The organism is Nonomuraea ferruginea, assembly GCF_039540635.1.
GTDB classification, from domain to species: Bacteria; Actinomycetota; Actinomycetes; order Streptosporangiales; family Streptosporangiaceae; genus Nonomuraea; species Nonomuraea ferruginea.
Window position 1 is genome coordinate 53,502 of sequence record NZ_BAABFD010000022.1, and the last position, 109,292, is coordinate 162,793.

119 protein-coding genes, 1 tRNA gene and 2 pseudogenes (2 of these 122 cut by a window edge) are annotated in these 109,292 nt (G+C 70.4%); 67 read left to right on the top strand and 55 right to left on the bottom strand.

The genetic code is table 11. The features are described 5' to 3' along the window. Positions 1–396 carry the 3' portion of a helix-turn-helix domain-containing protein gene (locus tag ABD999_RS34825; RefSeq protein WP_271275215.1) on the top strand. The gene continues 408 nt to the left of window position 1, outside the view, so the window shows 396 of its 804 coding nt (coding positions 409–804); the start codon falls outside the window, past its left edge; it ends in the stop codon at positions 394–396. On the opposite strand, the gene ABD999_RS34830 is transcribed toward ABD999_RS34825, so the two are convergent. Next, positions 371–919, bottom strand: a complete 549-nt coding sequence (locus tag ABD999_RS34830; RefSeq protein WP_271275216.1) for a helix-turn-helix domain-containing protein — start codon at positions 917–919, stop codon at positions 371–373. The two genes, ABD999_RS34825 and ABD999_RS34830, sit on opposite strands and share 26 nt — an antisense overlap. A 105-nt stretch (positions 920–1,024) precedes the next feature. Between ABD999_RS34830 and ABD999_RS34835 the strand changes: the two genes are divergently transcribed. Then, positions 1,025–2,326: a hypothetical protein gene (locus ABD999_RS34835; RefSeq protein WP_271275217.1), complete on the top strand. Its 1,302-nt coding sequence runs from the start codon at positions 1,025–1,027 to the stop codon at positions 2,324–2,326. Here the strand turns inward: ABD999_RS34835 and ABD999_RS34840 are convergent. The 3 genes from ABD999_RS34840 to ABD999_RS34850 all read right to left on the bottom strand — a co-directional run bounded on the left by ABD999_RS34840 (position 2,313) and on the right by ABD999_RS34850 (position 5,171). Then, the gene (locus ABD999_RS34840) at positions 2,313–2,870 is read right to left on the bottom strand and encodes a hypothetical protein (protein WP_148036661.1); all 558 of its coding nucleotides are present in this window, start codon (positions 2,868–2,870) and stop codon (positions 2,313–2,315) included. The two genes, ABD999_RS34835 and ABD999_RS34840, sit on opposite strands and share 14 nt — an antisense overlap. 1,009 nt (positions 2,871–3,879) lie before the next feature. After that, complete coding sequence (locus ABD999_RS34845; protein WP_219546149.1) at positions 3,880–4,515, bottom strand: hypothetical protein; 636 nt, start codon at positions 4,513–4,515, stop codon at positions 3,880–3,882. Further along, positions 4,512–5,171 carry a hypothetical protein gene (locus ABD999_RS34850; RefSeq protein WP_271278945.1) on the bottom strand — a complete coding sequence of 220 codons (660 nt, stop codon included), beginning with the start codon at positions 5,169–5,171 and terminating at the stop codon, positions 4,512–4,514. The genes ABD999_RS34845 and ABD999_RS34850 overlap by 4 nt, the downstream gene beginning before the upstream one ends. Before the next feature lie 160 nt (positions 5,172–5,331). On the opposite strand from ABD999_RS34850, the gene ABD999_RS34855 reads away from it, so the two are divergent. The 4 genes from ABD999_RS34855 (at position 5,332) to ABD999_RS34870 (ending at position 12,302) form a co-directional block, all read left to right on the top strand. Next, positions 5,332–7,272, top strand: coding sequence for a hypothetical protein (locus ABD999_RS34855; RefSeq protein ID WP_148036664.1), 1,941 nt, complete (start codon positions 5,332–5,334; stop codon positions 7,270–7,272). Positions 7,273–7,365: 93 nt separating this feature from the next. After that, complete coding sequence (locus ABD999_RS34860; RefSeq protein WP_271278946.1) at positions 7,366–10,320, top strand: ATP-binding protein; 2,955 nt, start codon at positions 7,366–7,368, stop codon at positions 10,318–10,320. A gap of 49 nt (positions 10,321–10,369) precedes the next feature. Then, positions 10,370–11,599: a MurT ligase domain-containing protein gene (locus ABD999_RS34865; protein WP_148036666.1), complete on the top strand. Its 1,230-nt coding sequence runs from the start codon at positions 10,370–10,372 to the stop codon at positions 11,597–11,599. After that, the gene (locus ABD999_RS34870) at positions 11,589–12,302 is read left to right on the top strand and encodes a type 1 glutamine amidotransferase (protein ID WP_148036667.1); all 714 of its coding nucleotides are present in this window, start codon (positions 11,589–11,591) and stop codon (positions 12,300–12,302) included. The genes ABD999_RS34865 and ABD999_RS34870 overlap by 11 nt, the downstream gene beginning before the upstream one ends. A gap of 1 nt (position 12,303) precedes the next feature. Here the strand turns inward: ABD999_RS34870 and ABD999_RS34875 are convergent, their stop codons facing one another. Beyond that, entirely contained in the window at positions 12,304–12,666 is a 363-nt protein-coding gene (locus ABD999_RS34875; protein WP_219546152.1) for a DsrE family protein, read from the bottom strand. Positions 12,667–12,719: 53 nt separating this feature from the next. On the opposite strand from ABD999_RS34875, the gene ABD999_RS34880 reads away from it, so the two are divergent. From ABD999_RS34880 to ygfZ, 3 genes are all read left to right on the top strand, one after another. Next, positions 12,720–13,208, top strand: coding sequence for a heme-binding beta-barrel domain-containing protein (locus tag ABD999_RS34880; RefSeq protein ID WP_148036669.1), 489 nt, complete (start codon positions 12,720–12,722; stop codon positions 13,206–13,208). A 286-nt stretch (positions 13,209–13,494) separates the two neighbouring features. Then, the gene (locus tag ABD999_RS34885; protein WP_148036670.1) at positions 13,495–13,908 is read left to right on the top strand and encodes a Fur family transcriptional regulator; all 414 of its coding nucleotides are present in this window, start codon (positions 13,495–13,497) and stop codon (positions 13,906–13,908) included. A 10-nt stretch (positions 13,909–13,918) separates the two neighbouring features. Then, a complete protein-coding gene (gene ygfZ, locus ABD999_RS34890) occupies positions 13,919–14,857 on the top strand; it encodes a CAF17-like 4Fe-4S cluster assembly/insertion protein YgfZ (RefSeq protein WP_271278947.1) in 939 nt (312 codons plus the stop codon). Between the two features lie 9 nt (positions 14,858–14,866). On the opposite strand, the gene dtd is transcribed toward ygfZ, so the two are convergent. Next, complete coding sequence (gene dtd, locus ABD999_RS34895; protein WP_219546154.1) at positions 14,867–15,292, bottom strand: D-aminoacyl-tRNA deacylase; 426 nt, start codon at positions 15,290–15,292, stop codon at positions 14,867–14,869. 60 nt (positions 15,293–15,352) lie between these two features. On the opposite strand from dtd, the gene ABD999_RS34900 reads away from it, so the two are divergent. Beyond that, a complete protein-coding gene (locus ABD999_RS34900; protein ID WP_219546155.1) occupies positions 15,353–16,273 on the top strand; it encodes an asparaginase in 921 nt (306 codons plus the stop codon). 2 nt (positions 16,274–16,275) lie between these two features. Here ABD999_RS34900 and ABD999_RS34905 read toward each other — a convergent pair whose 3' ends face one another. The 7 genes from ABD999_RS34905 to ABD999_RS34935 all read right to left on the bottom strand — a co-directional run bounded on the left by ABD999_RS34905 (position 16,276) and on the right by ABD999_RS34935 (position 21,461). Next, positions 16,276–17,886: a DUF2207 domain-containing protein gene (locus ABD999_RS34905; protein ID WP_271278948.1), complete on the bottom strand. Its 1,611-nt coding sequence runs from the start codon at positions 17,884–17,886 to the stop codon at positions 16,276–16,278. A gap of 48 nt (positions 17,887–17,934) precedes the next feature. After that, positions 17,935–18,669, bottom strand: a complete 735-nt coding sequence (locus ABD999_RS34910) for an alanyl-tRNA editing protein (RefSeq protein WP_271278949.1) — start codon at positions 18,667–18,669, stop codon at positions 17,935–17,937. An 8-nt stretch (positions 18,670–18,677) separates the two neighbouring features. Then, positions 18,678–19,046, bottom strand: a complete 369-nt coding sequence (locus ABD999_RS34915) for a DUF2516 family protein (protein WP_148036676.1) — start codon at positions 19,044–19,046, stop codon at positions 18,678–18,680. A 133-nt stretch (positions 19,047–19,179) separates the two neighbouring features. Next, positions 19,180–19,641, bottom strand: a complete 462-nt coding sequence (locus ABD999_RS34920; protein WP_271278950.1) for a hypothetical protein — start codon at positions 19,639–19,641, stop codon at positions 19,180–19,182. Between the two features lie 6 nt (positions 19,642–19,647). Continuing rightward, entirely contained in the window at positions 19,648–20,142 is a 495-nt protein-coding gene (locus ABD999_RS34925; protein WP_148036678.1) for a helix-turn-helix domain-containing protein, read from the bottom strand. 60 nt (positions 20,143–20,202) lie between these two features. After that, positions 20,203–21,108: a M56 family metallopeptidase gene (locus ABD999_RS34930; RefSeq protein ID WP_148036679.1), complete on the bottom strand. Its 906-nt coding sequence runs from the start codon at positions 21,106–21,108 to the stop codon at positions 20,203–20,205. Further along, positions 21,105–21,461, bottom strand: coding sequence for a BlaI/MecI/CopY family transcriptional regulator (locus ABD999_RS34935; RefSeq protein WP_148036680.1), 357 nt, complete (start codon positions 21,459–21,461; stop codon positions 21,105–21,107). The genes ABD999_RS34930 and ABD999_RS34935 overlap by 4 nt, the downstream gene beginning before the upstream one ends. Before the next feature lie 54 nt (positions 21,462–21,515). Here ABD999_RS34935 and ABD999_RS34940 point away from each other — a divergent pair, with 54 nt between their 5' ends. Continuing rightward, positions 21,516–22,028: an O-acetyl-ADP-ribose deacetylase gene (locus tag ABD999_RS34940; protein ID WP_271278951.1), complete on the top strand. Its 513-nt coding sequence runs from the start codon at positions 21,516–21,518 to the stop codon at positions 22,026–22,028. 3 nt (positions 22,029–22,031) lie between these two features. Here ABD999_RS34940 and ABD999_RS34945 read toward each other — a convergent pair whose 3' ends face one another. Then, positions 22,032–22,835, bottom strand: a complete 804-nt coding sequence (locus ABD999_RS34945; RefSeq protein WP_271278952.1) for a class I SAM-dependent methyltransferase — start codon at positions 22,833–22,835, stop codon at positions 22,032–22,034. Continuing rightward, positions 22,828–23,571 (bottom strand): SDR family NAD(P)-dependent oxidoreductase, encoded by a 744-nt coding sequence (locus ABD999_RS34950; protein ID WP_219546161.1) that lies wholly within the window; start codon positions 23,569–23,571, stop codon positions 22,828–22,830. Before ABD999_RS34950 ends, ABD999_RS34945 begins: the two co-directional genes overlap by 8 nt. A gap of 105 nt (positions 23,572–23,676) precedes the next feature. Here ABD999_RS34950 and mshA point away from each other — a divergent pair, with 105 nt between their 5' ends. The 4 genes from mshA to ABD999_RS34970 all read left to right on the top strand — a co-directional run bounded on the left by mshA (position 23,677) and on the right by ABD999_RS34970 (position 27,420). Continuing rightward, entirely contained in the window at positions 23,677–24,954 is a 1,278-nt protein-coding gene (gene mshA, locus ABD999_RS34955) for a D-inositol-3-phosphate glycosyltransferase (RefSeq protein ID WP_416276725.1), read from the top strand. Positions 24,955–24,964: 10 nt separating this feature from the next. Then, entirely contained in the window at positions 24,965–25,447 is a 483-nt protein-coding gene (locus tag ABD999_RS34960) for a type III secretion system chaperone family protein (RefSeq protein WP_148036684.1), read from the top strand. 25 nt (positions 25,448–25,472) lie between these two features. After that, on the top strand, positions 25,473–26,216 hold the full coding sequence (locus ABD999_RS34965) for a phosphoglyceromutase (RefSeq protein WP_148036685.1): 744 nt from the start codon (positions 25,473–25,475) through the stop codon (positions 26,214–26,216). 661 nt (positions 26,217–26,877) lie between these two features. Beyond that, a complete protein-coding gene (locus tag ABD999_RS34970) occupies positions 26,878–27,420 on the top strand; it encodes a GNAT family N-acetyltransferase (RefSeq protein WP_271277487.1) in 543 nt (180 codons plus the stop codon). A gap of 1,074 nt (positions 27,421–28,494) precedes the next feature. Here ABD999_RS34970 and phoU read toward each other — a convergent pair. Beyond that, a complete protein-coding gene (gene phoU, locus ABD999_RS34975) occupies positions 28,495–29,139 on the bottom strand; it encodes a phosphate signaling complex protein PhoU (protein WP_148036686.1) in 645 nt (214 codons plus the stop codon). Between the two features lie 124 nt (positions 29,140–29,263). On the opposite strand from phoU, the gene ABD999_RS34980 reads away from it, so the two are divergent. Then, positions 29,264–30,442, top strand: a complete 1,179-nt coding sequence (locus ABD999_RS34980; RefSeq protein WP_246640229.1) for a sensor histidine kinase — start codon at positions 29,264–29,266, stop codon at positions 30,440–30,442. Beyond that, complete coding sequence (locus ABD999_RS34985) at positions 30,439–31,131, top strand: response regulator transcription factor (RefSeq protein WP_148036687.1); 693 nt, start codon at positions 30,439–30,441, stop codon at positions 31,129–31,131. Before ABD999_RS34980 ends, ABD999_RS34985 begins: the two co-directional genes overlap by 4 nt. Before the next feature lie 63 nt (positions 31,132–31,194). Here the strand turns inward: ABD999_RS34985 and ABD999_RS34990 are convergent, their stop codons facing one another. Next, entirely contained in the window at positions 31,195–31,776 is a 582-nt protein-coding gene (locus ABD999_RS34990; RefSeq protein ID WP_261809065.1) for a copper chaperone PCu(A)C domain-containing protein, read from the bottom strand. Between the two features lie 238 nt (positions 31,777–32,014). Here ABD999_RS34990 and ABD999_RS34995 point away from each other — a divergent pair, with 238 nt between their 5' ends. The 4 genes from ABD999_RS34995 (at position 32,015) to ABD999_RS35010 (ending at position 33,797) form a co-directional block, all read left to right on the top strand. Next, positions 32,015–32,497 (top strand): CarD family transcriptional regulator, encoded by a 483-nt coding sequence (locus ABD999_RS34995; RefSeq protein WP_043624891.1) that lies wholly within the window; start codon positions 32,015–32,017, stop codon positions 32,495–32,497. Positions 32,498–32,514: 17 nt separating this feature from the next. Further along, the gene (ispF, locus tag ABD999_RS35000) at positions 32,515–32,994 is read left to right on the top strand and encodes a 2-C-methyl-D-erythritol 2,4-cyclodiphosphate synthase (protein WP_271279253.1); all 480 of its coding nucleotides are present in this window, start codon (positions 32,515–32,517) and stop codon (positions 32,992–32,994) included. 139 nt (positions 32,995–33,133) lie between these two features. Continuing rightward, complete coding sequence (locus ABD999_RS35005; RefSeq protein WP_271279252.1) at positions 33,134–33,421, top strand: GlsB/YeaQ/YmgE family stress response membrane protein; 288 nt, start codon at positions 33,134–33,136, stop codon at positions 33,419–33,421. Positions 33,422–33,518: 97 nt separating this feature from the next. Further along, the gene (locus ABD999_RS35010; protein WP_271279251.1) at positions 33,519–33,797 is read left to right on the top strand and encodes a GlsB/YeaQ/YmgE family stress response membrane protein; all 279 of its coding nucleotides are present in this window, start codon (positions 33,519–33,521) and stop codon (positions 33,795–33,797) included. Positions 33,798–33,908: 111 nt separating this feature from the next. Here the strand turns inward: ABD999_RS35010 and ABD999_RS35015 are convergent, their stop codons facing one another. Then, complete coding sequence (locus tag ABD999_RS35015; protein WP_271279250.1) at positions 33,909–35,036, bottom strand: DUF2637 domain-containing protein; 1,128 nt, start codon at positions 35,034–35,036, stop codon at positions 33,909–33,911. A gap of 115 nt (positions 35,037–35,151) precedes the next feature. Here ABD999_RS35015 and cysS point away from each other — a divergent pair, with 115 nt between their 5' ends. After that, complete coding sequence (gene cysS, locus ABD999_RS35020; protein ID WP_148036692.1) at positions 35,152–36,543, top strand: cysteine--tRNA ligase; 1,392 nt, start codon at positions 35,152–35,154, stop codon at positions 36,541–36,543. Here cysS and ABD999_RS35025 read toward each other — a convergent pair. Then, positions 36,540–36,965, bottom strand: a complete 426-nt coding sequence (locus ABD999_RS35025; RefSeq protein WP_271279249.1) for a DUF6157 family protein — start codon at positions 36,963–36,965, stop codon at positions 36,540–36,542. The genes cysS and ABD999_RS35025 overlap by 4 nt on opposite strands. A 54-nt stretch (positions 36,966–37,019) precedes the next feature. Here ABD999_RS35025 and rlmB point away from each other — a divergent pair, with 54 nt between their 5' ends. Both rlmB and ABD999_RS35035 read left to right on the top strand, forming a co-directional pair. After that, the gene (rlmB, locus tag ABD999_RS35030) at positions 37,020–37,979 is read left to right on the top strand and encodes a 23S rRNA (guanosine(2251)-2'-O)-methyltransferase RlmB (RefSeq protein ID WP_271279248.1); all 960 of its coding nucleotides are present in this window, start codon (positions 37,020–37,022) and stop codon (positions 37,977–37,979) included. A gap of 21 nt (positions 37,980–38,000) precedes the next feature. After that, positions 38,001–38,073, top strand: a tRNA-Thr gene (locus ABD999_RS35035). A gap of 61 nt (positions 38,074–38,134) precedes the next feature. Here the strand turns inward: ABD999_RS35035 and ABD999_RS35040 are convergent. The 8 genes and pseudogenes from ABD999_RS35040 to ABD999_RS35075 form a co-directional block, all read right to left on the bottom strand. Beyond that, positions 38,135–39,349: a tyrosine-type recombinase/integrase gene (locus ABD999_RS35040; RefSeq protein WP_271279247.1), complete on the bottom strand. Its 1,215-nt coding sequence runs from the start codon at positions 39,347–39,349 to the stop codon at positions 38,135–38,137. Beyond that, complete coding sequence (locus ABD999_RS35045; protein ID WP_271279246.1) at positions 39,346–39,537, bottom strand: excisionase family DNA-binding protein; 192 nt, start codon at positions 39,535–39,537, stop codon at positions 39,346–39,348. The genes ABD999_RS35040 and ABD999_RS35045 overlap by 4 nt, the downstream gene beginning before the upstream one ends. After that, a pseudogene (locus tag ABD999_RS35050) lies at positions 39,534–41,140 on the bottom strand (replication initiator). Before ABD999_RS35050 ends, ABD999_RS35045 begins: the two are co-directional and overlap by 4 nt. Then, positions 41,137–41,286: a hypothetical protein gene (locus tag ABD999_RS35055; RefSeq protein ID WP_271279245.1), complete on the bottom strand. Its 150-nt coding sequence runs from the start codon at positions 41,284–41,286 to the stop codon at positions 41,137–41,139. The pseudogene ABD999_RS35050 and the gene ABD999_RS35055 overlap by 4 nt, the downstream one beginning before the upstream one ends. 30 nt (positions 41,287–41,316) lie before the next feature. Further along, entirely contained in the window at positions 41,317–42,744 is a 1,428-nt protein-coding gene (locus ABD999_RS35060; protein WP_271279244.1) for an FtsK/SpoIIIE domain-containing protein, read from the bottom strand. Positions 42,745–42,830: 86 nt separating this feature from the next. Further along, a complete protein-coding gene (locus ABD999_RS35065; RefSeq protein WP_271279243.1) occupies positions 42,831–43,145 on the bottom strand; it encodes a hypothetical protein in 315 nt (104 codons plus the stop codon). Beyond that, on the bottom strand, positions 43,142–43,408 hold the full coding sequence (locus ABD999_RS35070) for a hypothetical protein (RefSeq protein WP_271279242.1): 267 nt from the start codon (positions 43,406–43,408) through the stop codon (positions 43,142–43,144). The genes ABD999_RS35065 and ABD999_RS35070 overlap by 4 nt, the downstream gene beginning before the upstream one ends. Next, complete coding sequence (locus tag ABD999_RS35075) at positions 43,408–43,821, bottom strand: plasmid replication, integration and excision activator (protein ID WP_271279241.1); 414 nt, start codon at positions 43,819–43,821, stop codon at positions 43,408–43,410. Before ABD999_RS35075 ends, ABD999_RS35070 begins: the two co-directional genes overlap by 1 nt. A gap of 211 nt (positions 43,822–44,032) precedes the next feature. Between ABD999_RS35075 and ABD999_RS35080 the strand changes: the two genes are divergently transcribed. After that, on the top strand, positions 44,033–44,359 hold the full coding sequence (locus tag ABD999_RS35080; protein WP_271279240.1) for a hypothetical protein: 327 nt from the start codon (positions 44,033–44,035) through the stop codon (positions 44,357–44,359). Here the strand turns inward: ABD999_RS35080 and ABD999_RS35085 are convergent. Both ABD999_RS35085 and ABD999_RS35090 read right to left on the bottom strand, forming a co-directional pair. Then, positions 44,344–45,075, bottom strand: coding sequence for a GntR family transcriptional regulator (locus ABD999_RS35085; protein WP_271279239.1), 732 nt, complete (start codon positions 45,073–45,075; stop codon positions 44,344–44,346). The genes ABD999_RS35080 and ABD999_RS35085 overlap by 16 nt on opposite strands. A gap of 245 nt (positions 45,076–45,320) precedes the next feature. Next, positions 45,321–45,602 (bottom strand): hypothetical protein, encoded by a 282-nt coding sequence (locus ABD999_RS35090; RefSeq protein WP_271279238.1) that lies wholly within the window; start codon positions 45,600–45,602, stop codon positions 45,321–45,323. A 428-nt stretch (positions 45,603–46,030) separates the two neighbouring features. On the opposite strand from ABD999_RS35090, the gene ABD999_RS35095 reads away from it, so the two are divergent. From ABD999_RS35095 to ABD999_RS35125, 7 genes and pseudogenes are all read left to right on the top strand, one after another. After that, on the top strand, positions 46,031–47,386 hold the full coding sequence (locus tag ABD999_RS35095) for an NsdA family TPR-like regulatory protein (RefSeq protein ID WP_271279237.1): 1,356 nt from the start codon (positions 46,031–46,033) through the stop codon (positions 47,384–47,386). Between the two features lie 22 nt (positions 47,387–47,408). Further along, positions 47,409–48,101 (top strand): RibD family protein, encoded by a 693-nt coding sequence (locus tag ABD999_RS35100; protein ID WP_271279236.1) that lies wholly within the window; start codon positions 47,409–47,411, stop codon positions 48,099–48,101. After that, complete coding sequence (locus ABD999_RS35105) at positions 48,098–48,565, top strand: cytidine/deoxycytidylate deaminase family protein (protein ID WP_271279235.1); 468 nt, start codon at positions 48,098–48,100, stop codon at positions 48,563–48,565. Before ABD999_RS35100 ends, ABD999_RS35105 begins: the two co-directional genes overlap by 4 nt. Positions 48,566–49,013: 448 nt before the next feature. After that, positions 49,014–49,625 carry a hypothetical protein gene (locus ABD999_RS35110; protein WP_271280414.1) on the top strand — a complete coding sequence of 204 codons (612 nt, stop codon included), beginning with the start codon at positions 49,014–49,016 and terminating at the stop codon, positions 49,623–49,625. A gap of 428 nt (positions 49,626–50,053) precedes the next feature. Beyond that, entirely contained in the window at positions 50,054–50,251 is a 198-nt protein-coding gene (locus ABD999_RS35115) for a DUF2283 domain-containing protein (RefSeq protein WP_271280415.1), read from the top strand. A 149-nt stretch (positions 50,252–50,400) separates the two neighbouring features. Further along, positions 50,401–51,480 carry a hypothetical protein gene (locus ABD999_RS35120; RefSeq protein WP_271280416.1) on the top strand — a complete coding sequence of 360 codons (1,080 nt, stop codon included), beginning with the start codon at positions 50,401–50,403 and terminating at the stop codon, positions 51,478–51,480. A 175-nt stretch (positions 51,481–51,655) separates the two neighbouring features. Continuing rightward, positions 51,656–51,844 (top strand): annotated as a pseudogene (locus ABD999_RS35125) (Imm8 family immunity protein); the annotation flags it as partial. Positions 51,845–51,929: 85 nt separating this feature from the next. Here the strand turns inward: ABD999_RS35125 and ABD999_RS35130 are convergent. Beyond that, complete coding sequence (locus ABD999_RS35130; RefSeq protein ID WP_271280417.1) at positions 51,930–52,751, bottom strand: class I SAM-dependent methyltransferase; 822 nt, start codon at positions 52,749–52,751, stop codon at positions 51,930–51,932. Positions 52,752–52,848: 97 nt separating this feature from the next. Between ABD999_RS35130 and ABD999_RS35135 the strand changes: the two genes are divergently transcribed. Then, the gene (locus ABD999_RS35135; protein ID WP_271280419.1) at positions 52,849–53,451 is read left to right on the top strand and encodes a TetR/AcrR family transcriptional regulator; all 603 of its coding nucleotides are present in this window, start codon (positions 52,849–52,851) and stop codon (positions 53,449–53,451) included. A gap of 41 nt (positions 53,452–53,492) precedes the next feature. Here the strand turns inward: ABD999_RS35135 and ABD999_RS35140 are convergent, their stop codons facing one another. Beyond that, on the bottom strand, positions 53,493–54,464 hold the full coding sequence (locus ABD999_RS35140) for a hypothetical protein (RefSeq protein ID WP_345483092.1): 972 nt from the start codon (positions 54,462–54,464) through the stop codon (positions 53,493–53,495). Positions 54,465–54,559: 95 nt separating this feature from the next. Beyond that, positions 54,560–54,970 (bottom strand): DUF6463 family protein, encoded by a 411-nt coding sequence (locus tag ABD999_RS35145; RefSeq protein WP_345483093.1) that lies wholly within the window; start codon positions 54,968–54,970, stop codon positions 54,560–54,562. Positions 54,971–55,093: 123 nt separating this feature from the next. Here ABD999_RS35145 and cpt point away from each other — a divergent pair, with 123 nt between their 5' ends. Continuing rightward, a complete protein-coding gene (gene cpt, locus ABD999_RS35150; RefSeq protein WP_271280035.1) occupies positions 55,094–55,630 on the top strand; it encodes a chloramphenicol phosphotransferase CPT in 537 nt (178 codons plus the stop codon). Between the two features lie 38 nt (positions 55,631–55,668). Beyond that, positions 55,669–55,950, top strand: coding sequence for a hypothetical protein (locus tag ABD999_RS35155; protein ID WP_219546179.1), 282 nt, complete (start codon positions 55,669–55,671; stop codon positions 55,948–55,950). On the opposite strand, the gene ABD999_RS35160 is transcribed toward ABD999_RS35155, so the two are convergent. Both ABD999_RS35160 and ABD999_RS35165 read right to left on the bottom strand, forming a co-directional pair. Beyond that, complete coding sequence (locus tag ABD999_RS35160; protein ID WP_271280036.1) at positions 55,951–57,405, bottom strand: sigma-70 family RNA polymerase sigma factor; 1,455 nt, start codon at positions 57,403–57,405, stop codon at positions 55,951–55,953. Next, positions 57,406–59,133: an RICIN domain-containing protein gene (locus ABD999_RS35165; protein ID WP_271280037.1), complete on the bottom strand. Its 1,728-nt coding sequence runs from the start codon at positions 59,131–59,133 to the stop codon at positions 57,406–57,408. It abuts the gene before it with no gap. Between the two features lie 132 nt (positions 59,134–59,265). On the opposite strand from ABD999_RS35165, the gene ABD999_RS35170 reads away from it, so the two are divergent. Together ABD999_RS35170 and ABD999_RS35175 are read left to right on the top strand one after the other, a co-directional pair. Continuing rightward, positions 59,266–59,835, top strand: coding sequence for an RNA polymerase sigma factor (locus tag ABD999_RS35170; RefSeq protein WP_271280038.1), 570 nt, complete (start codon positions 59,266–59,268; stop codon positions 59,833–59,835). Further along, complete coding sequence (locus ABD999_RS35175) at positions 59,832–60,689, top strand: hypothetical protein (protein WP_271280039.1); 858 nt, start codon at positions 59,832–59,834, stop codon at positions 60,687–60,689. Before ABD999_RS35170 ends, ABD999_RS35175 begins: the two co-directional genes overlap by 4 nt. Here the strand turns inward: ABD999_RS35175 and ABD999_RS35180 are convergent. Together ABD999_RS35180 and ABD999_RS35185 are read right to left on the bottom strand one after the other, a co-directional pair. Further along, a complete protein-coding gene (locus ABD999_RS35180; RefSeq protein ID WP_271280040.1) occupies positions 60,662–61,705 on the bottom strand; it encodes an alpha/beta hydrolase in 1,044 nt (347 codons plus the stop codon). The genes ABD999_RS35175 and ABD999_RS35180 overlap by 28 nt on opposite strands. An 83-nt stretch (positions 61,706–61,788) precedes the next feature. Next, complete coding sequence (locus ABD999_RS35185) at positions 61,789–62,541, bottom strand: class I SAM-dependent methyltransferase (RefSeq protein ID WP_271280041.1); 753 nt, start codon at positions 62,539–62,541, stop codon at positions 61,789–61,791. Between the two features lie 73 nt (positions 62,542–62,614). Between ABD999_RS35185 and ABD999_RS35190 the strand changes: the two genes are divergently transcribed. After that, entirely contained in the window at positions 62,615–63,184 is a 570-nt protein-coding gene (locus tag ABD999_RS35190; protein ID WP_148036716.1) for a CGNR zinc finger domain-containing protein, read from the top strand. Positions 63,185–63,279: 95 nt separating this feature from the next. After that, positions 63,280–63,447 (top strand): hypothetical protein, encoded by a 168-nt coding sequence (locus ABD999_RS35195; RefSeq protein ID WP_271280042.1) that lies wholly within the window; start codon positions 63,280–63,282, stop codon positions 63,445–63,447. 118 nt (positions 63,448–63,565) lie between these two features. Here the strand turns inward: ABD999_RS35195 and ABD999_RS35200 are convergent, their stop codons facing one another. After that, positions 63,566–63,883 (bottom strand): hypothetical protein, encoded by a 318-nt coding sequence (locus tag ABD999_RS35200; RefSeq protein WP_148036718.1) that lies wholly within the window; start codon positions 63,881–63,883, stop codon positions 63,566–63,568. A 371-nt stretch (positions 63,884–64,254) separates the two neighbouring features. Here ABD999_RS35200 and ABD999_RS35205 point away from each other — a divergent pair, with 371 nt between their 5' ends. The 4 genes from ABD999_RS35205 (at position 64,255) to ABD999_RS35220 (ending at position 68,671) form a co-directional block, all read left to right on the top strand. After that, positions 64,255–66,063, top strand: a complete 1,809-nt coding sequence (locus ABD999_RS35205) for a glycosyltransferase (RefSeq protein ID WP_345483095.1) — start codon at positions 64,255–64,257, stop codon at positions 66,061–66,063. 73 nt (positions 66,064–66,136) lie between these two features. Next, positions 66,137–67,156, top strand: coding sequence for an energy-coupling factor ABC transporter permease (locus ABD999_RS35210; protein WP_271278943.1), 1,020 nt, complete (start codon positions 66,137–66,139; stop codon positions 67,154–67,156). 10 nt (positions 67,157–67,166) lie between these two features. Beyond that, positions 67,167–67,922 carry a cobalt ECF transporter T component CbiQ gene (gene cbiQ / locus ABD999_RS35215; protein WP_271278942.1) on the top strand — a complete coding sequence of 252 codons (756 nt, stop codon included), beginning with the start codon at positions 67,167–67,169 and terminating at the stop codon, positions 67,920–67,922. Next, positions 67,919–68,671 (top strand): energy-coupling factor ABC transporter ATP-binding protein, encoded by a 753-nt coding sequence (locus ABD999_RS35220; RefSeq protein ID WP_271278941.1) that lies wholly within the window; start codon positions 67,919–67,921, stop codon positions 68,669–68,671. The genes cbiQ and ABD999_RS35220 overlap by 4 nt, the downstream gene beginning before the upstream one ends. On the opposite strand, the gene ABD999_RS35225 is transcribed toward ABD999_RS35220, so the two are convergent. Continuing rightward, a complete protein-coding gene (locus ABD999_RS35225) occupies positions 68,643–69,665 on the bottom strand; it encodes a potassium channel family protein (RefSeq protein ID WP_271278940.1) in 1,023 nt (340 codons plus the stop codon). The genes ABD999_RS35220 and ABD999_RS35225 overlap by 29 nt on opposite strands. A gap of 73 nt (positions 69,666–69,738) precedes the next feature. Here ABD999_RS35225 and ABD999_RS35230 point away from each other — a divergent pair, with 73 nt between their 5' ends. The 4 genes from ABD999_RS35230 (at position 69,739) to ABD999_RS35245 (ending at position 72,397) form a co-directional block, all read left to right on the top strand. Next, entirely contained in the window at positions 69,739–70,077 is a 339-nt protein-coding gene (locus tag ABD999_RS35230) for an STAS domain-containing protein (RefSeq protein WP_148036724.1), read from the top strand. A 48-nt stretch (positions 70,078–70,125) separates the two neighbouring features. Continuing rightward, positions 70,126–70,899: an SDR family NAD(P)-dependent oxidoreductase gene (locus tag ABD999_RS35235; protein WP_148036725.1), complete on the top strand. Its 774-nt coding sequence runs from the start codon at positions 70,126–70,128 to the stop codon at positions 70,897–70,899. Positions 70,900–70,909: 10 nt separating this feature from the next. After that, on the top strand, positions 70,910–71,674 hold the full coding sequence (locus tag ABD999_RS35240; RefSeq protein WP_271278939.1) for a crotonase/enoyl-CoA hydratase family protein: 765 nt from the start codon (positions 70,910–70,912) through the stop codon (positions 71,672–71,674). A gap of 102 nt (positions 71,675–71,776) precedes the next feature. Then, a complete protein-coding gene (locus tag ABD999_RS35245) occupies positions 71,777–72,397 on the top strand; it encodes a rhomboid family intramembrane serine protease (protein WP_148036727.1) in 621 nt (206 codons plus the stop codon). Positions 72,398–72,416: 19 nt separating this feature from the next. On the opposite strand, the gene serC is transcribed toward ABD999_RS35245, so the two are convergent. Together serC and ABD999_RS35255 are read right to left on the bottom strand one after the other, a co-directional pair. Further along, positions 72,417–73,526 (bottom strand): phosphoserine transaminase, encoded by a 1,110-nt coding sequence (serC, locus tag ABD999_RS35250; RefSeq protein WP_148036728.1) that lies wholly within the window; start codon positions 73,524–73,526, stop codon positions 72,417–72,419. A gap of 153 nt (positions 73,527–73,679) precedes the next feature. Next, the gene (locus ABD999_RS35255; protein ID WP_148036729.1) at positions 73,680–74,786 is read right to left on the bottom strand and encodes a citrate synthase 2; all 1,107 of its coding nucleotides are present in this window, start codon (positions 74,784–74,786) and stop codon (positions 73,680–73,682) included. 175 nt (positions 74,787–74,961) lie between these two features. Here ABD999_RS35255 and pdxH point away from each other — a divergent pair, with 175 nt between their 5' ends. Both pdxH and ABD999_RS35265 read left to right on the top strand, forming a co-directional pair. Beyond that, positions 74,962–75,615: a pyridoxamine 5'-phosphate oxidase gene (pdxH, locus tag ABD999_RS35260; RefSeq protein WP_148036730.1), complete on the top strand. Its 654-nt coding sequence runs from the start codon at positions 74,962–74,964 to the stop codon at positions 75,613–75,615. Between the two features lie 11 nt (positions 75,616–75,626). Next, on the top strand, positions 75,627–76,862 hold the full coding sequence (locus ABD999_RS35265; RefSeq protein WP_219546192.1) for an MFS transporter: 1,236 nt from the start codon (positions 75,627–75,629) through the stop codon (positions 76,860–76,862). Positions 76,863–76,876: 14 nt separating this feature from the next. On the opposite strand, the gene ABD999_RS35270 is transcribed toward ABD999_RS35265, so the two are convergent. After that, entirely contained in the window at positions 76,877–77,506 is a 630-nt protein-coding gene (locus ABD999_RS35270; protein WP_148036732.1) for a UdgX family uracil-DNA binding protein, read from the bottom strand. Between the two features lie 100 nt (positions 77,507–77,606). On the opposite strand from ABD999_RS35270, the gene ABD999_RS35275 reads away from it, so the two are divergent. From ABD999_RS35275 to ABD999_RS35285, 3 genes are all read left to right on the top strand, one after another. Next, a complete protein-coding gene (locus ABD999_RS35275; RefSeq protein WP_148036733.1) occupies positions 77,607–78,311 on the top strand; it encodes an iron-dependent transcriptional repressor DtxR in 705 nt (234 codons plus the stop codon). Between the two features lie 96 nt (positions 78,312–78,407). Beyond that, the gene (locus ABD999_RS35280; RefSeq protein WP_271278937.1) at positions 78,408–80,636 is read left to right on the top strand and encodes an ATP-binding SpoIIE family protein phosphatase; all 2,229 of its coding nucleotides are present in this window, start codon (positions 78,408–78,410) and stop codon (positions 80,634–80,636) included. Positions 80,637–80,652: 16 nt separating this feature from the next. Beyond that, positions 80,653–81,429 carry an alpha/beta fold hydrolase gene (locus ABD999_RS35285; RefSeq protein ID WP_148036735.1) on the top strand — a complete coding sequence of 259 codons (777 nt, stop codon included), beginning with the start codon at positions 80,653–80,655 and terminating at the stop codon, positions 81,427–81,429. Here ABD999_RS35285 and ABD999_RS35290 read toward each other — a convergent pair. Then, the gene (locus ABD999_RS35290; protein WP_187281611.1) at positions 81,426–81,587 is read right to left on the bottom strand and encodes a hypothetical protein; all 162 of its coding nucleotides are present in this window, start codon (positions 81,585–81,587) and stop codon (positions 81,426–81,428) included. The genes ABD999_RS35285 and ABD999_RS35290 overlap by 4 nt on opposite strands. Positions 81,588–81,626: 39 nt before the next feature. Then, positions 81,627–82,772 carry an acyl-CoA dehydrogenase family protein gene (locus ABD999_RS35295; protein ID WP_271278936.1) on the bottom strand — a complete coding sequence of 382 codons (1,146 nt, stop codon included), beginning with the start codon at positions 82,770–82,772 and terminating at the stop codon, positions 81,627–81,629. A gap of 223 nt (positions 82,773–82,995) precedes the next feature. On the opposite strand from ABD999_RS35295, the gene ABD999_RS35300 reads away from it, so the two are divergent. The 6 genes from ABD999_RS35300 (at position 82,996) to ABD999_RS35325 (ending at position 89,137) form a co-directional block, all read left to right on the top strand. Continuing rightward, the gene (locus ABD999_RS35300) at positions 82,996–84,291 is read left to right on the top strand and encodes a hypothetical protein (RefSeq protein ID WP_271278935.1); all 1,296 of its coding nucleotides are present in this window, start codon (positions 82,996–82,998) and stop codon (positions 84,289–84,291) included. Next, on the top strand, positions 84,288–85,073 hold the full coding sequence (locus ABD999_RS35305; RefSeq protein WP_148036738.1) for a class F sortase: 786 nt from the start codon (positions 84,288–84,290) through the stop codon (positions 85,071–85,073). The genes ABD999_RS35300 and ABD999_RS35305 overlap by 4 nt, the downstream gene beginning before the upstream one ends. Positions 85,074–85,171: 98 nt before the next feature. Then, on the top strand, positions 85,172–86,464 hold the full coding sequence (locus ABD999_RS35310; protein WP_271278934.1) for a hypothetical protein: 1,293 nt from the start codon (positions 85,172–85,174) through the stop codon (positions 86,462–86,464). A gap of 6 nt (positions 86,465–86,470) precedes the next feature. After that, positions 86,471–87,232 (top strand): class F sortase, encoded by a 762-nt coding sequence (locus ABD999_RS35315; RefSeq protein WP_271278933.1) that lies wholly within the window; start codon positions 86,471–86,473, stop codon positions 87,230–87,232. A gap of 24 nt (positions 87,233–87,256) precedes the next feature. Next, complete coding sequence (locus ABD999_RS35320; protein WP_148036741.1) at positions 87,257–87,922, top strand: hypothetical protein; 666 nt, start codon at positions 87,257–87,259, stop codon at positions 87,920–87,922. Positions 87,923–87,991: 69 nt separating this feature from the next. Next, the gene (locus ABD999_RS35325; protein ID WP_148036742.1) at positions 87,992–89,137 is read left to right on the top strand and encodes an acetyl-CoA C-acetyltransferase; all 1,146 of its coding nucleotides are present in this window, start codon (positions 87,992–87,994) and stop codon (positions 89,135–89,137) included. Between the two features lie 104 nt (positions 89,138–89,241). Here the strand turns inward: ABD999_RS35325 and ABD999_RS35330 are convergent, their stop codons facing one another. From ABD999_RS35330 to ABD999_RS35355, 6 genes are all read right to left on the bottom strand, one after another. Then, positions 89,242–89,478, bottom strand: coding sequence for a hypothetical protein (locus ABD999_RS35330; protein ID WP_345483097.1), 237 nt, complete (start codon positions 89,476–89,478; stop codon positions 89,242–89,244). A 2-nt stretch (positions 89,479–89,480) separates the two neighbouring features. After that, positions 89,481–90,338 carry a hypothetical protein gene (locus tag ABD999_RS35335; RefSeq protein ID WP_271279652.1) on the bottom strand — a complete coding sequence of 286 codons (858 nt, stop codon included), beginning with the start codon at positions 90,336–90,338 and terminating at the stop codon, positions 89,481–89,483. After that, the gene (locus ABD999_RS35340) at positions 90,329–90,634 is read right to left on the bottom strand and encodes a hypothetical protein (protein WP_271279653.1); all 306 of its coding nucleotides are present in this window, start codon (positions 90,632–90,634) and stop codon (positions 90,329–90,331) included. Before ABD999_RS35340 ends, ABD999_RS35335 begins: the two co-directional genes overlap by 10 nt. Positions 90,635–90,692: 58 nt before the next feature. After that, the gene (locus ABD999_RS35345; protein WP_219552272.1) at positions 90,693–91,070 is read right to left on the bottom strand and encodes a YbaB/EbfC family nucleoid-associated protein; all 378 of its coding nucleotides are present in this window, start codon (positions 91,068–91,070) and stop codon (positions 90,693–90,695) included. Then, complete coding sequence (locus ABD999_RS35350) at positions 91,070–91,474, bottom strand: YbaB/EbfC family nucleoid-associated protein (protein WP_271279654.1); 405 nt, start codon at positions 91,472–91,474, stop codon at positions 91,070–91,072. The genes ABD999_RS35345 and ABD999_RS35350 overlap by 1 nt, the downstream gene beginning before the upstream one ends. Positions 91,475–91,585: 111 nt before the next feature. Next, the gene (locus ABD999_RS35355; RefSeq protein WP_271279655.1) at positions 91,586–91,711 is read right to left on the bottom strand and encodes a hypothetical protein; all 126 of its coding nucleotides are present in this window, start codon (positions 91,709–91,711) and stop codon (positions 91,586–91,588) included. A gap of 145 nt (positions 91,712–91,856) precedes the next feature. On the opposite strand from ABD999_RS35355, the gene ABD999_RS35360 reads away from it, so the two are divergent. Continuing rightward, the gene (locus ABD999_RS35360; protein ID WP_148036748.1) at positions 91,857–92,417 is read left to right on the top strand and encodes an RNA 2'-phosphotransferase; all 561 of its coding nucleotides are present in this window, start codon (positions 91,857–91,859) and stop codon (positions 92,415–92,417) included. Here the strand turns inward: ABD999_RS35360 and ABD999_RS35365 are convergent. Continuing rightward, the gene (locus ABD999_RS35365) at positions 92,394–93,068 is read right to left on the bottom strand and encodes a response regulator transcription factor (RefSeq protein WP_271279656.1); all 675 of its coding nucleotides are present in this window, start codon (positions 93,066–93,068) and stop codon (positions 92,394–92,396) included. The genes ABD999_RS35360 and ABD999_RS35365 overlap by 24 nt on opposite strands. After that, complete coding sequence (locus ABD999_RS35370) at positions 93,032–94,561, bottom strand: histidine kinase (protein ID WP_271279657.1); 1,530 nt, start codon at positions 94,559–94,561, stop codon at positions 93,032–93,034. Before ABD999_RS35370 ends, ABD999_RS35365 begins: the two co-directional genes overlap by 37 nt. A 159-nt stretch (positions 94,562–94,720) precedes the next feature. Between ABD999_RS35370 and ABD999_RS35375 the strand changes: the two genes are divergently transcribed. Continuing rightward, on the top strand, positions 94,721–95,626 hold the full coding sequence (locus ABD999_RS35375; RefSeq protein WP_271279658.1) for an ATP-binding cassette domain-containing protein: 906 nt from the start codon (positions 94,721–94,723) through the stop codon (positions 95,624–95,626). Positions 95,627–95,629: 3 nt separating this feature from the next. Beyond that, a complete protein-coding gene (locus tag ABD999_RS35380; protein WP_271279659.1) occupies positions 95,630–97,861 on the top strand; it encodes an alpha/beta fold hydrolase in 2,232 nt (743 codons plus the stop codon). On the opposite strand, the gene ABD999_RS35385 is transcribed toward ABD999_RS35380, so the two are convergent. After that, complete coding sequence (locus ABD999_RS35385; RefSeq protein WP_271279660.1) at positions 97,858–98,322, bottom strand: Lrp/AsnC family transcriptional regulator; 465 nt, start codon at positions 98,320–98,322, stop codon at positions 97,858–97,860. The genes ABD999_RS35380 and ABD999_RS35385 overlap by 4 nt on opposite strands. A 92-nt stretch (positions 98,323–98,414) precedes the next feature. Here ABD999_RS35385 and ABD999_RS35390 point away from each other — a divergent pair, with 92 nt between their 5' ends. The 5 genes from ABD999_RS35390 to ABD999_RS35410 all read left to right on the top strand — a co-directional run bounded on the left by ABD999_RS35390 (position 98,415) and on the right by ABD999_RS35410 (position 104,828). Then, on the top strand, positions 98,415–99,626 hold the full coding sequence (locus tag ABD999_RS35390; protein WP_271279661.1) for an APC family permease: 1,212 nt from the start codon (positions 98,415–98,417) through the stop codon (positions 99,624–99,626). A gap of 33 nt (positions 99,627–99,659) precedes the next feature. Beyond that, entirely contained in the window at positions 99,660–101,522 is a 1,863-nt protein-coding gene (locus ABD999_RS35395) for an acyl-CoA dehydrogenase family protein (protein ID WP_271279662.1), read from the top strand. A 209-nt stretch (positions 101,523–101,731) separates the two neighbouring features. Further along, positions 101,732–102,991 (top strand): extracellular solute-binding protein, encoded by a 1,260-nt coding sequence (locus ABD999_RS35400; RefSeq protein ID WP_148036754.1) that lies wholly within the window; start codon positions 101,732–101,734, stop codon positions 102,989–102,991. 65 nt (positions 102,992–103,056) lie between these two features. Continuing rightward, complete coding sequence (locus ABD999_RS35405) at positions 103,057–103,941, top strand: carbohydrate ABC transporter permease (protein ID WP_148036755.1); 885 nt, start codon at positions 103,057–103,059, stop codon at positions 103,939–103,941. Beyond that, positions 103,941–104,828 (top strand): carbohydrate ABC transporter permease, encoded by an 888-nt coding sequence (locus tag ABD999_RS35410; protein ID WP_148036756.1) that lies wholly within the window; start codon positions 103,941–103,943, stop codon positions 104,826–104,828. Before ABD999_RS35405 ends, ABD999_RS35410 begins: the two co-directional genes overlap by 1 nt. Before the next feature lie 466 nt (positions 104,829–105,294). On the opposite strand, the gene ABD999_RS35415 is transcribed toward ABD999_RS35410, so the two are convergent. After that, positions 105,295–105,933, bottom strand: coding sequence for a DsbA family oxidoreductase (locus ABD999_RS35415; protein WP_271279679.1), 639 nt, complete (start codon positions 105,931–105,933; stop codon positions 105,295–105,297). Positions 105,934–106,014: 81 nt separating this feature from the next. Further along, entirely contained in the window at positions 106,015–106,377 is a 363-nt protein-coding gene (locus tag ABD999_RS35420; protein ID WP_271279680.1) for an antibiotic biosynthesis monooxygenase family protein, read from the bottom strand. A gap of 833 nt (positions 106,378–107,210) precedes the next feature. Here ABD999_RS35420 and ABD999_RS35425 point away from each other — a divergent pair. After that, on the top strand, positions 107,211–108,434 hold the full coding sequence (locus tag ABD999_RS35425; RefSeq protein ID WP_271279681.1) for a methyltransferase domain-containing protein: 1,224 nt from the start codon (positions 107,211–107,213) through the stop codon (positions 108,432–108,434). 248 nt (positions 108,435–108,682) lie between these two features. Here the strand turns inward: ABD999_RS35425 and ABD999_RS35430 are convergent, their stop codons facing one another. Then, positions 108,683–109,292, bottom strand: the 3' portion of a protein-coding gene (locus tag ABD999_RS35430) for a class I SAM-dependent methyltransferase (protein WP_271279682.1). Its footprint extends 125 nt past the window's final position; only the last 610 of its 735 coding nucleotides appear in the window; its start codon lies beyond the right edge, outside the window — the gene reads right to left on this strand; the stop codon is at positions 108,683–108,685.

A 109,292-nucleotide genomic window follows, 5' to 3' on the forward strand; every position in this document is an offset into this window, starting at 1 on the left:
CTGGAGCCGTGCCCGAACGTCTTCCGGCTGGCGTTGCACCCCGAAGGGCTCGCTTCGCGGCTGTCCAACCTGGGCGAGGTGCGCGAGCTGTTCCTGGACCGGCTGCTGCGCCAGGTCAACGCCACCGGCGACGCCGACCTGCGGGCCCTGTACGAGGAGGTGTCCCGCTATCCCGTGCCCGGCGGCGACGAGCCCGGCGGCTCGCCCCACCGGCCGAGCCCGATCCAGGTGCCGCTGCGCTTCCGCACGCCGTTCGGCGAGCTGGCGATGTTCAGCACCATGGCCACGTTCGGCGCCCCCGCCGACGTGACGCTGTCGGAGCTGGCGATCGAGCTGTTCTACCCGCTGGACGACTTCACCGCCGCGGCTCTCAGAGCTTGGCCGGATAGCGCATGAGCAGGGTGGCGTGGACGACGTCGGCGCCCGTCGCGTGGTAGACGTGCGGGACGTCCGAGCGCCACGAGATGTGCTCGCCCGGCCCCGCGGTCAGCGGGGCGTCCAGGGGCCCGGCCGCCAGGGTGCCGCTGAAGACCGTGACATGTTCCGTCGTCCCCTCCAGGTGGGCAGGTGAGTTCTGGGTGATCCCCGGAGGGACGCGCAGCCGGTAGAGCTCGTACGTGACGTGATCGTCCTCGAAGAGCTCCATCAGCGCCGCCTCCACGGCGGTGCCGCGGACGTTCCGGGGCTCGGGCGGGGAGTCGAGTATCGCCCCGATGGGCACGCCGAGCTGGGCGGTGATGGCCCAGAGCGTCTCCAGAGTGGGGTTGCGGGTGCCGGTCTCGACGCCGGAGAGCGTGGCCTTGCCGATGCTCGCCCGCCTGGCGAGCTCCGACAGCGAGACCCCGCGCGCCTGGCGCAGCTGCCGCACCCGCTGCCCGATCACGCGCGGATCGGTGTCCGGCGCGGGCCGCGAGTCCATGGAGCCATGATGCATCTCCGGGCCCGCGACCGCGCCTGGCTTCACGGTGACCGGTTGCCCGGATGCGGCTGCGGCAGGTTGTGGCATCCCGCTACCATTCCACCGATGTCCGGAACGTCTGGTGTGATGGCGCCGCCACGGCCCGGCCCCGCACCGGGCCGGCGGATGCCGTCGCCGTTCTCACTGCCCATGCACACCCTGCGGCTCGCGGGGAAGTGCGCGCTGCCCCTCATCCTCTGGTTCTCCGCCGGCGAACTGGTCCGCTACGTGCTGCTGTACGCGGGCACGGAGGTCGCCTACGGGGACTTCCGCCAGCTCCGCCTGGTCGCCGTGATGACGATCCTCACGCTGGTCGTGCTGGCCGCGATGACCGTCACCACCGGCATGCTCCACAGCATGCGCGGCGCGCTCTGGGAGGTACGGGCGCGGGCCGCCGACGGGGTCGAGGACGAGCGGTTCTTCCGTACGCTCGACCGGATGGCCCCCGCGTTCGCGGTCCTCTACCTCGCCTGGGGCTTCCACACCGAGGACGCGCGCGACTTCCAGCAGATGGACCTGCTGCACCACTTCTACGACATGACCGAGGCCCAGTGGTTCGGCGAGGAGACCCACGTCGGCATGAGCCTCGCCGACCTCGACTGGCGGGTGTCACTCGGCGCGATGGCGGTCACGTTCCTGCTGAAGACGCTCTTCGCCAAGCTGGTGGAGAAGGGCAAGGGCCGGTTCTACGGGTTCGCCGCCGCCTTCTCCGAGTTCGGCTTCGTCTTCTACGGGCTGAACGCGACGGTCGCCTTCGCCGACGCCCGCGCCGAGTGGACGGACAGCCGCGCGGTCGTCGCCGGCACCAGGCAGGCGCTGGCCGACGCCAAGGAGACGGTCCCGGCCTGGGAGGCCTTCACCGAGGCGTTCGGTGCCTTCTGGCCGCTGTTCCTGGACGCGGTGGCGGTCCCGCTGGCCTGGCTCACCGTGGCCATGCTCGTCTTCGGCGCCTTCTCCGACGAGGCGCGCACCCTGGTCAGGGGCACCCGCCTGGAGAAGGGCGTGGACCGGCTGGAAAGCAGCCACGAGATCACCCAGAAGTCGTTCCAGCACGTCACCAGCGGTTTCACCGACCGCTGGCTGCCGCTGGCCAACTCCCTGCGGATGATCGTCAGGGGTGGCGCCCCGCTGTTCGGCATGATGTGCCTGTGCTACGTGGCCTTGACCGTGGGGTCCCGCTACGGCGACCGCGCGGTCCGCACCCTCATCGGCTCCGAGGCCGACTGGGCCTGGATGTACCTGGGCGCGCCGGTCGGCTTCGTCCGCGACCTGCTGGTGACCACGTTGACCATGGCGCTCCTGGCGGCCACCTTCGACATCGCCGCCACCCGCGCCCGGCTCCGCGGCGAGCCGCTCAACGCCTCCTGAACGTCAGCTCGACCAGGTTGTCGATCCTGACCGCCTCCGAGTCCTTCTTGAACAGGTCGTCGATGGGAGTGTCCGAGCGGTACGAACTCGGCCTGAAGGAGAGCTCCACCTCGTCCTTCACCTCGGTGGGCACCACGGCGACGCCCTGGATCCGATACTCCTGGCCCACCACCAGCCGGTCGGTCGGCCGGTCGCCGGGGATCAGCTCCACCACCCAGGTGCGGCCCGCCCGGTCGGTCAGCTCGAGATCCGTGGGCTCGGCCACCATGGTCGCGCTGTCCTCGTCGAGGACCTTCTTCCTGATGTCGATCGCGAGCCAGGTGACCTCCGGGCCGTGCTTGTTGTCCTTCGGCGGGTCGGTGGGGGCGACGGCGGCCTTGAACTCCGTCTTGTAGACCTCGTACGAGCCACCGGCCGGGACCGTCACCTGCTTCGGGTACAGCCCTCTGGTGGTGACGGACTCGTAGAACTGGTAGCCGTCGAACGCGGTGGCGGCGGTGGCGAGCAGGGACGCCACGACAGCGCCCACGGCGACGAACACCATCCGCTTCCTCCGCGGCCGCGCGCCCCCCTTTCCGGAGGCAGCCCCTCCGGCCCCGGAGACGCTCTCACCGGCCCCGCCGGTTTTCGCGGCGATCGCGTCCATCCCCAGGGCGGCCGTGTCGGAGGGTCCGCCGATCCCTGAGGCGGCGGTCTCCGCGCCGAGTCCCCCCATCCCCAGGGCCGCGTCGGGGCCGGGCGCGGGGTGGAGTCCGCCGGTTTCCGCGGCGGGCCGGCGCTCCGGTGGGCTCGCTTCGGGTGCGGCGGGTCGGGGGGCCGGGGGGCTCGCTTCGGGCACGGCCGGTCCGAGGGCGGGTTTCCCGGGGGGCGGGAAGGGCCGGGGCAGGGGTTTGTCGGCTCGTACCGCCGGGATGGGCTGGGTGGCGCCCATGGGGTTGCGGCGCGGGACGGGGGGCCAGACCTGCTGGTCGGGGGGCATGGGGCGGCTCCGGCCAGGGAGCGTGCCGGGGGTCGTGGGCGGCCCTCCCTGGGCGCCTTGCCCGTGCGGGCCTTGAGGCCAGCCCGGAGGGGGCGCGGGACTCTGAGGGGGCGCCTGCCCAGCCTGAGGTTGTCCCGGCCGCGCCTGGCGTCGCGGCCGCGCAGGTCGGCCCGTGGGGGAGCGTTGTCCGGCCGAGGGCTGCTGGTCAGGGCGGGCCGGATGGCCGGCGGGGGGCTGCCGGTCAGGATGGGCCGGATGGCCGGTGGCGGGGTGCTGCTCGGCGGCCTGCTGATCCGGGTACGGCCGGCCGGCACCGTCCGGATATGTGGGCCGGCCCGAGCCGTCCGGGTACGTGGGCCCGCCCGCGCCGGGCTGTCCCGGATCTCCGTGATGCGGGGGTTGACCAGGAGGTGCCGCGTGCCGGGGGCGGGAGGGCCGTTCCGGATCGTACGGCGGGTCGTCCTCTGGCGGGATTTGGTCGTACGGGCTGGGGGAGGGCGGGGTGTCGGGTTCCTGCGGGCGCCGGTGGTCCTTCCTGGGAGCGAACCAGTCGCGTTCGTTGCTCATCGGCAGATCACTTCTCGGCGGTGGAGTAGACGTCCTGGGCGGAGCCGACGAGCTTGCGCGCCGCCGCCTCGTCCAGCGCGAGGTCGATCTCGGCCTCCGGCTGGTACGGCTCGACCAGCGCCGTCGGCGGCAGCCCGACGACCAGCCGGGCGCCGGCGAGCACGGAGGCGGGCACCTCGAAGAAGTACGACCCCCCGGCCCAGATGTCGGGCTGCACCCACTTGGCGCTGGCGGTGGCCGAACTGTCGATCCGGTCGGTGGCGGAGAACTTCTTGCCGTCGGCGGTCAGCAGCACGGCCGGCCCGAGCTTGTACGGCTTGAGCTTGGACTTGGCGGAGACGTCGACGACGAGGAACAGGCGGTCCGTCTTGAGCGTGTCGGAGAGGTGCCGGATGCTCTTGGCCGCGGTGACCGAGTTGAGCCGGACGACGAACCGGGTGGCGTCGACGTTCTCGCCCTTGCCGCCGAGGTAGGTCAGCGGGGCGGAGTACTCGTTGTGGCTGAGGTCCAGCGACTGCAGGCCGATCGCCGCGCCCAGGAGCACGAGCCCGACGGCGGCGTTGAGCAGCCGCGACCCGCCCCGCCGCCCGGAGCGCCGGCCGGGGGCCTCGGGAGCCTCGGGGCGCCGGGCGGTGGCGGTCACGCCGAGCCTCCGGTCTTGACGGGGAGCGTCACCTTGGCCTGGACGGTCGGCACCCACTTCTCGCCCGCCTGCTCGGTGATCATCTGCCACCGGACGGTCTCGTCCTGGAAGCCGGGCTCGTACGCGAAAGCCGCCACGTCGAGCGTCATCTGCTCGGGCGGCCGCTCGCCCGCGTCGAGCCGGTAGCGCACGACGACCTTGGTCGTCGTGCCCGGATGGAGCTGGTTCGTCTGGTCTTCCCCGGCCAGCGCGAAGGTGAACGGCCCCTTGCCCTCCTTGATCGCCGGCGTGATCCTGACCAGGGAGTTGGCGAAGGAGGAGCCGAACCCGGCCTGATCGGGCTTGGCGGGCGGCATGCCGACGCTCATGGTCTCGTCGCCCAGGTTGGTGACGTCGAAGACCATCTCCACGAACCGCTTGTCTTCTTCGAAGGTCAGCTCGCCCTTCTCCACCGTCACCCGCGCCTCGACGAACCTGGTGGAGTAGAGCCCCTGGTCGAGGACCGCGCCCTGGCTGAGGGTCTTGGGCGGCACCTCGACCTCCTCCAGCCCGCCGAGCAGCGCGACGATGCCGACGACGGTCACGGTCAGCAGGGCGATGACGGGCACCACGACCGGGCGTCTGTGTTCGCTGCTGCCGGCGGGCGCTTCCGTCATGGCTAGTGATGGTAATAGGTCAACCTTGTCCCACTCACCCCATTGCGCCCATCAAGCTGGCGGAATTGCCGAGAACCCTGCCGCAGCAGGGGTTGTAGCTCATACGCTGTCACGGAGCGGAGGGAAAACAGAACGACATAGCGCAGCCGGAGGGGGTCACGTGGCGGACGTGCATCCCGATCACGCGCAGCTCCAGGCCGACCGCATCTACCTGGGCTGGCAGTACATCCTGCCGCATCCCGACCCGGGCCCGCCGCCGAAACGGCCGTCTCCGGCGGAGGAGCCGCCCGTCACCGAGCGGGACGACGAGGAGCGGGCCGCGCTGCTGCGCCGCGAGCGGCTCCAGGAAGACATGCTGAACCGGCCGGTGCGGCTGGTGCGCGCGTTCATGCTCGTGCTGGCCGCGCTGATCGTCGTGCTGGCCCTGGTCGGCTACCTCGCCTGGCAGTTCGCGCTGATCGGCGTGCTCGCGGCCGGCGGGGTGGCGGCCATCTGCGCCTACGCGCTCGTCCAGGGCGACCGGGCGGTCCGCTACCGCGTGTCGGAGCAGCAGGCGAGGAACGACCGCCAGCGCCAGGAACGTGACAGGGAGCTGTTCAGGGCGCAGGAGGAGCACGCCCAGCTCTACCGCGAGTGGCAGGAGGAGAAGGAGCGCTTCGACCGCCAGCTCACCTGGTACGCGGTCGCGGTGCCCGACGAGATCGACCGGGTCGACGTGGCCGGCGGCACGCTGCCGGGCTGGTCGGCGCTGATCACGCTGCTCGGCGCGACCCGCCTCTACAGCGGCGGCCACCTGACGGTGCTCGACCTGTCGGAGGGCGCGATCGCCAAGGACCTGATCGAGCTGGCCCGCAAGGGCGGCGACGACCCGCTCGTGTGGGTGCTGCCGGTGGACCTGCCCCGGCTCGACCTGGGGGCGACGCTCAAGCCCGAGGCGTTCGCCGACGTGCTCGCGCACGTGGTCAGCGTGAGCGAGGAGCACCGCACCACCCGCGACCTCAGCTTCGACAACGCGATCCTGGAGCGGGTGCTCGAGGTGCTCGGCGAGAACGCCACGATCAGCCAGGTGACGGCCGCCCTGCGGGCGCTGGCGCAGGTCGGCGACCCGCGCGAGGACCTGCGGTTCGGCCTCATCACCGCCACCCAGCTGGAGCGCATCGGCACGCTGTTCGGGCGCGGGGTGAGCGACCGGGTGGTGATCGAGCGGGCCTGGGCGCTGGAGTCGCAGCTGCGCAAGCTGGAGACGCTCGGCACGCAGGCGGTCCGGCTGCCGCCCGCCCGGCTGCGCGTGGTCAGCATGGACCGGCAGGCCGGGGTGTTCGGCAACCGCGTGCTCGGCACGTACGTGGCGACCGCGCTCACCCACATCCTGCGCCAGTCGCCCGCCTCCGACCGGCCGTGGTACCACACGATCATCGTGGCGGGCGCCGACAAGCTCCGCGGCGACGTGCTCGACCGGCTCATGGACGCCTGCGAGACGTCCCGTACCGGACTGGTGCTGACCTACCGCTCGCTCACGCCGACCGTGCGCGAGCGGCTCGGCCGCGGCCACGCGGCGGTCGCGTTCATGCGGCTGGGCAACGCCGAGGACGCCAGGGTGGCGAGCGAGCACGTCGGCACCGAGCACCGGCTGGAGCTGGCCCAGCTCACCGAGACGATCAGCGAGTCGCTGCCGGGCCTGGACGGCGGCTACACCTCCACCATCGAGCAGCTCGACGACGCCGGCGGGCGGCCCGACGAGAGCGCCGCCGACCTGGCCGAGGACATCACCGAGTCGACCGAGTGGGGCCGCACCGCCGACAAGATCTCGGAGAAGGAGCGGGTGCTGCAGCGCTCGCGCGAGTTCCTCGTCGAGCCGCACCAGCTCCAGCAGCTCCCCACCACGTCGGTGATCGTCACCGACGCGACCGCGCACGGCCGGCGGGTCCGCCTGGCCGACGCCAACCCGGCCATCCTGACCTTCCCCAAGACGACGCTTGCCGAGCTGGAGGAGGTGCGCGAGACCACGATCCAGGAGCCCTCCGAGAACGGCCACCGCGAGCCGCCGCCGAACCTCGGCCCGCCACCGGCACGCCTCGACTGGCGCAAGGACAGGCAATGACAGGCAAGGAAATGGTCAAAGTCCACGTGATGCGCTGGCGTTCGGCGGGAGTTTACTGACAACCGTCTGTGGGGGGATGAAATGCAGCCGAGTGTGTCGCTGAGCGGACCCTGGTACCGGATCCAGTCGATCGCCGCTCCCTCGCGCAGCTCGTCGGCCGAGTGGGATTTCGTCACCGTGCTGCCCGCCGCGCTGTCGGCGGCGGCGCGCGACAGGCCGTTCGTCATCGGCTGGCTCTCGCGCGGGTCGGGCGCGCCGCTGGAGCTCATCACGAACGCGGGCCCGCTGTCGCCGCCCCGGCAGCCGCGCCGGTCGCCGGACTCGCCCGACCGCCCGGCCGGGCCGCAGCCGCTGCTCTTCCCCGGCGGCGCGCGCGGCGTCGAGCTCGACGACGGCTACCTGGCCGACCTGGCGGACCTGGTCTGGACCCCGTGCCCCGGCCGTCAGGCGCCGCCGCTCGGGGGCCGCAGGGAGCCGGACGCCGACGAGCTGAAGAGGCCGACGCTGTTCGAGGCGACGCTGGTCACGCTGATGTCGCGGCCCTTCGCGTGGCTGGTCGTGGCCGAGCCGACCGACCTGCTCGACGCCGAGGTGGCTCACCTGCGCACCCAGCTCAACGTGCTCAGGCAGTACGGCGACGCCTCCGAGCGGTCCAGGTTCGACGCCGAGCGGGCCGAGCGGCGCATGCAGGAGCTCGACGCCTTCCGCGAGGCCGGGCTCTGGAACGTCCGGGTGCTGGCCGGCGCGGCCAACCCCGACGAACTGCGGCAGATCGCGCCCGTCCTGGTCGGGTCGGTGGAGATGAGCCATCACCCGTACCGGCTGCGCAGCGCGCACGGCGCGGTGCACGCGCTGCCGGAGGCGCTGGCGCTGACCATGCAGGACCCCGCCGACGGCGCGGCGGCCCCGTTCGCGGCCACGGCGGGGGCCCTGGCGGCGCTGGCCGGGCTGCCCAGGCGCGAGGTGCCGGGCGTGCGGGTGCTCGACTCCGGGTTCTTCGACGTGACGTCCGAGGCCGGGGAGGGCGAGCTGGAGCTGGGCGAGATCCTCGACGGCCAGGACCGGCCGGTCGGCTCGTTCCGGGTGCCGCTGGCCACGCTCAACCGGCACGCGTTCGTCACCGGCGCCACCGGCTCGGGCAAGTCGCAGACCGTCAGGCACCTGCTGGAGCAGCTCAGCAACGCGGGCATCCCGTGGCTGGCCATCGAGGCGGCCAAGTCCGAGTACGCGGCCATCGCCGGGCGGGTCGAACCGGCGCAGGTCACCGTGATCAACCCGTCGGCGCCCGACGGCGTGCCGTTCAGCGTGAACCCGCTGGAGCCGGAGCCCGGCTACCCGGTGCAGGCGCACATCGACATGATCAGGGCGCTGTTCATGGCGGCGTTCGACGCCGAGGAGCCGTTCCCGCAGATCATGTCGCTGGCGTTGCAGCGCGTGTACGAGGCCACCGGCTGGGACGTCGTCACCGGCGGCGCCGTGCCCGGGTCGAAGGTGCCGCCGAGCGTGCCGACGCTGGAGCAGCTCCAGCGGCACGCGATGGACGTCATCCAGGAGATCGGCTACGGCCGCGAGGTGCAGGCCGACGTGGAGGGGTTCATCTCGCTGCGGCTGCGCTCGCTGCGCGTCGGCTCGGCCGGCCGGTTCTTCGAAGGCGGCCACCCGGCCGACATCGGCGGGCTGCTGCGCCGCAACGTGGTGCTGGCGATCGAGGACGTGGCCAACGACGAGGACAAGGCGTTCCTCATGGGCACGCTGATCATCCGGGTCGTCGAACACCTGCGGATGCGCGCCCGCCAGGAGAAGAGCGCCGGCCTGCGGCACGTCATCGTCATCGAGGAGGCGCACCGGCTGCTGCGCGACCGCGGCACCGGCCGGGCCGCCACGCACGCGGTGGAGCTGCTGGCCGGCATGCTCGCCGAGATCAGGGCGTACGGCGAGGGCATCGTGGTGGCCGAGCAGATCCCCACCAAGCTGGTCTCCGACGTGGTCAAGAACACCGCGCTCAAGGTCGTGCACCGGCTGCCCGCCGAGGACGACCGGCAGCTCGTCGGCGCGGCCATGAACCTCAGCGAGGAGCAGTCCCGCCAGGTCGTCTCGCTGCCGCCCGGCGACGCGGCCGTGTTCGCCGACGGGATGGACCGGCCGCTGCGGGTGCGCGTGCCGCTCGGCGAGTCGCGCGAGAAGGCGCTGGCCGGCCCGCCGCCGCCGATCAGGGGCCGCCGCTCGGCCGCCTGCGGCGCGCCGTGCCGCACCGGCCAGGCCTGCACGCTGGTGGAGCTCCGCGAGGCCGACGTGCTCGCCGACGCGCCCGAGTGGGCCTGGCTGCGCATCTGGTGCGACACGGTCGTGCTCGCCTTCGTCAGCAACCGGCCGCTGCCCGGCGTGCCGCGGGCGCTCGCGGCCGCCTGGGCCGAGCTGCCGGCCCGTCGCGCCGAGTGCCTGCTCGCCACGCTGGTCGAGCGCTCGGTGCGGCGCCGCGCCTGGGCGCTGCGGAGCTGGTTCGACCCGGCGCTGCTCACCGAGAAGGCGGCCGCCGCCGCCACCCGCCTGCTGGGCGGCCAGGGGGGCGGCGAGCGCCCCGGCGCCTCGTGGGTGCTCCCGCAGGTGCGCTGGCTGCACGAGGTCGACAGGCTCTTCCCGTACGGGAGGCCCGCGCCGGACCTGCGCACCCCCGCCCCGCCGATGGAGTACGCGATCTTCCGGCAGAACGGCGACGGCCCGCACCCGGAGCCCCATGGGGAGTTGCTCGGCCACCGGGCCAAGGCGCTGCGCCACCACCCGCTGTCGATGGAGATGGACCACAACAGGGAGCTGGCCTGGCGGGTCATCCTGGGCGACGACGAGCACGAGGGTGTCAGGCGCGACGTCGACGCGGTGGCCATCGGCGTCGAGCCGCAGGCCAGGCTCCGGCACGTCGGCCAGATCATGGGGGCCGGGTGGCTGGAGGGGGTGCTGGCGTGGCCGCACAGGTTCGTGCTGCCGTTCGGGCACGACAGCGCACCCGAGATCTCGTTCCCGGAGCCTCACCTGGCGGAACAGGTCCGGTGATCGCGAGTAAGCGGTTTGGCATGTCCGATCCGGACTAGGATTTGTCAGCATGACCCAGCTTTCACTGCGGGCTCAGCTCGCGAGCGCCCTGGGCCGCAGTGCCGCCACGCTGTCCAGGATGACCGGGCGCGGCGACGGCTCGGTGATCGGCGGGCGGGTCGGCCTGATGCTCGAGCCCGACCTGCTCCGCAAGCTTGCCCGCGACCGCAAGCTGGCCCTGGTCAGCGCGACCAACGGCAAGACGACCACGACGCGGCTGATCACGTCCGCACTGCTGGAGCTGGGGGAGGTGGCCACCAACGCGTTCGGCGCCAACATGCCCGCGGGCCACGTCTCCGCCCTCTCCACGCACAAGAACGCGCCCTACGGCGTGCTGGAGGTCGACGAGAAATACCTGCCCGAGGTGCTCGACACCACCGGCGCGGGCGTCGTCTGCCTGATGAACCTCAGCCGCGACCAGATGGACCGCGCCGCCGAGATCTGGCTGCTGGCGCAGAAGTGGCGCAACGCCCTGTCGGGCAAGCCCACCCACGTCATCGCCAACTGCGACGACCCGCTGGTCACCTGGGGCGCCTCCACGGCCGCCAAGGTCACCTGGGTGGCCGGCGGGCAGCGCTGGAAGGAAGACTCCTGGAGCTGCCCCGAGTGCGGCGGCCCGCTGGAGCGCAAGGACGCCGACTGGGCCTGCCGCGAGTGCACCTTCCACCGGCCCGAGCCGCAGTGGGTGCTCGACGACGACGCGGTGATCGACCCGCGCGGCCAGCGCTGGCTGATCGACATCCAGCTCCCCGGCCTGGCCAACCGGTCCAACGCGGCGATGGCGCTGGCCGTCGCCGACGCGTTCGGGCTGTCGGTGGAGCGGGCGATGCCCCGGCTGCGCGAGGTCACCTCGGTCGCCGGCCGCTACACGACGGTCGAGCGCGACGGCCGCCAGGCGCGGCTGCTGCTGTCCAAGAACCCCGCGGGCTGGCTGGAGGCGTTCGACGTCTCCGACCCCAACCTGCCGATCATCCTGTCGGTCAACGCGCAGGGCCCCGACGGCCGCGACACCTCCTGGCTGTGGGACGTCGACTACCGCATCCTGCGCGGGCGGCCCGTGTTCGTGACCGGTGAGCGCCGCCTCGACCTGGCGCTCCGGCTCGAAGTGGCCGACGTGCCGTTCGCGCTCTGCGCGTCGTTCTCGGAGGCGCTGGCCATGCAGCCGCCCGGCCGGGTCGACGTGATCGCCAACTACACCGCCTTCCAGCAGATCCGATCGGAGTTCGGCCGTGCCGTCTGACAGCGCCCTGCGCATCGTCTGGATCTACCCCGACCTGCTGAGCACCTACGGCGACCAGGGCAACGTGCTCGTCCTGGAGCATCGCGCCCAGCGTCGCGGGATCGAGACGGAGACGGTCCACGTCCGCTCCTCCGACCCGGTGCCGGAGACCGGCGACGTCTACCTCATCGGCGGCGGCGAGGACCGGCCGCAGATCCTGGCGGCCGAGCGGCTGCGCCGCGACGGCGGCCTGCAGCGCGCGGTCACCCGCGGCGCCTCCCTGCTCGCCGTCTGCGCCGGCTACCAGATCATGGGCAGCACGTTCGGCGGCGAGGAGGGCCAGCCGGTCGACGGCATCGGCCTGCTCGACCTCGCCAGCGCCCGGGGTCCCGCGAGGGCCGTGGGCGAGCTGGTGGCCGAGGTCGACGCCGCGCTCGGGCTGCCGACGCTGACCGGGTTCGAGAACCACATGGGCGTCACCCGTCTCGGCCCCGGCGTCAAGCCGCTGTCGAGGACCGTGAAGGGCGTCGGCAACGGCGACGGCTTCGAGGGCTGCTACGCCGGCCACGTGGTCGGCACCTACCTGCACGGCCCCGCCCTGGCCCGCAACCCGGCCCTGGCCGACCTGCTGCTGTCGTGGCGGGTGGGCGAGCTGGCCCCGCTCGACGACACCCGCTACGAGCAGCTCCGCCAGGAACGGCTCAGCGCCGTGCTGGCCCAGTAGGTCAGTAGACGAGCGCCTGGACGCCCTCGTCCGTCACCTCCTCGACGAACGTGGGCGCTCCGGCGATGCGCACGCCCTCGATCACGTCCTCGACCGTGATCTCGCGCCGCGCCGCACACTGCGTGCAGAGCGTCACCCGCCCGCCGGCCAGCACCGCGCCGAGCAACTCGGCGAGCGGGACCGCGTGGGGCAGCTCGAACTTCTCGGCCCGGCCGGGGAGCGCGAACCACGCGGACTCGCCGGTCAGCCAGACGGAGACGGGAACCCCGCTCGCGAGCGCCGCGGCCGCGACCGTGAACGCCTGGTTGCACCGCTCGGGGTCGTCGGCGCCCGCCGTCACCTTGATCACCAGTGATCGTGCCATGCCCGCCACCCTAGAACGTCACCCGTCCGCCCCGCGCCACTAGGGTTCTGCATATGGAGGAACCACAGGTGCATCCTGACCTGGAACCGATCGCTTTCCTGCTCGGACGGTGGGAAGGCGCCGGCGTCGGGGGCTACCCGACGATCGAGAGCTTCAACTTCGGTCAGGAGATCGAGTTCGGCCACAACGGCAAGCCCTTCCTGACGTACGTGAGCCGCACCTGGCTGCTCGACCAGGACGGCAACCGCGTCAGGCCGCTGGCCACGGAGTCGGGCTACTGGCGGGCGCTGCCGGAACGGCAGCTGGAGGTGGTGCTGTCACACCCGACCGGCATCGTGGAGATCTACGTCGGCGAGGTCGTCTTCCACAAGATCGACCTGCGGACGGATGTGGTGGCGCGCACGGTCACGGCCAAGGAATACACCGCGGGCCGCCGCCTCTACGGGCTGGTCAACGGCAACCTGATGTGGGCCTACGACATGGCCGCGGTGGGGCATCCGCTCACGTCGCACATGTCGGCGGAGCTGAAGAAGGTCGGCTGAGAAACGAAGAAGGGCCCCGGGCGACGTTCCGCTCTCGGGGAGAGCGGGCCGGATGGACCAAAGGCGGTGACAGGTGTCACGCCCTCCGGCTGCCAGGGGCCCCGGTGGTTGCCTCGTACTCGCGAACGACTGCGAGACAACAGCCCGCGTCGTCAGCGGACAACCACCTCGCTGGTCCTCTTATGGCTAACCATTATGTGGACCACCTCCTTTCCGCGTATTCACGAAGCTATGCGGTCTCCGGCTGACAGGGCAAGCGATTAACGTCCGGCCGTAGACTCGGGGCATGACGGAGACGCAGTGGCATGAGGAGCTTCGCGCCAAGGGTTACCGGGTCACTCCGCAGCGCCAGCTCGTCCTGGAGGCGGTCAAGGAGCTGGAGCACGCCACGCCCGAGGAGATCTGCGGCAAGGTCCGCGAGACCGCCCGCGGGGTCAACATCTCCACCGTCTACCGCACCCTGGAGCTGCTCGAAGAGCTCGGCATGGTGACCCACACCCACCTGGGTCACGGCGCCCCGACCTACCACCTGGCGGCCGAGGCCGACCACGTCCACCTGGTGTGCCGGGGCTGCGGCCAGGTCATCGAGGTCCGGCCCGAGCTGGCCGAAGGGCTGGTGCGCGGGCTCGACGACGAGCTGGGGTTCGCGGCCGACGTCCACCACCTGACCGTCTTCGGGCGCTGCCGCGAGTGCCGATAGCCTGGGAGGTATGCGTAGCCCACTGCTGGATCTGCCGGGAGCCGTCGCAGCCGACGCCCCCGACGCCGACGTCGCGGCACACTACGGCGACCTGTTCGCCGAGCAGCGCGCGCTGGTCAAAGGCGAGGCGGCCGTCGACCGGAGCAACCGCGAGGTGGTGCGCGTCTCCGGGGCCGACCGGCTGACCTGGCTCAACGATCTCACCTCGCAGAAACTCGACACCCTCCAGCCGGGCGAGTGGACGCAGACGCTCGTGCTCGACCCCCAGGGCCGCGTCGAACACCACCTGACCCTGGTCGACGACGGTGCGGCCGTGCTGGCCCACGTCGAGCCCGGCACCGCCGACGCCCTGATCGGCTACCTCGACCGGATGCGGTTCATGCTCAGGGTCGAGGTGACGCGGGCCGACGACCTCGCGGTGCTGTCCACCGCCGCCGGCGACTCCTACGTGCCACGCGCCGAGCTGGGCGACCACCTGGGCAAGCCGCTCGCGGGCCTGTGGGCGTACGAGGCGCTGCGGATCGAGGCGCACCGGCCGCGGCTGGGGTTCGACACCGACCACAAGACGATCCCCCACGAAGTGGGCTGGATCGGCCCGGCGGTCCACCTCACCAAGGGCTGCTACCGCGGCCAGGAGACGGTCGCCCGCGTCCACAACCTGGGCCACCCGCCGCGTCGGCTGGTCTTCCTGCACCTCGACGGCAGCGTCGACACGCTGCCCGCGCACGGCGCGCCGGTGATCTTCGAGAGCCAGGAGGTCGGCACCGTCGGCTCGGCGGCCCGCCACCACGAGCTCGGGCCCATCGCGCTGGCGGTGATCAAGCGGACGGTCCCGGTCGACGCCCAGCTCCTGGCCGGCGGTGTGGCGGCCGCCCAGGAGGTCGTGGTGCCGCCCGACGCGGGCCGCAACGTGAGCATCGACCCGGGCCTGCGCCGGCGCATCAGATAGCGGGGCCCGCTAGACGTCCACGATCAGCGTGATCGGGCCGTCGTTGACGAGCGACACCTTCATGTCGGCGCCGAAGCTGCCCGTCTCCACGTGCGCGCCCAGCCCGCGCAGCTCCTCGACCACCGCGTCGACCAGCGGCTCGGCGACAGGCCCCGGCGCGGCGGCCTGCCAGGTGGGGCGCCTGCCCTTGCGGGCGTCGCCGTAGAGGGTGAACTGGCTGATCACCAGGAGCGGCGCGGCCACGTCGGAGCACGACTTCTCGCCGTGCAGGACGCGCAGGCCCCACAGCTTGGCGGCCAGCTTGGCCGCCTGGGCCCGCGTGTCGGTGTGGGTCACGCCCACCAGGACGAGGAGGCCGGGCTCGTCGATCGCGCCGACCGTCTGCCCGTCGACGGCCACCGAGGCGGAGCTCACCCGCTGAACGACTGCTCGCATGGGATCCCATTCTGGCCCAGCCGCGAGACCTCCGTAGACTCGTGACGAAAGGGGTGCGTGATGTCGCTGGTCGTGGAGGTCGTCCGGTCCGGGTTCGTGGAGTCCAGGCACGAGGTGCGCATGCTGGCCCTCGACACCGTGGGCAGCCCCGCCGAGGCGCACGGGGCGGTGCACGTGCCGGCCTCGCCCCGCTCGACCATGAAGCCACTCCAGGCGCTGGCGATGCTCCACAACGGCCTCAACCTGAGCGGCGAGCTGCTGGCGCTGGCCTGCGCCTCCCACGCGGGCGAGCCCTTCCACGTCGAAGGCGTCACGAAGATCCTGGCCGGGGCGGGGCTCGACGAGTCGGCGCTGCTCTGCCCCGAGGACTACCCGGAGGACCGGGCGGTGACCGAGCGCGGCCGCCTCTACATGAACTGCTCGGGCAAGCACGCCGCCATGCTCGCCGCGTGCGTCGCCAACGGCTGGCCCACCGCCTCCTACCTGGCGGTCACCCACCCGCTGCAGCGGGCGATCCGGACCACCGTGGAGGAGCTGACCGGCGAGCGGATCACCGCCTCGGGCGTCGACGGGTGCGGGGCGCCGCTGTTCTTCGTCTCGATGCTGGGCGTGGCCAAGGCGTTCAGGTCGCTCGCGCTGGCCGCCGACGACAGCAGGGAACGGGCCGTGTTCGACGCGATGCGCGCCCATCCCGAGTGGACGTCAGGCACCCACCGGCCGGAGGCCGCGCTCATGCGGGCGCTGCCCGGCCTGCTGGTGAAGGCGGGCGCGGAGGGCTTCCAGGCGTTCGTGTTCGAGGACGGCAGGACCGGCGTCATCAAGATCGAGGACGGCTCCGGCCGGGCCCGCACCCCGCTCACCGTGGCGGCGCTGCGCTCGCTCGGCCTGACCTCGCCGGCGCTCGACGGGCTCGCCGTCCACCGCGTGATGGGCGGCGGCGAGCCGGTGGGCGAGCTGCGCGTGCGCACCACCCACCGCTGACCTCAGAGCGTGCGGAACTGGCGGCTCGCCGAGATCGCGCCCGACGTGGTCGTGGTGAACGTGCGCATCGAGCCGGCGAACTTCGACAGGTCCCACTCCGCCGGGCCGTGGTACCAGTAGAGGTTGTCGGCCTGGTGTCCGTTGCCGGTCACCGACGCCACCAGCCGCGACCAGTGCTCCACCCCGTCGAAGATCACGGCGTACGGGAGATAGCGGGAGAACAGCTCGACCCGGTCCTTCTCCGCGACGTTGCCCACGTCGCCGGAGAAGAGGAAGTCGCGGAAGCCGAGCGTGTGCGCGAGCGCCGCCGCCCCCTTGGCGGTCTTGGCCGGCATGTACTGGCCGCCGACGGCCAGCGCGCCACCCGCGATGATGACGGCCAGCCCCAGCAGGCCGTAGGAGGTGAACCAGGCGAGCAGGGCCGTGGACACCACGCCGGCGACCAGGAGCACGACGCCGACCGTGGTCCAGAGGGTGCGCTCGGCGTCGGGACGGCGGGCGAACCAGCCCTGCCGCACCACGTCGGCGTAGAGGGCGTCGCGGACCTTGCCCAGGTGGGCCGCGAACGAGCCGGACAGCTGTGACAGCAGCACCGCCTCGCGCCCCTCGAAGATGGCGTCGTAGAGCGCCTGCTCGTACGGCAGCAGCGTGTGGGACGGCGCGTGCGGCAGCCGCACCAGCAGCCAGTCGGGGGCGTCGTAGGTCTGCCGGGGCTGCTCGTCGATCCGCAGATAGCCGCGTACGGCGAGGTCCACGATGGTCGCGGTCACGTCGACCACGTCGGCCTGCTCGTCCACCAGCGTGCCGATCTGGCCCGGACGGACGCCGTCGGGCGGGGAGAAGTGGCCGTTCCGCACGGGGTTGACCGCGCCCGTCTCGTGGCTGACGACCCGGGCGTCACGGCCCCGCGTCCAGTAGAGCAGCGCCACGCCGCCGAGCAGCAGCACCAGCAGGGCCGCCAGCGCGCCGCCGGTCACCGGGTTGAGCGCGAACGCGCCGGCCAGGGAGAAGCGCTTGTCGAGGATCGGCTGCCCGCCGCTCGCGCCCTCGGGGAAGCCCACCACGACGGTGAGGGCCTGGCCGGGCGCGAGGCCCTCCTGCTCGAAGTCGGCCTGGGTGCCGGTGTGGTCCATCGCCGCGGAGGTGCAGCCGATGGCGGAGGTGAGCTCGCCGGCGAAGCACGAGAGGTTCTGCACCAGGCCGGGGCCGGTGACCTTGACCGTGGCCTTGTCGACGGCGGTGTCCCAGCCGCTCACCGCGAACCAGCGCAGCTCCTCGGCGTCACCGGCGGGGGCGACCGCGCCCTTCACGTCGTACTCGACGGTCGCGGGCGAGGTGACCGTCAGCGCGCCGTCGGCGTAGGTGCCGCCTTTGACGTTGGAGATCTCGTAGAGGCGGTCGTTGGCGTCGTCGTGGCGCGTGCGGGTGAGGAACGTCCGCTTCAGCTCGCCAGAGCCGCCGGCGAGCTTCTCGACGACGTGGACGGTGCCGCCCTTGCCCAGGGTCATGGTGACGTCGGCGGTGATGCCGGCGTTCGCCGCCATGGCGGGAGCGGCGATCAGCGCGAGAGCGGTCGTCACCAGTGCGGCCAGCGTCAGCCTGAAACCCGTCATGGCCGGTCATCGTATCGGGTCCGCCTGACACATCCGTAGGTGTCTGGATCAGTCGGAGATCGCGATGCGCAGCCGGCGGAAGCCGCGGCCCTTGCTCTCGACCTTGGTCACCTTGATGCGGCCGATCTGCTTGGTGGAGGCGACGTGCGTGCCGCCGTCGGCCTGGGTGTCGAGACCGACGATGTCGACGATCCGCACGTCGCGCACCTCCGGCGGCACCAGGTTGGTGGCGGTGCGGATGATGTCGGGGATCGCGAACGCCTCGTCACGCGGCAGCACCCGCACGTCGATGCGGCGGTCGGCGAGGATCTCGGCGTTGCAGGCGTCCTCGACGGCCTCCTTGAAGCCGGGCGGCACCTCGGGCAGGTTGAAGTCCATCCGGGCGGTCAGCGGCTCCATGTTGCCGCCGGTGACCGGGCAGCGGAAGTCGCGGAAGACCACTCCGCACAGCACGTGCAGGCCGGAGTGGGTGCGCATCAGGGCGGAGCGTCGCTCGTCCGCCACGGCGGCGCGCACGACCGTGCCCACCGGCGGGATCGGGTCGCCCTCGGCGGGGATCAGCTGGAGGTCGTCGCCCTTGCGCACGCCGACGACGCGGGTCTCGACGCCCTGCCAGACGAGCACGCCGTGGTCGGCGGGCTGGCCGCCCCCGCCGGGGTAGAAGGCCGACCTGTTGACCACGATGCCCTCGGGGGTCGCGTCGAGGACCACGGCCTCGAAGTCGCGCAGGCTCTGGTCGGAGAGTTCGAGGCGCTCGGTGCGCCCGTGCAGCTCGGTGGTCATGCCGCGCGTCACCAGGGGCCGTAGGGGCCGCTGTTGCCGCCGCGCCCGCCCATGCCCTTCACCGCGGGCTTGACGTCCACGATGTAGATGGCGGCGGCGATCACCGCGGCGATGGAGAACAGCCCCAGCCCGATGCCCAGGAAGGCACGGCCTCCGATGACCAGGAAGTTGATCACGTACGAGTAGGCGCCGGCGGCCGAGAACAGCGTGGCCAGGATCAGGATGATCAGCCAGATGTTCTTCTGCAGCTTGCCCGCCGAGACGAACGCGTCGGCCGGCACCCGGAGCGCATGCACCAGCGCGTATCCCGACATGCCCAGAACGATCAGGGACAGCACCGAGAAGAGGAGGTTGAAGACCAGGTTGATGAATTGCATGTGTTGGCTCCCGCCCAATGCCGCGATGAGTCGGGCTTCAGCCTAATGGCCGCCCGCGTTCCACGGGCACCGCTCAAGCGCCGGAAACGCGCGAAAGCCCGCCTCCGCGAGGAGACGGGCTTCGCGGGGTGGGTCAGGCCTTGGCCTTGGTGGTGCGGGTCCTCTTGACCGGCTGGGCGACCGGCGGCTCGGCGGCCTCCGACATCTCCTCCAGCTCAAGGGCGGCCTCGCCGCTGGTCTTGCTGACGACCTTGCGGCCGCGGACCGCGAACTCCTCGTAGACCTTGACGGCGCGGTTGGTGAACTCGTCGGCGTACTCGCGGGCCTTCTCCGGGAGCTCCTTGGCGATGTCCTCGGCCTTGCCTGCGTACTCGCGGGCCCTCTCCGGGAGATCCTTCGCGATGTCCTCGGCCTTGCCGGCGTAGGCGCGCGCCCTCTCGGGGAGCTCCCTGGTCAGCTCCGCGCGGCGCGACTGCAGCTTCTGCAGCCGCTCGGGCAGCTCGCGCAGCTTCTCCACGGCGTAGTCGCCGGCCCCCGCGACCGCGTAGAACGGCTTGGTGTCGGCGAGTTTCTTCACTTCGGTGGCGAGCGTCATGATGGGTTAACCTTCCTTCGTTTCCTGGTTGACGGGGCCGTTGCCGTTGCCCGCCGCGTAGGGCTCAAGTGCGGCGAGGAGTTCGGGCGGCAGCGGCTGTTCGTCGTCCGGTGCGGAGGCGGGCCGGGGGTGGGCGTTCTGGGAGGTCTGCTCGTCCCCGGCCGGTCCTTCCTTCCGGAACGACTCGTAGATGTCGATCAGCACCTGGCGCTGCCGCTCGGTGATGTGCGGATCTTCGCGGATCGCCGTGATGACGTCGCTGGGAGGTTCGTGATCCTCGATGAGACCGGCCTGCACATAGAGCACCTGCGACGAGATGCGCAGGCCCTTGGCGATCTGGTTGAGGATCTCCGCACTCGGCTTGCGGAGGCCGCGCTCGATCTGGCTCAGGTAGGGATTGGACACCCCCGCCGCGGCAGCCAGCTGGCGCAGCGAGATCTTCGCCTGCTGCCGCTGCTCGCGGATGTATTCGCCGATCGAGCCGACTTTGGGAAGTGCCATGCCTCGATTATGCCGCCCGTTGCTTGCAGTTGCAAACGAACTGGTTAACACCTGCAAGCGCTAGAGCTGGATAATCCACAGGAACGGGGTCGATGTGACCAACGTCACGGACAGCGCGACGATGCCCGCCCGGGCCCTGCGCGGCAGCTCGGGAGCGGGCTTGATCAGGCGGTCGACCCTGGCCATGACGTTGCTGGCGTGCAGGCCGAGCATCCCGCTGGGGGCCGGCATGGCGCCCGCGGTGCCGAACCGCAGCAGGGCCGTGGCCAGCCGGCGCGGCGAGCAGTAACGGCGGGCCCGGTCGTCGGCCGCCATCTCGATGAGCAGCTCCACCTGCTCCTGCGCCTCGCACACCACCTTCGACCAGGGCAACGCCCTGCGCAGCGCGGCGAACGGCAACAGCACCAGATCGTGACGCTCGCGTACGTGGGCCGCCTCGTGCGCGAGCACGGCGGCGAGCTCGTCGCGCGACCACAGCCGCAGCGCGCCCTCGCTCACCACCACCTGGGAGCGCAACCCCGGCACGCAGTAGGCCGCCGCGCCGGGGTGGTCGAGCACCCGCACGCCCGGCACGCCGGGGTCGTCGCGGGAGATCAGCGCGAGCAGCGTGCGGTGGCGCCTGCGGGCGCGCAGCGCGTGCACCCCCGCCGAGATCAGCACCACGACCAGCACGGTCAGCGAGGTGAGGCCGGCGATCATGGCGAGCACGTGCAGCGGGTCCCACGCCGTGCCGGGCGCTTCGCCCTGGACGAACGCGACCAGGCCGGGCAGCACGCCTATGCCGTAGGGCTGCACTCCGAAGGCGAGCATGGCCCCGGTGGTGGCCAGCCCCCACGCCACGCCCAGCGACTGCCACAGGATGATGGCCAGCCGGGGCGCGCGGTAGGTCCAGCGAGCGGTGGTGAGACGCCAGGAGCCGATCGCGCACGCCGTGGCGAGCGCGGCCAGCGCCGCTGCCGTGATCACTCTTCCTCCAGCTCCGTAAGGGCTCTGCGCAGGATCTCCGCCTCGTCTCCGGAGACGGCCTGGGCGAAACGGGTCAGGGCGGCGGAACGGTCGCCCGTCATGTCGAGAGCTCCAAGCATAAGCTCGGCGATGTAGCTGTCGCGGCTTTCCGCGGGTTCGTAGCGCCAGGCACGCCCGTCACGGGTGCGCCGGAGGAAGCCTTTGCGGGTGAGGCGGTCGAGAACGGTCATGACCGTGGTCGGCGCCAGGTCACGGTCGGCGATGAGACGGCCGACCTCGCGGGCGGTCAGCGGGATGCTCTCCACCCACAAAATATCCATGATGCTGCGTTCAAGCTCGCCAAGACCCTTCACACGCTCCAGCGTAGTACTACACGGCGTCGAGCAGCCATCCGGGATCCTGGTGAGATGGATATCACGCTGGTGCAGGGAGATATCACCAAACAGGAAGTGGACGCGATCGTGAACGCGGCCAACTCCTCTCTCATGGGCGGCGGCGGGGTGGACGGGGCGATCCATCGAAACGGTGGGCCCGAGATCATCGAGGAGTGCCGGAGGCTGCGCGCCTCCCAGTACGGGCGCGGCCTGCCGACCGGCGAAGCGGTCGCCACCACCGCCGGGCGGCTGCCCGCGCGCTGGGTGATCCACACGGTCGGGCCCGTGCACTCGCCGTTCGAGGACCGCTCCGAGCTGCTGGCCTCGTGCTACCGGGAGTCGCTGCGGGTGGCCGGGTCGCTGGGCGCCGAGTCGGTGGCGTTCCCGGCGATCGGCACCGGCATCTTCGGCTGGCCGCTCGCCGACGGCGCCCGCGTCGCGGTCGACGCCGTGCGCGCCTCGGCGGCGTCGGCGGCGTCGGTGGCTGAGGTGCGGTTCGTGCTGTTCGAGGCGACCGCGTACGCCACCTTCGAAGCGGCGCTGTGACCGTCACGCGTCCCGGACGTCCGGCGCCACCGCCGGCCAGGGCACGGTGAGCTCGCCGAGACGCCAGCGGGCGCGGCCGCCGAGCGGCGGGTGGCAGGGGACCGGCCAGGTGGCCGCGAGGGTCCGCGCGGCGGCGATCCAGCGCTGGCGCGCGCCGTGCGAGCTGTACGGGGCGCTGACCGCCCACGCGTGGTCCCAGTCGCGCAGGAACGCGTGGATCCGCTCCCCGGGCACGTTGCGATGGATGAGCGTCTTCGGCAGCCGGTCGGCCAGGTCCGAAGGCCGCTCGAACGCGTCGAACCGGGCCGAGAACGTCAGCGTCCGCGGGCCCGACGCGTCCAGCCCCACCCACACCGCCCGGTGCCCCACCTCCGAGCAGGTGCCCTCGACCAGCACGCCGCCGGAGGCCAGCCTCTCCAGCAGCGCCCGCCAGTAGCGCCAGGCCTCCGCCTCCCCGTACTGGCGCAGCACGTTGAAGGCCCGCACCAGCACCGGCGGCCGGGCGACGGGCAGCTCGAAGCCGCCGAGCGCGAAGCTCAGCCCTTCCCGCTCGTACGGCTTGGCCGCCGCCACCCGGGCCGGGTCGATCTCGATCCCCACCACCTCGACGTCCGGCGCCACCCGCCGCAGCCGGGTGAACAGCTCCAGCGTCGTCACGTGCGAGGCCCCGTACCCCAGGTCCACCACGAGCGGCCTGGCGGTGGCGCGCAGCAGCCGGCCGTGGACGGCGGCGATCCACCGGTCGGCGCGCCGCAGCCGGTTGTGGCCGGTCGTGCCCCGGGTGATCGAGCCGACCGGTCTAGCCACTGACGCGGTGCACCTTGTGCTGGGCGGCCTGGGCGCGGGGGCGGATGACCAGGCGGTCGACGTTGACGTGCGCGGGCCGCGTCACGCACCAGGCGATCGCGTCGGCGACGTCGTCGGAGCTGAGCGGGTCGGGCACGCCCTCGTACACCTTGTCCGCCCGCTCGGCGTCGCCGCGGAACCGGGTCAGCGCGAACCCCTCAGAGCGCACCATGCCGGGCGCGATCTCCACGATCCGCACCGGCTGCCCGACCAGCTCCAGCCTGAGCGTCTCGGTCATGGACGTCTGCGCGTGCTTGGCCGCGCAGTAGCCGCCGCCTCCCTCGTACGAGACCAGCCCGGCCGTCGAGGTCAGCATCACCAGCACGCCGTCGCCCGAGCCGATCAGCTTCGGCAGCAGCGCCTGGGTGACGCGCAGCGAGCCGAGCACGTTGGTGTCGTACATCCGCTGCCAGTCGTCCACCCGGCCTTCGGACACCGGCTCCAGACCGAGCGCGCCGCCGGCGTTGTTGACCAGCACGTCGCAGCGATCCAGCGAGGCCGCCAGCTCGTCCACCGACTCCTGGGAGGTAACGTCGAGCGTCACCGGAGTGACGCCGGGCACCTCGGCCGCCAGCTTCTCCAGCCGGTCGCGCCGCCTGGCTCCGGCCACCACGTGGTAGCCCTCGGCGGCCAGCCGCCGCGCTGTCGCCTCGCCGATGCCACTGCTCGCGCCGGTCACCACAGCCGTTCTCTTCATGCGCCACATCCTGCCAGGCCGCCCTTCGGGGACCCCCACTGTGACGCCTTGTCGGGAATGTCGAAAAAATCTGGACAGTTGTAAGTCACTTGGAGGTGATGTCGGGTGAGGCGACGACGGGTCAACCGGGTCGCGACGATCAGCATGCACACGTCACCGCTCGACCAGCCCGGTACGGGCGACGCCGGCGGCATGAACGTGTACATCGTCGAATCCGCCAAACGGCTGGCTCAATCGGGCGTGGAGGTGGACATCTTCACCCGCGCCACGGCCCGCGACCTGCCACCGGTCGCCGAACTGGCGCCCGGCGTCCTGGTCCGTCACCTGACCGCCGGACCGTACGAGGAGATGGACCGGGCCGACCTGCCCGGCCAGATGTGCGCGTTCCTGTCCGAGGTGCTGCGCATCGAGGCCATGTACGAGCCCGGCCACTACGACGTGATCCACTCCCACTACTGGCTGTCCGGCCAGGTCGGCTGGCTCGCCAAGGAACGCTGGGGCGTCCCGCTCGTGCACACCATGCACACCATGGCCAAGGTCAAGAACCGGCTCCTCGCCGAGGGCGACCGGCCCGAGCCGCAGGCCCGCGTCGTCGGCGAGGAACAGGTCGTGCAGATCGCCGACCGCCTCGTGGCCAACACCGCCGACGAGGCGCACGAACTCATCGACCTGTACGGGGCCGCCGAACAGCGCGTCGCCGTCGTCAACCCCGGCGTCAACCTGACCGTCTTCCAGCCCGCCTCACAGGGCGCCGCCCGGCAGCGGCTCGGCCTGCCGCAGGGCGCGCGCGTCCTGCTGTTCGTCGGCCGCATCCAGCCGCTCAAGGCCCCCGACGTGCTGCTGCGCGCCGCCTCCCGCATGCTCATCGACGACCCGTCACTGCGCGGCCGCCTCGTCGTCGCCTGCGTCGGCGGACCCTCCGGCAACGGCCTGGCCAGGCCGTCCATCCTCACCGAACTCGCCACCGAACTCGGCATCGCCGACACCGTCCGGCTCGTGCCGCCGGCGCCGCAGCACGAGCTCGCCGACTGGTACCGCGCCTCCGACCTCACCGTCGTCCCCTCCCACAGCGAGTCCTTCGGCCTCGTCGCCCTGGAGTCCCAGGCCTGCGGCACCCCCGTGGTCGCCGCCGCCGTCGGCGGGCTGCGCACCGCCGTCCGCGACGGCGTCTCCGGGCTCCTCGTCGACGGGCACGACCCGCACGACTGGGCGCAGGCCATCGGCGGCCTCCTCACCGACCCGGCCCGCCTCGCCGCCCTCTCCGCGGGGGCGCGCGAGCACGCCGCCGCCTTCGGCTGGCAGGCCACCTCCGCACGCCTCATGGACGTGTACGCGCAAGCCGTCGCCCACCTGCACCGGCAGCCGGTGGCGGTGAACTCGTAGGCTGTAGCGCATGCGCGACCTCATCGAAGCCGCGCTCAAGGCCGCGGACGTCGAACACGACGAGCCGCGGCCGGGAGCGTTCCTCGCCAAGCTGCCCGGCCGGCACAAACTCGCCACCATGACCTGGCTGATCGTCGGCGAGCGGGTCCTGCACATCGAGGCGTTCTTCTGCCGCCAGCCCGACGAGAACCACGCCGAGTTCTACAAATGGCTGCTCGCCAGGAACGGCTCCATGTACGGCGTCCACTTCTCCGTCGACCCCGTCGGCGACGTCTACCTGGTCGGCCGCATGCCCCTCACCGCCGTCACCGAGGAGGAGATCGACCGCATCCTCGGCTGCGTGCTCACCTACTCCGACGAGTCGTTCGACCGCGCCCTGGAGATCGGCTTCGCCTCCTCCATCAGGCGCGAGTGGGAATGGCGCAAGAAACGCGGCGAATCGCTCGCCAACCTGCAGGCTTTCGCCCGCTTCGCGGACCCGGAGCGCTCCTGAACCAGGCCGCCCTAGGATGGGGCGCATGGCGACTTTGGTGCTGCTACGGCATGGCGAGAGCGACTGGAACGCGAAGGGTCTGTTCACCGGCTGGGTGGACGTGAGCCTGTCGGCGAAGGGCGAGGACGAGGCCCGCCGGGGCGGCAAGCTCCTCACCGACGCCGGCCTCTACCCCGACGTCGTCCACACGAGCCTGCTCAACCGGGCCATCCAGACGGCCCAGTTCGCCCTCGGCGAGGCCGACCTCCTCTGGCTCCCGGTCAAGCGCTCCTGGCGGCTCAACGAGCGCCACTACGGCGCCCTCCAGGGCAAGAACAAGGCCCAGACCCGCGAGGAGTTCGGCGAGGAGCAGTTCATGCTCTGGCGGCGCTCCTACGACACGCCCCCGCCGCCCATCGCCGACGACGACGAGTTCTCCCAGGTGGGCGACCGCCGCTACGCCCTCCTCCCGCCCGAGCTGATGCCGCGTACCGAATGCCTCAAGGACGTGGTGGACCGGATGCTGCCGTACTGGTACGACGACATCGTCCCCGACCTGTCCGCGGGCCGCACCGTGCTCGTGGCCGCCCACGGCAACTCCCTGCGCGCCCTGGTCAAGCACCTGGACGGGATCAGCGACGAGGACATCGCCGGGCTGAACATCCCCACGGGGATCCCTCTGCGGTACGACCTGGACGAGCACTTCCGGCCGCTGAAGCGCGGCGGCGAGTACCTGGACCCGGAGGCCGCCAAGGCCGCTATCCAGGCAGTGGCCAACCAGGGCCGCTGAGGGGGTATCCGTTCACGGCTGTGAGGTTTTTGTTCGGCGTGAGCCGTCTGGTTCGGTGTGAGCTTTCTCGTTCGGCGTGAGCCGTCTGGTTCGGCGTGAGCCGTCCAGTCCTTGGTGAAAACCCTCAAATCTTTTTGGGAAACCCCTCGGGCTGGGCGCCGTTACGCGTGCCTGACGGCCCGCTCAGCCCGCCGTAGGCCGTGAAGGCGTGGCCTTGCGCGGTGCCAGGCGCTTCGCGCCTCGACAGCAAGACGTGTTGTGCGGGGGCTTCGCCCCCGCGCCCCCTGAGAACAGGCGCGGCCCTGCGCAGTACCAGGCGCTACGCGCCTTCCGGCTCAGGCTGTGTCGTGTGGGGGCAAGCCCCCACACCCCCGGCGAGAGGGCTGCCGCCCCCTCGCGCACCCCGGACCTCGCCCGGATTTCGGCGTTGGCCGAAGGCGTTCACCTGCTCTCCTCCTCCGCTGCCGGAACAAGCTGACATGGCCGACGAACGGTTGCCGAGTTCGGCGACCCAGATATCAATAGAGCCTGCGACAACGAAAGTTCACCACCCTGGCCGAGATCGGCGTCGCCTCCGTCGACCGTCTCATCAACGCCAATTCGCAGAGTGGCCGCTATCCCCGCCTGGCATGATCAGATTGTGGTTCGACACTCAGTAACTTTGCGCAAGATCGAGCTGCAAGACTGGCGAGCCGTTCACTCCTGGGCTTCTCTCGACCGGGTTTGCCGCTTCCAAGCCTGGGGGCCGAACACGGAAGAGCAAACCCGAGCGTTCGTGGCAGAGGCTGCTGAGGCGTGGTCGCACACACCCCAGCAGCGGTTCGCCTATGCCGCTCGCGTCGAAGGCGACATCGTCGGAATGGGCGAACTGCACCTCCGGAGCCGAGAGCACCGCCAAGGCGAGATCACGTATATCGTGCACCCGCGGCTCTGGGGTCATGGAGTAGGGACGGCGATCGGGCGAGAACTCCTCGCACGAGGCTTCGAGAAGTTCGACCTCCATAGGATCTTCGCCACATGCGACCCGCGCAATCTCGGCTCAGGCCGGGTGCTCACCAAGCTCGGCATGACCTGGGAAGGACGTCATCGTCATACCGCACTCATCCGGGACGGTTGGCGCGATTCCGAGCTGTTCAGCATTCTGGAAACCGAATGGCGTAGTGATCACGCTCAGGGCGGGTTCGCAAACGGGGCGAACCACTAGGGCTGTTCTGGCTCCGGGGTAGAGCCAGAAACCCATGCATGATCAGGGTGTTCAAAAGCGATGGGTGGGGCCGACTCTCACTCGAACCGGCGCCTTCGAAGTTCAACGAGTGGAGCCACGGCTCGTCCGAAGGCGGGTCTGTCTTTCACGAGAGAAATCAACCGGCTGGGGTCCGGGGAGCGGGAGGGGCGGTAGCTCCCCGGCCGGGGTGTGAGGGCTCGCTGCCCTTGATCTCGCCCAAGATGTGATCAAGCGTCAGTCCCGCTTGCGAACCTTCCGGGGAAATGGGCGCGCTTCAGTGCGAGAAGTCCCTGGTAAGCGCGGGGATGGAAGCACTACTGACGATGAACCCCGGAAGCACCATGGCGGGCGTGGTCGTCAGACTCATGTGGGGTTCGCAGCCACCGGACTCATCCAGGTAGCAGAGTTGCACCAGGTCGAGATAGCACTAAGGCCGCCCGTAGGCGGCTTTAGGACGTGGTGTTCGGGTTTCCCCTAGGCACCGGTGATGAGTTTCCCTCCCCACATGTAAGCACGATCGTGCGTGTGCGAGCAGACGCATCAGGAGACGCCACCGGTGTCGGTCCCCAAGCATGTGGGCTTGGGGTTCATCTGCGGGTGGGATGCCCTGGTCAAACGACATGTGCTGCCTGGTCAGGACCGGGGAGCGCGAGGGGGCGGTAGCTCCCTCGCCGGGGGTGTGGGGGCTTGCCCCCACTCGACACAGCCTGAGCCGGAAGGCGCGAAGCGCCCGGTACCGCGCAGGGCCGCGCCTGTCCCCGGGGGCGCGGGGGCGAAGCCCCCGCACAACACGTCTGAGCTGTCGAGGCGCGAAGCGCCTGGCACCGCGCAGGGCCACGCCTTCACGGCCTACGGCGGGCTGAGCGGGCCGTCAGGCACGCGTAACGGCGCCCAGCCCGAGGGGTTTCCCAAAAAGATTTTCTGGTTTTTGACCCTAATGACCGGCTTTACACCCAATAAAACGGCACACCGAACCAGACAGCACACCGAACAAGAACCGGGCACACCGAATCACATCGGGTGCGCCGAACCAGGCGGCGCACCCCAAGAGCGTCACTCCGGCCGCGTACCCGTCACCAGATAAACGACATCCCTCGCCACACTCACCGCGTGGTCCGCGTACCGCTCGTAGTACCGCCCGATCAGCGTGATGTCGATCGCCGGCTCCACCCCGTGGCTCCAGTCCTTGCTGAGGATGGTGCGGAACAGCCGCCGGTGCAGCCGGTCCATCGCGTCGTCGTCCTGTTCCAGCTCCAGGGCGACCTCGACGTCGCGGGAGGCGATGCAGCCGCCGGCCTTGGTGACCAGGTTCTCGGCGATCTGTCCCATCTCGATGATGGTGGAGCGGATCTCGGCGGGGATGGCGGAGTCGGGGTGGCGCAGGCGGGCCACCTTGGCGACGTGGACGGCGAGGTCGCCCATCCTTTCCAGATCGGCGCCCATCCGCAGCGCGGTGATGACCAGGCGCAGGTCGACGGCCACCGGCTGCTGCCTGGCCATGAGGTCGAAGATGGACCCCTCGATGCCCGAGTAGAGCGCGTTCACCTCCTCGTCGCGGGAGATGACCTGCTCGGCGAGCTGGAGGTCCGCGTCGAGCAGCGCGGTGGTGGCGCGCGAGATGGCGGAGCGGACAAGCCTGGTCATCTCGACCAGCCTGTCAGTGAGGGCGTCTAGTTCTTCGTGGTACGCGTCACGCATGACGTCACCGTACGGCGACGTCTGTGAACGAACTCCGACTCGGAGGTGAACTTTCCGGGAAAGGGTGGTTCATCTCCCTGGTGAGGGGTCTGTGCGCGCGGGGGCGCCGCCTACCATCGGGAACATGAGTGAGATGGCCTTGAGCTTCGCGGCCCTGGCCGGCTTCGTCGTGGGGGCTCTGGCTGTGTTGTTCTACCGTAACCAGATCGAGGCGCCCAGCAGGAAGAGCGAGGTCTCCGATCCGGGGGTCACGGCGCTGCCGCAGGGCGTGGCCTCGGTGCTCGCGGTGCTGCCCTCGTCGGCGGTGGTGCTCGACGCGCACGACCGCGTGCTGAGGGCCAGTTCGGCCGCTCGCGCGTTCGGGCTCGTCAAGGGTGACCGGCTGATGGTCGCTGAGCTGCTCGCGCTGGCGCGGCAGGTACGGCGCGACGGCGAGATCCGTGAGACGGAGATCGACGTGGCGGGCAACAAGTTCGGCCAGGAGACCACGAGCTTCGCGGTCCGCGTGGCGCCTCTCGGCTCGTTCGGCCAGGTGCTGGTGCTGGCGGAGGACCAGACCGAGCGGCGCAGGGTCGAGGCGGTGCGCCGCGACTTCGTGGCGAACGTCAGCCACGAGCTCAAGACCCCGGTCGGCGCGCTGAGCCTGCTGGCGGAGACGATCCAGGACGCCGCCGACGACCCCGAGGCCGTCACCCGGTTCGCGGCGCGCATGCAGCATGAGGCGGCCCGGCTCACCTACCTGGTGCAGGACATCATCACGCTGAGCCGCATACAGGGCGCCGAGCCCATCCCGGCGCCCGCCCAGGTCTCCATCGACGAGGCCATCGGCGTCGCCATCGACCACTGCAACACCCGCGCCGGCGCCAAGGACATCACGCTCGTCACCGGCGGCACCGACGGGCTGCGCATCTGGGGCGACGAGGAGCTGCTGGTGACCGCGCTGCGCAACCTCATCGACAACGCGATCGCCTACAGCCCGGAGCACACCCGCGTGGTGGTCAGCACCCGCCCCGCCGGGGAGAGCGTCGAGATCAGCATCAGCGACCAGGGCATCGGCATCCCGGAGGAGGCGCAGGAGCGCATCTTCGAGCGCTTCTTCCGCGTCGACACCGCCCGCTCGCGCGCGACCGGCGGCACCGGTCTCGGCCTGGCCATCGTCAAGCACGTGGCCGCCTCGCACGCGGGCGAGGTCTCCGTCTGGAGCAAGGAAGGCTCCGGTTCGACCTTCACTTTGCGCCTGCCCGCCTTCGGCGGGACGGCCATTCCGGCACAACCTGCAATCCCTCTGGAGGCCGCCCCGTGACCCGTGTACTCGTCGTGGAAGACGAGGAGTCCTTCTCCGACGCCCTTTCCTACATGCTGCGCAAGGAGGGTTTCGAGGTCTCGGTCGCGGCGACCGGGCCCGAGGCCCTCGACACCTTCGACCGCAACGGCGCCGACCTGGTGCTGCTCGACCTGATGCTGCCGGGCCTGCCGGGCACCGAGGTCTGCCGCTCGCTGCGGCAGCGCTCCAAGGTCCCGGTGATCATGCTGACCGCGAAGGACAGCGAGGTCGACAAGGTCGTGGGCCTGGAGCTGGGCGCCGACGACTACGTGACCAAGCCGTTCTCCTCGCGCGAGCTGGTGGCGCGCATCCGCGCGGTGCTGCGCCGGCAGGGCGACGCCCCTGAGGAGCTGGAGACCGCGGTGCTCGCCGTCGGCCCGGTGCGCATGGACGTCGACCGGCACGTGGTGGCGGTGCGCGGCGAGCCGGTGCAGCTCCCGCTGAAGGAGTTCGAGCTGCTGGAGGTGCTGCTGCGCAACGCCGGCCGGGTGCTCACCCGCGGCCAGCTCATCGACCGCGTGTGGGGCGCCGACTACGTCGGTGACACCAAGACCCTGGACGTGCACGTCAAGCGGCTGCGCGCGAAGATCGAGGCCGACCCGTCGAGCCCGCGCTGCATCCTGACCGTGCGCGGCCTCGGCTACAAGTTCGACACCGCCGAAGACTGACAGAACCCCTTCGTCCCGTACGGGTGCGCGTACGGGACGAAGGGGTTCTGGCGTGTCCTGGGGTCAGTGAGCCTCTTCCTCGGCCGCCTCGGTCGGCGTGGGCGAGGGGGTCGGCGCGGGGACGGCGCCCTCGACCGCCGGGTAGGACGCGTACTCGCGGCTGTGCGGCATCACGGGGACGTCCAGGGTGATCGTGCCGGCGTTGGCGAACTGGAGGTCCAGCCGGAGCGCCTCACCGCCTCTGAGGGCCTTGCTGAGGCCTTCCAGGGTGATCTGCGGCGTGGCGGCCTCCGCCTTGACAAGCTGGCCCACCGGGAGCTGCACGGGCGCGGCCAGCTTGGCGCTCGCGGCGTCACCGGCGCTGACGGACTGCAGCGTGTCGGGGGAGTCGCCGTTGTTGAGCATCGTCAGGTAGACGGGGACGGAGCCGCGCCACGGGATGCTGCCGCCGGGCTCGGGGCCGAGGATGAACGCCTGGGGCACGTGGATGCTCTGCTTGCCGTAGGCGCCCTGGTCGATCAGGGCCGCCGCCTCCACCGGAGCGTACGGCTTGGTGGTGTTGGCGTCGAAACCAACAGAACAGCCGGCGAGTACGGGGGCTGCCAGGAACGCGGCGGCGGCGACAATCCAGCGACGGCTGGTCACGAGCGGGTTCTCCTTGGTTCGCACATGGGGATGGGCAGCGCCTACCATATCCACCTGTTTCCAAGGTCATTTCCACACCCCCGCAGGTCATTCGGTATGTCCGGATATGCGATTCACAGAGTTGACCTCTTGTCAATCCCCAATATGCGGCTTTGACCTGCAGTTATGATGATTTCACTGTTCCGGGACCCTGTGGATGCGTGGTACTCTGGAGTACAGCGGAAGGGGTACTTGTCACATGACTTTCCAGGTCGGCGACACTGTCGTCTACCCCCACCATGGGGCTGCTCGGATCGAAGCAATCACGAAGCGATCCATCAAGGGTGAGGAAAAGACCTACCTGGTGCTCAAGGTCGACAAGGGCGACCTTACCGTCCAGGTGCCAGCTGAAAACGCAGAACTCGTCGGGGTGCGCGATGTTGTCGGCCAGGAGGGCCTGGAGCGCGTTTTCGACGTGCTGCGCATGCCGCACACCGAGGAGCCGACGAACTGGTCGCGGCGCTACAAGGCCAACTTGGAGAAGCTCGCGTCCGGTGATGTGAACAAGGTCGCCGAGGTCGTCCGCGACCTGTGGCGCCGAGACCGCGAGCGCGGCCTGTCCGCGGGCGAGAAGCGCATGCTCGCCAAGGCTCGCCAGATCCTCGTCAGCGAGCTCGCGCTCGCCGAGAAGACCAACGAGGACAAGGCGGAGGCCCTGCTCGACGAGGTCCTGAACTCCTGAGCGCGATCGTTCCACGGGTGGGCGTCGGAGTCGACGTCCACCCGTTCGCATCGGGCCGGGAGCTGCATCTCGCCGGCCTGCACTGGCCGGGCGAGACCGGCCTGACCGGCCACTCGGACGGCGACGCCGCCGCGCACGCGGCCTGCGACGCCTTGCTGTCCGCCGTGGGCCTGGGCGATCTGGGCGGCCTGTTCGGCACTGCCGACCCGCGCTGGGCGGGCGCGTCCGGCGCCGCATTGCTGGAGGAGACCGCGCGCAAGGTGCGGGCGGCCGGCTTCGAGATCGGCAACGTGGCCGTCCAGGTGATCGGTAACCGCCCGAAACTGGCTCCCCGGCGCCTGGAGGCGGAGAAGGCGCTCAGCGCCGCTCTGGGGGCTCCTGTGAGCCTCAGCGCCACCACCACCGACGGGCTCGGGCTGACCGGGCGCGGCGAAGGGATCGCCGCGGTCGCGACCGCGCTCGTCGTCAACCTCAGGCCGGGATCAGCCGTCCTTTAACCGGTGGGCAACCTGCCGCCCGCCTGTTCCATGGCCGACGGCGGTCCGCTCTGGCGCGGTGCGGATCGCCGTCTACCAGGGGTAACTTGCTGAAATGCCGGGTATGTCCCTCTGAAGACGCTTTCGGGGGGAGCTATACATGATCGGCGCGATCGTTTCCGCGGTAATCATCGGCGCCATCGTCGGCGCGCTGGCCCGGCTGATCCTGCCGGGAAAGCAGAACATGTCCATCGGCCTGACACTGATCGTCGGCATCGTGGCGGCTCTGCTCGGCACGCTGATCGCTCAGCTGTTCGGCTGGGCCGACACCAGGGGCATCGACTGGCTCGAACACATCCTCCAACTCGTGCTGGCGGTGATCGGAGTGTCGATCGTGGCCGGATCGGCCAGGGGGAAGGGTGGCGGAAGAGGGCGAACCACCACCTGAGCTGCGAATTTGTAAATCTCCGGCATAAAGGCTGGAGATCGGGTATCCCACTCCCCGTGCAGGATGAACCGCTCATCCTCACGGGGAGGTTTGTGTCATGACAATCCAGTCCATCCTGGGCGCCATCGTGATCGGCGCCGTCATCGGCGCCATCGGGCGTCTGCTGCTTCCGGGCCGGCAGGCCATCGGGTGGATCCTCACCATCGTCGTCGGCATCGTCGCCGCCCTCGTCGGCACGATGATCGCTCAGGTCATCGGCGTGGAGACGACCCCCGGCATCGATTGGATAGAACTGGTGCTGCAGGTCGTCCTGGCGGTCGTGGGCGTCGGCATCGTCGCCGGCCTACGCCGTGGACCTCGCGGTACAAGCATCTAGCCGGGGCCTGTGACCCCGGGAACCGTGCCTGATCCCGAGAGCACGGAGCAACACGCGCAAAGCCCGCCCGGCACTGATGCCGGGCGGGCTTCCGCATGTCAGGCGGCGTTCTCAGTCCTCCGGCGGCAGGGGAGTGCTGCGCAGCCGCCCCGACGGCGCCTCCCCGGGGGACGGCCGGTGGCCGTCGTCGTCGTTCTCCTCGACGACGGGGTGAGGGGCGGTGTCCTCCAGGGCGTCCGCGGCCCGGCCGTCCTGCCCGCGCTCACCGGCGTCGGCGGCCTCCCGGCCGTGCTCCGGGTCCGGCTCGTCGTCCCGCACCACGGGCACGGGCTGCGTGTCGGCGCCCTTCTCGGCGCCCGTGGCCGCGCGGGGATGCACCAGGACGTCTCTCGGCTTGACCCGATCACCCCACCGCACGGGCCGCTCAGGCTCCGGTTCCGGCTCGGGGGCTTCCTCAGGGGCCGGTTCCGATAAGGACGCGGATCGTTCAGGAGCCGAATCCGGTACGGGCGAGGCCGCGGACGGTTCGGGGGCCGAATCCGGTGCGGGCGAGGGGGCCGTCTCCTCTTCGGGACGGTGGGCCGGCCAGCGGGTGACCTGCTCCGAGACCGGCGGGGTCTCTGGGGCGGGAGTGGGGCCGACGACCGGCGTCGTCTCCAGCGCGGCCGGGGCGGCGGCTGCCAGGGGCGGCGGCTCCTCGGACGGCCGCGGCCCGGCGGCCGGGCGCGGCAGCTCGACCGTCCTGTCCGCCTCGACGCCCCGGTGGAACGGCACGATGTCGTGCTCCCCCGTACCGTCGTGGTCGCGCGCGGACCCCCGGCCGTCCTGCACGTGCTTGATCAGCAGCATCCAGAGCCACAGCCCCAGGGCGAGCATCACCCACGGCGCGACGGCCACGCCGACGGCCGTCGGAGAGGCCGGGAACGCGTGGCCGAGCGCCGTGGCCACGTTCACCGCGGCGGCCGCCAGGATGAGCAGGACCAGCACCACCGCGGCCTGGGCGCGCACCAGCGCGCGGGCGGAGCGCAGCAGCAGCACGCAAATGAGCGTGACCGCGAGCAGCGCGTCGAACCCCGCCGGATAGAGGTAGGCGAGGTCGGGACGGGCGCCGCCGTGCACGGCCAGCGCCCGCAGATCGTCGAACGAGAGCACGCACGCGGCGCCCGTCAGCGCGGCGACGGCGAGTCCGGCCAGGGCGATGCCCAGGCGGCGGAGCGTAGAGGGGGGAGTCACGTCCATGGCGGTTCGAGCCTACAGAACAATGCACTCCCGGGCCGATCAACGCGACCGTCATCGCACATGGTGGCGCGGTAATCGCATCCACGACGGTGGCTGAGGCGTTAGCCTTGCTTTTGTGAGCCTGCGCCTTTACGACACCGCCACTCGCGACATTCGCGCATTCGTCCCGCTCGAAGCCGGCCGGGCGTCGATCTACCTGTGTGGCGCCACCGTGCAGGCCCCTCCGCACATCGGCCACATCCGCTCCGGCGTCAACTTCGACGTGCTGCGGCGCTGGCTCATGCGCTCCGGCTACGACGTGCTGTTCTGCCGCAACGTCACCGACATCGACGACAAGATCATCAGGGTGTCCGCCGAGGAGCGGGTGCCCTGGTTCGTCGTCGCCGAGCGCAACCAGCGCGCCTTCACCTGGGCCTACGACACGCTCGGCTGCCTGCCGCCGACCGTCGAGCCGCGCGCCACCGGCCACGTGCCGGAGATGATCGAGCTCATGCGGCGGCTCATCGACCGCGGCCACGCCTACGCCTCCGGCGGCGACGTCTACTTCGACGTGCGCTCCTGGGAGGACGAGTACGGCAAGCTCTCCAACCAGAAGCTGGACAACATGCGGGCGGCCGGCGACACGGACGACGAGTCGTGCAAGCGCGACCCGCGCGACTTCGCCCTGTGGAAGGGCGAGAAGCCCGGCGAGCCCACCTGGCCGACCCCGTGGGGCCCCGGCCGTCCCGGCTGGCACCTCGAGTGCTCGGCGATGGCCACCAAATACCTGGGTCCGACGTTCGACATCCACGGCGGCGGCCTCGACCTGATCTTCCCGCACCACGAGAACGAGATCGCCCAGTCCCAGGCGGCGGGCGACGGCTTCGCCCGCTACTGGATGCACAACGGCCTGGTCAAGATCGGCGCCGAGAAGATGGCCAAGTCGCGGGGCAACTCGCTGCTGGTCCCCGACATGGTGCAGAAGGTCCGCCCGGTCGAGCTGCGCTACTACCTCGCCGCGCCCCACTACCGCTCCTCCATCGACTACTCCGAGGAGGCGCTGCGGGAGGCCGCGACCGCCTACCAGCGGATCGAGGGGTTCGTGACCCGCGCCGCCGAGGTCATCCACGACGTCGACGCCGACGCGCCGCTCCCGCAGGCGTTCGCCGACGCGCTCGACGACGACCTCGGCACGCCTCAGGCGCTCGCGGTCGTGCACGAGGTGGTCCGCGAGGGCAACGTCGCGCTGTCCAAGGGCGACAAGGAGGCGGTGGCCCGGCTGCTCGCCGAGACCCAGAACATGCTCGACGTGCTGGGCCTCGACCCGCGCTCGCCGCAGTGGCGCACGGCCGGCTCCGACCTCAAGCCGGTGGTCGACGCGCTGGTCGTGGTCGCTCTGGAGCAGCGCAAGGCGGCCAGGGCCCGTAAGGACTACGCCGCCGCCGACGCGATCAGAGACCAGCTCGCCGAGGCGGGCGTCACCGTCGAGGACACCCCGCACGGCGCCCGCTGGGAGCTGCGCGGCTAACGGCGGCGGGTGCGCATCGCCTTCAGCACGCGGACACCCGCCACCTCGCCGGCGACGATGCGCTGATACTCGTCCGACTCCATCGGACACAGCGTGATGCGGCCCGTCCCGTCGAAGAGCAGGCCCCAGCCGTGCTTCTTCGGCAGGGGCGAGGCCCGCAGGCAGGCCTGCGACCTGCTGAAGAACCGGTCGCGCAGCTCGGCCCGCACGTCCTGCGGCGGCTCCGGGTCGTCCTGGCGCCGCAGCAGCCAGCTCTCGAACAACACGTCCTCCTGGGTGAGGGCGCCCGGATCGCCCGCGAGCAACTCGTACTGAACGCTCGCCACCGTCGGCTTGCCACCCCTCGGCAGCGGAACCTCGGCCCGGATGACCTGGGTGTCCTCGGCGACCGCGATGAGCGTGTCGTAGTAATTCAGATCCACGTCCGCCAACCTAGGCGGGCCAAGGGACTTGGCGGCGCAAGTACCCTTGATTCCATGGCAGCAGGGGGTAAGCCGGGCAGGCCCGCGAAGAAGAAGAGCCCGACCAAGGGCACCGGCGGCCAGCGTCGCCGCGGCCTCGAAGGCAGGGGCGCGACCCCGCCCGCCGAGATGCGCCACTGGTACAAGGACAAGGCCAGGGCAGAGCGCGTCGCCCGCGAGGAGCAGGGAGGCGGCACCCGCCGCGCCCCCGCGCGCACCAGACGCTCCGACGACGCCCCCGAATACATCGGCGGCCGCAACCCCGTCCTGGAGGCACTCCAGGCCGGCGTCCCGGCCAGCGCCCTCTACGTCGCCCACCGCGTCGACAACGACGACCGCGTACGAGACAGCGTCAAAATCGCCGCCGACCGCGGGATCGCCCTCATGGAGGTCACCCGCGACAAGCTCGACAGGCTGACCGAGGGCGCCGTCCACCAGGGCGTGGCCCTCCAGATCCCGGCCTACGACTACGCCCACCCGGCGGAGCTGGTCGAGCTGGCCCGCGACGCGGCCGAGACCCCGCTCATCGTCGCCCTCGACGGCGTCACCGACCCCCGCAACCTGGGCGCCATCGCCCGCTCCGCCACCGCCTTCGGCGCCCACGGCCTGCTCGTCCCGTCCCGCCGCTCAGCCGGCGTGACAGGCGGCGCCTGGAAAACCTCCGCCGGCACCCTGGCCACCCTGCGCGTCGCCCGCGCCGCCAACCTCACCGCCGCCCTCCGCGAATACCGCGACGAAGGCCTCTTCGTCATCGGTCTCGACGGCGCGGGCGACGCGGAGATCGGCGACGTCGACCTCCTGGCGGAGCCCCTGGTCGTGGTGGTCGGCTCCGAAGGGAAGGGGCTGTCGCGGCTGGTCCGCGAGCAGTGCGATGTGGTCGCCCGCATCCCGATGCGCGCGGCGGCGGAGTCGCTCAACGCGGGGGTGGCGGCAGGGGTGACCTTGTACGAAGTGGCTCGTCATCGACGGCGGTGACCGTCTACACTGATAGGCCGTGCCGACGTAGCTCAATCGGCAGAGCATCTGTCTTGTAAACAGAAGGTTTGGGGTTCGATTCCCCACGTCGGCTCTGCAACCACAAGGCCCCTGAACAGGCGTAATGCTGTCAGGGGCCTTGTGCTTTCTGATCTTCAACCGGTGTCATCGGCGTCTTCGGGAGCCACCTTGGGAGCCACCGGGGTCTGTTTCCCCAGGAGGGCGCTGGAGATGGCTTCCGTTGCTGCGCGCCGGTCACCTTCGAGCAGGTGTCCGTAGACGTCCTTGGTGATCGCGATGCTGGCGTGGCCGAGGACTTCGGACACGACGTGGAGGGGAGTGCCTTGGGCGAGCATGAGCGATGCGCCGGAGTGGCGAAGCTCGTGTGGGTGCCAGTGGCCGAGGCCGGCCTTCTTGGCCAGCCGGGAGAACAGGTGCGAGAAGGTGTCCGGGTCGGATGGGTTGCCGAAGACCGTCGGGAACATCAGGCCGTGCTCCGTCCAGTCCTCGCCGGTCCGAAGGCGTTCCTTGTTATGGGTGGCCTTGTGGCGCTTGATCGCCTCGATCAGTTCGGGAGTCAGGCAGAGGACGCGGCGTGAGCGCCTGGTCTTGAGTTCGCTGACTACGATGCGGGTCTTGGTCGTGGCGTTCGGGTCGCGGTTCTTGAGGCGCTTGACGGAGTGGGTGACCCGGAGTGTTCGAGCGTCCAGGTCCAGGGCGTTCCACATGAGGCCGAGCGCTTCACCACGACGCAGGCCGAAGACGAGGGCCAGGAGCACGAGGACGCCCATGCGGTGATCGGCGACAGCGTCGAGGAGCCTCTTACCCTCCTCTACCGTGAGCGTCCGGCCTTCTTCAACGGGTACGCGCGGCGGCATCGACAGGGCTGCGACGTTCCGCATGATCAGGCCCTCTCGTTCTGCCTGGCCTAGAGCTTTCCGGAGTACGGCCCGCATGTTCCGGACACTGTTCGCCTTGTAACCGGCCTTGCGCTTGGCCTGCCACAGGGCATCGACCTGGGCCACGGTAAGCTTGGTCAGCTTGTGACGGCCGAGCCCCGGCTTGAGGTGGAGCCGCACAGTGTCCTCGTAGTCGTCCAAGGTCCCATCGGAGATGTGGCCGGGCAGGTGGAGCAACCAGCGATCGAGGAATGTGCCGACCGTCAGTCGGTCGTCTGGGACCGGAGCTCCCTTTGCCAGGGCTTCCTTGAGCTTGCGAACCTTCTCGACGACTTCGGCGCGGGTCTTGCCGGAGACCTTCTTGCGAGTGCGCTTCCCGTCCGGGCCGTAACCGAGGGAGACCGCACCGCGCCAGCGGTCGCCGTCCTTATAGATCGAATCCTCGTTCTGGCCACGCTTCTGGGTGCTCATGTTGCTTCCTGTTCAAGCTGGGAGACGAACTCGGTCAGTGCGGTTGCCGGAACGCGACGCAGGGTGCTGATGCGAACGGATCGGAGCTGGCCGGAGCGGATCAGCTCGTAGACCTTGGTGCGGCCGATGCCGAGGCAGTCGGCGGCTTCTTCGGGCCTGAGGAGAAGTGGTGTGATGTTCGCAGTCATGCCGCCCTCCCCTCGATTGCCGAAAGATCTTGGCCTTCTGCTCTGGCTTCCAGCTCGCGGAGGTGGGCTCGCCAGCGCTGGCGTTCGTGGACGGATCGGAGGAGGCGGACAGCGAGGGGTGGCACGTTGGCGTCTCCGGCCGGGACCGGTCGCCAGATGTAGCGGTGTGGGTCGGTGGGTTCGTCGGCCTGGCCGAGGGCTTCCAGGACCCAGGTGCGGCGGTCCTGCTTGTGTTCGGCGAGGGTCTTGTTGCTCCACTTGCGGGAGACCAGCACGCGCCGTCCGGCGTAGCCGAGGTGTTCAGGCTTGTGGGCCTTGCCACGGCAGTGGCCGGGCGTCATGCCGGATTTGGCGCTCTTGGGCTGGACGCCGTAGCGGAGCCAGTTCGGGCAGGTGGGTGAGCATGGCTCGTAGCGCAGGGTATCCAGCATGCGGGTGGCGTGCTCGCGCTGGGCCTGGCCGCTGTCGAGGGCGTCACCGATGGACTTGGTCAGGTATTTGGACAGGTAGCGGATGCACTGGTCGGCGTCCGGGGTTCCGGCGAGCACGCCTTGCACGTCCACCTGGTCGCCGAAGCGGAGCACGTGGAGGGGTTCGGCGTCCTCGTCCAGGGCGTCGAGGGCCTCGTCCCAGGTGGGCAAGACCTGGCCGGTTGCCGGGTCGAGGTAGCCGGCCTCCTCGTTCCAGACGGGCAGGTGGTCGCCGTCGAAGCGCACCTCGTCGGCTTGTGGCCACCACACCTGGTGATAGGTGGCGGCGGCGATCTGCTTGATCTCCGCGCGGGGCAGGGTGCCCCGGATGGCCATGTGCAGGTGCGGGGCAAGCCGCTTCTGCGGTTCGACGGCGGCGAAGTACTGCACGTCATAGCCAGCGACCCGGCGCAGGTTCTGCACGAATCGATCAACGAGCTTGGAAAAGTGCAGCGTGTCCCGAGCCGCGCGCCGGTAGTCGTAGGTGTCCGGATCGACGGGGACGCCGTCACGGACCTTGCCATAGCTGGGCAGGGTGAGCGTGACGAACAGCGACGGCCGATAGACCTTGCCGTCGGAGCCGGTGAAGGTGCGTCCGAGAGTGGTGGCCGCCATCTTCCGCTTGGGCAGGTCCGGGGCGTCCTGCCGACGCCGGGTCGATCGGGTGCGCTTGGGCACCGCGGATCCGGTGACGCTGCCCCGCATCCCAGCCGCGTTGATCTCCTCGTCCAGCCCGCGAGAACGGCGTCCAGGTCGGTGGTGTCGTCGCCGGTCTGCTCGGCGGCATCACGCTTGGCCTGCATGTCGGCGCGGAACTCGACCAGTCGGCGCTGTTCCTCGCTGGCCTCGTCCGGGGTGATGGCCGGTTCGGTGTCGAGGTGCCAGCCCTCGCGGCACTGGGCCATGCGGAGTTGCCGGTTGCGCTTGGCGCAGGGAGGGCACTTGCTGTCCAGGGTGGAACCGCATGGCACGTCGATGATCTCGGAGGTACCGGTGACGGTGTCGAGTCGCCGCAGCGGGATGGGCCGGATGCAGACGCCGTGGAGCTTGGCGACCTCTTCGAGCACATCCCGGGCCATCGGCATGGCTTGGCGGACGGCCCGGGGAAGTGCACGGTCGTGCGCATGGGTCATGTGAACCTCCCTTCGTTGACGTCAAGGACGATGAGCGCGATCTGGCCGCAGGCGCGGCACTCGACCAGGGCGCGGACCGGGTCGAGCCAGAGAGCGTTCACGGTGTGGCAGGTGGCGCAGCGAAGCTCTTCCAGCAGCTCACACATCAGAGCTCACCTCCGACTCGGCGCAGCTCCTCATGCGGCGCTCCCGTACGGGGTGTAGGCGTTGACCATGGCGTGAATGTCGGCGTCGGAGACGTAGGCGGCGCGGACCCGGATGGGTTCGGGGCTGGCTTCCAGGCGGACGTAACCGACTCCCGCGCCTCGTTCGGGGACGGGTGAGATGCGATCGGCCAGCGCTCCCCGGTCGCGGGCACCGTCGCCGAGGACCATGTCGACCTGTTCGGACTCGTCCAGGCGGAGGGCGATCTTGTCGGGGAACAGGTTGCGGATGTTCATGACCTCTTTGCGCGGGTCCTGCAGCGCGGCCAGGACGCCGACGCCGACTGCGCGGCCCTGAGTGGTGAGGGTGGCGAGGGCGCAGGAGATGCGTTGCCGTAGCTGCCGGTCGGACTGGTAGGCGGTCAGGAACGCCACCTCGTCGACCAGGACCAGGACGAACGGAGCATCGATCGTGGGCGTGTGGGAGCGCTGGAGCCCGGCGAAACGGGCGGCTCGTTTCTGCATGACGGTGACGGCCTCGTCCAGCAGGTCGGCGCACTCCTCGGGAGTGGCTGCGTACCGTGTGCCGAAGAGTGCACGGCCGTAGGACAGTTCCATCAGTTTCGGGTCCAGCGCCCACAGCTCGACCAGGCCCACGCTGGCGGCGGGGAGCAGGGAGCGGATGACGGACCAGATGATCGACCCCTTGCCGGCCCCGGTCGCGCCCGCGACGAGAACGTGGGTTCCATGCACTTTGAGCCGCCACGGTCGCCCGTCTTCGCGGGTGCCGATCTCGATCGGTCCCACGGTCGGTTCGGTGGGGATGGACAGGGCCGGCAGGGGCTCAGAGAGTGGATCGCTGCGCGGGAAGGTCAGTGTCAGGTGTCCGGCCTGGGTTAGCGTCACCCGGCAGGATGTGGCGCCGAAGCCTTGGGCGAGATGGTCGGTGCGGTCGGTCCAGTCCTTGACCGGTTGGCCTTTGAGCATGCGCACGGTGACCTGGTCGGCCCAAGAGGTGCAGGTGACCTTGCCGAGCCGGGGCAGATAGTCACGGCCCCGGATGTGACGGCCGAGACCGGAGACGATCAGGACGGGTTGCCAGTGTCGCCGGTAGATCCAGGTGAGCCGCCACCAGGCCAGCAGCCGGTAGCCGATCAGGCGGTTGAAGGACGCCCGGTCGATGTACGCCCATGAGGCGAGGATCAGGATGACCGTGCCGAGCAGAGATGCTGCCATGGGCCAGCCGTAGACGTACCAGGTGGCGCCGAGGGCTACCGGGATGGTGGCCGCGATTGGGTGACGCCAGATCGTACGGACAAGCCCGGCGAGCATGCGCCAGGCCAGGATGACGATGGTGAGGATGGCGGGAGTCTTGACGACGGCCGGGCGGAAGACGACGGCCGTGTCGGGCGTGGTGGAGACGAGGTTACGCGCCTCGTCGCCAGGTAGCCGTTTGAACATAAGCTGGGAACCTCTCGTGATGGAGCGAGTCGTGGGAGAACCGAGGGGCCGCCGGGAGTTGCAGCTTCCAGCGGCCCCGCTTCGTGTCAGGCCGCCGTGTCGGTGGCGTCCTTGGCCGGCTGTTCGGCGTGCAGGCACTCGCAATCGGCCAGGTAGCGAGCGGCGGCGTTGAAGATCTCGCGGGCGATGGCCAGGTCGGTGTCGGTGACCGGCCCGGCTCCAGTGGTGGAGATGTGCACGTTGGCCTCGTGGGAGGCGAACTCCAGGTACGGCCGAGGGCTGCTGGTCAGCAGTCCGGCGCGGATCCGCAGGCGCGGGGTGTGGAAGGAGACTCCGACGTGCGGGTCGGAGTCGGGTCGCAGGGACACGGTGACGTAGGTGTAGGGCCGGTGCTCGCTCATGCCGCCACCCCGCGTCCGTCGGGCAGGCCGTAGAAGCTGCGCTCTAGGGAGCGGGCGAAGCGTTGGGCTTCGCGGGCGAGCTGGTGCGCGAACTCCAGGTCCTTCACTGTCACGGGGCCACTGGTGGTGACCAGGACGGAGGTGGCGCCGAAGTCGAGCGCCAGGACGGGCTCACGGCGGGCGAACGGGTGGTTGAGGGTGCGGGCGGCGTTGCCGGTGGTCAGCCGGATCACGCTGGTGCGAGGGGTACGGCGACGGGTCATCAGGCGGCGTCCTTTCCGGCCTTGGCCGGGGCGGTGGGCTGGTGGGGAGCGTGCATCTCCCGCACCTTGATGGAGTAGGCGAGGCGGCCGTTGCCGTTGACGTACGGCGTGACCGAGATGCCGTCGAACTCGACGGGCGTGAACGGAAGCCCCGGCATCGGGGATGGCGGCACCGGCTGGACCGGCGCGAGGATCTTGACCGCCACCGTCTTCTGCGCAGGCTTGAGGGCCGGGTCACCGTCCAGGACCGCGACCTGCCAGACCAGCTCACTGGTCTGCTTGTCGCGGGACTGCACGAAGCGGCCGTTGGTCGAGGCGTCGAAGTCCTTGACCGGCTCGACCTGGCCGACGACGTAGCAGCCGTGCGGGAAGACCATGGCGAAGGTGACGGGGATGGGACCTTGCAGAGCCATAACAGCTTTCCTTTCTTGGCTGACAGGCACTTAACCTGTCAAGTAATGAGACGATAACTCTGCGTAGCTTGCTAGGTCAAGTAGCTAAGCGAGTTGGAGTCCAAGCAACCAACTGATAGAAACGCCAGGCAGCATGATCACGGGAGGAGCGCCACCGATGTACGTGAGGTTCCAGAGCTCGGTAGCGAATGGGCGAGGGACGTACCCGGGCGTGTTCGGCCTCGTCAACGGCCTGGCCGCGCAGGGGCGTCTGTCCGACGCGGAAGAGCGGTTCAGGCGCGAGAACAACGCCTGGTACGAGGCGAACTTCACCAATCCTGTGACCGTGGACCCCACGGTCTACGACCGGAGCATCAACCCCAGGGCAGCGGCCTGGTTCAAGCTGTCAGCCGGTCATCTCATGCAGAGGATGTCCGGATACCTGTCGATCCTCGCCGCCCATGACGTGGAGTGCATGCGCCTCGAATCAACGGACCCCGGCAGGATCATCTACGAGGACAACGAACAGGTAGTCGTCGTTCCTCACGTGACCGGGTAGGCGTCCTCAAGTTCGTGCCGGTCAGCGGGAAGCAGCACCTCAACCACGACCAGTGGCCGGCTGGAAGCGTCCCGGACTGCCCCGAACACGGCCAGGAGCGGCACGTTCTTCGGCATGCCGAGTTGCTTGGCCTCCTGGGCGGTGGGCATGCGCGCGGTGATCTGCTCCACGATGTGATCGAAGCGCACCCCCTTGCGCGACGTCAGATGCTCCCGGATGCCCTCCCGCAACGGCTCACCACTGGTCAGGTCAGTGCCCTCCGACAGTTCCAAGGGCAACCACAGCGACACCAGCTCAGTCGGCTCACCGTCACGGACCACCAGGCGCCGACGCAGGAACGCCCTGCTCTTGGGCTGCATCTCCAGCAGCGACGCCACCCGGTTGGACGGTGCCACCGCACCCGCCTCCACCAGCTCGCCGGGAGTATCGGTCTCCGGGTTGGCCAGGTACGCCTGTCCGGGCCGGTTGGACTCCATCGACGCCATCGCGGGACGGCCACGTACGAAACGGCCTTTTCCCTGCTGGGAGTCGATCCAGCCCTGCTCACGCAGCACTCGCAGCGCGGCGACCACGGTAGGCCGGGACACACTGAACTCTTTGATGAGTTGGTGTTCACTGGGCAGGAGGGAGCCCGGTGGGTACGTTCCCGACTCGATACGCCGCTGAAGGGCCTGCACAAGCTGCGCATACTTCGGCGGTACGGACTCAAGCGACATTTTGACCGTCCAACACCCGACAGGTTGTTTTACCAAGTTTGAGCGTAACCTGGATCAGCCCGCTCCGTCCAAGCATTCCGCTGACGTGCGGGAAAAGGCCCGGCAGGCAGTCGCGGAGGAACGGGGGCGACCCTCCATGGGCATGGACTCGACCACCTGCCGGGCGATGAGACGCGACGAGGCTGGGAAGGACCGCCCCGTACCCCTCCGAACGGGGACTGACGCCACCTCGCCGCGCCGGCCTCTTACTTGGCGGCGCACTCCGCCAAGACGCTTGCCGCCCCCTCCACATCGCCGACCGGATGCCGCCTCTCGGCGCTCTGCCAGGAGAAGTACGCACCGCCGTACCCGACGAACACCCACACCGGCAGCCCCGGCTCGGGTCGGCGCACGATGAGCGCACTGTTGTCCGGCAGCAACTCGGCCTCGACGCCGAGGCTCGTGAGTCGCTCGCGCAACTGGGCCAGGGCGCGCCCGTCCCTCTGCTGCCCGAGCCCGTTCGTGGCCGCCAGCATGATCGGATTCATCTCTCGTTCCTTTCGGCCTGGCCTTCGCCGAGGCAGTCGAGACACTTGCGCTCCTCGATCTCTTCCGCCCCCTCTCCACCAGTGCCGATCAGGAGGGCGCGGCACGAGCCTTTGAGCTTGTAACCGCGTCCCCGGCACGCCGGGCAGGGGCCTGTCTCGCAGTTCTTCTCTGGCCGGGTCACCGTCGCCATCTCCTCGCGAGTCGTTTCCGGTACTCCCTACGGCGGAAGTCCGCTGCACTTACCTTGTTGATTGATGGCAAGTCCACCGGCAATGCAGAATGAGGGGACCTCCTTTCCAGGTCCCCCAGTAGCCCCCTTTAGCCGCTCCCATTCGAAAGAAGGCCGGATATGCCCAGAACGGGGATGAATGTTCGCCTTCACGAGTGGCGCCAGAAGGCCCGTTTGACGCGGGCCGAAATGGTAAAAATGATCAATCTCAGCAAAAGCGGGATCAAATACAAGCTGACTTGCGATGAGGAACGCCTACGCCGCTGGGAGGCGGGCGAGGTCGCATGGCCGCGAGAGCCGTACCGACTGGCGTTGACCGAGGTCACCCACCTTGACCCGGAGGACCTGGGGTTCGCCCCCGTCAAGCGAGGTCCCGCCAAGGCGGAAAACGAGCAATTGCCACATAGCTCATCTTTGGCGAGTATTGGCACCGACCTCGCAGCGCTGCGGGACAAAGGAGACTTCGAGCGGCAGTTGTCAGCACCTGCTGACGAGGGGACACTTGTCGTGCCGGGGCGTGCTCCCGATGGGAGGATCATCTTCTTGTCTGTATCCCGCCGCACATTCCTTCAGGGCCTGGGCGTCGGCCTCGCGGGAATCATGCCGTCAGAGAACACGTCGCTTCCCGTTTCACCAGCGCGACGACTTGCCACGGGCACAGGTGATCTCAGCCCCGTCGAGCACTTGCAGCAGGTACGCAAAGTCCTGATCGACAATGACAATCTGCTCGGCCCCCTGAACACGATCCCCGCCGTCCAGCAGCAGATCACCGCCATACATCAACTCCGCCAGGCGGCGCGAGGCACCGACCGGCACCAGCTGCTCAGACTGCAGGCCGAATACTGCGAATTCTGCGGATGGCTTCACCACGACGCGGGCGACTTCCACGCCGCCCAGTACTGGGCAGACCGCGCGCTGGAACTGTCACATGCCATCGCCGATCGAGACATGACCACGTTCATCCTGGCGCGCAAAAGTCAGCTCGCCGGCGACATGGGAGACGCGGTCACCGCCATCGACCTGGCCGAGGCCGCAAGCACCCTCGCCCGCCCAGGCAGCAAACTCGAAGCACTCGCCCCCACCTACGGCGGATTCGGGCACGCCCTGCGCAACGACGGCAACACCGCCAGGCGCGAACTCGACCGCGCCCACGAACTCCTCCTCAACGTCACCGACGACCCCAACTCCCCATGGGGCGTATGGCTGGATGAGCCCTACCTACAAGCCCAGCGCGCACGGAGCAACGCCGAACTCGGCAGGTTCAGCGAAGCCGTCGAAGGCTTCCAGTACGCGACAGCCGCCGTCCCGCCATCCTTCCGCCGTGATCTCGGCGTCTACCTGTCACGGGAATCGATCGCCCACGCGGGAGCGGGAGAGCCCGAACAAGCCGCCAACGTCGCCATGTCCGCGCTGTGCATCGCCGAGGACACCGGATCAGCCCGCATCATCAACGAGCTCCTCAAGCTGGACCAGCAGCTCCAGCCCTGGCGCAGCGCACCCCTCGTTGCCGAACTGCACACCGCGCTGAGAGGTACGGTGTTGCGGCAAGCATGATCACGGTTCCCTGGAAGGTCTCATGCGACGCCCCTACGTCCTGCTGAGCTGCGCGATGTCCGTTGACGGCTACATCGACGACACCACGCCGGAACGGCTCCTGCTCTCCAACGCCCCCGACTTCGACCGCGTCGACCAGGTCAGAGCCGACAGCGACGCCATCCTCATCGGCGCCACCACGATGCGCCGCGACAACCCCCGCCTCCTGGTCAACTCCGAAACCCGGCGAGCCCAACGAGCCGCCCAAGGCCTGCCCCTGTACCCGCTCAAGGTCACCGTCACCAACAGCGGAGACCTCGACCCGGACCTTAAGTTCTGGCACCACGGCGGCGAAAAGATCGTCTACTGCCCCGACTCGGTCGTCTCCAAGCTCCGCGAGTCACTGCGCGACCTGGCCACCATCGTCGGCCTCGGCCCCACTATGGACCTCGCACAGATGCTGGACGATCTCGGCCGACGCGGCATCGGACGCCTCATGGTCGAAGGCGGCGCCACCATCCACACCCAGTTCCTCACCCAGGGACTCGCCGACGAGATCCACCTCGCCATCGCGCCCATCTTCGTCGGCGACGCAGGCGCCCCCCGCTTCGTCAACCCCGGCGACTTCCCCGGAGGCACCGGCCACCGCATGACCCTCGCCGAAACCCGCACCGTGGACGACGTCGTACTGCTGCGGTACCTCCCCAAACGGGCATCGGGTAGTACCACCTCATGACCGCCACCCCAGACGACCGCCGATGGCTGCTCACCGCCATCGATCTCTCCCGCCTCTGCCCACCCTCGGACACGGCTTTCTCCGTCGGCGCGGTGATCGTGGACGAGTACGGCAACGAACTCAGCCGCGGCTACTCCCGCGAAACCGACGAGCACGTACACGCTGAAGAGGCCGCCCTGGCCAAACTCCCCGCTGGCGACCCCCGCCTCAATAAGGCCACCCTCTACAGCACCCTGGAGCCCTGCAACAAACGACGCTCACGCCCCAGAACCTGCACTCAACTCATCCTTCAAGCAGGCATCCCCCGCGTGGTGATCGCCTGGACAGAACCCCCCACCTTCGTCACCGACGCCAACGGCACAGAAACCCTCACCGCCCACGGCGTCACCGTGATCACACTCCCCGAACTCGCCGAAGCGGCCCGATCAGTCAACACGCACTTGATCGACCCACCCTCAGCCTGAAAGGCCCAGCCAGCGGCTGACACGACGTGTTGCCGAAGCGGTATTGGGTGCCTGGAGAACTTGCCGAGTTGTTCTTTTAGGGATCAAGCGGCGGCGCGGCGCGCCGCCGTACCCCCGGCCCTCCGCCCGCCCGCCGTCCGGGCGTGCGGCCTGGGGGCCGGTCCCGGACGGCGGCGGGACACCGGGCCGGCCACCGCACGCCAGCACCGCCGTACTGACCCGAACGCTCCGACCGGGGTTGCCGCGCCGCCGCACAGATGCAGCCCTACGATCGCCACTGCATGGCTGGACGCCGTACGTGCTTGGGGGCGATCGACGATCCAGGGTTCGTTCCTCACCCTGGCTCACCGAGCAACGTGGCTGATCGCGGTTCGGCGGCGGACGGCGCGCGGATGCGCAAAGATCCTTGAGCGTGGCTCATGGCGGTGTCAGCTGAGAGGAAACGTCCGTGATCGACTCTACTTACAGCAAGTGGTTTCGCCTGCACACTCAGCTGGTCGTCGACTTGACGTGGTGTTCTGCCACCAAGATTGACGACGTCCTGGCTGCGTATGGCATCTCACCCGAGAGCACTCAGCCAGCGCGCTTCCTCGCAGACGACGTCGACATGCTCATCGGGCGCCTCGGCAATGGCACCGTCATCATGGACTACCGCGTCGATTCTGTCACCGAGGGTGCTCTTCCCATTCTGGCGCAGTATGGCCCCTGCCTGAGCGCTGTATGGATCGATGAAGCCCCAGCCTTGGTCTCTTATCGGACGGAAAGTGGCCTGGTGGTCAAGTTCGACATGCTGGACTGGAGCTGGTATCCAGTTCCTGATCTCGCCAGCGTCGAGCAATGGATCGCCGCAAGCCCAGCGGGTCGGGAGACCTGGGAGAACAGTTGCGGTCTCGCCACGCTCATCACCGCCGAAGCGCTATGCCAGGCTGTGGTCGACGACGAATGGATGCGATCCGTACACACTGGCGTCACCTCACCGGATCCACTGGTGCAGGAGATGCCGTCAGCCCCACGCTCTCTCAGCTCGATCATCGAAAAATACGGTGACCGCGCACCATAGAACAGAGGTCCGGCAGAACAGACCCCGTGACCGCACACGTGATCGCCGTGCCATTAAGGGTGATCAACAGAGGTCAGTCACGGTCACTGGCGGACTGCCGTCGCCCAGGGCGAGGCCGTGGTAATCGAAGATCAGACCGGTTGGCAAGCAGGTGATCCACCGAGGTTTCTGGGAGCCACTTTGGGAGCCACCCAAGTGGACGATCACGAACTGCAGCGGACAGAGGCGAACGGTGAGGATGCCGCCAGACGAGGTGGCGGACGTCTGCGAACGCCAGTGAAGATCCTTTGGGGACCTTGTAAACAGAAGGTTTGGGGTTCGATTCCCCACGTCGGCTCTTCGCGACGAAGCCCCTGAACTGCTGTTTCCGGTCCAGGGGCTTCGTGTTTGTCAGAACAATTTTCGCGATCTTGCTAACAGGAGACTCCGTGACCCTGGAAGAGCATTCCGGTACGTGGACCTACGATCCCCAGGCGGAGGCCGCGTACATCTACCTGCGGGGTACGATCGCGCCCGGTGGCGTGGCGCGGACGGTCACGGTGGACAGTCCCATGGTGAACTTCGACCTGGACGAGAGCGGCCGGGTGATCGGTATCGAGATCCTGGCCGCGTGGCCAGGAGAATAGGAAAAGGGCCGTACCGAGCTGGGAGGCTGCTCGACAGTGCCACTACCAGCGCAAATCCAGCCCTATGATCGCGAACTGTCGCCGGAGTATTAGGGTGGTCCCCGACCTAACGGGGGTTGCAGAGGACCACGGAAACGACGGGAGTCGCAGTGCAGCGCGTCAGCCGACGGGTCAGTACCATCGCCGGGGCGGGCGTTCTCGCTTTGCTCCTGACCGGCTGCGGAGGCTCCGATACCAGCAAGAACGTCAGCGGTGACAAGCCGGAGGCGGACCAGCAGGCCGCGTCCACGGCTACGCCGCTGACACTCGACACCGCACCGCGGCGAGCGCACTACACCGACCGCGGCAAGAAGGCGCACGAGCTGACGCTCCACCCGACCCTGCTCGAGCTCGGCTCGGCCGAAGACCTCAAGGACGTGCGGCTCGACGACGACGTACGTGGGATGGTGCCGCACTACCTCACCGTGTCGATCACCAACACCGGATCTGGTGAGGTCCAGAGCGCTCAGGTGGTCAACAACTTCCGTCTGGCGCTCGCGGACGGCACCGCCGGCGAGCGCGTCTCGTTCTTCAGCAGCAACCCCCTGGCCTCGCCCGGCAGCGGCCCGCTGGAGACGTGCAACGGCACGAAGGCTCCGAGTGCCTTGACAGCAGGCCAGGCGGCGACCGAGTGCCGGGTCGTGATGCTTCCCAAGGGCACCCAGCCCGCCACCGTCTCCTACAGCGACGAGTCCGGCATCCAGATGTGGAAGGTCGAGGGCGGCGACACCGGCAGCAGCGTGCTGCCCTCGGACAAGCCGGCCGAGGTGACGTGGAAGGACGCGCGAGACAAGGAGGTGCCGCTGACCGTCACGCCGAAGAGCGTGCGCAAGGCCGGCCCCGACGCGCTCGCCGATTACAACCTGAACGCCAGGCAGAAGGCCGCCACGGCGTACTTCGTCACGCTCCAGCACCGCAACAACGGCACCTCCAAGCTGTACCCGAGCATGGACAGGGCGGTCTTCCTGCGCACCGCGAGCGGCCAGACCCTGCGCCCGCTCACCCTCATCGCGATCGGCAGCAACGGCCCCAAGGGCTGCGAATCATCCGTGCCTTACGGCATGGTTCAGCCCGGCAAGAGTGTCCGGCAGTGCGGCGTCTACCTCGTCAGCAAGGGCGACAAGCCCGTCGCCGTCACCTTCTCCTCCACCGCCGACGGAGCCGAGCCCGTGGCCTGGAAGGCCTCCTGACGTCGACGATCCGTGCTTCGTTCCTCAGCCGTAGGTCAACGCCTCTTTGAGCCAAGATCCCTGCAACTCCCAAGCTGACGGCCCACTTCTTAGGCGATCATGGGACTGTGAGAGTACGACTAGGAGAGTTCCGTTGGGTAGATCTTGAGGCGGGGCGGAGGCCCCGTCGGCCCTCACAGAGCAACTCCGTCATCGCCCCTTTCTCATCGGTCGGCACTGGCTCTTCGTTGCCGAACTTCATCCCGACAAGGTGACCGAGTGGCTGAGCGATCGCACTGCCGCACTGGAGGCCCCTACATGGGGTGAGCTGGCAGAGAAGATCGCCCGGATCGGAGAGTGGGAGTACGAGAATTACACCGGCTGAGGAGTGGCGTTCCAGCTCAGTCTTGGGAGCCACCGGGGTCGCGTGTGCCGCTCCCGGCCCACGCGTCCTCCGAGTGGTGGGCGACTCAGGTGTTCAGTGACGCGGTGATCGCCATCGTGGTATAGGCCATGGTGAAGCTGCCACCGATCGCGTCGATGGCGGTCCCGACGCCCTCCAGCACCTCGGCCAGCTTGTCTGGCGGGAGTCGGGTGAGCGCGCCGGTGGTGGGCAGCAGGTCGAGCCAATCGTCGCGGCTGTAGTACTGCTCCCAGTCGAATCGCCACTGCTCCGGCTCGCCGAACCCGGCCGTCTTGCGGATGCAGTCGGCGAACGTGGCGAACATCGCCTGGTAGATGTCCTGGGCCGGCCTCGGCGATCCGGCGCTGAGCGGCGAGTCGGGCGCCACCTTCTCGAAGACGGTGGCGAACGCCTCCGCGACGAAGGGCGGCGGGTCGTACGCGTGCGCGAACACCGCCAGCAGGCCGCCGGGACGCAGCACCTGCGCCGCCTTGGCCGGGCCCGCGACGGGGTCCACCCAGTGCCAGGACTGCCCGGCGACCACCGCGTCGAAGGTGCGACCGGCGGCGTCCCAGTCCTCGAACGTCGCCGTCTCGACCTCGACCCCGGTGCGGCGGGCGAACTCGGCCATCCGGACGTCCGGCTCGACACCCAGCACCTTGCACCCGGCCGCCAGGAACTGGCGGGCTTCTATGCCGGTGCCGCAGCCGACGTCGACGATGTCGGGGCCAGGGCTGGCGGTGATGATTCGCTGCACCAGGGCGTCGGGATAGTCGGGCCGGGCCCGGTCGTAGCGTTCGGTGTCGACCCCGAACGACTCCGCCATCTGCCTGGCCTTATGGGGCTCGTTCCGCGGAGGTTCTGGTTGCTCCTGCGCTAGAGTGGGCATGTGCCCACGATAGTGGGCGCATGCCCACTCATCAACCCGCGCACGGTTCGCGGTGAGCGAAGGGCGGGCGGAGGCGGGTAAGAAGGAGGAACGGGCGATGCCGACTGGAGTGGCCCTCCGGGATGTGCGGCAGCAGTTGTTCGACGCCGCCGAACGCGTCCTGCTCCGGGACGGGGCGAACGACCTGACCAGCCGGGCGGTCACGGCGGAGGCGGGCGTCGCCAAGGGCGTCCTGCACCGGCACTTCGAGGACTTCGACGCCTTCCTCGCCGAACTCGTGCGGGACCGCATCGCCCGGCTCGAGAGCCAGGCCGAGGCCCTTCGCGGCTCCGCCGGGACCGGCGACGTCGCCGGCAACCTGACCGGGGCGCTTGTCGACCTGTTCGACTCGGTCGCCGTGGCGATCGTCGCTCTCGTCATCTTCCGGGACGAGTTGCGTGCCCGGCTGCGTCAGGCCCGTTCGGCTCCCGGTGTTCCGGTCTTGACGGATGCTGCAGCCATGATCGCCGCCTACCTGAACGAGGAGTGCGAACTGGGCCGCATCGCGGCGGACGCCGATGTGGAGGCGCTGGCGCTTTCCCTGATCGGGGCCGGGCACATGTTGTTCGCCGGCAGGGAGGGGGTCCCGCCGGAGCCTGAGGAAGTCGGCAAGGTCGTGAACGCCGTCATCGCCGATGTCGTGCAAAGACGACTGCTATGAGCTGATGTCCTGCGAAGACGGACTTCACGTTGGCTCCGGTGTTAGATCCTCCGATCAGGGCCTGGCCGCGTTGCCAGGACCGTGGCGGTGGCCAGGGCGGTGAGCGCTGCCAGGAGGGCGGCGGCGGTCAGGGTCAGGGCGTCGGGGTGGATCAGGGGCTGGGCGCGTAGGGCCTGCCAGGTGACCAGGGCGATCAGGCCGGTGTAGCTCGTGGCGAGCACGGCGATCAGGCGGGTGCGGGTCCGGTCGTCGCGTAAGCGGGGATAGCGAGCCGCCAGTGCCGCCAGGAGCAGAGCGGCGATCAGCATGACCTGCAGGCCGTGCATGCCGACGAAATGAGGGACCCGCAGGTCGCCGCCGGTGGTGCTCCACTGCGTCAGGGGGAGGCCGGGGCCGCCGTCGGGGACGCCCACGCTGTGACCGCTGCTCAGGGATACTCGCTGGCCGCTGGTGGTCAGGGCGGTCTCCGCCTTGCCCTGGATGGGGATGAGGAAGCCCAGGGCCATGCCGGCGACGGCCAGGGCCAGGCCTGTGTGGATCGCCCGGCTCATGGCGCGGTCGGCGTGGACGCGCTGGAAGGCCAGGATGATCGCGAGCGCGAGGTTGGCCAGCATGATGAGGAGCACGGCATTGCCGAAGACGACCAGCATGATCTTCTCGGCCGGTGCGGTGGACTTGTGGAAGTGGCTGAAGGTACCGCGGGCGGCCTGGACGGCGACGATGACGGTGTCGACGAACCCGGTGACGGCGAAGACGGTGGCCAGGCCGGAGGTCCACTTCCTGCCCCGGTGAGGCAGGGACAGCATCCAGGCCAGGGTGGTTCCGTAGACGGCCATCGACACGGCGAACTTGAACGGCTTGAGCCAGACGGGGGCGCCGAGAAGCACCCGGTCGTCGAGCACGAGCCCGATCGTCGAGACGACCAGCAGAAGCAGCATCGAGGCGACCATCAGCATCAGCGGTCGATGCCACTGCATCACCCGGCGAAGCGGCGTACCAAGGACCGTGGACACGGAACCTCCTGGGGGGCGACGGATTCATGGCCAGAGTCCCGGTCGCCGGCCGCGGCCGCATTGCCGCGCACCCCCGTCTTGCGGTAGGGCCGGCCCTACCGCCTGGCGGTGAGGTTCGCCGTGATGAGCAGGCCGGCGGGGACGGCCGTGAGCAGGAAACCGCTCGGTCCGATCAGGGTGACGGCCAGGGCTCCCCAGGCGAGGCTCGCCCAGCCGACATATCCGGGTACGTGTTGTCCCTGCCGTCCCAACCGTGCCACCAGGAGTCCCAGCAGGGCGAGGACCACGACGAATCCGCCCGGCAGTGCCCAGAAGATCGCCAGGGAGTCGGCGTCGGCGACCCCGTCGCGGAGGTCTCCGGCGAGCCAGCTGGACCAGGGGGCGAGGAGGGCGAAGACGGCGGTGTGCGCCACGGCGATCATGATCATGCTTCGGCCGGCCCAGATGGTGAGCCGGCTGGGGGGTGCGGACAATGCGGGCTGGTAGGTCGCAGGTGTGGTGCTCATGGGTACGAGCTTTCCGGGGACGAGGTCCGGCGCCCTCCCCCGTGCGAGGGAGGCGGCTCCCTCGCCAGTGGGGGAACGGGAAAACCGGTTGGGGCGTGCGGGGCGGGCCTCTAGGGTGGCGCGGTGACAACTCAGGTGATCGTGCTGAACGGTGGCTCCAGTTCGGGCAAGTCCGGGATCGCCCGGTGCTTGCAGGCGGTGCTGCCGGATCCTTGGCTCGCTTTCTCGGTGGACGACCTGGTCGACGCGATGCCCGCGGCCATGCGGGCGTCGGAGGAGGGGATCGAGTTCGCTCCCGACGGCCAGGTGATCGTGGGGCCGGAGTTCCGGGCGCTGGACGAGGCGTGGACCGCGGGGATCGCGGCGATGGCCCGCGCGGGTGCCCGGATCGTCGTGGATGACGTGTTCCTCGGCGGGGCGGGGTCCCAGCAGCGGTGGGAGAAGGCTCTCGCCGGGCTGGACGTGCTGTGGGTCGGTGTGCGGTGCGACAGCGAGGTCGCCGCGGGGCGCGAGATCGCCCGGGGTGACCGGACCGAGGGGATGGCCGCGTTGCAGGCTGAGGTGGTTCACGAGGGCGTGGTCTACGACCTGGTGGTGGACACCACGCATAGCGAGTCGTTGGAGTGCGCGCGGCAGATCGCCGGGCGGGTGCGCCAGTAAGAGCGACGTTGTACGGTGCGGTTGGAGGTGGGGAGCCCATGGCGGACGAGCAGATCAGGACGATCGGCGGATGCCACATGTGCAAGCGCACCTTCAGCTTCGTTCCCGCGCAGGTCATGACGGTCATGATGGATCCCGAGACCCGCCTGCCGCTGGGCATGACGGTGTCAGGCGCCTTCCGTGAGCCGACGCCGGAGGCGACCGCGAGAGCGGTCGAGGCGTACGTCTGCCCCGACTGCGTCGACAAGGTGAAGCAGCTGAAGGAGTTCATGGACAGGCCCGCCCCTCCCTTCGGCACCTGGCAGAGGGGCAATCCCTGATCACACCAGGGTGATGCGCTGGTCGGCGGAGTCGGTGTAGGCGCCGTAGAGGATGAACGCGGTGGGGGGGCGCTTGCCGCCGAACTCCTTGCCGATCGACAGGGCCATGCCGGTGGAGACGTTGACCAGGCGGGGCACGCCGTCGCTGAAGGTGGGTCTGTTCCAGCGCTGGGCCGGGGCGGCCGAGCAGGGGGTGAGCTGGACGGTACGGATGCCGCCGCCGTTGAAGGAGACCGTGTCGTACTTGGCGCCGGCTGTCAGGCATCGCCCGGTCACGGCGTTGACGAGCTGGAACCGGGACGCGTCGCCCTTGACCCGCCAGGCTGTCCCCGGGTCGGTGCAGCTCAGTGCCGCGACCTGGGTCCCTTTCGTGCCGACGCACCGGCCCGCGTAGCTGATCCGGGTGCCGGCGACCGCTGCCGGGGTGGGCTTACGGGTCTTCGAAGGTGAAGGCGAAGGTGAAGGCGAAAGCGAGGACGAAGGCGAGGGCGAGCGCGAAGGCGAAGGGGAGCCGGAGGGCGAGGCAGAGGGGGAGCCGGAGGGCGAGCGCGTGGGAGTGGGAGTGGAGGAGGTGGGCGGGGCGGCCGCGGGCGGGGGTGCGGGCTCCGGTGGCAGGGTGAAGACGATCGCGGCGGTGATCACGGTCGCCGCCGTCGCCGGGATCGCCCACCCCAGCATCCCCATGGAGGTGCTCTTCGAGGCGGCGGCCTTGCCCAGCCCTTCCACGGCGAACGGCAGCAGCGCGATGGGCAGCGCGGCCCGCAGCGTGGCGTTGAGGTCGAGCAACCGGCTGTGGGCACGCGCGCAGCTCGGGCAGGAGTCGAGGTGCGCGCGCAGGGCCCGGGGGAGGCGGCCGCTCTTCTTGCGTACGGCCGCCGCCAGCGGGTCGGCGTACTTGCGGCAGTCGCCCGAGGCACCCGCGACGTGGGCGGCCAGGTACGCCTTGCGCAGGCCCTCGCGGGCGCGGAAGGCGAGCACGCCCACGTTGCCGGGGGTGGTGCCGAGGATCTCCGCGACCTGCTCGGGCCGCTCGTCCTCGATCACGGTGTGCCACAGCACGGTCTGCCAGCGCGGCGGCAGCGACCGGTACGCGCGGGTGACGAGATCGTCGGGCGGCTCGGGCTCGGCCACGGTCAGCTCGTCGTCCCGGAACTCGGGGGTGAGGACGCGCCGCTGATCGGTGCGCGCCCATTCGGCCGCGGTGTTGCGGGCGACCGCGTACAGGTAGGGACGCCACGCGCCGGACGGGCCGGCCTCGCCGCCGCGGACGGTCCGCAGAGTGCGGGTGAACGCCTCGCTGGCCAGGTCCTCGGCGATGTGCGGGTCCTGGCAGAGGCGGCGGGCGAAGGCGAGGACGGCGGCGTGGTGCCGCTCGTACAGCTCGGCCACGGCACGGCTGTCTCCGGCCCTGACCAACTTGGTCAGGGCCGCGTCCTCGCGCTGCGAATCTTCCACTTACCTGATCGTGAACGTGAGCGACCTGCTCGGGTGCGCGGTCTTGGCGTGCACGCGGGTGTGCCCGGCGCCGACGAGCCGGGTGGCCCTGGTGGCGGCGATCTTCAGGGTAACGGTCCCGTTCTGCTGGGTTTCAACCACCCACTGCTGCCTCGTGCTCGTCTTGCCGCACCTGGTCAGGACGACCGAGCGCAGGCCCCTGCGGGCCGAGCCGAGGGTCAGGCAACGGCCCTGGCTACGGATCTGCACGGCCTCGCCGGTGGTCGGTACCAGCCGCCAGTTCGCCGCCCGGCACGAGCCCAGGCGCACGTTCGTACGGAAGGAGGTCAGGCAGCGACCCGACGCGCTCTCGATGCGGATGTTGCGCGACACCGGCAGCGACGTCCGCGTCGGGTGAGGGGTGGGGTTCGCGGTCGCGCTCTTGGTCGGGGTCGCGGTCGGGGCCGGGGCAGCCGTCTTGGTCGGGGCCGGGGCGGGCGAGGAGCCGGTGCGCAGGTACTCGGCCACCATCGGGGTGCCGCCGCCGCGGACCACCTTCGCTCCGGCGCCGTCCTTCACGCCCTGGACGGTGAGCTTCGCGCCGGACTTCCCGCCGGAGCGGTTGAAGAAGTTGGTCTTGTCCTGGTCGGCGTCCGGGATCCACTGCTGCGACTTCTGCTTCGCCACGCACGGCGCGGTGATCACCGGGACGGCGTCCTTGTCCTTGGCGGTGAGCTGCAGGCAGCGGTCGGTTCCGGCGTTGCGGATCGTCAGGTAGCCCTGGGTGTCGATGCTGCGCCGCCAGACCTGCTTGTCACTGTTCGAGCACTCCGCCTGCGTCACCTGCTGGGCGCCGCCGTCGAGGCACAGCCCACTCTCCACCACGCGCATCCGGAAGTCCGCCGCCGGGGTCGGCTGGTCCTTGATCAGGTACGGGCTGAACGCGACGTTCCTGTTCTCGGCCAGCGGCTCCCCGGCCGGCTGCGAGGCCCTGGTGGGCTCGAAGTAGCGGAACTTGTCCGTACGGCACGAGTCGAGGTGGTAGTTGGACGCGGTGTCGGCGGTGCACTCGGGCCTGCTGCCCATGTTGCGGCAGACCGGGTCGTCGCCGTTGCCTTCTGACGTACCGTCCACGTTGCAGTGGCCGAGCCCGAAGCCGTGGATCATCTCGTGGGTGAACCCGGCCTCGCTCCAGCACCAGCGCGGCAGGATGACGCCGCCGGTGCTGAGCCCGGCGTCCGCGCCGCCGCCGGTGCAGGAGTTGGTGATCTCGTTGTCGCGGACGAAGAACATGAGCTTCACCCGCTTGGTCGCCACAAGCTCACGCACCCGCGCGGGCTGGCCGTCGAGGTTCTCCGAGAACGCCGTGCCCAGCTCGGCCCGGTTTCGGCCCTTCACGAAGGGGATCTGGGCCACGATCGGACGGCAGTCGCCGTCCTGGACGTACCTGATCCGCAGCGACCCCCCGAACCGGCGGGCGCTCGCGTCGAAGGTCTGGTCGGTCTCCCACAGCGTCCGCTCGACCGATGCGAGCTCGGTGGCGTACTGGCTCTGGCCCGGCTGGTGGGCGTAGACCGGAAGCACCCATCCCTTCCCCGCGGCGTCCGTGGTATCACAGGCGAACCCGGGCGTGGCGGCCTTGGGCGCCGCCTGCGTGGTCGCGGACGCGACCGGCGCCGTCCCGACCAGGACGCTCGCGGCCACCGTGGCTATGAGTGACAACGCGAGCGTCAGTCTGTTCCTGCTCATAAGAGCTCCTCTCGTTCACTAGAGAGGAGTGGGTGCACCGCTGTGGATTACGCGGTTTCGGAAATCCCGATGTAATGCCGGGCGGCCCTCCTGCACAAGAAGGGGAAAACCCCGACAAGAAGGCGCACCTGGATGGCAGGCACTACCGATGACCTCCGGCGGATCGCGCGTGATCCGGCCGCGTTCGAGGTCTTCTACCGAAGACACGCCGAGTCCGTCAGCCGGTTCGTGGCCAGGAGAGTCACGGATCCGCACACGGTGGACGACGTGACGACCGAGGTCTTCCTGGCGGCGATCGACACGGCGGGCAGCTACCGGCCGGATCGGGGCAGCGAGGTGGCCTGGCTGTTCGGGATCGCCAGGAACGTGGTGGCGATCGAGCAGCGCAGGGCCGCGCGCGAGCTGCACAAGACCGGGCGGGCGGCGGGCCGGAGGGACCTGGACGCCGACGACATCGCCAGGCTGGAGGAGCGGATCGACGCGGAGCGGGCCGCGCGCCCGCTGGTGGCGGCCATCGCGGCCCTGCCGAAGAGCCTGCGGGCCATCGCCGAGCTGGTGGACGCCGACGGGATCCCGGTGGCCGACGCCGCCGCCGCGCTGGGCATCCGGCCCGGCACGGCGCGGGTCCGGCTGCATCGCGCGCGCCGCCTGCTCAGGGACGCCACCCTCCCGGATCTCGCCACGAGCATGGAAGGATCATGATGAGCGCACCACTCGCCGGTTTCGAGGAGCGGCGGCTCGCCGAGCTCAAGGAGTACGTGGCGGCGCGGGCGAGGCGGCGGCCACGCCCACGCCTCCTGCTGGCGGCGGCCGCCGCGGTGACCATGATGACGGCCGGCGGTGTCGCGGTGATGACGGCGGGCGGCGGCGACCCCGCGTACGCCGTCACCATGGGCTCCGACGGCGTCGTGGACGTGGTGGTCCGGGACTTCCGGGACACCGGCGGCCTGACCGAGCAGCTGCACGAGCTCGGGGTGCCGGCCATCGTGGACTATGTCCCGTACGGGATGATGTGCCAGGAGCCGCGGGCGGAGGTCGTCGAGCAGGTCCCCCCAGGGCTGTATCACGCGCCGACCACCATCCCGGGCGAGCGCGAGGGCTGGCAGATGCGGATCGACACCAAGCGGTTCGAGCCCGGCCAGACCTTCGTGTGGACGATGACCGTAAACCCGCGCGGTGCCAGCAGCACCAGCACCATCCTCATGCGCGATCCGGTCGCTCCGTGCGAGCTCGTCCCCGACGACAGGCGGGTCGAGCTCGATCCCGGGAAGCCGGCGACCGGGAAGGGCGGGCCGCTGGAGGGCGTGCGGGTCGAGGGGAGGACCGTGGCCGAACTCGATCGTGAGCTGTGGAAGCACGGGCTGCCCGTGATGGTCAACGTCATCCGGCCCGACCCCGACGCCCCGGAGGGCTTCGTCGTGTACGCGTACGAGCAGTCGGCGTACGAGGACGACTACGTGGTCTGGGCGGCGGACGTGGTCCATCACGGTGACGAGCAGGTGATCCGGCTGCTCGTCACCGAGAAGCGCTATCCGGAGAATCCGGTCAGACGGTGACACAGCCAGGCGAGGGCGAGCGGGTAGCGGTACTCGATGGCCATGTGGCCGGCGTCGAACAGCTCGAAGCGCACCCGGTCGTCGGGCACCCCCGCCGCCGCCACCGCCTCGCGGAAGGCGGTCGCACCCAGGTCCAGATACCACTCGTCGCGGGTGCCCGCGTCGATCCAGACGGCCCGCATCGAGCGCAGCGCCTCGGCGTACTCGGGGCGCCGCGCCATCCGTACCGGGTCCAGGGCCAGCCAGCGCTCCCACACCTCGGGGACGAGCGCGCCGTTGGCGTCGAACGGGATGCGCACCGTGCCGTCGTCGTCCGCCGAGTAGGCGCTCGCGTACGCGTAGATCTCCATGAGCTGCATGTCGCTGCTCCTGGTGCCGGGGATCCGGCCGCGGAAGTCGGCGAGGAACCGGTCGTACGAGCCCTCGTACAGGTCGCGCAGATCGCGGGCGCGGGCCGGGAACGTTGGCTGGTGGGCGGCCTCGAACAGGGCGTCGCCCGCGTGGGTGGCGAGCGCGCCGAACACGTCGGGCCGCAGCATGGCGTTGACCATGGCGCCGTAGCCGCCGCTGGACTTGCCGGTGATGGCCCGCGCGTCGCGTGCGGGGATCGTGCGGTAGCGGGCGTCGACCCAGCCGACCACGTCCTCGCACAGGTAGGTGTGGTAGCGGCCGGTGCCGGGCGAGTCCAGATACTGGCTGCCGCCGACGGACGTCCACGCGTCCACGTACACGACGATCGCGGGCGGCGCCTCGCCGCGCGCGAACATGGCGTCCGCCATCTCCGGGTACGGCCGGCGGAACGGGGTCCGGCCGGCCCACATCGTGAGCTGGCCGGTGTAGCCCTGGATCACGTAGACGGACGGGTAGCGCCTGTCGGTGTCGTCGTCGTACCCCGGAGGCAGGTAGACCCAGATCGGTCGTTCGTGCGGGTCGCCGAGCGGGTTGCCGCGCAGCGCCGGGCTGTCGATGACGGCGTGGTCCATCCGGCCGGCGAAATCGGGTGACCAGGGCAGCATGTGCGTCCTTCCGTGGGTGTCACAGAGTGAGCTCCACGAGGCCGGGATCGGACCCGGCCCCGGCCGTGCGGACTTCCGAGAGGTTAACGCACCGCGCAGAGCAGGCGGTTGTGGCCGCGCTGCCAGAGGGTGCCGACCTCGGCGAAGCCGGCCGCGCGCAGGGCGTCGGCGTGGTGGGACAGCAGGTGGGACTCCGAGCCGCGGTGGTCGGCCCCGGCGGTGGTGCGGGCGGTGTTCAGCTCCGCCAGGGCGGGGTCGGCGGCCACGGCGTCCCACCAGGTGCGCCAGTCCTCCGGCAGGTCGTCGCCGAAGACGCGGGCGGTCTGCTTGTCGTGCACGGCGCGCTCCAGGGCGGCCAGCGCGGGGGTGGCGTCGTCGGTGTCGAGGTGGTCGCCGTTGAGCAGCAGGCCGCCCGGGCGCAGGATGGACGCGACGTCCGCGTACATCGCCTTCAGCTCTTCCGGGTCGATCCAGTGCAGGGCGGTCGTGCTGACCGCGGCGTCGGCGGGGCCGTCCAGGCCGAGCGCGGCCGTCCAGCCGGGCTTGCGCAGGTCGGCGGAGACGAGGGTGAGGTGCGGGTAGGCGGCCCGGCCGAGGCCGAGCAGCAGCGGGTCGGCGTCCACGCCGACCACCCGCGCGCCGGGCAGACGCTCGACCAGGCGGGCCGCCAGCGAGCCGGGGCCGCAGCCGAGGTCGACGACCAGCGGGTCGGGGCGGCCCAGCGCCTCGACGGCGTCGATCATCGCGGTGAAGCGCTCCTCGCGGTCGGGCAGGTAGCCCTCCTGCTGGCGATCCCAGCGCGCCATCCAGGCGAGTGCGGCATCGTGGTCCAACACGACGATCCCCCTTGTGACTGTCTTGTAAGCTTTGGGCAGTTACAAACTAGAACGTAAGGGCGTAACTGGTCAAGTGGACTTCAACAGTCACGGCGATGCGGTGATCCGCGTGGCGGTGGGGCTGGTCAACAGCCTCACGCCGGGCGAGCGGCGCGGGCGGCCGGCCCCGCCGCCCGCCGGTCTGGCCGAGGCCGCGACCGAGGGCCTGCGTACGGGCTATCCGGGCCACAAGCCGGTCACCGAGGCCGAGGGGTCGGAGCTGGCCGAGGTCGCGCAGCGGCTGCGCGCGGTGTTCGAGGCCGTGGCGGCCGGCGACGTCGACGCCGCCGCGGAGCGGATCAACGCCCTGCTGGCGGAGACCGGCGCGCGGCCGATGCTGATGCGGCACGACGGCGAGCCGTGGCACCTGCACTACCACGGCCCCGGCGGCACCCTCGCGGGCGACTGGGCCGCGAGCTGCGCCACCGGGCTCGCGCACGTGCTCGGCAGCGAGTTCCACGACCGGCTCGGGGTCTGCACCGCGCCGCACTGCGATCGGGTGTACGTGGACGTCTCGCGCAACGGGACCCGGCGGTTCTGTTCCACGGCGTGCCAGAACCGGGTGAAGACGGCGGCCTTCAGAGCGCGGAGCAAGACCCCATAAGTCGGTAAATGTCGCCCTGACCTGCAAGATCTCCGGGAGTACCAGGATGCGAACCCAGCTCGCGGAGCCCGATGACGTGCCAGAATGTCAGCACTGTGATCTCCTCCCCGTCATTCCCCGTCGAGTTCGTCGGCCTCTCCAACGGCGACGTGCTGATGCTGCCCGCGGTCTGGCCCGTGCGCCTCACCCCGGAGCAGCAGGGTCAGCTCGTCGAGCGTCTGCGGGAGGCCGCCCGCCCCGACCTGCCCCGCGTCGAGGCATGAAAGCGCCCCCTACTCCAGCTCCCCGGGAGAGGACACCGGGGAGCTGGAGCCCGTTCATGCGGCGGCTAGCCGTTATGTCCTTTTGACGTCTCTCATCCCAGAAAAGTTCACAAGAAAATCAGGCCACACCGGTGAGGCCGGCGTGCCGGTCGGCTTCCATCTGCGCCTGGAGGATCGCCTGGCGCTCGGTGGTGATCCGGCGGCTGATGACCATGTACGCGTTCAGCACCTGGCAGTAGGAGCGGCGCGCCTGGTCGAGCTGCACGGTCAGCTCCAGCACCCGCTCGCCGTCGCCCGCCTGCTCGGCTTCCGACAGCAGCGTGCGCGCCTCGTCCACGATCTCCTCCGCCCGTTGCCGGGTGTGGCGGAGCAGCGCCGAGCATTCGTGGAGCTCCGTCAGCCTTGCCGAGGAGACGATGAATTCCGCTGTGTGCACGATCGACCCCTTGCCTGCCGTCCGCCTGCGCAGATCCGATCCCATCCCCGCCACCTCCACGTCAAGATTGCCTCACTGTAGACGCGCGCTCGGGCCCCGCCGATCATCCGGGAGGACCTGGAGGTACGGCACTGCTCCTCCGGGGAAGTTCTCTTCTCCCGCGGGGGATAACTGCGTCCCTGAAGCTGATTCGGTGCGGGTTATATGCCGTAATCGGTGACCTTACCTGCACAATTCTCAGAATGTGTCGGAATAGGCGCACTCTGCAAAAGGAAGGCATGAAGACCGCCGAATCCACCCACCCGCGCCGCGCGATGGTCACATACTGATACCGGTCAGGAGCACACGGTGACGACCCGCGGGAGGTTTCCATGGAGGTCGGCGGCGAAGTTCCGGTCGACGTCAGCATCGTGATCCCGGCCCGCGACTGCCGGCCCTATCTCGACCGGTGCCTCACGTCCGTGCTCGTCCAGCGGGTCGCCAAGGAGATCGTGGTCGTCGACGACGGCTCCACCGACGGCACCGCCGAGCTGCTCGGCCTCTACGCCGCCCACCACCGGGGCACGGTCAAGGTGGTCCAGGTGGAGAGCTCCGGCGGCGCCGGACGGCCGCGCAACGTCGGCCTCGGCCACGCGACCGGCCGCTACGTCTTCTTCTGCGACGCCGACGACTACCTCGGGCCCGGGGCGCTGGAGCACATGCTGTCCGCGGCCGACAGGAACGGCGCCGACATCGTGCTCGGCAAGATCGTCGGACACGGGCGGCGGGTCCCGGAGTCGATGTTCCAGCGCAACGCCGATCGGGCCGAGCTGGGCGAGAGCGCCGTCTACAACAGCCTGAGCTGTTTCAAGCTGTTCCGCCGGGACATGCTGGAGCGCCACCGCATCCGGTTCCGCGAGGGCGTGTTCGTCGGCGAGGACATCTACTTCACCGTGCACGCCTACTGCCACGCCGGGACGATCTCGGTGGTCGCCGACCACGACTGCTACCACCTGGTCGCCAGGCCCGACGGCAGCAGCGTCATGCAGCGTCCCGCCAGCCGCGACCCGCTCGCCTGGCTAGCCATGATCCACGAGCCGATCCGGCTCATGACCGACCACGTCCCGCCCGGCCCGCTCCGCGACCACCTGCTGGCCCGCCACTTCAAGCTCGACATCCTCGCCCAGCTCGGCCGGCCCTTCCTGGAGGCCGACGAGGTCAAGCGCAAGGACGTCGCCGTGGCGGTGGCCGCCCTGTGCGACCGGTGGCTCACGGACGGCGTGCGCGAGCGGCTGGGGAGCGCCGACCGGCAGCGGCTGGCCGCGCTCGGCGACGTGGAGCGGCTGGCCCTGCTGGCCGTCATCGAGGCGGCGCCCGTCGAGCGCCGGCTGACCGGGCTGTGCTGGGACGGCCGGACGCTGGTGGTGGCCTGCGAGGCCGCGCTGACGGGATGCGCCGAGCCCGACGGCGTCGCGCTGGTGCTGCGCACCCGGCACGAACCCCGGCGGGAGCTGGTCGTGCCGGCCGTCCGGTCCGGCGGCCGGTGGGTCGCCAGGGTCGACCCGGCGCTGCTGGATTCGGGCATCTGGGACCTGCGCGTGTCGGTCGAGCTGGCCGGGGTGACCCGCTCGGCCAGGCTGGGCGCCGACCGCGACACCGCCCTGGCCCGCCCGCCTGCCCGGCTGGTCGGCGAGGTCGCCGTGCTGCCGTACTTCACCCGCGATCACGACAACCTCAGCCTGGACGTCGGCGGGCACGCGGTCGGCGTGCCCGGCAGCGCGCGCCTGGTCGGCACCCGCTGGTCGCTCGGGCGGCGGCTGGTGCTCGACGGCGAGATCGCGGTGGCCGGGGCCGCGCCGCCGCCCGAGGCCGTGCGGCGGCTGGTGTGGCGCGAGCGCGGCAGCGGGAGCGAGCGGGCCGACCGGGTGGTCGGGCTGGCGGGCGGCGGCTTCGTGGCCAGGCCGGCGGTGGGGCGGTTCGGCCCCGGGGTCTGGGACGCCTATCTGGAGCTCGACCTGGGCGGGCCGCCCGCCAGGTTCAGGATCGAGGCCGGCGCGGAGTCGGTCGCCGGGCCCCGTCGCTGGCTGCTGGGCACCGAGCCGTGCGTCGCGCGCCCGTACGCGACCTCGAACAGGGGGCGGCTCAGCGCGGTCGTGCGGCGGCTGTCCGCGCGGGCGCTCCTGAAAAGAATCATGCGCTAATGCAATATATATGCAACTGCACATCGATGACCTAAAGTGGGGGGTGTCCGGCCCCTCTGCTTGGAGGCTCGTCGTGCACGTACCCGATGGCTTTTTCACCGCCGCGGTGTCCGTCTCCGCGGGCGTGGTCGCGGCGGCCGGAGTGGCGGTCTGCCTGCGCGGCGCCCGCCGGGAGCTCGACGACCGGACGGCCCCGATGGCCGGGCTGGTCGCCGCCTTCGTCTTCGCCGTCCAGATGCTGAACTTCCCGGTCGCCGGCGGCACCAGCGGCCACCTGCTGGGCGGGGCGCTGGCGGCCATCCTGGCCGGACCCTTCACCGGGGTGCTCGCCATAGCCGTGGTCCTGCTGGTGCAGGCGCTGTTCTTCGCCGACGGCGGGCTGACCGCGCTGGGGGTCAACATCATCCTGATGGGCCTGGTCACGGTGCTGGTCGGCTGGGGCGTGTTCCGGCTGGTCACGCGGGTCGTGCCGGGGCGGGGCGGCGTGACCGCGGCGTCCTTCGCGGCGGCGCTGCTGTCGGTGCCCGCCTCCGCGCTGGTGTTCACGCTGCTGTTCTGGATCGGCGGCACCGCGCCGATCGACCTCGCGACCGTGGCCGCCGCGATGACCGGCGTGCACGTGCTGATCGGCGTCGGCGAGGGCCTGATCACCGCGCTGACCGTGGCCGCGGTGCTGTCCGTCCGTCCCGACCTGGTGTACGGGGCGCGCGAGCTGGCCGCGCCGCTGGTGCTGCGCGGCGCCGACGGGACCAGCACGGTCACCGGACGCGCGCCGGAGCCCGCGGCCGGGGTCGGAAGGCTGCCGTTCCTGCTCGGCGGGCTGGGGGTGTCGCTGCTGCTGGCCGGGATCGTGTCGTTCTTCGCCTCGCCGCACCCTGACGGGCTGGAGTCGGTCGCCGAGGAGCAGGGCTTCCTGGGGCAGGCGACCGACCACGTGTTCGGCGGGTTCGCGCTGGCCGACTACGGCGAGGTGGGCGGCATCCCGGTGGGCGTCGCGGGCATCGTCGGCGTCGCGCTGACGCTGATCGTGGCGGGCGTGACCGCCTACGCGGCACGGGCGCGCGGCCGGGCCTCGTCCGGCGAGAGGGTCTGAGCGGGCACCGATGGGCGTGGGGCGCCGGCTCTATCTCCCGGGCGGCTCGCCGGTCCACCGGCTGCCGCCGCAGTGCAAGCTGCTCGCCGTCCTGGCGTTCGCGATCGTGATGGTGGCCACGCCGCGCGAGTGGTTCTGGGCCTTCGGTCTGTACGCGGGCATGCTCGCCGCGGTGGCGGCCGTGGCCCGGATCCCGCCGGGGCACATCCTGCGGCGCATGGTCGTCGAGCTGCCGTTCGTGCTGTTCGCGTTCCTCATCCCGGTCATCGGGCTGGGGGAGCGGACGGAGGTGCTCGGGCTGTCGCTGAGCGTCCCCGGGCTCTGGGCGGCCTGGAACATCCTGGCCAAGGCGACGCTCGGGGTCACGGTCTCCATCCTGCTGGCGTCCACCACCGAGCCGCGTGACGTGCTCGTGGGGGCGCAGCGGCTGCGGGTGCCGGACCTGCTGGTGCAGATCGCCATGTTCATGCTCCGCTACCTGGATGTGATCATGGACGAGATGCGGCGGATGCGCGTCGCCAGGGAGTCGCGGGGCTTCCAGGCACGCGACCTCCGGCACGCGCCGGTGATCGCGCGCTCGGCGGGGGCGCTGTTCATCCGCTCGTACGAGCGCGGTGAGCGGGTGCACCTGGCCATGCTCAGCCGCGGATATTCAGGCCAGATGCCGATGATTCATGATTTGTCGGCCACGGCGCGACAATGGGGGACAGCGCTCGCTCTCCCGCTCGCGGCTCTGGCCGTGCTCCTGTTGGGACTCGCCGTATGATCCCGAACTCGCTCGAAGTCAGCCGGCTCGCCTACGCCTACCCCGACGGGACGCAGGCGCTGTTCGGCGTCGACCTGACCATCCGGCGCGGCGAGCGGGTGGCGCTGCTCGGCCCCAACGGCGCCGGCAAGACCACGCTCGTCATGCATCTCAACGGCATACTCACCCCCGGCCACGGCACCGTGACGGTGGCCGGCACCCCGGTGCGCCGCGACACGCTCAAGGAGATCAGGCAGCGCGTCGGCCTGGTCTTCCAGGACCCCGACGACCAGCTCTTCATGCCCACCGTCCGCGACGACGTGGCGTTCGGCCCGGCCAACGCGGGCGTGCGCGGCGAGGAGCTCGCGGCCGTGGTCAAGAACGCGCTGGACCGGGTCGGCATGCTCGACGTCGCCGACCGCCCGCCGCACCACCTGTCGTTCGGCCAGCGCCGCCGGGTGGCCGTGGCGACCGTGCTGGCGATGGAGCCGGAGATCCTGGTGCTCGACGAGCCCTCGTCCAACCTGGATCCGGCGGCCCGCAGGGAGCTGGCGGAGATCCTGCGCTCCCTGGACGTGACGGTGCTCATGGTCACCCACGACCTGCCGTACGCGCTGGAGCTGTGCGAGCGGGCGATGATCCTGTCGGACGGGGTCGTCGTGGCCGACGGGCCGACGCGGGAGCTGCTCGGCGACGCCGAGCTGCTCGCCAGACACCGGCTGGAACTGCCCTACGGGTTCGCTATCCCGGCTGCGGCGGAACGTGGATGACCACCAGTTTGTCGCCCTGGCGCAGCTCGGCGGCGCGCGGGTCGGCGTAGGTGAACATGTGGCCGTCCCTGACGACCGCGACGGGCAGCTCCTCGCCCCTGACCGGCGGGCCGCCCACCTCCTCGGGACGTACGAGACGCTCGCGCAGGTCGACGCCCTTGCCGTAGGTGAGCAGATCCTGGATCAGGGCGCTGACCGCGGGGCTCTGCGTGGCCACGCCCAGCATCCGCCCGGCCGCCTCGGCCGAGGTGATGACCACGTCGGCGCCGCTCTGGCGGACCAGCGGGTCGTTCTCCGCCTCGCGGACCGCGGCCACGATCGTCGCCCCCGGGTTGAGGCTGCGCGCGGTGAGCGTGACCAGGGCGGTGGTGTCGTCGCGCCGGGTGGCGATGATGACCTGGCCCGCGGTCCTGATCCGGGCCCGGCCCAGCACGTGGCTGCGGGTGCCGTCGCCCAGGACGCCGGCGAAGCCGTCGGACGCGGCCTCGTCCACGACCGCCGGGTCCGGGTCCACGACCACGATGGACTCCTTGGGACTGCCGTTGTCGAGCAGCGTGCGGGCGGCGGCCCGGCCCTTGGTGCCGTAGCCGACGATCACGGTGTGGTCCTGCAACCTGGCCCTCCAGCGTTCGGTCAGGATGGCGTCCCTGGTGCGCCGGGTGAGCACCTCCAGCGTGGTGCCCACGAGCACGACCAGGAAGGCGATGCGCAGTGGCGTCACGGCCACGATGTTGACGACCCTGGCCGGCGTGGTGACGGGGGTGATGTCGCCGTACCCGGTCGTGGAGATGGAGACGGTCACGTAGTAGAGCGCGTCGAGCAGCGACACGTCGCCGTCGACGTTGTCGCGGTAGCCGTCGAGATCCATGGCGACCAGCGCGAACATGGCCAGCAGCATCGCCAGCGCGATGGCCATCCTCCGCAACACCGCGCGCAGCGGGCTCAGGCGGACGGACGGCAGGCGAACGCCCAGCGCCGTCTCGTCCTCATTCATACTGCTGATCGTAGTTTGTGGGTGCCCTCTACCCGGGCAAGTCGAAGTACAGTGGCTCATCGAGGAGGGGCCAATGAAGCTGCGGCTTGCGCGACATTCCCTCGGTGACGCCGTGGTGGTGGCCGTTGCGGGAGAGCTGGATCTGTTCACCGCGCCGGTCCTCCGCGACGAGGTACGTGATGCCATCAAGCAAGACGGCGCCCGGCTCGTCCTCGATCTCCAGCAGCTCTCGTTCATGGACTCCAGCGGCCTGTCGGTGCTGATCGAGGCCTGGCGGCTGGCCACCGGCGAGGGCGGCGGGGTGTCGCTGGCGGCGCCCCAGGCACCGGTGGCGCGCATCCTGCGGACCACCGGTCTCGACCGGCGCATCAAGGTCTACTCCGACGTCGACAGCGCCGTGGGGGGAATTTGACCCCACCCCGAGTAGAACTTCATTCGGTTGGGGGTTAGGGTCCGTGCTATGGACGTGAACGGATCCTCAGCAATCATTTCCGGCGGCGCCAGCGGCCTCGGTGAGGCCACGGCCCGCGAGCTGGCCCGCGCCGGCGCCACCGTGGTCATCGCCGACCTCAACGAGGAGCGCGGCAAGGCCGTCGCCGACGAGCTCGGCGGTGTCTTCGCCAGGACGGACGTGTCGGACGACGCCCAGGTGCAGGCCGCCGTGGACGCCGCCGTCGCCACCGGCAAGCCGCTCCGGGTGCTGGTCAACAGCGCCGGCATCGGCTGGGCCGAGCGCACCGTCAACCGCAACGGCGAGCCGCACAACCCGGCCACCTACCGCAAGGTCATCGAGGTCAACCTGATCGGCACGTTCAACCTCATGCGCATCGGCGCGGCGGCCGTCGCCAAGACCGAGCCGGTCGACGCCGACGGGCAGCGCGGCGTGTGCGTCAACACCGCCTCGGTGGCGGCGCTGGAGGGCCAGACCGGGCAGCTCGCCTACAGCGCCTCCAAGGGCGGCATCGTCGGCATGACCGTCCCGGCCGCCCGCGACCTGGCCGCCGTCGGCATCCGGGTGAACACGATCTGCCCGGGCATCATCGACACCCCCATCTACGGCTTCTCGGCCAACGCCGACGAGTTCAAGGCCAAGCTGGTGGCGCCGGTGGTGTTCCCCAAGCGCATGGGCCGTGCCGACGAGTTCGCCCACCTGGTTCACTCGCTGATCCAGAACGACTACATGAACGCCGAGGTCATCCGCTTCGACGGCGGCATCCGATTCCAGCCCAAGTAAATGAGGTCCCGTGTCTGACGAAGTGCTCGTCGAGGAGTCCGACGGCGTCGCCGTGATCACCATCAACCGTCCGAAGGCCCGCAACGCGGTCAACGGGGCGGTGGCCAGGGGCGTCGCCGAGGCGCTGGACGCGCTCGACGCCCGCCCGGAGGTCTCCGCCTACGTGCTGACCGGCGCCGGCGGCACGTTCTGCGCGGGCATGGACCTCAAGGGGTTCCTGTCCGGCGACTTCCCCGTCGTGGAAGGACGCGGGTTCGGGGGCATGACCGAGGCGCCGCCCAAGAAGCCGATCGTGGCCGCCGTCGAGGGGTACGCGCTGGCGGGCGGCTTCGAGCTGGCCCTGTCCTGCGACCTCATCGTGGCCTCCTCGGAGTCCAAATTCGGCCTGCCGGAGCCCAAGCGGGGCCTGGTGGCCGGCGCGGGCGGCATCATGCGGCTGCCGCGGCGCATCCCGTACCACGTGGCCATGGAGATCGCCCTCACCGGCGACCACTACCCGGCCGCGCGCCTGTACGAGCTGGGCCTGGTCAACCGGGTCACCGAGCCCGGCGAGGCGCTGGCGGGGGCGATCGAGCTGGCCCGCAGGATCGCCGCGAACGCGCCGCTCGCGCTGGCCGCGACCAAGCGGGTGGTCATCGAGTCGCAGGACTGGTCGCTGGAGGAGATGTTCCGCAAGCAGGGGGAGATCGTCCAGCCGGTGTTCGGCTCCAAGGACGCCATGGAGGGCGCCGCGGCCTTCGCAGAGAAGCGCGCGCCCCAGTGGAAGGGCGAATAACCCGACTCCGCACCCCCTCCCGGACACCGGGAGGGGGTTCTTTTATGCGCGCTTGCGGTAGTTCCTGCGTACGGTAAAAGGACGACGTCATCTGGGAGAGGCATGAGCGACTACTCGCGGCCGCGTTTCGAGTCAGCCAAGAGCGGGCTGGCCTCGCTGCTCTCTGGCGCCCTGGCTTCGCTGCTGACGATGCTCGCGATCGTGGGCGTCATGTGGGCCGTCGAGATCTTCGACTACCTGACGCCGGGCACTCCCGACCTCGCCTACGGCATCAGGGGCTGGGACCCGCAAGGGCTGATCGGCATCTTCACGGCGCCGTTCCTGCACGGCGGCTTCGGCCACCTGATGGCCAACTCGCTGCCGCTGCTCGTGCTCGGGTTCCTGGCGGGGCTGCGCGGCATCGGCAGGTTTCTGGCGGCGAGCCTGCTGATCATCGTCATCGGCGGCATCGGCACCTGGTTCGCCAGCGGCCCCGGCACCGTCACGGTGGGGGCCAGCGGGCTGGTGTTCGGCTACTTCGGATACGTCGTCGCGCGCGGCCTGTTCGACCGGCGGGCGCTCGACATCGTCATCGGCATCGGCGTGGTCATCGCGTACTGGTCGATCCTGGCCGGCGTGCTGCCGAGCGACCCGTACATCTCCTGGCAGGGCCACCTGTTCGGGCTCATCGGCGGCCTGGTGGCCGCGTGGGTCCTGCGCCGGCCGGCCGGGGCCATCCGCTAGCGGACGGCCCCGGGGCGGGTCAGAGGCGTCCGACCACGTGGTCGACGCAGGCCGTCAGCGCCTCGACGTCGGCCGGGTCGATGGCCGGGAACATCGCGATGCGCAGCTGGTTGCGGCCGAGCTTGCGGTAGGGCTCGGTGTCGACGATGCCGTTGGCGCGCAGCACCTTGGCCACCGCCGCCGCGTCGACGTCGTCGGAGAAGTCGATCGTGCCGACCACCTGGGAGCGGAACTCCGGGGCGGCGAACGGGGTGGCGAAGGACGACTTCTCGGCCCAGGTGTAGAGCCGCTGCGCCGAGTCGGCGGTGCGGGCCGTGGTCCAGGCCAGGCCGCCGTTGCCGTTCATCCAGTCGAGCTGGTCGGCCAGCAGGAACAGCGTGGCCACCGCCGGGGTGTTGTAGGTCTGGTCCTTGGCGGAGTTGTCGATCGCGACCGGCAGGCTGAAGAACTCCGGCACGAACCGGCCGCTCGCCGCGATCTCCTCGACGCGGGCCAGGGCGCGCGGCGACATCAGCGCGATCCACAGGCCGCCGTCGGAGGCGAAGCTCTTCTGCGGGGCGAAGTAGTAGACGTCGGTCTCGGACACGTCGACGGGCAGGCCGCCCGCGCCGGAGGTGGCGTCGACCAGCACCAGCGCGTCGTCGCCGCCGACCCGCCTGATCGGCATGGCGACGCCGGTCGAGGTCTCGTTGTGGGTGAGCGCGTAGACGTCGACGCCGTCCTCGGCGACCGCCTCGGGGTGGGTGCCGACCTCGGACTTGATCACCGAGGGGTCGGAGAGCCACGGCGCCTTCTTGGCGACCGTCGCGAACTTCGAGGAGAACTCGCCGAACGACAGGTGCTGTGACCGGTCGCGGATGAGCCCGAAGGCGGCGATGTCCCAGAACGCGGTGGTGCCGCCGTTGCCGAGCACGACCTGGTAGCCCTCGGGCAGCGAGAACAGGTCGGCCAGGCCGGAGCGGACGCGGCCGACCAGGCTCTTGACCGGCTTCTGGCGGTGGGAGGTGCCCATGACGCTCGCGCCGGACGAGGCGAGCGCGGCCAGCTGCTCGGTACGAACCTTCGAGGGCCCGCAGCCGAAGCGGCCGTCGGCGGGCTTGATGTCAGCGGGAATCACGATGTCAGCCACCTCACCAGGTTACTGACGTGCGAGGACTGGCTCGTCCAGGGTCCGGATTGTGAGACGTCGGGCGCGGCGCGCGTGGAAGTGCCCGGTCACCCGGGTCGTACGGCCGTACGAGAACGGCCCGCCGGGGGCCGGCGGGCCGTTGTCGTCATCAGGTCAGATCGTGCCGGCGACCTCGGAGGCGCCGGGGACGTCGGACAGCGGGCGGGACGTCGGGCCGGTGTAGTTGGCGCTCGGGCGGACCAGCCTGCCGGTGCGCTTCTGCTCCAGGACGTGCGCGGCCCAGCCGGCCGTGCGGGCGCAGGTGAACATCGAGGTGAACATGTGCGAGGGAACCTCGGCGAAGTCGAGCACCACAGCGGCCCAGTACTCGACGTTGGTGGCGAGCACCCGGTCGGGCTTGCGGGCGTGCAGCTCCTCCAGGGCCGCCTTCTCCAGGGCCGCCGCGACCTCGTACCGCGGCGCGTCCAGCTCCTTGGCCGTGCGGCGCAGCACCCTGGCGCGCGGGTCCTCCGCGCGGTAGACGCGGTGGCCGAAGCCCATCAGCCGCTGGCCCTTGTCGAGCTCGCTCTGCACGTACTTCTTGGCGTCGCCCATCTGCTCCACACCTTCGATCATGTGGAGCACCCGGGCGGGAGCGCCGCCGTGGAGCGGGCCGGACATGGCGCCGACCGCTCCGGACAGCGCCGCCGCCACGTCGGCGCCGGTGGAGGCGATGACGCGGGCGGTGAACGTGGAAGCGTTCATGCCGTGCTCGGCCGCGGAGGTCCAATAGGCGTCGATGGCCTTGACGTGCTTGGGGTCGGGCTCACCGCGCCAGCGGATCATGAAACGCTCGACGATGGTCTTGGCCTCGTCGACGCGCTGCTCCGGCACCATCGGCAGGCCGAGGCCGCGCGCCGACTGGGCCACGAAGGACAGCGCCATCACAGAGGCGCGGGCGAGCTGGTCACGCGCCTCCTCGTCGGAGATGTCGAGCAGCGGCTTGAAGCCGTAGGCGGGGGCCAGCATGGCCAGCGCGCTCTGCACGTCTACGCGGATGTCGCCGGAGTGAACAGGAATGGGGTAAGGCTCCGCCGGGGGGAGGCCCGGTTGGAACTTGTTGTCGACCAGCAGGCCCCAAACGTGCCCGAAGGGGACACGGCCGACCAGCTCTTCGATGTCGACGCCCCGGTATCGAAGGGCGCCCCCTTCTTTGTCCGGTTCCGCGATCTCCGTCTCGAAAGCTACGACGCCCTCGAGGCCGGGTTTGAAGTCGGACACGTCGGCCGCCTCCCTTTCCTGCCATGTTCCGGCAATTGCTTGATGTCGAGATACCGGCGGGTCAATTTAACCCTCTCCCCTCTCGTGGCCGGTCGCCGGACCCGCCGATAGACCGAAACCGCAGGTAGGGGGCCTAGTATGGGCTTCTCCACCAAGCGCGCAAGAATACCTTCTCGTGGATGCCACCTCGCGACCGCCCTCACTGGCGGGGCTTCGCCGCTCGTACGTGGGCGAACCGCTGCTCGAAACCGCTGTCGCCGCCGATCCCATAGCCCAGTTCACCACCTGGTTCCAGGAGGCCCTCGACGCCGGCCTGCCGGAGCCGAACGCCATGGTGCTCGCCACCGCCTCCGCCGGCGCCCGGCCGAGCGCCAGGACCGTCCTGCTCAAGGAGTACGACCAGCGCGGGTTCGTCTTCTACACCAACTACGAGTCCCGCAAGGGCCGCGACCTGGCCGAGAACCCGTGGGCCTCGCTGCTGTTCCCGTGGCATCCGATCCGCCGCCAGGTGCGCGTGGAGGGCACGGTGACGCGGTTGCCGCAGGAGGAGTCGGCCGCCTACTTCGCCTCCCGGCCGTACGGGTCGCGCATCGGGGCGTGGGCCTCGCGCCAGTCCGCCGTGGTGCGCTCGCGGGAGGACCTGGACGCCCGTTACGAGGAGCTCGCGAGCCGCTGGCCGGAGGATCCGCCGGTGCCCGACTTCTGGGGCGGTTTCCTGGTGACGCCGCGCGAGGTGGAGTTCTGGCAGGGGCGGCTGGACCGGATGCACGACCGGCTCCGGTACCGCCGGAGCCCGGCCGGGTGGGTGCTTGACAGGCTTGCGCCCTAATCTGACCGCTTGTGTCACTCGGGGAGTTCGTCAAACGTCATCTGGTAGACACCCGGCCACTGAAGGTGCCCGCCTACCGGCGGCTCTGGATGGGACAGGCGGTCTCCCACGTCGGGCTCGCGGTCACGGTGGTCGCGGTCAGCCAGCAGGTCTACGAGCTGACGGACTCCTCGTTCTGGGTCGGCATGCTCGGCCTGGCGAACCTGCTCCCGCTGGTGGTGTTCGGGCTGTGGGGCGGGGCCGTGGCCGACGCCGTGGACCGGCGCAAGCTGCTCGTCGCCGGGTCGCTGGTCGCCTGGGCCGGCACCGTACTCCTGCTGGTGCAGTCGATCGTCGGCGTGCCGAGCGTGTACGCGCTGCTCGCCACGGTGGCCTTGAGCGCGGCCGGGTTCGCGGTCAGCTCGTCCACCAGGGGCGCGATCATCCCCAGGCTGCTGCCTCCGGAGCTGGTGCCGTCGGCCAACGCGCTCAACTCGCTCGTCTACAGCCTCGGGGCCGTCGGCGGGCCCATGGTCGGTGGCGTGCTGCTGACGCAGGGCGGGTTCGCGGCCGCGTACGCGGTGGACGCGGTGCTGTTCACGGCCGGCCTGTACGCGGCCTTCCGGCTGCCGTCGCTGGCCCCGCTCGGCGAGGTGTCCAGGCCGGGCTGGCGGTCGGTGGCGGAGGGGCTGAGCTTCATCGTCACCAGCCCGATCCTGCTGATGTCGTTCGCCGTGGACATCATCGCCATGGTGTTCGCGCTGCCCAGAGCGCTCTTCCCGGAGCTGGCCGACCAGCGCTTCGGCGGCTCGCTCATCGCGCTGGCCTGGCTCAACTCCTCGATGGCCATCGGCGCGGTGCTCGGCGGGCTGTTCTCCGGCTGGGTCACCCGCGTCAAGCGCCAGGGGCTGGCGCTCACCTTCGTCATCGCGCTGTGGGGGCTGGCGGTGGCGGCGGCGGGGCTGGCCGACCAGCTCTGGCTCGTCCTGGTGTTCATGGCCGTCGGGGGAGCGGCCGACGTGGTGTCGTCGGTGTGGCGGCAGTCGATCCTGCAGCTCTACGCGCCTGACGAGATGCGCGGGCGGCTGCAGGGCGTCTTCATGGTGGTGGTCGCGGGCGGGCCGCGGCTGGGCGACGTGCGCGCCGGGGCCACCGCGACCGCGTTCGGGCTGACGACGGCCTGGGTCGGCGGCGGGCTCGCGTGCGCCGCCGCGGTGCTGGTCGTCGGGCTGTCGGTGGCGAGCTTCAGGAACTACCGGTCACGCTGACCGTACGTCCGGGGTCAGCGGGTGTGCCCGCCCGTTCCGGCGGCGACGCGCAGGTCCGCCAGGAAGCCCGCGTACGCCGCGTCACGGTCGGGGGCGCGCAGCACCGCCGACGGATGGATGGTGGCGACCGCGAGCGCGTCGCCCATCGGCACCGGCTCGCCGCGCTGCCTGGTCACCCGGAAAGCCCTCCCGAGCAGCGACCGCGCGGCCGTGGCGCCCATCACCACGACCACCCCGGGACGCACCGCGGCCAGCTCGGCGTCCAGCCACGGCCGGCAGGCCTCGATCTCGGCCGCCGTCGGCTTCTGGTGGATCCGCCGCTTGCCGCGTTCGGTGAAGGAGAAGTGTTTGACCGCGTTCGTGACGTACACCTCGTCGCGGTCGATCCCCGCCTCCTCCAGGCCGCGGTCCAGGATGCGCCCGGCGGGGCCGACGAACGGGTGGCCCTGACGGTCCTCCTGGTCGCCCGGTTGCTCGCCGACGAGCATGTAGCGGGCGCGTCCCGGCCCCTCGCCGAACACCGTCTGGGTGGCGTTCCTGAACAGATCGCATCCTTCACAGCCGGCCGCCGCGCTACGCAACGATCCCAGATCGTGACTCTCGGGAAGGAAGCGGGCTGCGGAATTGTTGACGTTGGTTGTCATCGCCGGTCGTTCTCCCCATAGGCTTCGAGCCTGATCCTGTGCCCGAAGCGGAAGGGCTCAGTCCCGAGACGACCGGCTAGCATGGCATGAGGGAGGAGCCTTGACCGCACACGGCCTGATCGACACCACGGAGATGTATCTCCGGACGATTTACGAGCTCGAGGAGGAGGGCATCATCCCCCTCCGCGCCCGCATCGCCGAGCGCCTGCAGCAGAGCGGCCCGACCGTGAGCCAGACCGTCGGCCGCATGGAGCGCGACGGTCTCGTCCGCGTCGAGGGCGACCGCCACCTGGCGATGACCGACCTGGGCCGCGCCCTCGCCACGCGGGTGATGCGCAAGCACCGCCTCGCCGAGTGCCTGCTGATCGACGTGATCGGCATGCCCTGGGAGGAGGTGCACATCGAGGCCTGCCGCTGGGAGCACGTGATGTCCGAGTCGGTGGAGCAGCGCCTCGTCAAGCTGCTGGGCAACCCCACCTTCTGCCCCCACGGCAACCCCATTCCCGGCCTGGCCGAGCTGGGCGCCGAGGAGGCCGCCGACGCGACCGAGTCCCAGCTGACCCCCATGACCGAACTCGCCGGTTCTCAGGGTGTGTCCGTGACCGTGCGCCGAATTAGCGAACAAGTGCAAAGCGATCCCGCTCTCATGCTTAAACTCAAGCAAGTTGGGATACAACCCGGACGCGAGGTGACGCTCGCGGCGAGCGACGACGGTGTGCGGGTGACAGGTGACGGTGACGCGAACGACTCTCTCGCGGAGATCCCGCGTGATGTGGCGGTGCACGTCTTCGTGTCCAGACGCTGATCCCATCCGGGAGATCCTCCACTCCCCCCCGGCCAACACTGTTGCAGGAGCGCCCGTGGTCTTTTCCCGCACGCTTCCCCGAGGAGTGGTCTCCGGATGACACGCTGGGGGGATCTGTCTCACGACGCGGCTGATCGCCTTGCCGCCGAGTCCGTTCTCGACCATGCCGACATGGCCGTGGTGGTGACGGACCGGTTCAGCAATCTCCTCTACTGGAACCCCTTCGCCGAGAAGCTGTTCGGCCGGCCTGGCAAGTCGGCGCGCGACTCCTCCGTGCTGTCGTTCGGCATCATGGAGAAGGACCATCCGCAGGCGATCGAGCTGGCCAAACACGTGCTCAAGGGCAACGTCTGGGAGGGCACGTTCGACGTGCGCCGCGGCGACGGCGCCATCCTCTACGTCCGCGCCCAGGCCGTGCCGCTGCGCCACCCGTCGGGCTCGGTGACCGGCGTCGTCATCACCGCCCGCGAGGCGCTCCGCAGCAACGAGCGCGAGAAGGACCGCTTCGGCCTGCTGGAACGCATCGGCGAGCGGCTGGCCGGCTCGCTGTACGTCGAGGAGACGCTCAAGCGGGTGGCCGAGATGCTCGTCCCGCAGTTCGCCGACCACTGCTTCATCGAGCTGATGGAGGGCGACCGGCTGGTGCGCCGGATCTCCCAGCACGTGCAGGGCTGGGAGCCGCCGGCCGGCACCTGGAAGCCCGTCGGCGCGGAGATCCGCTACCCCGCCGGCCACTACGCCGACGCCGCGCTGCGCCGCCAGGAGACCATCCTGGTCGACGACTTCTCCGGCAACAGCTTCCCGTCCCCGAGCGAGGGCAGCGCGCGGCTGTGCGGCGAGATCGGCATGACCTCCGCGATCGTCGCGCCGCTGACCGTGCGCGGCGAGACGCTGGGCCTGATGTACCTCGGGCTGTCCAACCTCACCGACCGCCGCAGCCCTCACTACGACGCCTTCGACCGCGACTTCGTCGGCGCCATCGCGACCCGCGTGGCGGTCGCCATCGACAACGCGCTGCTGTTCGAGGAGGAGCGCCACACCGCCGAGTCGTTCCAGAAGCACCTGCTGCCGCGGGCGCTGCCGCAGCTCGACGGGCTCCAGATCGCGGTCCGCTACTACCCCGCCGCGCCGCTCGCCTCCCACGGTCAGGGCATCCAGACCCAGGTCGGTGGCGACTGGTACGACGTGATCCCGCTCTCTGCAGGCCGGGTCGGCATCGTGATCGGCGACGTCGAGGGCCGGGGCGCCAAGGCCGCGGCCATCATGGGCCAGCTGCGCGCCGCGCTGCGGGCCTTCGCCCAGGACGACAAGTCGCCCGCCGACATCCTGGCCAGGCTCGACGAGTGGACCCGCATCATCGCCACCCCCGAGAAGGACGACTCCGGGGCCGACATCAGCATCCCGCCCATCGTCACCTGCCAGTACCTCGTCTACGACGCCTGGTCGCGGCAACTGTCGTTCGCCAACGCCGGCCACGCGCCGCCGTTGCTGCTGAGCGACGGCGAGTGCGTCGAGCTCGACATAGAGGAGGTCGGCCAGCCGCTGGGGGTGCGCGCCAAGGGCCTGCACGCCGACCTGGTCTACAAGGAAGAGACCCGCACGCTCCCGCCCGGCGCCGCGCTGCTGCTCTACACCGACGGCCTGGTCGACCGCCGCCCCACCCGCACCGGTCCGGCGCAGGACGAGGAGGAGACGCTCGGCCTGCTCTGCGAGAAGCTCGCCATGATGACCAAGGCCGAGGTCGAGCGCATCGCCGAGGCCGCCACGGTCGCCGTGCCCGGTGAGATCGACGACGACATGGCCATCCTGGTCATCCGCTCCAGCGACGAGGACCTCGACGTCGAGGAGCGCACGTTCCCGGCCCAGCCGATCATGGTGGGGGAGGCGCGGCGGATGGCCTCCGACGCCTTCGCCGACTGGAACGTCCCCGAGGAGCGGGCCGAGCTGGCCTGCCTGCTGGTCTCGGAGGTCGTCACCAACGTCGTGCTGCACGCCTCGACCGCCACCGTGCCGCGCAGGGAACTGGTCGTCGACGGGCCGCCGCTGCCCTTCGAGGAGTCGTGGGACGTGCCCGGCTTCGACAGCTTCGACGACGATGTGGTCGGCGACAAGGAGTTCACGCTCCGGCTGCGCCGCGGCGACGAGTCCGTCTGGGTCGAGGTCTTCGACCAGGACCTGCGGCTGCCGCGCATCCGCAGCGCGGGCGAGAACGACGAGGGCGGCCGCGGCCTCTACCTCGTCGACCAGTTGGCCAAGCGCTGGGGCTCGCGTCCTACCAGGGAAGGCAAAGCGGTCTGGTTCGAGATTCCCACCAGGGGCCGGTGAGTGGTTCACTGCCTGCATGGAGCTGGCCTTCGAACGTCGCGGCACGGGCGAGCCGCTGATCCTCGTCCACGGCATCGGTCACCACTGGCAGGGATGGCTGCCGGTGATGGACCGGCTGGCCGCCTCGCGCGACGTGATCGCCGTCGACCTGCCCGGGTTCGGGCGCTCGCCCGGACTGCCTGACGGCGTCCCGTACACCCCGGAGTCGCTGGCCGACGCGGTCGAGTCGTTCTGCGCGCTGCTGGGCGTCCGCGAGCCGCACGTCGCGGGCAACTCGCTCGGCGGCTACCTGGCGCTGGAGCTGGCCTCGCGCGGCACCGTGCGCACGGCGACGGCGCTCTCGCCCGCCGGGTTCTGGTCCCGCTCGGAGCTGCTCTACTGCCAGGCGGTGCTCAGGGCGACCCGGAAGACGGCGCGCTCGCTGCCGCCCGAGCAGGCCGCCGAACTGGCGGAGAACCCCGTCGGCCGGGCGCTGTCGGTCGGCCTGATGGTCGCGCACCCGTCGCGGATGACGCCGACCGCGCTGCTCGCCGCCACCCAGGCGCTCGCCTCGGCGAGCGGGTTCGACCAGACGCTGGAGTCGTTCACGAACGTGATGCCGCCCGCGCCGCCCAAGTCGCCGATCACCATCGCCTGGGGCGAGCACGACCGGCTGCTGCCGCGCCGCCAGGCCGTGCGCGCCGCCAAGTGGTCGGGTCAGCGGGTCAAGCTGCTCAAGGGCTGCGGCCACCTGCCGATGACCGACGACCCGGCGCTGGTGACGCGGGTGCTGCTGGAGGGCAGCGGCGGTTAGCGCATCGTCTGCCCCCACAGCAGCAGCATGACGATGATGAAGACGATCACCACTCCGGCGTAGCCGACGGGTCCGAGCCGGATCGCCCGGCGCACCCGGTTGAGGCCCCAGGCGAACAACAGGGCCAGGAAGACCAGGAGGATCAGGCCGCTGTCCATGCAGTCCAGTATGCGCCGCCGGCCCGGGTTCCGCGCGGGTCAGAAGCCGAAGGACCGGCCGATGATCTCCTTCATGATCTCGGTGGTGCCGCCGTAGATGGTCTGCACCCGGCTGTCCAGCCAGGCCTTGGCCACCGGATACTCCATCATGTAGCCGTAGCCGCCGTGCAGTTGGAGACACCGGTCGATGACCTTGGTCTGCAGCTCGGTCGTCCACCACTTGGCCTTGGCCGCGTCGACCGCGGTGAGCGTGCCGGCGTTGAGCGCCAGGACGCACTTGTCCACGTAGTGGCGGGCGATCTCCGTCTCGGTGGCCAGCTCGGCCAGGACGAACCGGGTGTTCTGGAACGAGCCGAGGTTGCGGCCGAACGCCTGGCGGTTCTTGCAGTACTCGATCGTCTCGGCCAGCACCGTCTCCGCCGCCGCCACGGCCGCCACCGCGATCGACATCCGCTCCTGCGGCAGGTTGTTCATCAGCTGGAAGAAGCCCTGGCCGTCCTCGGGACCCAGGCGGTTGGCGACCGGCACCCGCACGTTCTCGAAGAACAGCTCGGCGGTGTCCTGCGCCTTCATGCCGATCTTGTCGAGGTTGCGGCCCCGGCCGAAGCCCTCCATGCCCCGCTCCACCACCAGCAGCGTCACGCCCCTCGCCCCGGCCGACGGGTCGGTCTTGGCGACCACCACCACGAGGTCGGCGTTGATGCCGTTGGTGATGAACGTCTTCTGCCCGTTCACCACGTAGTGATCGCCCTCGCGGACCGCGGTCGTCCTGATGCCCTGCAGGTCGCTGCCCGCGCCCGGCTCGGTCATCGCGATCGCGGTGATCAGCTCCCCGCTGACGAACCCGGGCAGCCAGCGCTGCTTCTGCCCGTCATCGGTCAGATCCACCAGGTACGGGGCCATGACGTCGTTGTGCAGCGAGAAGCCCAGGCCGGAGGCGCCCTTCCCGATGAGCTCCTCGACGATGACCGCGTTGTAGCGGAAGTCCTTGATGCCGGCGCCGCCGTACTCCTCCGGCACCGAGAACCCGAACATGCCGACCTCTCCGGCCATCTTCCAGACGTCCCGCGGCACGATGCCGTCCTTCTCCCACTGGTCGTGGTGGGGGGCGACCTCGCGGGTCATGAACTCGCGCACGGTCTCCCGGAAGAGCAGGTGTTCCTCGTCGAAGAGGTCTCGCTCCATGACGCCTCCTAGGTGGGGGTTCTCCGGACACCAGAATACGATTCTGGAGACCTGGACACGGGTTCATCACAAGTGCAATGAGATGCACCTGTTGTCTGGGTTGCCGCCCCTAAGATCTAGCTTCGGTTTCGTGTGTGCGTGATCGGAGAACGCCGTGAGTCGGTGGCGTAGGGCATGGATAGCCGCATCAGTCGGCTTAACGGCTTCGGCCGGGCTGCTGACGATGCCCGCGGAGGCGCAGACCTTCAATCTGGTCGTCGACTACAGCTGCACCAATGGGGTCGCGGGCAGTGCTCCGGTGACGCTCAGGGCTCGTGTGCAGATCCCGACGACCATGCAGACGGGCAGCATGCTGTCGCTCGGCTGGACCGTCGAGTACACCGGCACCCGCCGGTTCATGTCGCCCGACTACTTCCCGGCCGGGGCCAAGGTCTCGCTCGTCGGCAACGTCAAGCTGGAAGGCGCCTGGAACGGCGTCCTGCAGCCGCGCGGGGTCGAGGAGCAGGGCGACCTGCAGCCCAACATGCGGCTGGAAGTGCCCGAGGGCATGTCCTCCGAGGCGCACATGACCGAGGAAGGCGTCATCCAGCTGACGCCCCAGGGGCTCACCGTGGACTTCGTCCCGCCTGAGGGCGAGGAGATCGTCAACGACGACGAGGTCAGCCGGATCACGTACAAGGGCGGCTGGTACCACCAGGGCTCCCTGCCGATGCAGTACGGCGACTACGGGCGTGACCTGCACACGACCGCGAACCGCACAGACGAGGCCGTCATCAAGTTCCACGGCACCGGGTTCGAGGTCATCGGCCGCCGGATGCCGGACGTCGGCAGGATCCGGGTGATCATCGACGACGACCAGTCGGCGATCGTGGACACCTCGAAGACCGAGAGCGGTGAGCCCACCAACGTCATCGAGGGCAACTCCACTCTGTGGCGGCGCGACGACCTCCCCTACGGGTTCCACAGGCTGGCGGTGCGGGCCCTGGACGACGGCAAGGACGTGCACCTCGACGCGTTCAAGCTGCTCACCGCGGATCTGATCAACCCGCCGACGCTGCACCGGTCGACCTGCACCATCACCAACAACCCGGGCACGGTAGAGATCAACGTCGGCGGAGCCAGCCCCGATCCGACGGACACGCATGACCCTGACCCGACGGACACGAACGACCCCGATCCCACGGACACCGGGACGCCGACCGTAACCCCCACCACGACTCCCACCACCACGCCGCCCGGTCATCACGACCTGCCGAACGACGGCGGGCGCCACGTGAGCGTGGTGGTGCCCGGAAGCACCACCACGCCGACGCCGTCCGCCAACCCCACTGTCACGAACTACAAGGCGCAGGTCGTCGCGACTCCCACCGGCGGTGTGGACACGGGTGAGGCTCCGGAACGGGAGGCCGGCTCGCACGGGCTGCTGCTGAGCGGCAGCCTGCTGTTGATGGGCAGCGTCACCGGTGGCCTGCTGATGCGGCGCCGCCGGGCCGAGCATGCCGGAGGGATGGACCGATGACCCAGCCGCAGAAGTCACCGACGAGCCGGGCGATGCCCGCGCTGCTGATCGCCGGTTCGCTCGGCGGCGTGGGCGTCATCATGGTCGGCCTGCTGTCGTTCATCCCGCCGGTGGACGACGGCTCGGGCTCGGTCCCGCTGGCGCAGGGCGAGCCCACGCCGGTGCAGTTCCAGAACGCGGGCGCCTTCCAGCTCGCGCCCACCGTCGGCCCCGGCGGCGACAACGTGCCGCTCACCCCGGCCCGCCTGGAGGCGCCGCCGCCCCTGGCCGCCGTGCCGACCGTGGCGGCGATCCCGCCGGTCAAGTCGAAGAAGGCCAAGGCCAAGACCCGGCCGACCCGGATCCGCATCCCCAAGATCAAGGTCAGCTCCAGGATCAACCCGGTCAAACTGACCAAGACCGGCGCCCTCGGCACCCCGCCGCTCAGCAAGCCCAACGTGACGGGCTGGTACAACAAGAGCCCGCTCCCGGGCGAGCTGGGGCCCTCGATCATCAACGGCCATGTCAGCACCAAGAAGGGCGCGGCCGTCTTCAAGCGTCTCAACGAGCTGGCCAAGGGCGACCACATCTACGTGTACCGCTCGGACGGCAAGGTCGCCCGCTACACCGTGAGCGGGATCGAGCAGGTCAGCAAGAAGACGTTCCCGACGAACCGGGTGTACGGCAACACCAACGACGCCCAGCTCCGGCTCATCACGTGTGGCGGAGTCTTCAACCAGAAGGCGCACAGCTACACCGACAACATCGTGGTGTACGCGACGTTGTCGAAGAAGAAGGGCTGACGGTCTGGTTTTGGTTGTTTACAGAAGCCTGACAGGATGAGTCCGTATGCTCTTCCCCAACTGTGACCGATGAGACCACGCTGTATTGGAGAAGGACAGTGCTGACGTCCCAGGCGAGGCGCCGCCTCGTCCAGAAGACCTCCTCGGCCTTAGGGCTGGTGGGCACATTCGTCCTTCTTGCCGGCTCGCTGGTCGTCAGCTCCGCCCCCGCGAGCGCGGCGGCCCTGGCGGTCGAGAAAGACATCATCTTCACCTGCACCGGCGAACGTTTCACCAACACCTCGATCACGGTCAAGTTCAGCGCTCCTGATTCGGCGCCTGCGGGCTCGCCCTTCAACCTGACTTTGGGCATCCCTGCTCTGACCCTCGGACAGGCCGTGACGACGGCGACGACCGTTTCGGTCAACGCCCAGATGACGGTGACAGGCGGCACGGTCACGTCAGGTGTGAAGACAGGGGCTCAGGTTCCCGTGAACACCACGGCGATTCCGGCAGGCAACGTGATGTACTCCGTTGCGGTGCCTGCGGGCGCGACCGGCAAGGTAACCATCAAGCCCACGACCTTGACCCTCGGTCTCACTTCGCCGGCAACGCCCGTGGAGACCTGCACTCCGTCCACCACCACCGATGTCCTGGAAGTTCCGATCGGCACGGGTGGCGGCGGCGGTAACACCGAGGAGATCGTCAGCTACACGTGCACGGCCGGTACCGAGGCACCCGCCACAGTCGACATCAAGATCACGCCGACCATGCCGACCGGTGCCAAGGCCAACCAGGACGCCTCCATCACGTGGGTCACGGCCGTCCAGACGACCGGGGACGAGTTGAAGGTGCCGACGACCGGGTTCCCGACCGGCACCAAGTACTTCGCCACGGTCAAGGCCAGCGGCGCCGGAGCGCCCGCCACGGCGACGGGCGAGGCGGCCATCACTGGGACGGCGGGGCAGAACGTGACGCTGCCCTCCGTGACCATCAAGGTGAAGCCCACGACGACAGGCACGGTCACCATCACGCCCGGTGACCTGACGATCGGCACAAGCGCCACCGCGACAACGGCGGCCATCAAGTGCACGGCCCCGGCGACCGGACTGCCCACCTTCACGTTCCAGGTGGCCGCGGGCACGCCGACCGACGATCCCACCGACGACCCGACCACGACCCCGACCGCGACCCCCACCAAGACGACCACGGTGATCGTCACCGAGACCCCCACCACGCGGACCACCAGCCCGACGGCGCGCTCGTCCAAGACGCCGAAGGACGGGGTCGCCACCGGGGCCGGTGGTGACGCCGGGCCCGACGGGCGGATGTTCGTCCTCGCCGGATCCATGCTGATCCTGGCCGCCGGGGGTGGCGGGCTGCTGATGCGCCGCCGCGCCGCCAGGGGGTGATCGGCCGTGGTCAACCAGTATCCGTACGGCTCACCCGTACCGCCGCCCCCGCAGCCGGACGACGGCGGGAAGGTGCTGCGCACGACGCTGCTGGTCGCGGCGATCGCGGGGGTGGTGACCGTGGTCGCGGGGATGCTGATCGTGCTGGGCGCGCCCGAGGAGTACGGGCTGGCGAGCGATCGTGACTCGCTGGCCCTGACCGCGCAGCCCGAGGGGAAGGCGGGGCAGCCGGAGCAGGCGATGTTCCAGGCCGCCCCGGACGTGCCGCCGCCGCTGCCGCAGATCCAGCCTGCCCCCGCGATGCTGCCGTCGAGCCCGGTGCGGCTGAAGGTCAAGCGGCTGGGCATCGACGCGCCGATCAAGTCGGTGGGCCTGGCCAAGGACGGCACGATCCAGGTGCCGCCGTCGGACAACCCCAACCTGGTCGGCTGGTACCGGAACATGTCCACCCCGGGCGAGGCCGGCCCGGCGGTGGTGCTGGGCCACAAGGACACCCGGACGCGCAGCGCCGTGTTCTCCCGCCTGCCCGAGATCCGCAACGGCGACCAGATCGAGGTCAAGCGGCAGGACGGCGTCACGGCCGTGTTCACGGTCGGCGGCGTCGAGCAGGCGGACAAGAAGACGTTCCCGACGCAGCGGGTCTACGGCCCGCAGCAGAACGCCCAGCTCCACCTGATCACCTGCGGTGGCGTCTACAACCGCAACACCGGCCACTACACCGACAACGTCATCGTGTACGCGACGATGACGAGCTCCTATCGAAGCTGATCGCGGAGGCGCGCAATGGGCTGGATGGCGAAGCGGAGACTGCGTACTGGCCCCACGGCGGCTCTGCCCGCCAGGCCGGACCGGTCGGAGCTGCTGCGGCTGGTGCGGCTGGCCGACCCGGGCGCGCGGGAGGACGGGGACGACGTCGTCGCCGTCGACGTCCGGGTGCACGCGCCGGTCGAGGCCGATCCCGGCCTGGTCGGCGGCGAGCTGGAGCAGGTGTGGGCGTGCCGGGTGACCGCGGAGGGCCCGCTGCCCGTCGACTACTTCGACCGCTTCCTGGCGGAGGGGCTGGCGTTCCGGCTGGGCGGGCTCGCGGTCTGCCGGGGCGAGGTCACCGATCCCGCCGACGAGAGCCTGCCGGGCGGGCCCGCGGTCATCCTGCCGGTCAGGCCCGCCGCCGAGGAGCTGATGGAGCTGCTGGAGGGTGAGGTCGAGCAGGAGGAGGAGTTCGTCTTCACCGCCGGCGGCGTCCGGGTCCTGGTCGTGCCGGAGAAGGGGCAGCCGCCCGCGGCCCAGGAGCTGCTGCCGTTCGCGGCCGAGCTGACCGCCCTCGAACTGCGCGGCGACGACCAGGCGAAGCTGGCCACGCTGGCGCTGTCGCTGTCGGACGCGCTGAACGGGCTGGTCGTGGACCGGTGGCGGTTCCGCGTCGACCGGGCGGAGGATCTTCTGCCGCCTTCGTCATAGGCACCCGAGCAACGTTCTGTTGTACTCTCGGGGAGAGAACCGAATATTGCTCGGTTTACAGGAGGAACAGTGGCAGAGGCGTACATCGTCGGGGCCGTCCGGACCCCGGTCGGAAAGAAGAAGGGCGGCCTGTCCACCGTCCACCCCACCGATCTTGCCGCGCACACGCTCAAGGCACTGATCGACCGCACCGGTGTAGATCCCGCGGCGGTGGAGGACGTGATCATGGGGTGCGTCATGCAGTTCGGCCCCCAGTCCCTGGACATCGCCCGTAACGCCTGGCTGTCGGCCGGCCTGCCGGAGACCACTCCCGGCGTCACCATCGACCGCCAGTGCGGCTCCTCCCAGCAGTCGATCCACTTCGCCGCGCAGGGCGTCATGTCCGGCACCCAGGACCTGGTCGTGGCGGCCGGCGTGGAGTCGATGAGCATCGTGCCGATGGGCTCGCCGGTCTCCGCCGCGCTGGAGAAGGGCATGCCGTTCCCGTTCGGCGAGACCTGGGTCGAGCGCTACGGCAAGCAGGAGATCTCCCAGTTCCGCGGCGCGGAGCTGATGTGCGAGAAGTGGGGTCTGGAGCGCGCGGAGCTGGAGCGCTTCGCCCTGGAGTCGCACCAGCGGGCGGCCAAGGCCATCGCCAACGGCTACTTCAAGGAGCAGATCGCGCCGATCAACGGCGTCGAGGACGACGAGGGCCCGCGCGCCGACACCACGCTGGAGAAGATGGGGTCGCTGAAGACCCTGAAGGAGGGCGGCCAGATCACCGCCGCCACCTCCTCGCAGATCTCCGACGGCTCCGGCGCCGTGCTGATCGCCTCCGAGCAGGCCGTCAGGGACCACAACCTGACCCCGCGCGCCCGCATCACCCAGCTCACGGTCGTGGGCGACGACCCGGTCTACATGCTGACCGCGCCGATCCCCGCCACGCAGAAGGCGCTGAGCAAGGCCGGGCTGTCGATCGACGACATCGACGTGGTGGAGATCAACGAGGCGTTCGCGCCGGTGCCGCTCGCCTGGATCAAGGAGCTCGGCGCCGACCCGGCCAAGGTCAACCCCAACGGCGGCGCCATCGCCCTGGGCCACCCGCTGGGCGCCACGGGCTCGATCCTCATGACGAAGCTGCTGAACGAGCTGGAGCGCACCGGTGGCAGGTACGGCCTGCAGACGATGTGCGAGGGCGGCGGCCAGGCCAACGTCACCATCATCGAGCGCCTCTGAGGCCCGTCGGGGCAGGGGGCGGGGACCTTGGCGGGCGACCCCGCCCCCGGCCCTGACGCGAACGGCGCCCCGCTCCCCGCGAAGGGGGCGGGGCGCCGTTCGCGTCAGGAGAGCTCGGCCCCGTCGTCGGGCAGGGGCGAGTAGTAGACGGTGACGTAGGGCCAGGGGTCGCCGTCGTCGTCGGTGTCGCTGTGCAGGATCAGGTCGCGGATCTCGATCCGGCCCATCTCCTCCAGCGTGCTGGCCAGCCGGCGCAGCAGCATGGGGACGTCGCCCTGCTCCTCGCCCCGCGGGTTGTTCAGCGAGAAGTGCTGCGACTCGAATCCGACCCGGTCTGCCATCGTTATTTCCCTCGCCCTCTCTTCTGCTTGTTCCTGTCGCCTTCGAACTTCTCGGCCTTGCGTATCTTGCCGGCGGCCCTGTTGAAGACGCTCCGGTCGTAGGGCTGACCGTTCTCCTTCGCCTCCAGGGCCTCCTGCTCCTCTTTGTTGAGGTTGGCCTGCGACTCGGGACGGCCGCGCCCGCCTCCGCGACCGCCCCTGGCCATCTGCATGGTGCCGGGCATGTCGTCCATGCGGTTGCGGAACCCGGAGACCGGGATCCGGCCGGGCCCTCCGGCGCCGGCCAGGGCGGTGCCGCCGGGACCGCCGGGACGGCGCAGGTTCTCCAGGATGCGCCGCATCGGGTCGGTGACGCGGCGCGCCATGCCGGGCGCGAGCTCCCTGGTCGCGCCCTCGAAGGCCTCGCGGTAGATCTTCGTGCCGGCCCGCCTGGTGGCGAGCAGCGTGGCGAGGGACATGACGCTGCCGTGGGGCGGGGGAGTGAGCCTGGACAGCGCCAGGCGCACGGTGGCGACGGCCGCGACCGTGCCGACCGCGACCTTGGTGGCGGTCACCACGTTCGCCATGCCGTCCAGCGCCACGGGCGCCACCCGCATCGCCGTCGCGGCCTGGGCCAGGTGGCCGGAGTCGGCGCCCGTCGCCTGCCAGAAGCCCTGTAACTGGGTGGCGCTGTCGCCCCGGTAGACGGCGGAGGAGGACAGGACGGTCGCGTCCGCTTCCGATCCGGCCGTGGCCGTCCCGCTCTCGACGGTGCGCACCGCGTCGGCGTCGCCGCGGATCAGGTCCTCGTCGACGTTGGGGAACGGGACGCCGGCCAGATCGAGGGCGAAGTGGAGCTCCGGCGGCAGGACTATGCCCATCGGTCCGGCTCCGGTGTGGTGAGCGCGGTCTCCACGGCCCCGATGTTGGCGGACGCCGCCACCATGCCGTCGCCCACGCCGTTGATCGAGCCGGACAGGCCGGGCACGGCGGTGAGTATGACCTCACGGCACTCGGTCCAGGCCAGTTGCAGGGCGGCGAAGAGCCCGTCGTCGCCCCACTGGCCGCCGCCCTCGCGGAGCCGCGCCACCGCCGCCTCGTAATCTTCCCCGTGCTGGTGCACCCGCGTCGCCTGCAGCCGCAGGGACTCGGGCGCCATCTCGAACCCCGTACTCATAGATGTGACGATAGCGAGGAAAGGTGACTTATGTGGTTGTTGTGAGTCGTTGCGGTTGTCAGCCGGGCCTGTTCAGTTGTTCGTTCAGCGCGGCGAGGTCGAGGCCGGGGACGGCCTCCTGGACGGCCGCGCTCAGGAGCGCCTCGGCCTGACGCCGGGTGTCGTCCTGCGCGCGCCGCACGGCCAGGAGGATCTCCTCGGCGAGGACGTGGCTGCCCTCGCGGGCGGCCTGGGGGCCCAGGACGACCTCCAGCACGCGCCCGTCGACCGCCGCGGACGCCTTCACCTGGACGCGGTCGCCCGTGCCGGTGCCGACGATCCCGGCCAGCCTCTCCTCCTGCTCGGCGAGCAGCGCCTCCAGGCGCCCGGCCTGCTCGGCGGCCCTGTCGACGTCCTGCTCGCGGATGTCGCCCGGGTCGAGGTCGAAACCGAACATCACAGCCCTCCCGAGTAGAGGTCGCGGGCGGCGGACTCCACCCGGTGGCGGACGAACGTCTCGTCGAGCGGCTCGGGGAGGACGCCGACGCGGGCGGTCGCCTCGGCGACGATCTCCTGGGTGCGCTCGGTGGCGGCCTCCTGCGCCTGCTGGATCGCCTTGGTGACCTCGGCGCCGAGGGTGCGCGGGTCGAGGCGGAGCGCCCGGGGGTCGATGTGCAGCCCGCGCATCGCGCCGTGCCCGCCGGCCCGGGCCCTGATCATGCCCTGCGCGGCCTCGCCGGCGCCTTCGACCTCGGCGATCAGGCGCTCGGCCCGGCGCAGGTCGCGCACCGCGGCCTGGGTCCGCTCGATGACCTGATCCAGGTAGTGGGTGTCTTCACTGGGGTCGGATGGCCAAGACATGCCGTGGATCCTAACGTCCCGGGAAAGGCGCGTGCCCCGCCCCTGTAGGGAGAGGCGGGGCACGCGTGGGTCGCGGCGACGCCGCGGACTACCACCATCCTGGTAGTGGCTTCAGCGGCCCTTGGGCGGGATGCGGCGGGGCGGCGCGATGGGGCGCTGCGGCATGCGCGGCATCTGCTTGGGGGCCGGCGGGCGCTTGCCCGACTTATCGGATTTGCTGGAAATATGGGCACGCATAAGCAGGCTCCTTTACGAAATGGCAGGGATCGGCTTCGTGGGCCGGGCCGTTCGACGGCCCCGGCGCATTACTGGTAAAGGCGCATGACTCGAAGGTAGATGTCCCGTAAGGTGCGGCACAACCGATTTATCGACGGGGGTGCCCATGGACGAGCGGCGACTCGTACGCGTCTCCAAGTACGTGGCCAAGCACCTGCGTCACCAGCCCGAGCGCATCGGCATCGCGCTCGACGAGCAGGGCTGGGTGGACGTCGAGACCTTCCTGCGGGCCGCCGCGGCGCACGGCTTCCCGATCGGCCGCGAGGAGCTGGAACGGGTGGTGCGGGACAACGACAAGCGGCGCTACGCCCTGGACGGCGACCGGATCCGCGCCAACCAGGGCCACTCCGTCACCGTCGACCTCGGCCTTCCGGTGACCGTGCCGCCCGCGTACCTCTATCACGGCACGGTGGCGCGGAACCTCGACGCGATCAGGGAGCGAGGGCTGCTGCCGATGGACCGCCACCACGTGCACCTGTCGGCCGACCGCGAGACCGCCACCCGGGTGGGCGCCCGCCGCGGCCGGCCCGTGGTGCTGCCGGTGGACGCGGGGGCGATGCACGAGGCCGGACACGAGTTCCGGGTCAGCGCCAACGGGGTGTGGCTGGCCGAGCGGGTGCCGCCGGAGTACATCGCGTGGCCGTCAGGAGCCCCCGGACGGCAATGATCCCGGGGTGGCCTGAAGGTAGGCCAGGACCGCCATGACCCGCCGGTTGTGGTCGTCGGACGGAGGCAGGCCGAGCTTGGCGAAGATGTTGTTGGTGTGCTTGCCGATCGCCTTGTCGGTCACCTGGAAGCGGGCCGCGATCGCCAGGTTGGACATGCCCTCCGCCATCAGCGCGAGCACCTCGCGCTCCCGTCGCGTCAGCGTGGCCAGCGGCTCGTCCCGGCCCCGGTGGGTCAGGAGCTGGGAGACGACCTCCGGGTCCATCGCGGTGCCGCCGCCCGCGACCTGGCGGACGGCGTCCACGAAACGGTCGACGTCGCCCACCCGGTCCTTCAACAGATAACCCACCCCGCCGGAACGGTCGGACAGCAGCTCCCTGGCGTAGAGCTGCTCGACGTACTGGGACAGGATCAGCACCGGCAGCCCCGGCACCCGGCGGCGTGCCTCAAGCGCGGTGCGCAGGCCTTCGTCGGTGAAGCCGGGCGGCAGGCGCACGTCGACCACGGCCACGTCCGGGCGGTGCCGCACCAGAGCCCGCAGCAGCATGGGAGCGTTGCCGACGGCCTCCACCACGGTGAAGCCGTGGGCCGTCAGCAGGCGGACCAGGCCATCCCTCAGCAGTGCGAGATCTTCGGCGATGACAACGCGCACGGAAGCTCCATGGTCAGTTCGGTGGGGCCGCCGGGAGGGCTGCTCACGGTGAGCGAGCCGTCGAAGGCGGACAGGCGGTTCTCGATGCCGCGCAGGCCGGTGCCCCGGTCCAGGCGGGCTCCGCCGTGACCGTCGTCGCCCACGCTCACGCGCAGCACGCCGGCCACGTGGCGGAGCCGTACCCAGGCGTGGGAGGCGCCGCTGTGCTTGGTCGCGTTGGTCAGGGCTTCGGCGGCGGCGAAGTACACGGCGGACTCGACGGGCGGCGGCAGCCGGCCGGGCAGGTCCAGGTGGAGTTCGACCGGCATGGGGCAGAGCAGCGCGGACGCCTCGATGGCCCCGGCCAGGCCGCGGTCGGCCAGCACCGGGGGATGGATGCCGCGCACCAGGTCGCGCAGGTCCGTCAGGGCCTCCCCGGCGGCCTCCCGCGCCTCGTCGATCGCCCGGTGCAGCTCGTCGGGGTCGCGGCAGCCGCGGGCCAGCGCCAGGTGCATGCGGATGGCGATCAGCTTGGCCTGGGCGCCGTCGTGCAGATCGCGCTCGATGCGGCGCACCTCGGCCTCACGCGCGTCCAGCACCGCGGCGCGGGACGCGGCCAGCTCCCGGATCCTGGCGTCCGGTGCCGGGCGGGTGTCCAGGAGCAGCCGTGCCAGCCGTGCCTGACCGGTGCGGAACAGGGGGACGGAGACGAGGATGATCACCGCGATGGACGCGACCGACATCGACAGGGCGAACGTGCTCAGGCTGCTGTTCTCCATCGGGCGCAGCCTGAAGAAGACGTGGTCCAGAGCGGCCAGCATCGCCCACATCACCGCAAGGGGTGCCGGGCCCGTGACGCTGTGCACGGCCAGCCACAGCATCGTCCGCCGTGTGCCGTGCGGGGCCTGAAGCGAGGCCCCGGCACCGCGGTGACGCCCGACACCGCCCCTGGCGTTCGTGTCGCGGTTCCTGCCGTGTGTGTCGCGGTTGCTGCTGTCTGTGTCGCGGTCCCTGGCGTTCGCGTCGCGGTTCCTGGCGTTTGCGTCGCGGTCCCTGATGTCCGTGTCGTGGTCTCTGCGGTTCGCGTCGCGGTTCCTGCTTTCCGTGTCCCCGTCCCGGGGTAGGACCCGGCCCGCCCAGCGGCGCTGGAAAGCGGCCAGACGGTGGGCGAGCCCGAGCGAGCGGGCCAGCGGCGCGGCCAGGGGGCCGGCCACCGGCTCCAGCGCGGCGCTCACCGTGACCAGCGCGAGCAGCGCGAGCGCGGCCAGCCCGGTGACGGCGTTGAGCGCGAGGTCCACCAGCCCGGCCGCCGTCCTCAGAGCCTTGGCCGCCAGGCCGGCCGCCGTCTTCAGGGCGCGGGCCGCCGGTCCGGCCGTCTTCAGGGCTTGAGCCGCTAGTCCGGCCGCCGTCAGGGCCTGGGCAGCGGGCCCGGCCGCCGTGTTCCGGGCCTGGGCCGACGGCCTGTCGGCGGGCTTGCGCAGGGCGTCGCCGGGTGCGGGTCGTGTCCGGGTCACGGTTGCAGTCTGCCCTGTGCGTGGGTCTGTGACGGTAGGGCCGGCCCCACCGGCGAAGGTGGGGATTCTCCACCCGCCCTGGTGGGCGGGCGCCCATGGAGGACGGGCTTTCCGGCCACCAGGCTCGATCACGTCTGATTCCACGTACGAGGGAGCGATGTGATCGAAGTGAGGGGCCTGACCATCCGGTACGGCAGAACGCGAGCTGTCGACGACCTGACCTTCACGGTGAGACCCGGCCTGGTGACCGGCTTCCTGGGCCCGAACGGGGCGGGCAAGTCCACGACCATGCGGGCCGTGCTGGGGCTGGAGTCGCCCGACGCGGGCGAGGCGCTGGTGGACGGGCGCGCGTACGTGTCGCTGCGCCGGCCTCTGCGCACCATGGGGGCGCTGCTCGACGCCGGGGCGGTGCACGGCGGCCGGACCGCCCGCGCCCATCTCGGCTGTCTGGCGCGCAGCAACGGCATCGGCGCCGGCCGGGTGACCGGGGTGCTGGAGCAGGCCGGTCTGGCCGGGGTCGCGGACCGGCGGATCAGCGGGTTCTCCCTCGGCATGAAGCAGCGGCTGGGGATCGCGGCGGCGCTGCTCGGCGATCCGCCGGTGCTGATGTTCGACGAGCCGCTGAACGGGCTGGACCCGGAAGGCATTCGCTGGCTGCGCGACCTGCTGCGGTCGCTGGCGGGCGAGGGCCGTACCGTGCTGCTGTCCAGCCATCTGATGAACGAGATGGCGCTCACCGCCGACCACGTCGTCGTCATCGGGCGGGGCCGGCTGATCGCGGACACCGCCATGAACACCCTGGCCGGGCTCTTCCGTGGCGACGTGCTGGTCCGCACGTCCGACCCGGAGCGTCTCACCGCCGTCATGCGCGCGCGGGGGGCGGAAGTGGTGACCGAGGACGACGGCGCTCTGTCCGTCCACGACCTGGACGCGGCCGAGATCGGCGTGCTGGCGCTGGCCGAGGGGATCCCGCTGGCGGAGCTGTCTCCGCGCGGCGCGTCCCTGGAGGAGGCGTTCATGCGGCTCACCGAGGACAGCACCGAGTACCACTCCGGAGGACGCTGACCGATGATCGACGTGATCGCTTCCGAGTGGATGAAGCTCCGCTCGCTCCGCTCGAACCTCTACTTGCTGGCCTGTTCGGTGGCGGCCGTCCTGGCCTGCGCCGGGATCGCGTTCATGATCGGCCGCGGGTTCGACAACCAGACGATGGAAGAGAGGATGGCCTTCCCCGGCAACGGGGACGGCGTCGGCAACGGGATCGCGGTCGCCTACTTCGTGTTCGGCGTGCTCGGCGCCCTGGCGATCACCTCCGAGTACCGCACCGGGATGATCCGGACGAGCTTGGCAGCCGTGCCGCGCCGCTCGATGTTCCTGCTGGCCAAGGCGCCCGGCCTGGCCGCGGTCGCCCTGGTGGCGGGTCAGGTCCTGGCGTTCGCCATGCACGCGGCCGCCATGGCGGTGCTCGGCGACCGGGCCGGGCAGGTGCTCCGTGACGGGGTGACGCTGGGCACGCCGCTGTCGGAGCCGGGCGTGCTCGCCTCGGTGATCGTCGCCGGACTGTCGATGGCCGCCGTCGCGCTGATCGGGCTCGGCGTGGGGGCCGCCGTCCGCTCCACCCCGGGCGCGCTGGTCGTCATGACCGTGATCATCGTGGTGCTGCCGACGGCGGCCAGGACGCTGCCCATGCCGCTGCGCGCGCAGGCCGGCTCGTTCATGATCGAGAGCCTGCCGCTCCAGATCGCGGGGGTCGGCGGCGGGGTCCTGCCGCCCGCCGTCGCGGCGGGGCTGCTGGTCGCGTACGTGGTCGCCGCGCTGACAGCGGGGGCCATGGTGATCTCGCCAGGACGGGGCCGGGTCAGAGCGCTGGCGATCGGCGCGGCCATGACCGTCCTGGTCTCGGCGGCACCCGCCGCCGTGGCCGCTTCGCCGGGCGCCGGCCCGTCGGCGGTGGCCTGGGCGGACTGCGCGGACGAGAACCTCGTCAAGGAGATGCGCTGCACCTCGATCAAGGTGCCGGTGGACTGGGCGGAGCCCGCCGGGCGGCAGATCGAGCTGACCGTCGGCATGCTGCCGGCGACCGGGGCCCAGCGCCGGACGGGCACGGTGTTCGCGATCCCCGGCGGGCCTGGCGGCTCGGGCGTGGCGGACCTGAGCAGGAGCGCGGGCAGCTTCGCCGAGCTGCGCGACCGTTTCGACGTGGTCAGCGTCGAGCCCCGCAACACCGTCGACAAGGGCGTGCTGCCGTACGACTGCCTCATCACCGGCCCCTGGATCACCCGGCCGGACACCCGCGGGGAGTACGCCGAGCTGGGCAGGCGCAACCGGGCGGCGGTGGAGCGATGCCGCGCCGCCGACCCCGAGTTCTTCGACCACCTGGACTCGGCCTCCGTGGCGCGGGACATGGAGGCGATCCGCGTCGCGCTGGGCGAGGAGAAGCTGAGCTTCATCGCCACCTCCTACGGCGGCGTACCGGGGATCGCCTACTCCCGGCTGTTCCCCGGCCGGGTGCGCGCGATGGTCTTCGACGGCTCGGTCAGCCCGTACCTGGACCGCGTGCGCGGCAGGCTCCCGCATGAGGAGTCCTTCACCCGCTTCGTCGCCTGGTGCGCGGCGAGCACCACGTGCGCGCTGCACGGCCAGGACGTCGGCGAGGTGTGGCGGGCGCTGGTGGCCCGGGCCGACCGCGTCCCTGTGCCGGTCAAGGGTGAGCCGCCGCGGGCCGCCTACAGCGGGTTCGACCTCCAGGTGGCCGCCGCCCCCAGCATCGTCTCACCGGGTCCGGATCCCGAGTTCCCCCGATGGGTGGAGCTCGCCGACGCGATCAAGCGGGCCGCCGGCGGTGACGCCTCGGGCTTCGCCGACTACGTCCGGCGGAGCACGAAAAGCCCGAAGGTCCCCGCGTTCACCGGGATGAACATGACCCACTGCCTCGACGGCCTCGGCTTCCGCGACTACGAGGAGTATCAGGAGACGCGTCGCGAGGGCGAGCGCCTGCTGCCGAACCTCGCGGGGAACGAACTCTGGCACCCGCTCGCCTGTGTCGGCTGGCCGGCCCCGGCGACCAACCGGGCCGCGCCGCTGCCGGCCGGGGAACTGCCGCCCTACCTGGGCGTCGGCTCCTTGACGGACTTCGACGGGTCGGCGGACATCGTACGGCGGGTGCCCGGCTCGGCCGCGGTTCAGCGTCAGGGGTACGGTCACGGCCTCTACAAGAGCGGCGACTCCTGCGTCATCGCCCACGTGAACCGCTACCTGATCAGCCTGCGCCTCCCCGCGCCGGGCACCGTGTGCGGCTAGGCCGGGTCGGGCAGCCGGGCGGGGGCCGGGTCGCGCACCTGCTGAAAGATCACCGAGGTGCGGAAGCCGGAGATCTCGCGCCGCTTGCTCAGCCGGTCGAGCAGGAAGTTGTGCAGGTGGTCGAGGTCCTGGACGGCCACGTGCAGCAGGAAGTCGTCGCCGCCGGCCAGCACGAACACGCTCAGCACCTCCGGCAGCGCGGCCGTCGACTGCTTGAAGGTGTCGATCACCTCCCGGCTCAGCGGGCGAACCTGCACCATGACCATGGCCTGCACGCTCCGGTTGAGCGCCGCGGGGTCGATGTCGGCGTGGTAGCCGCGGATCACACCGCGGCGGGTGAGCGCGCGTACCCGCTCCAGGCACGTGGAGGGGGCGACGCCGAGGCGGCGGGCGAGTTCACGGTTGGACAGCCGCGCATCCGTTTGAAGGAGTCCTACGATCGCCGTATCAAGTTCGTCCATGACGGGATTCTGGCAGCGGAATCGAACGTCCGGTCGGTGGAACGCCGAGACTGCCGATCGGATGCGTAGCGTCTGTCGGCATGAATGGGCGAATGGGTGCCGGACAGGGCACCGCGATGCTCCTCGGCGGCGTGCTGGGACCGGGCATGCTCGTGCTGCCCCAGCTCGCCGCCGCCGCGGCCGGGCCGGCGTCGGTGCTGGCCTGGGCGGGTCTGCTGGCGCTGAGCGTGCCGGTCGCGCTGACCTTCGCCGCGCTCGGCGCGCGCCACCCCGACGGCGGCGGCGTGGCCGCGTTCGCGGCGCGCACGTTCGGCCCGAGATGGGCGGCGATGACCGGATGGTGGTTCTACGGTGCGGTCCCGCTGGGCACCGTGGCCGCGGCGCTGGTCGGCGGGGGGTACGTGGCCGACGCCTTCGGAGTCGACCGGATGGCCGCCGCCGCCGCGCTGCTGGCCGCCGCGTTCCTGGCCAACGCGGCCGGGCTGCGCACCTCGGGGCGGCTGCAGCTCGCCCTGCTCGGCGGGCTGGTCGCGCTGCTCGCCGCCGCCGTCGTCACCGCCGCGCCGCACGCGGAGGCGACCTCCTTCACCCCGTTCGCCCCGTACGGGGCCGCGGGCGTGGCGAGCGCGGCCGGGGTGTTGCTGTTCGCCTTCGTCGGCTGGGAGGCGGCCAGCCACCTGTCAGCCGAGTTCGCCGACCGGCGCGGCCTGGTGCGGGCCACGGCCGTGGCGCTGGTAGTGATCATCGTGCTCTATCTGGGCGTCTGCCTGACCACGATCGGCGTGCTCGGCGACCGGGCCGGCACCACGGCGGTGCCGCTCGCCGCGCTCCTGGAGATCGGCTTCGGCCCGGGGGCCCGGCCGGTGACCGGCGCCGTCGCGGTGCTGCTCACCTTCGGCGCCATCAACACCTACATCGCCGGCGCCTCCCGGCTCGGCGCCGCCATGGCGAGGACCGGCGCGCTGCCCGGCTGGTTCGCCAGCGGAGGTGAGCCCGGCCGGACGCCGCTGCGCAGCCTGGCGCTGCTGGCCGCGCTGAGCGTGCCGGTGCTGTTCCTCGCGGGCGACCTGGACGTGCTCATGCGGGCCACCGCCGCCTGCCTCGCCGCGGTCACCACCGTCGGGGTGGCCGCCGCCGTACGGCTGCTGCCCGCCGGAAGGCAGCGCGCCACCGCGGTCGCGGCCACCGCCCTGTCGGCTGTGTCGCTCGCCTGTTGCGGCTTCTACCTGCTGGTGCCCGCGACGCTGGGCCTGCTCGCGACCGTCCTGGTCGTCGAGCTGCCGCGCCGGCTGCTTTCTCGCTGAGTCGATTCGGCGTACTGTCGGCGGGAGGATGCCATGAGCGAGTACGCCAAGGCAAGGGAGCTCGGCGAGCAGGCCCGCGAGCAAGAGTGGACCCGCCCGAGCTTCGCCAAGCAACTGTTCCTCGGAGATCTCCGGCTGGATCTGGTGCATCCGGTGCCGTCCGTGCCCGACGAGGCGGCCAAGCGCGGCGAGGAGTTCGTCCGGGCCGTCCGCCGATATCTCGACGCGCACGTCGATCCCGCCCGGATCGAGCGGGACGGGGTCATCCCGGACGAGGTCGTCAAGGGCCTGGCCGGGCTGGGAGCCTTCGGGATCACGATCGGTGAGGAGTACGGCGGGCTCGGCCTGCCGTACCTGTACTACTGCCGCGCGCTCATGCTGGTCGGCTCGTACTGCCCGGCGCTGGCCACGCTGCTGTCGGCGCACCAGTCGATCGGGGTGCCGCAGCCGCTGAAGCTGTTCGGCAGCGAGGAGCAGAAGCGCGAGTTCCTGCCCCGGTGCGCGCGGGGCGAGATCTCCGCGTTCCTGCTCACCGAGCCCGACGTGGGCTCCGACCCGGCCCGGCTGTCGACCACCGCGGTGCGCGACGGCGACGCGTACGTGCTCGACGGGGTCAAGCTGTGGACCACGAACGGCGTGGTCGCCGACCTGCTCGTGGTGATGGCCCGTACGGGGAAGAAGATCAGCGCCTTCGTGGTCGAGGGCGACTCGCCGGGCATCACGGTCAGGCGGCGCAACGCGTTCATGGGGTTGCGCGGCATCGAGAACGGGGTCACGGAGTTCTCGCAGGTCAGGGTCCCGGCGAAGAACCTGATCGGGCGGGAGGGCGAAGGGCTGAAGATCGCCCTGACCACGCTCAACACCGGCCGGCTGTCGCTGCCCGCCAGCTGCGCCGGGCACGCCAAGTGGGCCGTGAAGATCGCCCGCGAGTGGGCGAACGCCCGCGTCCAGTGGGGCCGCAAGGTCGGCGAGCACGAGGCCGTCGCCACGAAGATCGCCTTCATCGCCGCGACCGCGTACGCCCTGGAGGCCGTCTCCGACCTGACCGCCAGGCTGGCCGACGGCGAGGGCAGCGACATCCGCATCGAGGCGGCGCTGGCCAAGCTGTACGCGACCGAGATGTCCTACCAGGCGCTCGACGAACTGGTCCAGATCAGGGGCGGGCGCGGCTACGAGACCGCCGAGTCGCTCGCGGCGCGCGGCGAGCGCGGCGTCCCGGCCGAGCAGATGCTGCGCGACACCCGGATCAACCGCATCTTCGAGGGCTCGTCCGAGATCATGCGGCTGCTCATCACCCGGGAGGCGGTCGACGCCCACCTGACCGCCGCCGGCGAGCTGATCAACCCGGACTCCTCACGGCAGGAGCGCGCCCAGGCGCTCAAGCGGGCCGGCCGCTTCTACGCCCGCTGGCTGCCGTCCCTGGTCACCGGGGCGGGGCGCCTGCCGACCGCCTTCTCGGAGTTCGGGCCGCTGGCCACGCACCTGCGGTTCGTGGAGCGGACCAGCCGCAAGCTGGCCAGGTCCACCTTCTACGGCATGTCCCGCTGGCAGGGGAGACTGGAGCACAAGCAGGCGTTCCTCGGCCGGATCGTCGACATCGGCGCCGAGCTGTTCGCCATGACCGCGGCCTGCGTCAAGGCCGCCGAGGACGAGGGCGACCTCGGACGCCGGCCGCTGGAACTGGCCGACACGTTCTGCCGGCAGGCCAGGCGGCGGGTGGACACGCTGTTCGACAGGCTCTGGGACAACAGTGACGACCACGACGTGCGGCTGGCGCGATACGTGCTCGACGGCCGTTACTCCTTCCTGGAGGAGGGCATCCTCGACCCGTCCATCGAAGGACCGTGGATCGGCCGGCCGGAGGGCGGCGAGAACGTCCGCAGGAAGATTCGCTGACAAGTGGTCTAGACCGCGAGTGCAGAACTCTTCCCCTTACTGTTGCCGTTCTGCAATTTACCGGTATAGACCGCCAGGCGAACCCCGGCTTACGCTTGCGCAAACGCGTGGGGCCGTGACGCTCGCGGCCCCATACCCCTGGGCAGGGTCTGGCAGCTGGTACGGACCAGCACGACCCGTCCGATGAGAAGGCGGTACTTACGGTGAGAATGAGACTTGTGGGCGGCGCCGCTCTCGGCCTGGCTACCGTGCTGGTCCTGTCCAGCTGTGGCTCCGGCGCGTCGGAAGGCGGCGGCGACCAGGCGGCCGACGGCGGCCAGGTCACGCTGAAGATGGTCGCCGCCGACTACGGCGACGGCCCCGGCAAGCCCAACTCCGGAGAGAACTTCTGGAAGGGCGTGGTCGACGAGTTCCAGGCGGCCAACCCGAACATCAAGGTCGACGTCCAGGTCATCAACTGGAACGACATCGACAAGCAGGTCGCCACCATGATCCAGAACGGTCAGGTGCCCGACATCCTGCAGACCGGCGACTACTCCGGATTCGTCGCCGACGGCCTGCTCCACAAGGTCGACGAGGTCCTGTCGCCCGAGGTGTCCGGCGACATGCTGCAGAAGTTCGCCGAGTTCGGCAAGGTCGACGGCACGGCCTACGGCATCCCGTTCGTGTCCTCCGCCCGCGCCCTGTTCTACAACAAGGACCTGTTCGAGAAGGCCGGCGTCGCCGAGGCACCCAAGACCTGGGACGAGCTCAAGGCCGCGGCCGAGAAGCTCAAGGCCTCCGGCGTCAGCCAGCCGTTCGGCCTCCCGCTCGGCCAGGAGGAGGCGCAGGCCGAGTCGTTCCTGTGGATGCTCGGCAACGGCGGCGGCTACAAGGACGACGCCGGCAAGTGGGCGATCAACTCGCCGCAGAACGTCGAGACCTTCACCTACGTCAAGGGCCTCGTCGACGCCGGACTCACCACCCCCAACCCCGGCACCAAGGACCGCAAGACGGTCTGGGAGGACTTCGGCGCCGGCAAGGTCGGCATGGTCAACGGCGGACCCATGTCCATCCCGATCTTCGACGCGGCCGGCCTGAAGAACTACGGCGTCGCGCCCATCCCCGGCAAGACCGGCCCGCTCGACACCACCCTCGGCGTCATGGACTGGATCATGGCGTTCAACAAGAACGGCCGCGCCGAGGAGATCAAGAAGTTCTTCGACTTCTTCTACACCGGCTCCGCCGCTGAGAAGATCAGCGAGACGTACAAGCTGCTGCCCGTCACCAACGGCGGCATCGAGAAGCTGTCGGGCGACGAGAAGCTCAAGCCGTTCCTGGACGCGCTGCCCAACGCCAGCTTCTACCCGTTCCAGGACGAGAAGTGGGCCGAGCTGAACCCGGCGATCAAGCAGACCATCGGCGGCGCCGTCAAGGACGACCCCGCCGCGGTCCTCGGCGAACTCCAGAAGACCGCCGAGGCCGGCTGAACGACGGGGGCCCGTACGGCCGGCGTCTCACCTGAGGCGCCGGCCGTACCTCCACGGAGGAACTTATGAGAAGGTTGCGCGCCCTGGAGCCGCTGGCCTGGATCGGGCCCGCGGTGGTGCTGATCGCCGTCGTCGTGCTCTGGCCCGTCGTCGAGATGATCCGGTCCTCGTTCCTGGAGATCAGCCGGGTCGGCGTGGTCCGCGGCTGGAACGGCTTCGACAACTACGACAAGCTGTTCGCCGAGAAGGACTTCGCGGACATCATGGTCCGCAGCGTGGTCTGGGTGGTGGCCGTCGTCGTCCTCACCGTGGTGATCTCGCTCGCGCTCGCCCAGCTGTTCAACCAGCGCTTCCCCGGCCGCAAGGTCGCCCGCTGGGCGCTGATCGCGCCCTGGGCCGCGTCCGTGCTGATGACCGCCATCGTCTTCCGGTGGATGCTCGACCCGGAGGTCGGCGTCATCAACCAGATCAGGCTCAGACTCGGGCTCATCGACGCGCTCGGCGGAGCCTCCGCCGACCAGCTCGGCGACGCCTCCACCGCCATGCCGTGGCTGGTGTTCGTCGCGGTGTTCGTGTCCGTCCCCTTCACCACGTACGCGCTGCTCGCGGGCCTCGCCACCATCCCCGGTGACGTGTACGAGGCAGCCAAGATGGACGGCGCCTCCCGGCCGCGCACCTACTGGTCGATCACCCTGCCGCTGCTCCGGCCCGCGCTGACCGTCGCCGTGCTGATCAACATGATGAACGTCTTCAACAGCTTCCCGATCATCTGGGCGATGACGCACGGCCAGCCCGGATACTCGACGGCCACCTCGACCATCTTCATGTTCATCCTCAAGAGCTCCGACATCGGCGAGTCCGCCGCCATGTCGGTCGTCAACTTCGGAATGGTGCTGGTGATCACCGCGGTCTTCCTCAAGATCTCGCGCTGGAACAGGGCGGTGGCGTGATGGCAGTCGAGACGGCGCCCAAGGCGCCCGCCCGCCCCGCCCGCCGCCGGCCCGCGCCGGTCGGGCACCGCGCCATGCCCAGGCTCAAGACCACGGTGACCGCGGCCGTCGCCTACGTGGTCGCGTTCATCTTCCTGTTCCCATACCTGGTGATGCTGCTGACCTCGCTGCGTCCCCAGGAGACGCTGCGCGACGCCACCATCCTGCCCACGCAGTGGGAATGGGCCAACCTGGTCAACTTCTGGAGCAGCGGCCTCGCGGGCAACCTCGTCGTCACCCTCCAGGTGGCCGCCGGCTCCACCGTCCTGGTGCTCCTGGTGGCGCTGCCGGCCGCCTACTACTCCGCCCGGCACAACTTCAGGGGGCGGACATTCTTCCTGATCCTCGTGCTGATCACCCAGATGTTCCAGCCGACGGCCATGCTGGTGGGCATCTACCGCGAGTTCTCCCAGCTCGGGCTGGTCGACTCGATCTGGTCGCTGATCCTGGTCAACGGCGGGTTCAACCTGGCGTTCGCGGTGTGGATCCTGAACGCGTACTTCTCCTCGATCCCGCGCGAGTTGGAAGAGGCCGCGTTCATCGACGGCAACGGCCGGTTCGGCGCGCTGTTCCGCATCACGCTCCCGCTGGCCATGCCCGGGGTGATCACCGCGCTGATCTTCACGTTCATCGCGGCCTGGAACGAGTTCGTCGTCGCCCTGACCCTGACCACCACGCCGGAGAACCAGCCTCTGACCGTGGCGCTCAACTCGTTCATCGGCCAGTACCAGGTCGACTGGCAGAACCTGTTCGCCGGGTCGGTCATCGCCACCATCCCGGTGATCATCCTGTTCGCGTTGATCGAGCGGAAGGTGGTCGGCGGGTTGACGGCGGGGTCCATCAAGTGACGTCCGGCTGAGGACCCTCCCGAAGGTCCTCAGCCGGAGGCTCAGCCCAACTGCATGGCCCTCGCGGCAGACGCGCTCCGCGCGATCCCAGCTCGGGCTGTGTTGTGCGGGGGCGAGCCCCCGCGCCCCCCGGTCAAGGGCGTGGTCTTCGCGGTGGGTGGCGCTTCGCGCCGATCAGCTCAGGCGTGTAGTGCGGGGGCAGGCCCCCGCGCCCCCGAGCGAGAGGGCTACCGCCCCCTCGCGCTCCCCGGTCCCTGCCCAGCTCAGCGCCCTTTCCTGTGCGTCCCAGTTCAGCGGCGTTCGGTCCTTGCCCAGCTCGGTGCTCTGTCCCGTGGGGCCCGGTTCAGCGGCGCCCGGTCCTTGCCGAGTTCAGCGCCCTGACCCGTGCGGCCCAGTTCAGCGCCCTCCTTTGCGAGGATCGGCGGGAGCACGGGATAAAGGGCAGATTGGGCGCTCGGATCGCCGATCAGCCGGACCCGTCAAGGGCCGCGAGACCATGCTCCAGGAGCCGGTACAGATCAGCGACAGGCTGGACGCCGGGGACCGGCGGTCGGCCGTCGACCACCAGGCTGGGCACGCCGGTGACGCCGTGTTCGGCCGCGCGGCGCCGGTCGGCGCGGACCTCGTCGGCGTAGCCGTCGCCGGCCAGGACGGCGCGCACCTCATCACCGTCGAGCCCGGCCTGGTCACCGAGGCGACGCAGGACCTGCACATCGGCGACGTTCAGACCCTCGGTGTGGTAGGCGTGCAGCAGCAGTTCCATCATCTCGTCGGCGCGGTCGCGGTCGGCGGCCAGCTTGACCAGGCGGTGCGCGTCGAAGGTGTTCACCGGGCGAGCCAGATGCAGGTTCAGCTCCAGGCCCTCGGCCGCGCCCAGCGACCGGATCTGCTCGACGCGGGCGGGCGCCTGCTCGCCCCACCACTCGGCCATCGCCTCGGCAGCGGTCGGGCCGGGGGTGCGCTCCGCCTCCGGCGCCAGCTCGTAGCTGCGCCAGGCGACCTCGACGCGAGCGCGGCCGGAGTGCTGCGCCAGCGCGGCCGTCAGGCGTCTCTTGCCGATGTAGCACCACGGGCACAACACATCGGCGTAAATCTCAAGCTTCATGAATGACCTGCGCAATCGATCGTTACTGATGAGATGGGGTTCGCAGTGTCGGCAGGCATGGCCGCAAGCTGCCGGGCGCGATCACGGGTCCAAGCGCTGAGGGCCGGGACCGATCTCGCGGACGACGGTGTAAGTAGGGACTCCGGTCATGCGTGGTTCGGCCCTGCCGGCCAGGCTTTCCAGCGCCTTGCCGATGGCGGCCATCCGGCCCTCGGTATCGGAGGTCTCCACGAAGTGGCGGTAGTCCGCCTCGCTCGCCCAGTGCACGATGTTGTACACGCGTGTGCCGTCGGTGCTCACATGGAAGCGGGCCGAGTGGTATCCGGGATAGAAACGCACCCACCGCTCCTGGATCTCGGCGAAGGCCTCCACCAGCTCGCGCTGTGTGTCGACGCCGTCAACGGTGTAGTCGATGATCGAATAGAAAGCAGAATCCGCGCTCACGGACGCACTCCTCAAATCGCATACGAGGCAGGCCTCAGCGGCCATCGTGCAATCTCAACTGCGGTTGAGGTCAACCACATCTCGTCGCCATGTGCGGCCGATACGCCCAGATGGCGGGATCGAGCTGCGGCGCGGGCGCTGGACGGCGACTATCGGGCCGTTGAGCCGATGAGCTGCGCCGGGGATCAGGTCACGGCTGTCGGCCATGCCTCGGCACGTGTCCGCGGCCTTGGGGTCCCCTGGGTCCCGATCATTTCGGTGAGCCCATGGCACCGTCGTCCTGATCAGCCATGGGGACGCCCGGGGGCCGCGTGGGCAGGGACCGGGGAGCGCGAGGGGGCGGTAGCTCCCTCGCCCGGGGCGCGGGGGCTTGCCCCCGTACAACACGTCTGAGCTGATCGGCGCGGAGCGCCGCCCATTGTGAAGGCCGTGCCTTTGACCTGGGGCGCGGGGGCTTGCCCCCGCACAGCGCAGCCCGAGCTGGATTTCGCGCGGAGCGCGTCTACTGCGAGGCCCATGTCGCGCGGTTGCCCCGCATGCTGTGACCGCGGACTACGGCACCGGTGTCCACCTTCACGGATGCGCTCCGTACTCTCCGCGGAAACAGGCCAGCGCCACCTCGTCCTCGCGTGCGAGGTTCTCGGCAGCAACCTCCGCTGGCCGACATCCTGATCGGGAGGAAATGGCGAGAGCTGTGTGCGAAGGTTCCGCGTCGGCGCACCGCCACGGCGTGCAACCCTGACAGCGACGGCAACGACTGCGCCCCCGCGGAAACGATCTACGATCCGGACAAGGCCACGGGCTTCCTGCGAGCCGGCCGCTGAAGGGCTCTCATGGACTGGAAAGAGCGCGCCGAAGCACTGGCCGCCATCGCGACGCCGCCAGGGTCCCGCTGGCGGGCGCCGGTCGCTCGCACGCCCCGGCACACGTTCGTGCCTAACTGGTGGGAACCGGTGGAAGGCGGGTGGGCGCGGCGGGATGGCGCCTCTAACCCCGGACAGTGGCTGAAGGCGGCCTACACGAACGCCACACTGGTGACACGGATCGGGCCGCTGCACGCTGACCATGCCGATCCGGGCGCCCGCGCGTCAGGCCGCCCCACCTCGTCGTCCACCCTTCCCGGGCTGGTCGCCCAGATGTTCAGGCATGCCTCGATCGACGACTCGTGCACCGTCTTGGACGTGGGCGCCGGCAGCGGATACGGCACCGCCGTGCTGTGCGCTCGGCTCGGCGACGAGCGGGTGACGGCGATCGACGTGGACCCGTACCTCGTCGGAGCGGCACGGCGGCGGCTCGGGGAGGCCGGGTACGAGCCGCGGCTGATCGCCGGGGACGCGACGCGCCCGCTGGACGGGCAGTGGGACCGGATCGTCGCCACGGTGTCGGTACGGCCGATCCCGCCGTCCTGGCTGGCAGCTCTGCACACCGGCGGACGGCTGGCCACCACGATCTCCGGCATGGGGGTCATCCTCACGGCCGAGAAGAAGCCGGACGGCACCGCGACCGGCCGGATCGAGCGCGACCAGGCCATGTTCATGGGTACGCGGACGGGCGCCGACTATCCGCAGGCCGAGCACGCGCTCCTGGACCGGGCCCGCGTCGAGGAGGGCGAGCGGGTCGAGCGGGGCCGGTATCCGGTGGTGCTGGACGTGGTCGAGGCCTGGGACGTACGGACCATGCTGGAGATCAACGCCCCAGGCATCACGCACCATCACACGCGGGAGAACGGCATCCGGATCGCGATCATGGTGCATCCGGACGGATCGTGGGCGCGGGCCGAAGAGCGCGACGGGGAGGTCATCGTTCACCAGAGCGGGCCGCGCCGCCTGTGGGACTATCTGGACGAGGTGCGCGATCACTGGATTCGGCACGGCTTGCTGCCGTTCCATGGCGCGAAAGTGTTGATACGTCCAGATGGCGGGATCGAGCTGCGGCGCGGGCGCTGGACGGCGACCATCGGGCTGTCGAGCCGCTCCGGAGATCAGGCCACGGCTGTCGGCCTCGGGATCCCCTGGGGTCCCGATCAACCAGGTGGACCCATGCCACCGTCGTCCTGATCAGCTCTGGGGACACCCGGGCGCCGCATGGGCAGGGACCGGGGAGCGCGAGGGGGCGGTAGCTCCCTCGCCCGGGGGAGCGGGGGCTTGCCCCCGCACAGCGCAGCCCGAGCTGGATTTCGCGCGGAGCGCGTCTACTGCGAGGCCCATGTCACGCGGCCGGGCATGGTTCGCGCGGAGCAATCAGCCCGGCGAGCATCCGCCGTAGAACCAGCACCCGCACCGAGGAACCACGCGATGAGGAACAGTCAGCCGGGGACACGGGCCACGCAGAAGACCGTCTGCCCGAACGGCGGCCGGATGAAGCGCTCGATGAGCCGCGTCATCGGCACCACCGTGCGGTCGTAGATCTTGACCAGCCGCGGGTCCGGGTAACCCACCCCACCCCGGCGCACCGCCGCCCACCAGGCGATGCCGCCCAGGAAGTTGATCGGCTTGAGCACCTCGATGTCCAGCCCCGCCTTGCCCACGGTGGCGGCCAGCGTCTTGGGCGTGTAGCGCTGCACGTGGCCGACCTTGCGGTCGAAGTCGCCGTACAGCTGCATGTAGCCCGGCACCCAGATGACGATCCGCCCGCCCGGGAGGGTGACGCGCGCCAGCGAGCGCAGCGCTTCGGCGTCGTCCTCGATGTGCTCCAGGACGTTCATCATGACCACGGTGTCGACCTTGTCCTTGAGCGGGATCTCGGTCGGCAGGGCGAACTGCAGCACGTCGATGTCGTCGCGGTCGGCGAAGCGCTTCTTGAGCTGCTCGACGCAGTAGGGGTCGAAGTCGCTGACGACCAGCCGGTCGAGCCGCGGCAGGAACTGCTCGGCGAAGTGGCCGAGCCCGGAGCCGATCTCCAGCAGGGACCGGCCG

Coding starts and splice junctions, on each gene's coding strand:
- ABD999_RS35175 (WP_271280039.1), top strand. CDS start 59,832: ATGATGAGCGCACCACTCGCCGGTTTCGAGGAGCGGCGGCTCGCCGAG.
- ABD999_RS34865 (WP_148036666.1), top strand. CDS start 10,370: ATGACCCAGCTTTCACTGCGGGCTCAGCTCGCGAGCGCCCTGGGCCGC.
- ABD999_RS34880 (WP_148036669.1), top strand. CDS start 12,720: ATGGAGGAACCACAGGTGCATCCTGACCTGGAACCGATCGCTTTCCTG.
- ABD999_RS35295 (WP_271278936.1), bottom strand. CDS start 82,772: ATGGAGCGAGACCTCTTCGACGAGGAACACCTGCTCTTCCGGGAGACC.
- cbiQ (WP_271278942.1), top strand. CDS start 67,167: ATGGGCGTGGGGCGCCGGCTCTATCTCCCGGGCGGCTCGCCGGTCCAC.
- ABD999_RS35085 (WP_271279239.1), bottom strand. CDS start 45,075: ATGTCGCTTGAGTCCGTACCGCCGAAGTATGCGCAGCTTGTGCAGGCC.
- ABD999_RS35330 (WP_345483097.1), bottom strand. CDS start 89,478: ATGGCAGACCGGGTCGGATTCGAGTCGCAGCACTTCTCGCTGAACAAC.
- ABD999_RS35205 (WP_345483095.1), top strand. CDS start 64,255: ATGGAGGTCGGCGGCGAAGTTCCGGTCGACGTCAGCATCGTGATCCCG.
- ABD999_RS34965 (WP_148036685.1), top strand. CDS start 25,473: ATGGCGACTTTGGTGCTGCTACGGCATGGCGAGAGCGACTGGAACGCG.
- ABD999_RS35155 (WP_219546179.1), top strand. CDS start 55,669: ATGGCGGACGAGCAGATCAGGACGATCGGCGGATGCCACATGTGCAAG.
- ABD999_RS35230 (WP_148036724.1), top strand. CDS start 69,739: ATGAAGCTGCGGCTTGCGCGACATTCCCTCGGTGACGCCGTGGTGGTG.
- ABD999_RS35145 (WP_345483093.1), bottom strand. CDS start 54,970: ATGAGCACCACACCTGCGACCTACCAGCCCGCATTGTCCGCACCCCCC.
- ABD999_RS35225 (WP_271278940.1), bottom strand. CDS start 69,665: ATGAATGAGGACGAGACGGCGCTGGGCGTTCGCCTGCCGTCCGTCCGC.
- ABD999_RS35415 (WP_271279679.1), bottom strand. CDS start 105,933: ATGAAGCTTGAGATTTACGCCGATGTGTTGTGCCCGTGGTGCTACATC.
- ABD999_RS34835 (WP_271275217.1), top strand. CDS start 1,025: ATGTCCGGAACGTCTGGTGTGATGGCGCCGCCACGGCCCGGCCCCGCA.
- ABD999_RS34905 (WP_271278948.1), bottom strand. CDS start 17,886: ATGACGGGTTTCAGGCTGACGCTGGCCGCACTGGTGACGACCGCTCTC.
- phoU (WP_148036686.1), bottom strand. CDS start 29,139: ATGCGTGACGCGTACCACGAAGAACTAGACGCCCTCACTGACAGGCTG.
- ABD999_RS35345 (WP_219552272.1), bottom strand. CDS start 91,070: ATGTTCGGTTTCGACCTCGACCCGGGCGACATCCGCGAGCAGGACGTC.
- ABD999_RS35350 (WP_271279654.1), bottom strand. CDS start 91,474: ATGTCTTGGCCATCCGACCCCAGTGAAGACACCCACTACCTGGATCAG.
- ABD999_RS35360 (WP_148036748.1), top strand. CDS start 91,857: ATGGACGAGCGGCGACTCGTACGCGTCTCCAAGTACGTGGCCAAGCAC.
- ABD999_RS35245 (WP_148036727.1), top strand. CDS start 71,777: ATGAGCGACTACTCGCGGCCGCGTTTCGAGTCAGCCAAGAGCGGGCTG.
- ABD999_RS35410 (WP_148036756.1), top strand. CDS start 103,941: ATGGCAGTCGAGACGGCGCCCAAGGCGCCCGCCCGCCCCGCCCGCCGC.
- ABD999_RS35135 (WP_271280419.1), top strand. CDS start 52,849: ATGCCGACTGGAGTGGCCCTCCGGGATGTGCGGCAGCAGTTGTTCGAC.
- ABD999_RS34910 (WP_271278949.1), bottom strand. CDS start 18,669: ATGACCACCGAGCTGCACGGGCGCACCGAGCGCCTCGAACTCTCCGAC.
- ABD999_RS35100 (WP_271279236.1), top strand. CDS start 47,409: ATGCGACGCCCCTACGTCCTGCTGAGCTGCGCGATGTCCGTTGACGGC.
- ABD999_RS35380 (WP_271279659.1), top strand. CDS start 95,630: ATGATCGACGTGATCGCTTCCGAGTGGATGAAGCTCCGCTCGCTCCGC.
- ABD999_RS35005 (WP_271279252.1), top strand. CDS start 33,134: ATGATCGGCGCGATCGTTTCCGCGGTAATCATCGGCGCCATCGTCGGC.
- ABD999_RS35425 (WP_271279681.1), top strand. CDS start 107,211: ATGGACTGGAAAGAGCGCGCCGAAGCACTGGCCGCCATCGCGACGCCG.
- ABD999_RS34960 (WP_148036684.1), top strand. CDS start 24,965: ATGCGCGACCTCATCGAAGCCGCGCTCAAGGCCGCGGACGTCGAACAC.
- ABD999_RS35285 (WP_148036735.1), top strand. CDS start 80,653: ATGGAGCTGGCCTTCGAACGTCGCGGCACGGGCGAGCCGCTGATCCTC.
- ABD999_RS35220 (WP_271278941.1), top strand. CDS start 67,919: ATGATCCCGAACTCGCTCGAAGTCAGCCGGCTCGCCTACGCCTACCCC.
- ABD999_RS35055 (WP_271279245.1), bottom strand. CDS start 41,286: ATGTGTGAGCTGCTGGAAGAGCTTCGCTGCGCCACCTGCCACACCGTG.
- ABD999_RS35400 (WP_148036754.1), top strand. CDS start 101,732: ATGAGACTTGTGGGCGGCGCCGCTCTCGGCCTGGCTACCGTGCTGGTC.
- ABD999_RS35090 (WP_271279238.1), bottom strand. CDS start 45,602: ATGAATCCGATCATGCTGGCGGCCACGAACGGGCTCGGGCAGCAGAGG.
- dtd (WP_219546154.1), bottom strand. CDS start 15,292: ATGCGAGCAGTCGTTCAGCGGGTGAGCTCCGCCTCGGTGGCCGTCGAC.
- ABD999_RS35095 (WP_271279237.1), top strand. CDS start 46,031: ATGATCAATCTCAGCAAAAGCGGGATCAAATACAAGCTGACTTGCGAT.
- ABD999_RS35010 (WP_271279251.1), top strand. CDS start 33,519: ATGACAATCCAGTCCATCCTGGGCGCCATCGTGATCGGCGCCGTCATC.
- ABD999_RS35165 (WP_271280037.1), bottom strand. CDS start 59,133: ATGAGCAGGAACAGACTGACGCTCGCGTTGTCACTCATAGCCACGGTG.
- ABD999_RS35040 (WP_271279247.1), bottom strand. CDS start 39,349: ATGAGCACCCAGAAGCGTGGCCAGAACGAGGATTCGATCTATAAGGAC.
- ABD999_RS34875 (WP_219546152.1), bottom strand. CDS start 12,666: ATGGCACGATCACTGGTGATCAAGGTGACGGCGGGCGCCGACGACCCC.
- ABD999_RS35180 (WP_271280040.1), bottom strand. CDS start 61,705: ATGCTGCCCTGGTCACCCGATTTCGCCGGCCGGATGGACCACGCCGTC.
- ABD999_RS34940 (WP_271278951.1), top strand. CDS start 21,516: ATGGATATCACGCTGGTGCAGGGAGATATCACCAAACAGGAAGTGGAC.
- ABD999_RS35270 (WP_148036732.1), bottom strand. CDS start 77,506: ATGACAACCAACGTCAACAATTCCGCAGCCCGCTTCCTTCCCGAGAGT.
- ABD999_RS35395 (WP_271279662.1), top strand. CDS start 99,660: ATGAGCGAGTACGCCAAGGCAAGGGAGCTCGGCGAGCAGGCCCGCGAG.
- ABD999_RS35130 (WP_271280417.1), bottom strand. CDS start 52,751: ATGCCCACTCTAGCGCAGGAGCAACCAGAACCTCCGCGGAACGAGCCC.
- ABD999_RS35015 (WP_271279250.1), bottom strand. CDS start 35,036: ATGGACGTGACTCCCCCCTCTACGCTCCGCCGCCTGGGCATCGCCCTG.
- ABD999_RS35290 (WP_187281611.1), bottom strand. CDS start 81,587: ATGGACAGCGGCCTGATCCTCCTGGTCTTCCTGGCCCTGTTGTTCGCC.
- ABD999_RS34840 (WP_148036661.1), bottom strand. CDS start 2,870: ATGGTGTTCGTCGCCGTGGGCGCTGTCGTGGCGTCCCTGCTCGCCACC.
- ABD999_RS35355 (WP_271279655.1), bottom strand. CDS start 91,711: ATGCGTGCCCATATTTCCAGCAAATCCGATAAGTCGGGCAAGCGCCCG.
- ABD999_RS34885 (WP_148036670.1), top strand. CDS start 13,495: ATGACGGAGACGCAGTGGCATGAGGAGCTTCGCGCCAAGGGTTACCGG.
- ABD999_RS35320 (WP_148036741.1), top strand. CDS start 87,257: ATGGCGAAGCGGAGACTGCGTACTGGCCCCACGGCGGCTCTGCCCGCC.
- ABD999_RS35305 (WP_148036738.1), top strand. CDS start 84,288: ATGACCCAGCCGCAGAAGTCACCGACGAGCCGGGCGATGCCCGCGCTG.
- ABD999_RS35405 (WP_148036755.1), top strand. CDS start 103,057: ATGAGAAGGTTGCGCGCCCTGGAGCCGCTGGCCTGGATCGGGCCCGCG.
- ABD999_RS35170 (WP_271280038.1), top strand. CDS start 59,266: ATGGCAGGCACTACCGATGACCTCCGGCGGATCGCGCGTGATCCGGCC.
- ABD999_RS34995 (WP_043624891.1), top strand. CDS start 32,015: ATGACTTTCCAGGTCGGCGACACTGTCGTCTACCCCCACCATGGGGCT.
- ABD999_RS35300 (WP_271278935.1), top strand. CDS start 82,996: ATGCCCGCGGAGGCGCAGACCTTCAATCTGGTCGTCGACTACAGCTGC.
- ABD999_RS35390 (WP_271279661.1), top strand. CDS start 98,415: ATGGGTGCCGGACAGGGCACCGCGATGCTCCTCGGCGGCGTGCTGGGA.
- ABD999_RS34920 (WP_271278950.1), bottom strand. CDS start 19,641: ATGACGCTCGCCACCGAAGTGAAGAAACTCGCCGACACCAAGCCGTTC.
- ABD999_RS35045 (WP_271279246.1), bottom strand. CDS start 39,537: ATGACTGCGAACATCACACCACTTCTCCTCAGGCCCGAAGAAGCCGCC.
- ABD999_RS34830 (WP_271275216.1), bottom strand. CDS start 919: ATGGACTCGCGGCCCGCGCCGGACACCGATCCGCGCGTGATCGGGCAG.
- ygfZ (WP_271278947.1), top strand. CDS start 13,919: ATGCGTAGCCCACTGCTGGATCTGCCGGGAGCCGTCGCAGCCGACGCC.
- ABD999_RS35340 (WP_271279653.1), bottom strand. CDS start 90,634: ATGAGTACGGGGTTCGAGATGGCGCCCGAGTCCCTGCGGCTGCAGGCG.
- ABD999_RS35070 (WP_271279242.1), bottom strand. CDS start 43,408: ATGACCCGTCGCCGTACCCCTCGCACCAGCGTGATCCGGCTGACCACC.
- rlmB (WP_271279248.1), top strand. CDS start 37,020: ATGGCAGCAGGGGGTAAGCCGGGCAGGCCCGCGAAGAAGAAGAGCCCG.
- ABD999_RS34915 (WP_148036676.1), bottom strand. CDS start 19,046: ATGCAATTCATCAACCTGGTCTTCAACCTCCTCTTCTCGGTGCTGTCC.
- ABD999_RS34980 (WP_246640229.1), top strand. CDS start 29,264: ATGAGTGAGATGGCCTTGAGCTTCGCGGCCCTGGCCGGCTTCGTCGTG.
- ABD999_RS35235 (WP_148036725.1), top strand. CDS start 70,126: ATGGACGTGAACGGATCCTCAGCAATCATTTCCGGCGGCGCCAGCGGC.
- ABD999_RS35105 (WP_271279235.1), top strand. CDS start 48,098: ATGACCGCCACCCCAGACGACCGCCGATGGCTGCTCACCGCCATCGAT.
- ABD999_RS34850 (WP_271278945.1), bottom strand. CDS start 5,171: ATGACGGAAGCGCCCGCCGGCAGCAGCGAACACAGACGCCCGGTCGTG.
- ABD999_RS35075 (WP_271279241.1), bottom strand. CDS start 43,821: ATGGCTCTGCAAGGTCCCATCCCCGTCACCTTCGCCATGGTCTTCCCG.
- ABD999_RS35280 (WP_271278937.1), top strand. CDS start 78,408: ATGACACGCTGGGGGGATCTGTCTCACGACGCGGCTGATCGCCTTGCC.
- ABD999_RS34900 (WP_219546155.1), top strand. CDS start 15,353: ATGTCGCTGGTCGTGGAGGTCGTCCGGTCCGGGTTCGTGGAGTCCAGG.
- ABD999_RS34950 (WP_219546161.1), bottom strand. CDS start 23,571: ATGAAGAGAACGGCTGTGGTGACCGGCGCGAGCAGTGGCATCGGCGAG.
- ABD999_RS35065 (WP_271279243.1), bottom strand. CDS start 43,145: ATGAGCGAGCACCGGCCCTACACCTACGTCACCGTGTCCCTGCGACCC.
- ABD999_RS35060 (WP_271279244.1), bottom strand. CDS start 42,744: ATGTTCAAACGGCTACCTGGCGACGAGGCGCGTAACCTCGTCTCCACC.
- ABD999_RS35335 (WP_271279652.1), bottom strand. CDS start 90,338: ATGGGCATAGTCCTGCCGCCGGAGCTCCACTTCGCCCTCGATCTGGCC.
- ABD999_RS34925 (WP_148036678.1), bottom strand. CDS start 20,142: ATGGCACTTCCCAAAGTCGGCTCGATCGGCGAATACATCCGCGAGCAG.
- ABD999_RS35385 (WP_271279660.1), bottom strand. CDS start 98,322: ATGGACGAACTTGATACGGCGATCGTAGGACTCCTTCAAACGGATGCG.